The organism is Chitinophaga oryziterrae (genome assembly GCF_009758125.1).
Classification (GTDB): Bacteria; Bacteroidota; Bacteroidia; order Chitinophagales; family Chitinophagaceae; genus Chitinophaga; species Chitinophaga oryziterrae.
In genome coordinates, this window is the sequence record NZ_WRXO01000009.1 from 115,343 (window position 1) to 230,685 (window position 115,343).

At 44.0% G+C, this 115,343-nt stretch carries 96 protein-coding genes (2 of these 96 running past the window's edge); 40 read left to right on the top strand and 56 right to left on the bottom strand.

Features of this window, described 5'->3' with window-relative positions; genetic code table 11:
- The 5 genes in view from thrA to rpe are tightly spaced (at most 46 nt apart) and all read left to right on the top strand, a layout consistent with a single transcriptional unit that may run on beyond the window.
- On the top strand, window positions 1-1,803 hold the 3' portion of the coding sequence (thrA, locus tag GO495_RS24925; protein WP_157302671.1) for a bifunctional aspartate kinase/homoserine dehydrogenase I. It extends 645 nt beyond the left edge of the window; 1,803 of the gene's 2,448 nt are visible here — the last part of the coding sequence; its start codon lies off the left edge, out of view; its stop codon occupies window positions 1,801-1,803.
- A 16-nt stretch (window positions 1,804-1,819) separates the two neighbouring features.
- A complete protein-coding gene (locus GO495_RS24930; RefSeq protein WP_157302672.1) occupies window positions 1,820-2,746 on the top strand; it encodes a homoserine kinase in 927 nt (308 codons plus the stop codon).
- 25 nt (window positions 2,747-2,771) lie between these two features.
- On the top strand, window positions 2,772-4,061 hold the full coding sequence (gene thrC / locus GO495_RS24935; RefSeq protein ID WP_157302673.1) for a threonine synthase: 1,290 nt from the start codon (window positions 2,772-2,774) through the stop codon (window positions 4,059-4,061).
- A gap of 46 nt (window positions 4,062-4,107) precedes the next feature.
- Window positions 4,108-5,121, top strand: a complete 1,014-nt coding sequence (locus GO495_RS24940; RefSeq protein WP_157302674.1) for a tetratricopeptide repeat protein — start codon at window positions 4,108-4,110, stop codon at window positions 5,119-5,121.
- A gap of 1 nt (window position 5,122) precedes the next feature.
- On the top strand, window positions 5,123-5,782 hold the full coding sequence (gene rpe / locus GO495_RS24945) for a ribulose-phosphate 3-epimerase (RefSeq protein ID WP_157302675.1): 660 nt from the start codon (window positions 5,123-5,125) through the stop codon (window positions 5,780-5,782).
- On the opposite strand, the gene GO495_RS24950 is transcribed toward rpe, so the two are convergent.
- Both GO495_RS24950 and GO495_RS24955 read right to left on the bottom strand, forming a co-directional pair.
- On the bottom strand, window positions 5,779-6,177 hold the full coding sequence (locus GO495_RS24950) for a response regulator (RefSeq protein ID WP_157302676.1): 399 nt from the start codon (window positions 6,175-6,177) through the stop codon (window positions 5,779-5,781). The genes rpe and GO495_RS24950 overlap by 4 nt on opposite strands.
- Window positions 6,178-6,185: 8 nt before the next feature.
- Window positions 6,186-8,381: a PAS domain-containing sensor histidine kinase gene (locus tag GO495_RS24955; protein WP_157302677.1), complete on the bottom strand. Its 2,196-nt coding sequence runs from the start codon at window positions 8,379-8,381 to the stop codon at window positions 6,186-6,188.
- 204 nt (window positions 8,382-8,585) lie between these two features.
- On the opposite strand from GO495_RS24955, the gene purE reads away from it, so the two are divergent.
- The 4 genes from purE to GO495_RS24975 all read left to right on the top strand — a co-directional run bounded on the left by purE (window position 8,586) and on the right by GO495_RS24975 (window position 11,515).
- Complete coding sequence (gene purE, locus GO495_RS24960) at window positions 8,586-9,041, top strand: 5-(carboxyamino)imidazole ribonucleotide mutase (protein WP_157302678.1); 456 nt, start codon at window positions 8,586-8,588, stop codon at window positions 9,039-9,041.
- 123 nt (window positions 9,042-9,164) lie between these two features.
- A complete protein-coding gene (locus GO495_RS24965) occupies window positions 9,165-10,133 on the top strand; it encodes a PhoH family protein (protein ID WP_157302679.1) in 969 nt (322 codons plus the stop codon).
- A gap of 195 nt (window positions 10,134-10,328) precedes the next feature.
- Window positions 10,329-10,811, top strand: coding sequence for a DUF4878 domain-containing protein (locus GO495_RS24970; protein WP_157302680.1), 483 nt, complete (start codon window positions 10,329-10,331; stop codon window positions 10,809-10,811).
- A gap of 71 nt (window positions 10,812-10,882) precedes the next feature.
- Window positions 10,883-11,515 (top strand): inorganic diphosphatase, encoded by a 633-nt coding sequence (locus GO495_RS24975; RefSeq protein ID WP_240915324.1) that lies wholly within the window; start codon window positions 10,883-10,885, stop codon window positions 11,513-11,515.
- Between the two features lie 46 nt (window positions 11,516-11,561).
- On the opposite strand, the gene GO495_RS24980 is transcribed toward GO495_RS24975, so the two are convergent.
- The gene (locus tag GO495_RS24980; RefSeq protein WP_157302681.1) at window positions 11,562-12,335 is read right to left on the bottom strand and encodes a C40 family peptidase; all 774 of its coding nucleotides are present in this window, start codon (window positions 12,333-12,335) and stop codon (window positions 11,562-11,564) included.
- A gap of 81 nt (window positions 12,336-12,416) precedes the next feature.
- On the opposite strand from GO495_RS24980, the gene GO495_RS24985 reads away from it, so the two are divergent.
- The 4 genes from GO495_RS24985 (at window position 12,417) to GO495_RS25000 (ending at window position 15,125) form a co-directional block, all read left to right on the top strand.
- On the top strand, window positions 12,417-12,992 hold the full coding sequence (locus GO495_RS24985; protein WP_157302682.1) for a hypothetical protein: 576 nt from the start codon (window positions 12,417-12,419) through the stop codon (window positions 12,990-12,992).
- Window positions 12,982-14,064 (top strand): tetratricopeptide repeat protein, encoded by a 1,083-nt coding sequence (locus tag GO495_RS24990; RefSeq protein WP_157302683.1) that lies wholly within the window; start codon window positions 12,982-12,984, stop codon window positions 14,062-14,064. The genes GO495_RS24985 and GO495_RS24990 overlap by 11 nt, the downstream gene beginning before the upstream one ends.
- A 111-nt stretch (window positions 14,065-14,175) precedes the next feature.
- Entirely contained in the window at window positions 14,176-14,742 is a 567-nt protein-coding gene (locus GO495_RS24995; RefSeq protein WP_338075461.1) for an RNA polymerase sigma factor, read from the top strand.
- Window positions 14,739-15,125 (top strand): zf-HC2 domain-containing protein, encoded by a 387-nt coding sequence (locus GO495_RS25000; protein ID WP_157302684.1) that lies wholly within the window; start codon window positions 14,739-14,741, stop codon window positions 15,123-15,125. Before GO495_RS24995 ends, GO495_RS25000 begins: the two co-directional genes overlap by 4 nt.
- A gap of 53 nt (window positions 15,126-15,178) precedes the next feature.
- Here GO495_RS25000 and GO495_RS25005 read toward each other — a convergent pair whose 3' ends face one another.
- Together GO495_RS25005 and gyrA are read right to left on the bottom strand one after the other, a co-directional pair.
- Window positions 15,179-16,420 carry a tetratricopeptide repeat protein gene (locus GO495_RS25005; RefSeq protein ID WP_157302685.1) on the bottom strand — a complete coding sequence of 414 codons (1,242 nt, stop codon included), beginning with the start codon at window positions 16,418-16,420 and terminating at the stop codon, window positions 15,179-15,181.
- 112 nt (window positions 16,421-16,532) lie between these two features.
- A complete protein-coding gene (gene gyrA / locus GO495_RS25010) occupies window positions 16,533-19,142 on the bottom strand; it encodes a DNA gyrase subunit A (protein ID WP_157302686.1) in 2,610 nt (869 codons plus the stop codon).
- A 389-nt stretch (window positions 19,143-19,531) separates the two neighbouring features.
- Between gyrA and GO495_RS25015 the strand changes: the two genes are divergently transcribed.
- Window positions 19,532-20,857, top strand: a complete 1,326-nt coding sequence (locus GO495_RS25015) for a saccharopine dehydrogenase C-terminal domain-containing protein (RefSeq protein ID WP_157302687.1) — start codon at window positions 19,532-19,534, stop codon at window positions 20,855-20,857.
- Window positions 20,858-20,900: 43 nt separating this feature from the next.
- Here the strand turns inward: GO495_RS25015 and GO495_RS25020 are convergent, their stop codons facing one another.
- Window positions 20,901-21,590, bottom strand: a complete 690-nt coding sequence (locus GO495_RS25020; protein WP_157302688.1) for an SIR2 family NAD-dependent protein deacylase — start codon at window positions 21,588-21,590, stop codon at window positions 20,901-20,903.
- Window positions 21,591-21,671: 81 nt separating this feature from the next.
- Between GO495_RS25020 and GO495_RS25025 the strand changes: the two genes are divergently transcribed.
- A complete protein-coding gene (locus tag GO495_RS25025; RefSeq protein ID WP_240915325.1) occupies window positions 21,672-22,526 on the top strand; it encodes a phosphatase PAP2 family protein in 855 nt (284 codons plus the stop codon).
- 74 nt (window positions 22,527-22,600) lie between these two features.
- Here GO495_RS25025 and GO495_RS25030 read toward each other — a convergent pair whose 3' ends face one another.
- The 5 genes from GO495_RS25030 to pdhA all read right to left on the bottom strand — a co-directional run bounded on the left by GO495_RS25030 (window position 22,601) and on the right by pdhA (window position 26,177).
- Complete coding sequence (locus GO495_RS25030) at window positions 22,601-23,011, bottom strand: EVE domain-containing protein (protein WP_157302689.1); 411 nt, start codon at window positions 23,009-23,011, stop codon at window positions 22,601-22,603.
- Between the two features lie 23 nt (window positions 23,012-23,034).
- A complete protein-coding gene (locus tag GO495_RS25035; RefSeq protein ID WP_157302690.1) occupies window positions 23,035-23,754 on the bottom strand; it encodes a (Fe-S)-binding protein in 720 nt (239 codons plus the stop codon).
- Between the two features lie 63 nt (window positions 23,755-23,817).
- Window positions 23,818-24,309: a 6,7-dimethyl-8-ribityllumazine synthase gene (gene ribH / locus GO495_RS25040; RefSeq protein ID WP_157302691.1), complete on the bottom strand. Its 492-nt coding sequence runs from the start codon at window positions 24,307-24,309 to the stop codon at window positions 23,818-23,820.
- Between the two features lie 23 nt (window positions 24,310-24,332).
- A complete protein-coding gene (locus tag GO495_RS25045) occupies window positions 24,333-25,031 on the bottom strand; it encodes a tetratricopeptide repeat protein (protein WP_157302692.1) in 699 nt (232 codons plus the stop codon).
- 135 nt (window positions 25,032-25,166) lie between these two features.
- Window positions 25,167-26,177, bottom strand: coding sequence for a pyruvate dehydrogenase (acetyl-transferring) E1 component subunit alpha (gene pdhA, locus GO495_RS25050; protein ID WP_338075462.1), 1,011 nt, complete (start codon window positions 26,175-26,177; stop codon window positions 25,167-25,169).
- Window positions 26,178-26,360: 183 nt separating this feature from the next.
- Between pdhA and recF the strand changes: the two genes are divergently transcribed.
- Both recF and GO495_RS25060 read left to right on the top strand, forming a co-directional pair.
- Window positions 26,361-27,443: a DNA replication/repair protein RecF gene (recF, locus tag GO495_RS25055; RefSeq protein ID WP_157302693.1), complete on the top strand. Its 1,083-nt coding sequence runs from the start codon at window positions 26,361-26,363 to the stop codon at window positions 27,441-27,443.
- 24 nt (window positions 27,444-27,467) lie between these two features.
- Window positions 27,468-27,755 (top strand): DciA family protein, encoded by a 288-nt coding sequence (locus GO495_RS25060; protein ID WP_157302694.1) that lies wholly within the window; start codon window positions 27,468-27,470, stop codon window positions 27,753-27,755.
- Window positions 27,756-27,797: 42 nt separating this feature from the next.
- Here GO495_RS25060 and GO495_RS25065 read toward each other — a convergent pair whose 3' ends face one another.
- From GO495_RS25065 to GO495_RS25090, 6 genes are all read right to left on the bottom strand, one after another.
- On the bottom strand, window positions 27,798-28,316 hold the full coding sequence (locus GO495_RS25065) for a DUF4252 domain-containing protein (protein WP_157302695.1): 519 nt from the start codon (window positions 28,314-28,316) through the stop codon (window positions 27,798-27,800).
- Window positions 28,313-28,828 carry a DUF4252 domain-containing protein gene (locus tag GO495_RS25070; RefSeq protein ID WP_157302696.1) on the bottom strand — a complete coding sequence of 172 codons (516 nt, stop codon included), beginning with the start codon at window positions 28,826-28,828 and terminating at the stop codon, window positions 28,313-28,315. Before GO495_RS25070 ends, GO495_RS25065 begins: the two co-directional genes overlap by 4 nt.
- A gap of 38 nt (window positions 28,829-28,866) precedes the next feature.
- Window positions 28,867-29,349, bottom strand: a complete 483-nt coding sequence (locus GO495_RS25075; RefSeq protein WP_157302697.1) for a hypothetical protein — start codon at window positions 29,347-29,349, stop codon at window positions 28,867-28,869.
- On the bottom strand, window positions 29,336-29,854 hold the full coding sequence (locus GO495_RS25080) for an RNA polymerase sigma factor (protein ID WP_157302698.1): 519 nt from the start codon (window positions 29,852-29,854) through the stop codon (window positions 29,336-29,338). Before GO495_RS25080 ends, GO495_RS25075 begins: the two co-directional genes overlap by 14 nt.
- An 84-nt stretch (window positions 29,855-29,938) precedes the next feature.
- Window positions 29,939-30,991 carry an ABC transporter permease gene (locus GO495_RS25085; RefSeq protein WP_157302699.1) on the bottom strand — a complete coding sequence of 351 codons (1,053 nt, stop codon included), beginning with the start codon at window positions 30,989-30,991 and terminating at the stop codon, window positions 29,939-29,941.
- A gap of 3 nt (window positions 30,992-30,994) precedes the next feature.
- Window positions 30,995-32,083 (bottom strand): BT_3928 family protein, encoded by a 1,089-nt coding sequence (locus tag GO495_RS25090; RefSeq protein WP_157302700.1) that lies wholly within the window; start codon window positions 32,081-32,083, stop codon window positions 30,995-30,997.
- 96 nt (window positions 32,084-32,179) lie between these two features.
- Between GO495_RS25090 and folP the strand changes: the two genes are divergently transcribed.
- Both folP and GO495_RS25100 read left to right on the top strand, forming a co-directional pair.
- Window positions 32,180-33,022 carry a dihydropteroate synthase gene (folP, locus tag GO495_RS25095; RefSeq protein WP_157302701.1) on the top strand — a complete coding sequence of 281 codons (843 nt, stop codon included), beginning with the start codon at window positions 32,180-32,182 and terminating at the stop codon, window positions 33,020-33,022.
- Between the two features lie 31 nt (window positions 33,023-33,053).
- On the top strand, window positions 33,054-33,860 hold the full coding sequence (locus GO495_RS25100; RefSeq protein ID WP_157302702.1) for a diadenylate cyclase: 807 nt from the start codon (window positions 33,054-33,056) through the stop codon (window positions 33,858-33,860).
- A 70-nt stretch (window positions 33,861-33,930) separates the two neighbouring features.
- Here the strand turns inward: GO495_RS25100 and GO495_RS25105 are convergent, their stop codons facing one another.
- Complete coding sequence (locus tag GO495_RS25105; protein ID WP_157302703.1) at window positions 33,931-34,815, bottom strand: FKBP-type peptidyl-prolyl cis-trans isomerase; 885 nt, start codon at window positions 34,813-34,815, stop codon at window positions 33,931-33,933.
- A gap of 27 nt (window positions 34,816-34,842) precedes the next feature.
- Window positions 34,843-35,847 (bottom strand): DHH family phosphoesterase, encoded by a 1,005-nt coding sequence (locus GO495_RS25110; protein WP_157302704.1) that lies wholly within the window; start codon window positions 35,845-35,847, stop codon window positions 34,843-34,845.
- A 247-nt stretch (window positions 35,848-36,094) separates the two neighbouring features.
- Between GO495_RS25110 and GO495_RS25115 the strand changes: the two genes are divergently transcribed.
- From GO495_RS25115 to GO495_RS25125, 3 genes are all read left to right on the top strand, one after another.
- Window positions 36,095-36,514 carry a nucleoside-diphosphate kinase gene (locus GO495_RS25115; protein WP_157302705.1) on the top strand — a complete coding sequence of 140 codons (420 nt, stop codon included), beginning with the start codon at window positions 36,095-36,097 and terminating at the stop codon, window positions 36,512-36,514.
- Between the two features lie 74 nt (window positions 36,515-36,588).
- Complete coding sequence (gene xerD, locus GO495_RS25120; RefSeq protein ID WP_157302706.1) at window positions 36,589-37,485, top strand: site-specific tyrosine recombinase XerD; 897 nt, start codon at window positions 36,589-36,591, stop codon at window positions 37,483-37,485.
- A gap of 132 nt (window positions 37,486-37,617) precedes the next feature.
- Complete coding sequence (locus tag GO495_RS25125) at window positions 37,618-38,580, top strand: phosphatidylinositol-specific phospholipase C (RefSeq protein ID WP_157302707.1); 963 nt, start codon at window positions 37,618-37,620, stop codon at window positions 38,578-38,580.
- 122 nt (window positions 38,581-38,702) lie between these two features.
- On the opposite strand, the gene GO495_RS25130 is transcribed toward GO495_RS25125, so the two are convergent.
- Complete coding sequence (locus tag GO495_RS25130) at window positions 38,703-39,575, bottom strand: hypothetical protein (RefSeq protein WP_157302708.1); 873 nt, start codon at window positions 39,573-39,575, stop codon at window positions 38,703-38,705.
- 427 nt (window positions 39,576-40,002) lie between these two features.
- Between GO495_RS25130 and GO495_RS25135 the strand changes: the two genes are divergently transcribed.
- From GO495_RS25135 to GO495_RS25160, 6 genes are all read left to right on the top strand, one after another.
- Window positions 40,003-40,440 carry a hypothetical protein gene (locus GO495_RS25135; RefSeq protein ID WP_157302709.1) on the top strand — a complete coding sequence of 146 codons (438 nt, stop codon included), beginning with the start codon at window positions 40,003-40,005 and terminating at the stop codon, window positions 40,438-40,440.
- 223 nt (window positions 40,441-40,663) lie between these two features.
- Window positions 40,664-41,137: a hypothetical protein gene (locus GO495_RS25140; RefSeq protein ID WP_157302710.1), complete on the top strand. Its 474-nt coding sequence runs from the start codon at window positions 40,664-40,666 to the stop codon at window positions 41,135-41,137.
- Window positions 41,134-41,931 carry a sensor histidine kinase gene (locus tag GO495_RS25145; protein WP_157302711.1) on the top strand — a complete coding sequence of 266 codons (798 nt, stop codon included), beginning with the start codon at window positions 41,134-41,136 and terminating at the stop codon, window positions 41,929-41,931. The genes GO495_RS25140 and GO495_RS25145 overlap by 4 nt, the downstream gene beginning before the upstream one ends.
- Before the next feature lie 87 nt (window positions 41,932-42,018).
- Window positions 42,019-42,678 carry a response regulator transcription factor gene (locus GO495_RS25150; RefSeq protein ID WP_157302712.1) on the top strand — a complete coding sequence of 220 codons (660 nt, stop codon included), beginning with the start codon at window positions 42,019-42,021 and terminating at the stop codon, window positions 42,676-42,678.
- A 31-nt stretch (window positions 42,679-42,709) separates the two neighbouring features.
- Entirely contained in the window at window positions 42,710-43,552 is an 843-nt protein-coding gene (locus GO495_RS25155; RefSeq protein ID WP_157302713.1) for a DUF2911 domain-containing protein, read from the top strand.
- A gap of 465 nt (window positions 43,553-44,017) precedes the next feature.
- On the top strand, window positions 44,018-44,533 hold the full coding sequence (locus GO495_RS25160) for a hypothetical protein (protein ID WP_157302714.1): 516 nt from the start codon (window positions 44,018-44,020) through the stop codon (window positions 44,531-44,533).
- Between the two features lie 161 nt (window positions 44,534-44,694).
- On the opposite strand, the gene GO495_RS25165 is transcribed toward GO495_RS25160, so the two are convergent.
- From GO495_RS25165 to GO495_RS25180, 5 genes are all read right to left on the bottom strand, one after another.
- Window positions 44,695-45,876 carry a hypothetical protein gene (locus GO495_RS25165; protein WP_157302715.1) on the bottom strand — a complete coding sequence of 394 codons (1,182 nt, stop codon included), beginning with the start codon at window positions 45,874-45,876 and terminating at the stop codon, window positions 44,695-44,697.
- Between the two features lie 259 nt (window positions 45,877-46,135).
- The gene (locus GO495_RS25170; RefSeq protein WP_157302716.1) at window positions 46,136-47,827 is read right to left on the bottom strand and encodes a sodium:solute symporter family protein; all 1,692 of its coding nucleotides are present in this window, start codon (window positions 47,825-47,827) and stop codon (window positions 46,136-46,138) included.
- A 148-nt stretch (window positions 47,828-47,975) separates the two neighbouring features.
- The gene (locus tag GO495_RS32000; RefSeq protein ID WP_170302723.1) at window positions 47,976-48,140 is read right to left on the bottom strand and encodes a hypothetical protein; all 165 of its coding nucleotides are present in this window, start codon (window positions 48,138-48,140) and stop codon (window positions 47,976-47,978) included.
- Window positions 48,141-50,609, bottom strand: coding sequence for a PIG-L family deacetylase (locus GO495_RS25175; RefSeq protein ID WP_157302717.1), 2,469 nt, complete (start codon window positions 50,607-50,609; stop codon window positions 48,141-48,143).
- An 80-nt stretch (window positions 50,610-50,689) separates the two neighbouring features.
- A complete protein-coding gene (locus GO495_RS25180) occupies window positions 50,690-51,019 on the bottom strand; it encodes a DMT family protein (protein ID WP_157302718.1) in 330 nt (109 codons plus the stop codon).
- Window positions 51,020-51,654: 635 nt separating this feature from the next.
- Between GO495_RS25180 and GO495_RS25185 the strand changes: the two genes are divergently transcribed.
- From GO495_RS25185 to GO495_RS25195, 3 genes are all read left to right on the top strand, one after another.
- Window positions 51,655-52,194 (top strand): RNA polymerase sigma-70 factor, encoded by a 540-nt coding sequence (locus tag GO495_RS25185; protein WP_157302719.1) that lies wholly within the window; start codon window positions 51,655-51,657, stop codon window positions 52,192-52,194.
- A 66-nt stretch (window positions 52,195-52,260) separates the two neighbouring features.
- A complete protein-coding gene (locus GO495_RS25190; protein ID WP_157302720.1) occupies window positions 52,261-53,235 on the top strand; it encodes a FecR family protein in 975 nt (324 codons plus the stop codon).
- 162 nt (window positions 53,236-53,397) lie between these two features.
- A complete protein-coding gene (locus tag GO495_RS25195) occupies window positions 53,398-56,661 on the top strand; it encodes a SusC/RagA family TonB-linked outer membrane protein (protein WP_157302721.1) in 3,264 nt (1,087 codons plus the stop codon).
- 205 nt (window positions 56,662-56,866) lie between these two features.
- Here GO495_RS25195 and GO495_RS25200 read toward each other — a convergent pair whose 3' ends face one another.
- Window positions 56,867-57,805, bottom strand: coding sequence for an aspartate carbamoyltransferase catalytic subunit (locus GO495_RS25200; RefSeq protein WP_157302722.1), 939 nt, complete (start codon window positions 57,803-57,805; stop codon window positions 56,867-56,869).
- Window positions 57,806-57,860: 55 nt separating this feature from the next.
- Window positions 57,861-58,388 carry a bifunctional pyr operon transcriptional regulator/uracil phosphoribosyltransferase PyrR gene (gene pyrR / locus GO495_RS25205; RefSeq protein ID WP_157302723.1) on the bottom strand — a complete coding sequence of 176 codons (528 nt, stop codon included), beginning with the start codon at window positions 58,386-58,388 and terminating at the stop codon, window positions 57,861-57,863.
- Window positions 58,389-58,502: 114 nt separating this feature from the next.
- On the opposite strand from pyrR, the gene GO495_RS25210 reads away from it, so the two are divergent.
- The gene (locus GO495_RS25210) at window positions 58,503-59,009 is read left to right on the top strand and encodes a peroxiredoxin (RefSeq protein WP_240915326.1); all 507 of its coding nucleotides are present in this window, start codon (window positions 58,503-58,505) and stop codon (window positions 59,007-59,009) included.
- Between the two features lie 83 nt (window positions 59,010-59,092).
- Here the strand turns inward: GO495_RS25210 and pruA are convergent, their stop codons facing one another.
- Window positions 59,093-60,724, bottom strand: a complete 1,632-nt coding sequence (pruA, locus tag GO495_RS25215; protein WP_157302724.1) for an L-glutamate gamma-semialdehyde dehydrogenase — start codon at window positions 60,722-60,724, stop codon at window positions 59,093-59,095.
- 102 nt (window positions 60,725-60,826) lie between these two features.
- Window positions 60,827-61,913 (bottom strand): peptide chain release factor 2 gene (gene prfB, locus GO495_RS25220; protein WP_157302725.1). Its coding sequence is split into 2 segments (ribosomal slippage): window positions 60,827-61,852 and window positions 61,854-61,913, totalling 1,086 coding nucleotides; the frame shifts between segments, so codons are not numbered across the junction.
- An 88-nt stretch (window positions 61,914-62,001) separates the two neighbouring features.
- On the opposite strand from prfB, the gene GO495_RS25225 reads away from it, so the two are divergent.
- Window positions 62,002-62,793 carry a hypothetical protein gene (locus GO495_RS25225; RefSeq protein ID WP_157302726.1) on the top strand — a complete coding sequence of 264 codons (792 nt, stop codon included), beginning with the start codon at window positions 62,002-62,004 and terminating at the stop codon, window positions 62,791-62,793.
- 38 nt (window positions 62,794-62,831) lie between these two features.
- Complete coding sequence (gene pgi / locus GO495_RS25230) at window positions 62,832-64,484, top strand: glucose-6-phosphate isomerase (protein ID WP_157302727.1); 1,653 nt, start codon at window positions 62,832-62,834, stop codon at window positions 64,482-64,484.
- Window positions 64,485-64,560: 76 nt separating this feature from the next.
- On the opposite strand, the gene GO495_RS25235 is transcribed toward pgi, so the two are convergent.
- The 7 genes from GO495_RS25235 to GO495_RS25265 form a co-directional block, all read right to left on the bottom strand.
- The gene (locus tag GO495_RS25235) at window positions 64,561-65,160 is read right to left on the bottom strand and encodes a hypothetical protein (RefSeq protein WP_157302728.1); all 600 of its coding nucleotides are present in this window, start codon (window positions 65,158-65,160) and stop codon (window positions 64,561-64,563) included.
- Window positions 65,161-65,197: 37 nt separating this feature from the next.
- The gene (locus GO495_RS25240) at window positions 65,198-65,797 is read right to left on the bottom strand and encodes a hypothetical protein (RefSeq protein WP_157302729.1); all 600 of its coding nucleotides are present in this window, start codon (window positions 65,795-65,797) and stop codon (window positions 65,198-65,200) included.
- Between the two features lie 107 nt (window positions 65,798-65,904).
- A complete protein-coding gene (locus GO495_RS25245; protein WP_338075463.1) occupies window positions 65,905-66,351 on the bottom strand; it encodes a DUF3276 family protein in 447 nt (148 codons plus the stop codon).
- 158 nt (window positions 66,352-66,509) lie between these two features.
- On the bottom strand, window positions 66,510-68,306 hold the full coding sequence (locus tag GO495_RS25250) for an ABC transporter ATP-binding protein (RefSeq protein WP_157302730.1): 1,797 nt from the start codon (window positions 68,304-68,306) through the stop codon (window positions 66,510-66,512).
- 91 nt (window positions 68,307-68,397) lie between these two features.
- Window positions 68,398-69,327: a phosphoribosylaminoimidazolesuccinocarboxamide synthase gene (locus GO495_RS25255; RefSeq protein WP_157302731.1), complete on the bottom strand. Its 930-nt coding sequence runs from the start codon at window positions 69,325-69,327 to the stop codon at window positions 68,398-68,400.
- Between the two features lie 130 nt (window positions 69,328-69,457).
- Window positions 69,458-70,828, bottom strand: coding sequence for an exonuclease domain-containing protein (locus tag GO495_RS25260; protein ID WP_157302732.1), 1,371 nt, complete (start codon window positions 70,826-70,828; stop codon window positions 69,458-69,460).
- 165 nt (window positions 70,829-70,993) lie between these two features.
- Window positions 70,994-71,569 (bottom strand): DUF4142 domain-containing protein, encoded by a 576-nt coding sequence (locus GO495_RS25265; RefSeq protein WP_157302733.1) that lies wholly within the window; start codon window positions 71,567-71,569, stop codon window positions 70,994-70,996.
- 261 nt (window positions 71,570-71,830) lie between these two features.
- Here GO495_RS25265 and GO495_RS25270 point away from each other — a divergent pair, with 261 nt between their 5' ends.
- The 4 genes from GO495_RS25270 (at window position 71,831) to GO495_RS25285 (ending at window position 74,276) form a co-directional block, all read left to right on the top strand.
- The gene (locus GO495_RS25270) at window positions 71,831-72,403 is read left to right on the top strand and encodes a TetR/AcrR family transcriptional regulator (RefSeq protein WP_157302734.1); all 573 of its coding nucleotides are present in this window, start codon (window positions 71,831-71,833) and stop codon (window positions 72,401-72,403) included.
- A gap of 60 nt (window positions 72,404-72,463) precedes the next feature.
- Window positions 72,464-73,477, top strand: coding sequence for an alkene reductase (locus tag GO495_RS25275; protein WP_157302735.1), 1,014 nt, complete (start codon window positions 72,464-72,466; stop codon window positions 73,475-73,477).
- Between the two features lie 131 nt (window positions 73,478-73,608).
- Window positions 73,609-74,064, top strand: coding sequence for a DoxX family protein (locus GO495_RS25280; protein ID WP_205691325.1), 456 nt, complete (start codon window positions 73,609-73,611; stop codon window positions 74,062-74,064).
- A gap of 59 nt (window positions 74,065-74,123) precedes the next feature.
- On the top strand, window positions 74,124-74,276 hold the full coding sequence (locus GO495_RS25285) for a hypothetical protein (RefSeq protein WP_157302736.1): 153 nt from the start codon (window positions 74,124-74,126) through the stop codon (window positions 74,274-74,276).
- A gap of 79 nt (window positions 74,277-74,355) precedes the next feature.
- Here the strand turns inward: GO495_RS25285 and GO495_RS25290 are convergent, their stop codons facing one another.
- The 8 genes from GO495_RS25290 to GO495_RS25325 all read right to left on the bottom strand — a co-directional run bounded on the left by GO495_RS25290 (window position 74,356) and on the right by GO495_RS25325 (window position 89,377).
- Entirely contained in the window at window positions 74,356-75,879 is a 1,524-nt protein-coding gene (locus GO495_RS25290; RefSeq protein WP_157302737.1) for an alpha/beta hydrolase-fold protein, read from the bottom strand.
- 14 nt (window positions 75,880-75,893) lie between these two features.
- Entirely contained in the window at window positions 75,894-77,288 is a 1,395-nt protein-coding gene (gene uxaC, locus GO495_RS25295) for a glucuronate isomerase (protein WP_157302738.1), read from the bottom strand.
- Between the two features lie 90 nt (window positions 77,289-77,378).
- Window positions 77,379-79,034 (bottom strand): UxaA family hydrolase, encoded by a 1,656-nt coding sequence (locus GO495_RS25300; protein ID WP_157302739.1) that lies wholly within the window; start codon window positions 79,032-79,034, stop codon window positions 77,379-77,381.
- Between the two features lie 48 nt (window positions 79,035-79,082).
- Window positions 79,083-80,534: a tagaturonate reductase gene (locus GO495_RS25305; RefSeq protein WP_157302740.1), complete on the bottom strand. Its 1,452-nt coding sequence runs from the start codon at window positions 80,532-80,534 to the stop codon at window positions 79,083-79,085.
- 54 nt (window positions 80,535-80,588) lie between these two features.
- Window positions 80,589-82,490, bottom strand: a complete 1,902-nt coding sequence (locus tag GO495_RS25310; protein WP_157302741.1) for a glycoside hydrolase family 88 protein — start codon at window positions 82,488-82,490, stop codon at window positions 80,589-80,591.
- 10 nt (window positions 82,491-82,500) lie between these two features.
- Complete coding sequence (locus tag GO495_RS25315; protein WP_157302742.1) at window positions 82,501-84,675, bottom strand: glycosyl hydrolase family 28 protein; 2,175 nt, start codon at window positions 84,673-84,675, stop codon at window positions 82,501-82,503.
- Window positions 84,676-84,788: 113 nt separating this feature from the next.
- Window positions 84,789-86,414 (bottom strand): RagB/SusD family nutrient uptake outer membrane protein, encoded by a 1,626-nt coding sequence (locus GO495_RS25320; protein ID WP_157302743.1) that lies wholly within the window; start codon window positions 86,412-86,414, stop codon window positions 84,789-84,791.
- Window positions 86,415-86,425: 11 nt separating this feature from the next.
- Window positions 86,426-89,377 (bottom strand): SusC/RagA family TonB-linked outer membrane protein, encoded by a 2,952-nt coding sequence (locus GO495_RS25325; RefSeq protein WP_157302744.1) that lies wholly within the window; start codon window positions 89,375-89,377, stop codon window positions 86,426-86,428.
- A gap of 203 nt (window positions 89,378-89,580) precedes the next feature.
- Between GO495_RS25325 and GO495_RS25330 the strand changes: the two genes are divergently transcribed.
- A complete protein-coding gene (locus tag GO495_RS25330) occupies window positions 89,581-90,603 on the top strand; it encodes a hypothetical protein (RefSeq protein ID WP_157302745.1) in 1,023 nt (340 codons plus the stop codon).
- Window positions 90,604-90,657: 54 nt separating this feature from the next.
- Here GO495_RS25330 and GO495_RS25335 read toward each other — a convergent pair whose 3' ends face one another.
- From GO495_RS25335 to GO495_RS25360, 6 genes are all read right to left on the bottom strand, one after another.
- Window positions 90,658-92,262 (bottom strand): glycoside hydrolase family 43 protein, encoded by a 1,605-nt coding sequence (locus GO495_RS25335; RefSeq protein ID WP_157302746.1) that lies wholly within the window; start codon window positions 92,260-92,262, stop codon window positions 90,658-90,660.
- Between the two features lie 106 nt (window positions 92,263-92,368).
- Window positions 92,369-93,052, bottom strand: coding sequence for a hypothetical protein (locus GO495_RS25340; protein WP_157302747.1), 684 nt, complete (start codon window positions 93,050-93,052; stop codon window positions 92,369-92,371).
- Between the two features lie 573 nt (window positions 93,053-93,625).
- A complete protein-coding gene (locus GO495_RS25345; protein WP_157302748.1) occupies window positions 93,626-96,772 on the bottom strand; it encodes an efflux RND transporter permease subunit in 3,147 nt (1,048 codons plus the stop codon).
- Between the two features lie 10 nt (window positions 96,773-96,782).
- Window positions 96,783-97,850 (bottom strand): efflux RND transporter periplasmic adaptor subunit, encoded by a 1,068-nt coding sequence (locus GO495_RS25350; RefSeq protein ID WP_157302749.1) that lies wholly within the window; start codon window positions 97,848-97,850, stop codon window positions 96,783-96,785.
- Window positions 97,851-97,860: 10 nt separating this feature from the next.
- Window positions 97,861-99,231: a TolC family protein gene (locus GO495_RS25355; RefSeq protein ID WP_157302750.1), complete on the bottom strand. Its 1,371-nt coding sequence runs from the start codon at window positions 99,229-99,231 to the stop codon at window positions 97,861-97,863.
- Window positions 99,232-99,346: 115 nt separating this feature from the next.
- Entirely contained in the window at window positions 99,347-99,775 is a 429-nt protein-coding gene (locus GO495_RS25360) for a MarR family winged helix-turn-helix transcriptional regulator (RefSeq protein ID WP_157302751.1), read from the bottom strand.
- A gap of 116 nt (window positions 99,776-99,891) precedes the next feature.
- Here GO495_RS25360 and GO495_RS32470 point away from each other — a divergent pair, with 116 nt between their 5' ends.
- Window positions 99,892-100,026 carry a hypothetical protein gene (locus tag GO495_RS32470; RefSeq protein WP_276611840.1) on the top strand — a complete coding sequence of 45 codons (135 nt, stop codon included), beginning with the start codon at window positions 99,892-99,894 and terminating at the stop codon, window positions 100,024-100,026.
- A gap of 25 nt (window positions 100,027-100,051) precedes the next feature.
- Here GO495_RS32470 and GO495_RS25365 read toward each other — a convergent pair whose 3' ends face one another.
- The 6 genes in view from GO495_RS25365 to GO495_RS25390 are tightly spaced (at most 9 nt apart) and all read right to left on the bottom strand, a layout consistent with a single transcriptional unit that may run on beyond the window.
- Window positions 100,052-100,522, bottom strand: a complete 471-nt coding sequence (locus tag GO495_RS25365) for an SMI1/KNR4 family protein (protein ID WP_157302752.1) — start codon at window positions 100,520-100,522, stop codon at window positions 100,052-100,054.
- A 3-nt stretch (window positions 100,523-100,525) separates the two neighbouring features.
- A complete protein-coding gene (locus tag GO495_RS25370; RefSeq protein WP_157302753.1) occupies window positions 100,526-106,036 on the bottom strand; it encodes a fibronectin type III domain-containing protein in 5,511 nt (1,836 codons plus the stop codon).
- A 2-nt stretch (window positions 106,037-106,038) separates the two neighbouring features.
- Entirely contained in the window at window positions 106,039-107,784 is a 1,746-nt protein-coding gene (locus tag GO495_RS25375; protein ID WP_157302754.1) for a hypothetical protein, read from the bottom strand.
- Between the two features lie 7 nt (window positions 107,785-107,791).
- Window positions 107,792-113,071, bottom strand: coding sequence for a T9SS type A sorting domain-containing protein (locus GO495_RS25380; protein WP_157302755.1), 5,280 nt, complete (start codon window positions 113,069-113,071; stop codon window positions 107,792-107,794).
- 9 nt (window positions 113,072-113,080) lie between these two features.
- Entirely contained in the window at window positions 113,081-115,138 is a 2,058-nt protein-coding gene (locus tag GO495_RS25385) for a fibronectin type III domain-containing protein (protein WP_157302756.1), read from the bottom strand.
- 5 nt (window positions 115,139-115,143) lie between these two features.
- Window positions 115,144-115,343: the end of a hypothetical protein gene (locus GO495_RS25390; RefSeq protein ID WP_157302757.1), read on the bottom strand. Its footprint extends 4,192 nt past the window's final position; only the last 200 of its 4,392 coding nucleotides appear in the window; its start codon lies beyond the right edge, outside the window; its stop codon occupies window positions 115,144-115,146.

Genomic DNA, 115,343 nt, shown 5'->3' on the forward strand with positions numbered 1-115,343 from the left:
GCGCTCAATGCAGAAGTGCTGGATATATGGACAGATGTGAGCGGAATGATGACCGCCGACCCCCGCCTCGTATCACAGGCTATTCCTATCGCACATATCAGCTATGCGGAAGCAATGGAACTCTCCCACTTCGGCGCGAAAGTAATCTACCCGCCTACCATACAACCCGTAATGAATAAACGTATCCCTATCTGGATAAAGAACACCTTTGCCCCGGATGATCATGGTACGCTTATCCATATACCGAATGGTGAGGCCCGCAGCTTCCCCGTAACAGGTATCAGCGGTATACAGAAGATAGCCCTGCTGACCCTCGAAGGTAGTGGCATGGTGGGTATCCCCGGTTTCTCCAAACGCCTGTTCGAGGCTTTGCTGCAGGAACGTGTGAACGTGATCCTTATTACACAGAGTTCTTCCGAACACTCCATCACCGTAGGTATCCATGAAGCTGATATGCTGAAGGCCAAAACTACTGTAGACAGCGAGTTCGCTCAGGAAATACAGGATAAACGTATAGAACCGCTGATAGTTGAGAGAGATATGAGCATCGTAGCGGTCGTAGGTGATAAAATGAAAAATCACCACGGTACCAGCGCTAAACTCTTTGGCGCTTTAGGTAGGAACGGTGTGAATATACGCGCTATCGCACAGGGTTCTACAGAAAAGAACATCTCTGTTGTGATCAATAAAGCAGACGTGAAGAAAGCGCTGAACGTTATACATGAAGCCTTCTTCGAAACACCGCTCAAACAGGTGAACGTATTTATCGTCGGTGCTGGTAACGTAGGTAGCAAACTGCTGGAACAACTGAATCAGCAGCATCATTACCTGATGAATGAACTGGGACTGCACGTGCGTGTGGCAGGTATCACCAACAGTAAAAAGATGGTGTTCGGTCATGAATCTATCAACCTGCCCGAATGGCGCGCCTTACTGGAAAACGGGGAACCGGCCGACTTAAAAATCTTCACTCAGAAAATAAAATCCCTGAACCTGCGCAACAGCGTGTTCATTGATAATACTGCCAGTAAAGAAGTAGCGGCTATCTACGGTGAATTCCTGCAACATGGTATCTCCGTAGTTACCTGCAATAAAATAGCCTGCTCTTCCGACTATGCATACTATAAGAACCTGAAGGAACTGGCGCGTAAATTCAACGCTTCCTTCCTGTTCGAAACCAATGTAGGCGCAGGTTTACCGGTGATCAACACCCTCAATGATTTAATCCGCAGTGGTGATAAAGTCCGCAGCATTGAAGCGGTCCTCAGCGGAAGTCTGAATTTCGTGTTCAACAACTTCGTGAATGGCGCTAACTTCCGCCAGGTAGTAAAAGCAGCCCAGGATGAAGGATACACGGAACCAGATCCACGTATAGACCTCAGCGGGGTGGACGTAATGCGCAAAATACTCATCCTGGCCCGTGAAAGCGGCGCGGTAATGGAGCTGGAGGAAATCACCAACCACTCCTTCCTGCCGGCAGAAGCACTGAACGCTCCTTCCGTTGCTGATTTCTATGAGCAACTGGACGTACATGCGGCTCATTTCCTTAACTTACGCCAGAAGGCCGACAACGAAGGCAAAAAGCTGAAGTTCGTGGCCCGTTATGAAAATGGGAAAGCGGCTGTAGGACTACAGTCTATCGCGCCTGATCACCCTTTCTTTAACCTGGAAGGCAAGGATAATATCGTGCTGTATACCACTAACCGTTATGCGGCCCAGCCCCTGATCGTAAAAGGTGCAGGCGCGGGCGCAGATGTAACAGCTTCCGGTATATTTGCTGATGTGATCAGATCTGCGAGATAATTAAACTAATTACAACATGGATATTAAAGTATTTGCTCCTGCTACCGTTGCCAATGTAGCCTGTGGGTTTGATGTAATAGGACTGGCGATGGACGCTCCCGGCGATGAGATGATCATGCGCCTGAGCTCCACTCCGGGTGTTACCATCACGAAGATACACGGTGCCAGCCTATCCACAGATCCGGCGCAGAACGTTTGCGGTGTGGCAATACAGGCTTTGTTACAAAAGTATGGCCAGCCAGACACAGGCATAGAACTGGAACTCTTCAAGAATATCCCTCCCGGCAGTGGCATCGGCTCCAGTGCCGCCAGCTCTGCGGGTGCTGTGGCAGGCGCCAATTACCTGCTGAACAACCCGTTCACGCCTAAACAACTGGTACGTTTTGCCATGGAAGGCGAACGGCTGGCCAGCGGCGCAGCACATGCGGATAACGTGGCGCCGGCCATTATGGGCGGCTTCACCCTGGTACGCAGTTACAAACCACTTGATATTACAGGTCTGCATACGCCCGCCGATCTCTGGGTGACCGTCATCCATCCGCAGATAGAAGTAAAGACTTCCGATGCCCGTGAGATACTCAAACAAAAAGTACTGATGACAGACGCCATCCGTCAGTGGGGTAACGTAGGTGCATTAGTGGCTGGTCTCTACCAGGAGAATTATGACCTCATCAGCCGTTCCCTGGAAGATGTGATCGTAGAACCGGTACGCGCTATCCTCATACCTGCTTTTTATGAACTGAAAGTAAAATGTAAGGAAGCCGGCGCCCTGGGCGGCGGTATCTCCGGATCAGGCCCTTCTGTATTCATGTTAAGCAAAGGAGAAACAAATGCACGTAATGTGGCAGAGATGATGAATAAGGTGTATGCCCCGCTGGGCGTGGATTATAAGATCCATGTATCTCAGATAAATACCAGGGGATGCAGAATAGATAAAGTGTAGGGATCATAACAAAAGTCTACAAACAATGAAATATTTCAGTTTACAGAATAAACAGCATGTCGTTTCTTTCGAGGATGCAGTAGTACAGGGATTAGCACCGGATAAAGGATTATACTTCCCCGAACAGATCCCTTCATTTGAAAAGGATTTCTTTAACAAGATAGAACAACATGCTGATCTTGATATCGCTTATGCGGCTATCAAACCTTTCGTAGGTGAAGAAATCCCCGAAGAGATCTTACGCAAAATCATTGCAGATACACTCAGCTTTCCTTTCCCCCTGGAAAAGGTAAAAGATAACATCTACGCCCTGGAATTGTTCCATGGCCCTACCCTGGCATTTAAGGATGTAGGCGCCCGCTTCATGGCAGGCTGCCTGGGTTACTTCCGCAGAAATGACAGTCGCCCCGTAACCGTACTGGTTGCCACTTCCGGCGATACCGGCGGAGCCGTGGCACATGGTTTCTACAACGTTCCCGGCGTACGTGTAGTGATCCTCTACCCTTCCGGTAAAGTAAGCACCCTGCAGGAAAAACAGCTCACCACCCTCAATGGTAACATCACCGCCCTGGAAATCCAGGGCACTTTCGATGACTGCCAGCGCATGGTGAAAACCGCTTTCCTGGATGCAGAATTACAGGCACACTGCCTGCTCACCAGCGCCAACTCTATCAATGTGGCCCGCTGGCTGCCGCAGATGTTCTATTACCTGCTGGCGTACAAACAACTGAAATCAGATATAGTATTTTCCGTGCCCAGCGGTAACTTCGGTAATATCTGCGCTGGTATGATGGCTGCTGCCATGGGCCTGCCCGTGCAACATTTTGTGGCCAGTACCAACATCAATGATACAGTGCCCAGGTTTATGCATTCGGGTAAATACGAACCCGGACAGGCAACACCTACCATTTCCAACGCCATGGACGTGGCAGATCCCAGCAACTTTATCAGGATCCTGGAACTGTTTGCCAACAGTCTGCCTGCGTTGCAACAGAAATTAACTTCCTACAGCTTTACAGATAAAGAGACCGTAGCTACCATGGAAGAAGTATGGGAAAAGGAACATTATATGCTGGACCCTCATGGTGCAGTCGGTTACCTTGGCCTCCAAAAATACCTGTCCTATACAAAGAGTGCTGCAGGTGTTTTCCTGGAAACGGCTCACCCTGTAAAGTTTGCAGATACCGCTCCGGCGGCCCTTCAGGAGAAAATAGTTACACCAGAGCGTGTGCAGTCATTATACAGCCTTGATAAGAAAGCAGTATTGTTGCCGAACGACTACAATGCATTAAAAACATGGCTGATGCAGAATTAGTAATTAGCTGCAAGCTATCTTGCAGCTAATTCTTTAATATTGTAGTATGAAATACCTCGCCCTTTTATTGATACCTATCCTTTATTCTTGTCAGTCCAATTCCACAGGACAGCAGGATGCTGATAAGGCAGACGCTGACTCTGCCCTGTATGCACCTATGGTATTACCATTAACAGATTCACTGAGCACGTTCCCAAACGATGCCGATCTTCACTTCCGCAGGGCGTTGCTATTGTTCAATACTGATCCCGCACTGGCACAAAAAGACTTCGAAAAAGCAGCCCGGCTGAAACCACAGGTAACAGACTACTGGGCAGGTGCAGGCGAAGCTGCCATCCTGGTAGAAAAATATCCGCAGGCTGTTGCCTACTTCGAGAAAGCATTGAAAACATCCCCTCATTATCCTTATCTGGAATACAGGCTGGCGACTGCCCTGATAGAAAATAAACAATACAAAAAAGCAGACAGCCTGGCCTCCGTACTCGCCGTCTCTAAAGATACACACGATAAAGCCTATTACCTGAAGGCCCGTATTGCGGAAGAAAGGAAAGATACCGCTCTTGCCATTAAGCACCTCTCCACTGCCATTGATGCTGCCGGTATGCAAAGTGATTATGATGCCGTAATGGAACTGGGCGACCTGCTCCAGGAAAGACATCTTCCGGCTGCCATTCATTATTATGAATTAGCTTCCCGCCTCGATTCTTCCAATGCAGATGCACAATATGCCATCGGTCAGTATTATGAAAAGGATGGTAAATTTGCAGAGGCAATAGCAGCTTATAAAAAAGGGGTTGTGATAGATCCGGATGATGAGGACCTCTACCTGGCCATGGGAAAAATATATTACAGACAGCAACAATGGCCTGCTGCATTCAGTTATTTTAATATGGCGGCCAAAGCATCTCCCGCAGATGCAGAGGCTTATTACTACCGTGCCCGCTGCCACGAAAAACTTGGCCGCAAATTAGCTGCTATTGATGATTACAGTAAAGCGCTCACCTTCCGCAAATCATACCCGGAAGCCAGAGCTGCACTGGACAGTCTTAAAAACAAATAGAATGGAACAAAGAAACACGCTCGTAGCGCCTTCCCTGCTGGCATCTAATTTTCTGGAGCTGGGAAAAGAAGTGGATATGCTGAACCGCAGTGAAGCCGACTGGCTGCATCTGGATGTGATGGACGGCCGTTTTGTGCCCAATATCAGTTATGGTATTCCCGTAATTGCCCAAATAAAAAAAGCAGCAAAAAAGACATGTGACGTACACCTGATGATAGAAGAACCTGAGAAATATGCAGAAGCGTTTAAACAGGCAGGTGCAGATATCTTAACGGTTCATTATGAAGCCTGCGTACACCTGCACCGCAACATACAGCAGATAAAAGGACTGGGCATGAAAGCCGGTGTGGCATTGAACCCACATACCCCCGTACATCTGCTGGAAAATGTGATCAACGACATTGATGTGGTACTGGTGATGAGTGTGAATCCTGGTTTCGGTGGTCAGCATTTTATCCCGCAGACACTGAAAAAACTCAGAGAATTAAGGGAAATGATCAGGGCATCCAATGCATATGCACTGATAGAAGTCGATGGAGGAATAACGCTGGATAATGCGGCGGATATTATTAATGCCGGTGCGAATGTATTGGTGGCGGGTAGTACGGTTTTTTCATCTGCGGACCCTGCTGCTACAATTAAAGCACTCAGAGAAAGTTAACTGTACTGTTGCAGTTTCGTAATAATTTCGTTGGATAAAGGTTTGGTAAGGTATCCTTTTACAAAGGAGAAATTATCTACCTTTTTCCTGTCTTTATCATCAATAGAAGAAGTGAGTACAAAAATTCCGATCTCCTTGGATAGTTGCTCATAAAAGCCCGCATAATCATTCAGGAACTCCCATCCGTCCATCACAGGCATATTAAGGTCCAGCAGGATCAGGTCCGGCAGAAGGGCTGGCTCATCCTGATGCTGTTTCAGATAATCAAGTGTATCCTGGGCATCCGAAAAAGTCTTCACGTTCTCCCCTATACCTTGCCGGCGTATCATGATATTAGCAATTTGCTGATGTATAGGGTCGTCATCTACTATAAAGATCAAATTGAGCAGCTGCATAGAGGGACTTATTCGGATTTAAAGGTAATGATAAATTTGGTTCCCCGGCCAGGAGTACTTTCGGCTCTGATACTCCCTCCCATCGCTTCCACCTGTGTTTTTGTTATAAATAACCCTATTCCCTTCGCATCCTTGTTCTTGTGAAAGGTCTTTCTGAACCCGAAGAGCTTACTGCCAAACCGCTCCATGTCTATACCTAACCCATTATCTTCTGCGGTAAGCACGATACAGCCGCGCTCTTTCCAGCTTCTCAGATGCAGACCCGGTATGCGCTCCAGCGTTCTGTAACGGATCGCGTTAGTGATCAGGTTCTGCAGGATACTGTCCAGGTATACCCGTGGAAACTCCAGCACAGGCGCCTCATCGAAATTGGTGGTTATCTGAATACCACTCACCTCAATATCAACGAGTAATACGTCTTTTACGGATTGCAGTCTTTCTGCAAAATACAACGGTTCCCGTTCCACATCGTCATTTTTCCTGATCTGCACCACATCTACCAGGTCGTTCAGCGTTTCATCAATTTTATGGATCACTTCCTGTAGCATGCCCAGGTATAATTCCTGCTCGCTGGGCTGACTGGTAGCCACATACATCTGCATCAGCGCTTTCAGGTTCGCAATCGGCGCACGCAGATTATGAGAAGTAATATGCGCAAAATCCTCCAGCTGCTGATTCTGGTTCACGAGGTTACGGTTCAGGCGGTTCAGCTGGTTATTCGCTTTGTACAGGTCCTTCTGCATCTTGCGGCTCTCTGTAATATCCCGGATAAACAGGGAAAGAGCGCCATCCTGCATGGGTGTAAGCATGAAATCATACCACTTGTCCATGCGTGAAAAGTAACTGTAAAAAGTCTCTGATACTTCACTTTTCATTGCCTCTGTAAAGCGGATCGCAAAGGGCGTGTTCGCAGAGAATTCCGGCAGCGTAATAAAGAGGTTACTCCCTTGTTTTACATCTATGCCCACCATCTCCATTGCCTTACTGTTCACAAAGGTGATCAGTCCGTTTCTTTCTATGGTGGCATATCCCATATCCACGGCATCAAAGAACAGGTGCAGTTGTTCCGTGTTCCGCTGCAACTGTGTACGGATGCGGCGTTCCCGTTTCTTGTTGGTAATATCACTCACCAGCATTACCACGATCTGTTTTTTATCAACAGCATCCTGTAAAGGAAAAATGGTAATGTCCAGCCATACTTCTTTCTGCTGGTCGGTCCAGGTATCTTCCAGTGAAAAATCTATCTGCTTTTCCAAACGCAGCACCCTGTTTTCTTCCATTACCTGCACAAACAGTTCATCCAGCTGGTACATGGTCGCAAAAGGATCGCTCATGATGTTATAGGCGGTAGCTTCCATGCCTTCCCGGAGGCCCAGGAAGCGGCGTTGTGTCTGATTTACCCGGCGTAAAAAACCGTAGTGATCAAACTGCATATAACCGATGGGCAGGTTCTCCACGATATTATCGAGTAAGCGTTCACTCTTTTCCAGGCTGATGGCTGCCAGTTTCTGTGCGGTGATCTCGTTCAGCATCAGGAAAAGGCCGGTAACGCCGGCGTCCCTGCTTTGAACAGGAAACACGGTAGCCTCGTAATAATAAGGTTGTAAGCGGGTAACGTCGCCTCTTTGATTTTCTTTATATCGCAGCAGGATCTCATTCTTCACAGGCTGACGGGTTTGCAGTGCATCCCGGAACAACTGGCTTAATCCGGCCTGCAGGTAATAAGGATCTTCTACTATATTATAGTCCGGTTCTGTAAACATTGGATGGTCATCTCCCCATATTTCGCGCTGGACCTGGTTGATATCCACATGATAACCATCTGGAGTGAACTGTTGTAATCCGATTGGCAGATTTTCAAATACCTGTTTATCATTCCGCCTGCGGCGGGATGTAATGGAATGGCCTGTTAGTACATATTCGTTCCCAATAGCGCTTAGCTGCCATTCAATCCATTCACCCGTAAGACAATGCATTTCAACACTGGCATGAAGCCCTGATTGCAATTTGTGACAAAGCTCAACCCAATAGATACGGGTCCGTTTACCGATAATCTGATCGTAATGCCCTCCCCCTTTATGCTCATCGTCCAACTGCACCAACCCGGCAGCTCTCTCATTGGCATACAACAGGTTCCCCTGCTGGTCCAGTAACAGTGCCGGTATAAGCGCAGCCAGTGCTTTGCCTATAATGGCCTCATTCATAATTTTCCTAATAACTCTTAAAAATAATCAATATATTATTAAAAATAAGTATTCTATATCTTATTATCCCGTATTTCAGCTATTTATATTGATTTACCACTTAATTTTGCTACTTTTTCAACAATGTGGATTTTCCTTTTTCTGCATGTGTGAAAGGATAAATATCTTTGGGCATAAGGGATAATTAAAACTAAATAAACTGGAATGAAAGTATTAATTCTAATGGGTTCTGAAAGCGACAAAGCGGTAATGCAGGAAGCGCTGAATTATTTACAATATTTTAATATAGAAGGTGAAATGGTGGTAGCGTCTGCCCATCGTAATCCCGACAAAGTAAGAGAACTGTGTATCACTGCACAGGAAAAAGGCTTTGGCGTGGTTATTGCCGCGGCAGGTATGGCGGCCGCCTTACCCGGAGTAGTATCTGCTTATACTTCTTTACCCGTATTGGGCGTTCCTTTGGAAGGTGGCTTACCAGGAGGAATAGATGCTCTTTATTCTATTGTACAGATGCCTGCAGGTTTGCCGGTAGGAACACTCGCAGTTGGTAAAGCCGGCGCAAAAAATGCTGCCGTACTGGCAGCCCGTATCCTTGCACTGGGCAATCCCGCAATTGCTGCAAAAGTGGAGTCCTTTAAGCAGCAGGGCTATAAACTATAAGTACTGTTTGTAGAGAAAAGGCTACAAAACTCAGGTGCTTCCTGATTGTAGAAAAAGCTATAACTTACTCCTTCAGGAAGTACCTTTTGCCTCAACACTCAAACATTTAAATCTATATATCAATTGACAGAATCAATCATCAATTTAGATAGCGTTAATCCCATCGAATTTTTCGGGGTGAATAACGGAAAGTTAGACTTGTTAAAAAAGAAATTCCCTCTGCTGAAAATACTTTCCCGTGGCACACAACTCAAACTGTCAGGCGCACAGGAAGAAGTAAATGTTGCCCAGGAAAAAATCGGTCAGATCATCTCCTACCTCGAACGCAATGGTAACCTCAGCGAAGGTTATTTTGAACAGATTCTGGGAGATGAAGAAAAGGTAGACAACTTCAAAGAGAACAATTCCAACGAAATACTCGTTTTTGGCCCCAACGGACGGAATGTTCGCGCCCGTACAGCTAACCAGAAGAATATGGTGGCGCTCAGCGATAAGAACGATATTGTGTTTGCCATCGGCCCGGCAGGTACAGGTAAGACCTATACCGCTGTGGCATTGGCAGTACGTGCGTTAAAGAACAAGGCCGTACGCAAAATCATTTTGACCCGCCCGGCAGTGGAAGCAGGTGAAAACCTCGGATTCCTGCCAGGAGACCTGAAAGAAAAAATCGATCCTTACCTGCGCCCGTTATACGACGCACTGGACGATATGATACCAGCCGATAAGCTCACCTATTTCATGACTAACAGGGTGATCGAAATCGCACCACTGGCATATATGCGCGGACGTACCCTCGATAATTCCTTTATTATCCTGGACGAAGCGCAGAATGCTACCGACCTGCAGATGAAGATGTTCCTCACACGTATAGGACCATCCGCTAAAGCGATCATCACAGGAGACCTCACACAGGTGGATCTGCCAAGGAATATCAAATCCGGCCTCGTAAAAGCTACCCGCATCCTCAAAAATGTGCATGGTATCGGTTACCTGGAACTGGATGAAGAAGACGTGGTAAGACACCGCCTTGTGAAAGCAATTATAAAGGCATATGATGCAGCAGATGTAGTTAGGGAAAAAGAGGAACGTTAGTACAATTAACACTTCATTAACAGTGTTTGTAGTATGTTCACCCTCTAAACTGTAATGCTAAAGTATTCATAAACCTATACCGGTTTACAGTAAAAAAACAAATTATGGTGTAATCGCAGAGAACTTACAGGTAACTTCCATCAGCTGCTTTTTGTAATTTTCCACTTTCCGCCTATTTTTGTTAATTGTATTATAATGAACAATTGCATGACCAATTATCTGCGCATCCTTAACCTGGCGTTATTATTCGGTACTGTATTGAGTGGTTGCCAAAAACATGCAGCCCCTCAGGAAGTAGCGCTCAATTTTATGCACGCTATACAGGAGTCGAATTTCGACCTTGCCAGGGATTACGCCACAAAGGAATCGCAGCAGGTAATACAGCTCTACTCCTTTTTTGATGCCCGTCGTAACGATTCGGAACGGAATAAGATCAAAAAAGCAGGGATAGAAGTGATAGATACCGAGGAAAATGGCGATAAAGCGACCGTTACCGTGCTGAATTCTTCTTCCAAACAAAAGGAAAGACTACAACTGGTAAAAGAAAACGGACAGTGGAAGATATCTCTGACGTTCGAAAGCATTATTCCAAACTATATGCCGCCGGCAACTCCATTAGATTCATCCGAAAGTATTTTACAGCAGGATTCTTTGGTAATGCCTCAACCAGAAAAATAATATATTTTTGCCGCGCACCAGCTAACGTTATAATTCCACATTACTTAAGGTAAATCAGTTGCCACAGTCAAATGAAAACGACTCTGTGGCAGTCTATTTTGTTGAAAGTAATGCATAACAAGGCCTGGCACCAAAATAATAATAAACAAAACAAACAGAAGATGACGACGAATAATCCCTGGCACAGCGTCAGCCCAGGAAAAGAGGCTCCCAAGGTAGTAAATGCTATTATTGAAATACCAAAAGGTAGCCGTGCCAAATATGAGCTGGACAAAGAAAGTGGTCTGTTGAAACTTGACAGGGTGCTGTACTCATCTGTATACTACCCTGCCAACTACGGTTTTATTCCAAAAACCTACTGTGATGATGATGATCCGCTGGATATCCTCGTACTTTCCCAGGTAGACGTAGTTCCCATGTGTATCATGGATGCGAAAGTGATCGGCGTAATGAGAATGATCGATGGCGGAGAAGCAGATGATAAAATCATCGCTGTTGCTGCCAATGATATGAGTGTAAACCATATCAATGATATCAGCGAATTACCTCCTCACTTCACAGCAGAAATGCGCCACTTCTTTGAAGAATATAAAAGGCTGGAACACAAGAAAGTGGAAGTTGCTGAATTCGAAAACAAAGAAGTTGCTGAAAGGATCGTGCTGGAAAGCATCGATGGATATAATAAGAAGTTCGGAAATAAATAATTAAATAAAAAGGCCGGGGTTGATAGCAATCCCGGCCCTTTTTATGTTAAAAATATCTTTTGATGATCCTTAAATTATGTGTTCTTAACCCCGTATCCACATTAATAATACCCTGATTATCAATAGAGTCAACCCTCACCTTACCGGATGCATGTATGATCTCACGATCGTTTATCAAAATACCTACATGCGTAATACGCCCTTCCGTATTATCAAAAAACGCCAGATCACCTGTATGAACTTCCTGTAAAAAATCGACTGTTTCTCCCTGCGTAGCCTGCTGGTAAGCATCCCGCAAAAGTGCTATTCCCAACGTCTTAAATACCGTTTGCGTAAACCCGGAACAATCAGCCCCAAAGACTGATTTTCCACCCCAGAGATAAGCCGTATTCAGGAAAAGAAATGCCTTGTCCAGCAGATCATTTTCATCCACCTTTTCGCTACTGCCAAGCCTCTTTAGCGTTTCCTCAAATTGTACCGGGATCTTTCCCCACATTGTTACAGGTTCCACCACCTGTTTTACCAGGCAGCCATAAGGTACATGCATTGCCTTCCCGTTCACTTCCACCGTATTGACCCAGCCCGCTGTATAATGCGTATAAGGAGCATGGAATAAATCATCCTCAATGGTTTCCAGATGATTAAAAGTGGCCCACCCCTCATAATTATCGTACTGACATCTTACCTTTACCCAGCCGTCTGTGCCTGTAACAAGGATTTCTACATTTTCTCCCCATAAAACCTGGGAGATCATTTCGCTTCTATGTGCCGGTTCAGCCCGCAAAGGCATCACTGGCACAACAGTAATCGCATATGGCATATTAATTGTCTAAATTAAATCATATATTCAGAGCGAACAATCGAACCTTTTCGATTATTATATGTAAATATAGGTAACACTATGCTTCAGCAGTTAACTAATTTATCGGATAAAGAATTGATTTCCCGGGCACGAAAACTGAAGGATCAGGAAGCCGAAGGGGTACTACTTGAAAGATATAGCCATCTTTTGGTCGCTATCTCAATGCCTCATCTGAATACTGGTCCGGGTACCACGCCCGAAGAAATGTATCCATCCATCCTGCAACGCCTCAGTAATAGCCTGAAAACACAAACAATTCCCAAGGCCAACGAATGGCTGCATTATACCGTTAAGGCACAGAACGATAAAGCAGACAGGAACATTCCCTTCTTTCCGTCAAACGAATCAAGAGATGTACAACAGGTAGAAAATAAAGTGGAAAAAGCCAGTAATAACCTGTTGGAACAACAACAACTGGCTAACCAGATCCAACAGGTATTTAAACAACTGGACACAGAAGAGAGATTTTTTCTGCAGCAGTTCTATATAGAGCAAAAAACATTTGCTGAACTGGCAGCTGCTAAAAAGTATCCTGTTGAAAAAGTAAGGTTGAAACTACGGGAAGCGAAACAGAAAATGGCTTCTTTAATGATGACACAAACAGATGGCAAATAACTCGGTAAACAACGACAAAATATTAAAGGTATTCAGCAACATCCGTTGTCTGAACAGGGATCAGTTGCCCAGATACCTGGATGGCCGTTTGACTGACGTGGAGAAACACCTGGTGGAACAACACCTGGTCGACTGCGATCTGTGTAACGAGGCTTTACATATATTAGAGCAATCACAATACAGAGATAAATACCAGTCTCTTTCCATCAGCATTCAGCAGTATATCCGTAACAGTATCAAACAGGTTTCTCATGTACAAAAAGCGGAACGCTACCAGCGGAAAGAACAAAAAAAGGAAAGCCTGTTGATTTATTTCTGGGTAGTAGCGGCTATTGCCCTGGCTGCCGGTGGTATTTACCTGGTACAGCAGGAAAGCAGGTTCAAAGCACAGGCCCCTAAACCACTTGCCAGTACAGGAGACCTGAAAGCTATTCCCGCTTCCAGCACGCAGTCCATTGCGGCAAAACAGGATACGGTAAAGGTCGTCCCAGTCGTTCCTCCCCCTCCTCCACCGCCTGTTGTGGTGAAAGAGAAAGTAGTAATTCCGGTAGCTAAAAAAGATTCGCTGAAAGTGAAAGATACCCTGAAAGTGAAAACGGCACCTGTTACAAAACCGGTAGTGAAAACAGATACTGCTGTTAAAAAAACGCCCGCAGCTGTTAAACCACCAGAAGATAAAAAGGACGACTCGGATACCAAAAAAACACCTGTACCCAAAGACAATCCTCCTATAAAAAAGGAAGAGCCAAAGACAGTAGCTAAAGATAAAGATGATGATGATAAAAAACCGGTAACCAAAGTGACTGCTCCTGCAGAAACAACCAGCACCGATGAGTTTTTATATAAAGCTGCGATGGTCTATCATCAGCAGGGTGACCTGAACGAGGCTATTTCCCGCTATAAACATCTTGCGGCAAGCAACAGCCGTTACGGCGAATTAGCCCGTTACCAGCTGGCTGTATGCTATCGTAGCAAAGGACAAACAGGCAAGGCACGCCGTATGTTCAAAGAAGTGGTAGATATGAATGGCAGTATGAAAGATAAAGCACAGGCCGCATTAGATAATCTGTAATAAGCCACTTACTTACGTATAAAAGCGAAGGCTCTCCGGTTGGAGAGCCTTCGCTTTTATGGAATTTTACATTTCCTGCATCTATATATTATAAGTTTTTATCTTTATACAGTGAATTATAAAAACAGCCGGGAATTAACAGACGAAGAATTGCTACAGCGGTACAAAGCCGATGAAGACAGCAACTGGATAGGCATCCTGTTCGACAGGTATGCCATACTCCTGTTGGGTCTCTGCATGAAGTACCTGAAAAATGAAGAAGACGCAAGAGATAGTGTACAACAGATCTTTTTAAAAGTACTGGCAGAGATCAATAAACACCAGGTCCAGTTCTTCCGTGCCTGGATCTATATGGTTGCCAAAAACTATTGCCTGATGCAACTCCGCCATAAGCAACAGGTCCGTCAGGAAGAAGTGAATGAAAATCATCTGAACAACCCCGCCATAGCAGACGAGGAGAAGGCAAAATTCATAGAAAAGGATATCTTGCTGGAGAACATGCAACAGGCACTGGAACAATTAAATCCTGATCAGCGTATATGCTTAAAACTGTTCTACCTGCAAAAAGTATCCTACCAGGATATTGCAACACGAACAGGCTATACCCTGTTACAGGTAAAGAGCTACATACAGAATGGGAAGCGGAACCTGAAACAGTTATTGAGTAAACACGGGTGAAGAAATTTATTATGGACAATTTTATGAATGAAGAATATAACGACCTGTTCACCACTACACAATGCCCTTCGCAGCAACAGCTGCTGGACTATGTGCAGGGCCGGCTGACACCGGAACAGCAACATGAGGTGGAAATGCACCTCGCTGATTGTGAATTGTGCAGTGAGGCCGTAGAGGGATTGGCCACCATTAAACAGAAAGAACAGATCCCCGTATGGTTGCAGCAAATGAGAAATCAGATGTTACGCAAACTGCGTTCGCGTAAACGCCGCAAAGACCACGTTGCTTATTATACACAACTGGCCATCATCGTCATTGTGATACTGTTTATTTTGCTCGCAGCCTTCTGGGCCTATCATTTTATCACACACAGATCATTATAATAAAAAAAGGGAACCAGACCGGTTCCCTTTTTTTATATGTGTAATTTATCTTCTTATTTCAGACCTTCCAGCTTCTTCTTAACAGCTTCCACTTTATCAGTCTGGTTTTTGATAGCATAGATTTTCTGCAGTGCATACAAACAGCTCTCGTAAGTTTGTTTGTCGCCTGGTTCCAGAGATGCCACCTTTGCAGTAAAGTTCTCATCCGCTTTCTCAAAGTAAGGAAGTGCAGTATTCATCAGTCCTTCAACTTTTGTCTGCAGATCTTTTGCTTTAGGAGAGTTCTGTAATTTACTGTCCATGTTGTTCAGCTCTTTATTATAACCTACTGCACGGTTGAAGTATAATGCACCTAACTGGAAGTTAGCAGTAGCATCATCACTTTTCAGTTCAATAGCTTTTTTATAAGCGTTTTCTGCTTTGGTCATCAAAGCATCATAGTCAGCTGGTTTAGCAATTGTATCATGAGGATTAGCCAGGTTATCTACACGGATACCATAGTCTAATACTGTCTGGAAATCATTTGGGTTTTCTGCCACTTTCTTTTCCAGCATAGAGATCAACTCAGCAGTTTTACCGGTTTTGGAGTAATAAATCATCTCCATATCGTTAAAACGCTTGTCTTTAGGGAACATCAATTTACCATCTTCGATAGCTTTCAGCCAGTTGGCATTATCACCTTTCTCTTCGTAAGCCTGAGCCAGGATCACAAACAACGCAGGTTCACCTTTAAACTGCAGTTCTGCTGCTTTCTTCAGGTAAGTGATGGCTTCATCTTTCTTACCAGCCTGACTAGCTGCATAACCCGCATAAAAAGTCATGGAAGTATCTGTAGGAATAGAACCACCCAGGTTCCTGCCATTGTAAAACTGTGCAATTGAAAATGCTTCACTGAAGTGAGTGTAAGCTGAATCCCATTTCTGCTCATTCAGATTACCATAACCTGCGTTACCTACGGTAGCATACAGGTTAAACATACGCTGGTTCAGTTCAAGCAGTGCTTCTGGCATTTTAGGACTGATTTCAAGCGCTTTTTTATACGCTTCGAATGCTTCCAGTGCTTCTGCTGAATTTTTATCCTTAGTGGCTAAAGCTTCATACACTTTACCCTTTACATACCAGGTTTTAGCGTCGTTCTTCGTTTTTTCATTTTCGAGTGCGGCCTGGATATCAGCTTTTGCCTTCACCAGATCATTACTCTTCACTGCATCATCTGCACTGCTTACCTTCGCCTTCTGCGCCATCGCTGCTACGCCCAGACCGCAAAAGATAAAAGAAACCAATAGTTTTTTCATGAGCTCAATTTTTTGTTTGCTATACGTTTGATGTTAGATGTTTCCGTGTTTACTACAGATATAATAAATACAATTAACCAGCGGTTAACCATTAGTTGGCACGTATTATTATTTATTCTGCCGGCTCTTCTTCTGTTGCGGTATCATCTTCACCTGCTTCTTCTGTTCCGTCTTCTTCCAGCGCTTCTTCCCCTTCAGCTAAAGGTTCAGCAACTACAATCCCGTCCTCGCCTTCTGCCAATGCAGCTTCCGGTTCCTCCTGTTCGTCAAGACGCGCTACAGCAGCAATTTCATCGCTTTCATCCAGTCTTATTAAACGTACACCCTGTGTAGCCCTTCCCGCTTCACGGATATCTTTTACTGCCATACGGATAGTAATACCGGACTTACAGGTGATCATCAGGTCATCTTTCTCTGTTACGTCCATCACAGCAATCAGATTACCGGTCTTCTCTGTAACATTGATCGTTTTAACCCCCTTACCACCGCGGTTTGTAATCCTATAGTCCTCTATATCAGTACGTTTGCCAAATCCTTTCTCAGACACCACCAGCACGGTTCTTTCGGTGTCTTCCTTATTTACACAAATCATACCAACTACTTCATCCTTATCATTGTCCACCTCGATACCTCTTACACCGATCGCACCACGGCCGGTATCACGAACGGTACTTTCAGGGAAGCGGATCGCACGGCCACTCTTAATAGCCATCATGATCTGACTGTTACCATCTGTCAGTTTAGCTTCCAGTAACTGGTCGCCTTCATTGATAGTGATAGCATTCACACCGTTCTGACGCGGACGGGAGAATTCTTCCAGTAAAGTCTTTTTGATAGTACCATTACTTGTACAAAGGATAATGTAATGGCTGTTGATGAAGTCTTTATCGTTCAGGTCCTTGATATCGATAATTGCCCTGATCTTATCATCAGTAGGCAGGTTGATCAGGTTCTGGATAGCTCTTCCCTTACCACTCTTCTCGCCTTCAGGTATTTCATACACCTTTAACCAGAAACAACGTCCTTTCTCTGTAAAGAACAACATCGTATGGTGAGTAGACGCTACGAACAGATGCTCTATGTAATCCTCATCACGTGTTTTACCTCCTACAGCGCCACGGCCACCACGTTTCTGCTGACGGTAATCATAGGCTGAGGTACGCTTGATATAACCCAGGTGAGAGATGGTAATGACCACGTCTTCTTCTGCGATGATATCTTCCATACGCATTTCACTGGCCAGGTACTGGATCTCGGTTCTGCGTTCATCACCAAAACGTTTCTTCACATCTTCCAGCTCATCGCGGATGATTTTAAAACGCAGTGTCTCGTCGGATAATACATCTTTCAGGTAACCTATCAGCTTCATGATCTCATCATATTCTTCCTTGATCTTATCACGCTCCATACCCGTTAAACGTTGCAGACGCAACTCCAGGATGGCTTTAGACTGGATCTCACTGAGTTCGAACTGTGTCATTAAACCTTCCTTCGCTTCATCCGGTGTACGGGAAGCACGGATCAGTGCAATCACCTGGTCCAGGTGGTCCAGTGCAATCAGGTAACCCTGTAGGATATGCGCCTTTTCTTCTGCCTTACGCAGATCGAAACGCGTTCTGCGGATCACTACTTCATGACGGAACTCAACGAATTCAGATATGAGGTCTTTCAGGTTCAGTACACGCGGACGTCCTTTTACAAGCGCTACGTTATTGATACCATAAGAAGTCTGTAACTCAGAATATTTATATAACTGGTTAATAACTACGTTTGCGATAGCTTCTCTCTTCAGATCAATTACCAGGCGCATCCCTTCACGGTCACTTTCGTCACGTGCTTCTGCAATACCTTCAATGATCTTGTCATCAGCCAGCTGCGCTATTTTCTGATGCAGCACCGCCTTGTTGATCTGATATGGCAACTCATAGATTATCAGTCGCTCACGACCGGCTTTCGTAGTTTCCACATTCACTTTACCACGCACTACTACCCTGCCACGGCCTGTTTCAAAACCTTGTTTTACACCGTCATAACCATATATGATACCACCGGTAGGGAAATCCGGTGCCTTCACATGTTTGATCAGCTCTTCTATAGTGATATCCCTGTTCTCAATGTATGCAATAGCGCCATCTACCACCTCACTGAGGTTGTGAGGCATAATGTTGGTCGCCATACCTACCGCAATACCGGAAGCTCCGTTCACCAAAAGGTTAGGGATCCTCGTAGGTAATACAGTTGGTTCCTGTAAGGTATCGTCAAAGTTCAGTGTAAAGTCTACTGTCTCTTTATCAATATCTTCCAGCATTGCTTCAGCAATACGCTGTAAACGTATCTCTGTATAACGCATCGCAGCCGGTGAGTCACCATCCACAGAACCGAAGTTACCCTGACCGTCAACCAGGATGTAACGCATGGTCCACGGCTGTGCCAGACGCACAATCGTGTCGTAGATAGAGGCATCACCGTGAGGGTGGAACTTACCCATTACCTCACCAACGATACGCGCTGATTTCTTGTATGCCTTATTACTGTTGTTGCCCAACTCACTCATCCCAAACAACACCCGGCGGTGTACAGGCTTCAAACCATCCCGTACATCTGGTAGTGCCCTTCCAACGATTACAGACATTGAGTAGTCTATATAAGCAGTTTTCATCTGCTCTTCAATGTTGATCTGGACGATTCTGCCTTCGTTGTGACTTTCCGTATTTTCTGACATTATAATGTTGGTTTACAATTAATTTTGCTGAAAAAACAAATAAGCGCAAATATACCCATTTCAAGCCGTATTCCGGCCTGATTGACATAAAATGTGAATAAAAAAGGAATTGTCATATAATACAAATACCATATGCAATAGTAACAAAATATGCAGATAGCCGGATTTATCATTAATTTGCACGAACTCCTTTAATAATTACTTTATATCTTAAAAAACAGAAATATTGCGAAAATAAAATATTGGCAAACATTTTGTTTCTAACCCCGTGAGAATCAAAGTGTCGTAGTCAAAAATTGAAATTTCCCTGAAATTTCGAACATTAGTTACATGACCGATGTTAAATCCCTGTTCCGAAACTATACTAAACTAAAGATGAACAAAGTATTATGAAGCATATTCTATTGTTTGGTGCCGGAAAATCGGCCACTTGCCTCATAGATTATCTACTGGTGAATGCTCCCCGGCAGAAATGGCATGTGACTGTTGCGGATCATGATCTGATGCTGATCAAATCTAAAACCGGTAAATCATACTATGTTACACCGGCGGCCATCGATATCAAAGACCAGGCTGCAAGACAAAAACTGGTACAGGAAACAGACCTGGTCATCTCCCTGCTACCCCCTCCTTTGCACATTTTTGTAGCAAAAGACTGTCTGCAATTCGGTAAAAATCTGCTTACCGCTTCCTACATAGATCCGGAAGTCAAAAAGCTGGAAAAAGAAATCGAAAAAGCCGGTCTGCTATTCATGTATGAAATGGGTCTGGACCCCGGAATAGATCACATGAGCGCCATGAAACTCATCCACTCTATCGAAAAGAAAGGCGGACAAATCTCTGCCTTCAGGTCTTATTGCGGCGGATTAATCTCCCCCGAAAGCAATGACAACCCATGGCAATATAAAATATCCTGGAACGCCCGCAACATAGTTACTGCCGGTAGCTCCGGGGCTACCTACCGCGAAAAAGGGAAAGTAAAGGAAATTCCTTACGAACACCTCTTCGACCAGACTAAAACCATTCATATCCCAAGCCTGGGTAAACTCGCTTATTACCCCAACCGGGACTCCCTGGGATATATGAGCGCTTATAAACTGGAAGACATCCCTACGTTTATGCGTGCTACTTTACGCTACCCCGACTTCTGCGAAGGATGGAGTACTTTAGTAAAACTGGGATTAACTGATGATAAGGAAAAAGTACAGACAGATGATCTTACCTACTTTAAGTGGACCACTCAGCATATGAAAGTTGATAAGCAACTGAGTAATGAAGAGAACATTGCTAATCACCTCGGCATCAGCGCTAAATCTAAAATCATCCGCCAGCTGAAATTCCTGGGACTCTTAAATGGAGAAGTCATCAACCTGGGCGAACAAACCAACGCCAGCGTTTTACAGAACATCATTGAATCACGCCTCAGCATGGAACAGACAGATAAAGATATGATCGTGATGATGCATGAAATTGAGTTTGAACGCAGAGGCATGACGACCAAACTGCATAGCTTCATGATCACTCAGGGAGAAGATAATATGCGTACTGCTATGGCCAAAACAGTAGGTTTACCATTAGGGATCATGGCCAAACTGCTGTTACAGGATAAATTCAATTTAACCGGCTTACACATTCCCATCTTACCAGATATCTATAATCCAATCCTGAAAGAACTGGAAGATTATAATATCCGTTTTGAAGAGAGCTTTGAATAAAAGGAATGACCCCAAAGCTCCCTCAAAGGAGCTTTAGGTCATCTTATTTAAATGCCGCCAATGCCTGTCTGAAGTCAATCATACCTTCAGTTGCAGGCTTTTCTATGAGATGCAGGCTTGCACGCGGCGTTACGTCCGGCAGCCTTTTGTCTATCACATATACAGGCACCTTCGAATCCACATAATCCAGCAATCCCGCTGCCGGATACACCACCAGCGAAGTACCGATTACAGCAAAAATATCTGCCGTTGATACCAGTTCGGCCGCATCAATGATCTTGTGTACCGTCTCCCCAAACCATACGATGTCCGGCCTTAACTGCCCGCCATCAACAGCTACATCACCCAATACAATATCACCTTCTATCGGATAACTGCGCGTTTCATTCAGCACACTACGCATCTTCAGGATCTCTCCATGCAGGTGTAATACTTTTTTTGAACCTGCCCTTTCATGCAGATCATCTATATTCTGTGTGATAATCTCTACGTCAAATGTATCCTGCAACTCCGCCAGACCAATATGCGCGGCATTCGGTTTTGCAGCCATCACGTCTTTCCTGCGCAAATTGTAAAAGTCAAGTACCAGCTTGGGGTCTGCCTTCCAGCCATCCGGCGAGGCTACTTTATACACATCATGGCCTTCCCATAATCCATCACTGTCGCGGAATGTTTTTAATCCGCTCTCTGCGCTGATGCCTGCGCCGGTTAACACAACCAACCTTGTTTTCATCTTTTTTGTATTATAATTTATAGGTACAAGATACGTTTTTTAGCTTTTAGCTTAACTTTACACCGATTAAATAACAGCCTCTTGAAGATCATTTATACGCTCGCTGCATTATTGCTGATGCAGTTACGTGTTAGTGCGCAGTCGGATACTACACACCCGCAGTCAGACACTACACGCCTATACGCCGCCGATAGTACACAAAAAAAACTGGCATCAGATTCCGTGATCCTGTACCGGATCAACGGCACTTATCTGCACAGTTTATGGAGCGACCTGAAATATGAAGTATCCCGCCCTGCCCACTGGCATGGTAAAGATTTTACACGACTGGGAATAGTGGTAGGTGGCGCCGGCCTGTTAGCGGCTTCTGATTACAGCATCAAACAGGTTTTTATACATAATTCAGGAAATTTCTGGACCAGCGTCACCAATCAGATAGAACCTTTCGGTAACGCCTATTCGCCATATCTCATAGGTGGCATGTACCTGGCAGGCGTTATTGCGCACGATAGAAAACTGGAAAGCGCTTCGCTGATGACAGCCAAATCAGTACTGATCTCTACCCTGATTTACGTAACAGCTAAATCTGTGATCCGCCGCGGACGACCTACTTACGGCAATGATCCCTTTAGTTTCGATCCTGCTTTTTCAACAAATAAAACACATACGTCCTTCCCTTCCGGACATATGCTCACCGTTACTACAGTGGCGACTTCTCTTGCTGAATTGTATGGAAAGGACCATCCCTGGGTACCATGGGTGGCTTACAGTATAGCTGGTATGACAGGTGTTACCCGTTTATACCAGAACAGGCACTGGAGCAGCGATGTATGGGTAGGTGCTTCACTGGGGTATTTCGTGACTAAAAGCGTATTCCGTCACCACCGCGACCAGGAACATAAGAAGGCGCTGAAAGCAATGGCCGCCGCCATGTAAAAATGTTATTTCAGGTAGCGACTCCGTTTGAATACATAATCTTTGCGCCAGGTGTCATAATATTCAAAACTAACCTATTTCATTCCGCCCATTTCCAGTATCGTCTGATACTCTTCAGGCGTAATAGCGCAAACGGATAAACGTCCCTGACGTATAAGAGAAAGATTCGCCAAACGTTTTTCCGCTTTCATCTGCGCAAGTGTAACAGGCACTTTAAATGGTTTCACCGGCTGAAGGTCTACCACTACCCAGTTAGGATCTGGTGTCGTAGGGTCCTGATAATGTTCCTTCGCTACTTTGGCAATCCCCACTATTTCCATCCCCTCATTACTGTGATAAAACAGTACCTGGTCTCCTTTGGCCATTCCTCTCAGGTTGTTGCGTGCCTGATAATTGCGCACACCATCCCAGAAAGTTTTGCCATCTTTCACAAATTGGTCCCAGGAATATTTAAAAGGTTCTGATTTAACGAGCCAGTAGTTCATTGTCCAGTAATTTTAAAGAGATATTACCAGCCGCTGGCCAGTACATCTGCAATATGCATTGTTTTAATATTCAGATTGTGCTTACGGATGTAACCATCCAGGTGCATCAGACAGGAAAGATCCGTAGAAATGAGATAGTCAGCGCCGCTGGCCACCGCATTATCCACCTTCTGCTCTCCCATACCAATGGAAATGGGTTCATACTTAACGGCAAAAGTACCGCCAAAGCCACAACACACCTCACAATCATTCATCTCCTGTAGTTCCAGCCCTTTCACTTTAGATAACAACTGACGGGGACCTTCCTTGATATTGCATTCACGCAAAGCACCACAGGCATCATGATAAGTAGCTACCCCATTGAGGGAAGCACCGACATCAGATACATGCAACACATCCGTTAAAAACTCTGTGAATTCGTAGAGGTTCTTACGCAGAAGTTTTACCTCGTTATGTACCGCTGAATTGTCGAATAACTTACCATAGTAGTTACGTACAAAACCGGTACAGGACCCACTGGGAGCCACTATATAATCGAACGTATGAAAGTCTTTTACAAACTTTGTAGCCACTGCACGCGACTCGTCCCAATACCCTGCATTAAAAGCGGGTTGTCCGCAACAGGTTTGGTTAGTGTTATAACTAACATTACATCCCAGTTTCTCCAGCACCTTCACCATATTGAAGCCCGTTTCCGGGAACAGCTGATCTACAAAACAAGGAATAAAAAGCTGTACGTTCATTGCGTTAGTCTTTAATTAGATTGCTGCAAGCTCTGCAAGAAGTGTGCTACATTCCGCTGCTGCTTATAATGCACGCAGCATACTAATCATTTTAAGCGCCGTAATTGCGGCTTCTTCCCCCTTGTGACCATGGACCCCACCAATCCTTTCCTCTGCCTGTTGCATATTCTCTACTGTCAGGAGACCAAAGATGGTCGGTACCGGCAATTCTACATTCAGTTGCATAATGCCCTGTGTTACGCCCTGGCATACGTAATCAAAATGCGGAGTATCTCCACGGATCACACATCCGAAAGCAATAATTGCGCCTGGCTGTTTGCCTGTATTCTGTGTTCGTTCCCAATATTGTTTACAGGCAAAAGGTAACTCGAAAGCACCCGGTACCTTTATTTTGGTCACTTTAGATACGTTGTACTGGGCAAGCGACCTTTCACAACCGGCCACCAGCTCATTAATAACAGTATCATTCCATTCGGTATACACTATAACAATACTGGCATCCTCTATATTGAGAATGCCAGTATCGTTCAATAAACTTTGATTATGTATTGACATGATTCAGCTATGATCAATCATCCTTAATTCCTCACTTCTCCCAAACGTGCCAGGTATTTATCCATTTCGCGGCCTTCGTTTGTTTGCGGATACTTAGTGCGGATTTCCTTGTACAGTTCAACAGCATCAGCTGATTTACCTGCTTTCTCCAGCGCCATACCTGCACGGAACAAATATATAGGAGCCGTCAGTTCATTATCACTGTAATGTCCTGCTTTCTTATAATAATCGATACCATCGCTGGTTTTACCCAGTTCCATATAAGCATCGCCTGCTAAACCGTAAGCCATCGCCTGTACGATCTGGTCTCCTCCACTGAAGGAAGTCAGCAGATCTGCTCCTTTCTGGAATTCACCCAGCTTTACATAACAAACACCCGCGTAATATTTAGACAGCTGACCGGTTTTGGTGCTGCTGTATTTATCAAGTACCTGTATAAAACCGTAATTATTTCCGTCACCATTCAGTGCCAGTTTAAAAGAATCCTGTTCGAAATACTGCTGGGCATGGAATACCATGTCCTGTGCTTTTTTCTCATTAGGCGCTTTTATGAACTTGTTGTAGGCAAACGTACCGCCTATTACCACTACGATTACCAGCAGGGCAATATTGATGACGTTTTTGTTCTTGTAATAGAAGTCTTCCGCCTTATGTACAGAATCTTGCAGTTGGAAGTCCTTCGTTACAGGAGCATCAGCGGCTTTATGTGTTGTTTCGGTCATTGTAATTGTGAGCGTTAAATTGTTATTTCTTATTAAGGTACAGGTCCTGGCTTTAGCCGTTACCCGCAAATATAAAAAAGGTTAGCGAATCTTCAGCCGTTCTGAACGGACACGACCGCTAACCTTTAAATATTATTAATCAACAATGAAAGGATAATCCGCCTGGGTATACACATCTTTCAGCAGTTCATCGTCAGAAGGCCAAGGGGACTCTTCCGCGAAATCTACGCAATGATCTACCTGTTGTTTTACCTTTTCATTGATAGCTTCAATTTCCTGTTCTGTCGCCCATTTATTCTTCTGTATCGTCTTCAGTACCTGGTTGATCGGATCTTTTTCCTTGTAATCTTCCACTTCTTCCTTCGTACGGTACTTGGCAGGATCACTCATAGAGTGACCACGGTAACGGTAAGTCTTGATTTCCAGTAAGGTAGGACCTTCGCCTGCTCTCGCACGTTTAACAGCCCTGTCAACACCTTCATGTACCGCTTCAGCGCTCATACCGTCGATTGTATCGCTCGGCATATCGTAAGCGTTACTTAATTTATAGATGTCAAGTACGTTGGAAGTACGTTCTACTGAAGTACCCATCGCGTACATGTTGTTCTCACATATAAATATTACCGGCAGTTTCCACAGCATAGCCATGTTAAATGTCTCATGCAGCATACCCTGACGGGCAGCACCATCGCCGAAGAAGCAAAGCGCCACGTTATCTGTGCCTTTGTACTGCTCAGCAAACGCCAAACCTGCACCGGTACCGATCTGTGCGCCTACAATACCATGACCGCCAAAGAAGTTATGCTCCAGAGAGAAAAAGTGCATACTACCACCCTTACCCTTGGAACATCCCGTAGCTTTACCGTACAGCTCTGCCATACAAGCATCAGGAGACATTCCCTTTGCAATGGCCAGCGCATGATCACGGTAGGCTGTGATGAATTTATCTTCAGGTTTTGTTGCTGTCATTGCCCCCGCTGCTATCGCTTCCTGTCCAATGTACAGGTGGCAAAAACCACGGATCTTCTGCATTCCATACAATTGGCCGGCTTTTTCTTCAAAGCGGCGCAGCAAGAGCATCAATTCATACCAGTATAAATACGTCTCTTTGGTGAATTTCGTCTTTACGTCTGTTTTTGTAGCCACTGTTTCTTAATTTGTCCGCAAATATAACAGGAAAATCCTAAAAACTAAATACTTTGCAACTTTGCAACATTAGCAGACCACTATTATATGTAACAAAAGGCCATCAGAGCCGGCCTTTTCCTATATTATGCCTGTTCGCAATATGCTTATTTTTAATTCATAACTGCTAATCCGTACGATAATTTGCTGTTGCTCAGAAAGATATCACTTGTCCAGTTCAAAAATTACACCGGGGAAACCTTCGGATTCAACAAACGTATCGTAGGCATTACCGGACGCAACGGCTCCGGTAAAACAAACCTGCTCGATGCCATATATTACCTCTGCTTCACCAAAAGCTACTTTACCAGCAGTGAAGCCCAGAACACCCAGTACCTCACCAATGGCTTCCGCCTGGATGGTATCCTGGACAAAGACGACCATGAAAACAGGATCGTATGCACCCTCAAAGACGGTAAAAAGGATATTGCCCTTAATGATGAACACTACGAACGCTTCTCCCAGCATATCGGCAAATTCCCGGCTGTAATGATCGCCCCGGACGATGCCGAGATCATCCTTGGCGGCAGCGAAGAACGCCGCAAATGGCTGGATGCGCTGCTATGCCAGCTCCACCCCGGTTATCTCGAACATTTAATTACCTATCAGAAAATATTACAGCAACGAAACAGTCTGCTCAAAACCATCGCGTCCCAGGGGCATAGTCAGGATGCTCTCCTCGATGTATTTGATGAACAGTTGATCCGGCACGGTACTCCTGTATTCGAATGGCGCCGCTCTTTCCTGCCCGCATTTATTCAACAGGTGCAAAAACTTTACGACTACCTGGCGGGTCATCATGAAGTAGTGAGTATCCAGTATCAGTGTAGCCTGCACGAACAATCTTTTGCGCAACTGTTAAAAGCCAACCGCTATAAAGATCATATGATGCAAAGAACGACCGGCGGTATCCACCGGGATGATCTTTTATTTCTCTTAGATGATCATGCTATGAAGTCAAGCGCGTCGCAGGGACAACGTAAAAGTTTTCTCTTTGCATTGAAACTGGCACAGTATGAAGTGATTAAAGAATATAAAAAGTTCCCACCCTTGCTGTTGCTGGATGATGTATTCGAAAAGCTGGACCAGGACAGGGTTTCAAGGCTCATAAACCTTGTAAGTGGCCCTGTATACGGACAAGTATTCATTACAGATACACATGCGGTAAGATTACTGGATGCTTTTAAAGAAAATCTTGAGAGTTTTCAATTGGTGGAGATGAGGTAGTCAGGGATTCCGTATCTTTACGGCATGCGACACGGAATTACATCAATGGGAGACGCTCTGAAAGAATTCATGGATAAGAGCAGGATGAAACCACGGCTTACGGAAGTAAGAATTCAGGAGAACTGGGAACAAATGATGGGTAAAACTATTTCGCGTTATACAGAAAATATTCAGTTGATAGATGGTAAATTAATGATCACTACCACTGTGGCCCCCCTCAAACAGGAATTAAACTATTCCAAAGATAAAATCATCAAACTGGTGAATGAAATGCTGGGCGAAAGAGTAGTCCGCGAAGTCATTATCCGTTAACGGCAAAAACATTAGCAGCTTTTGCTAATGTTCTCACCTCCTTTAATTCTTTGCTAATTGCCGGACCAGCTGATTGATATCCGATATCTTCAGACTTGTTCGTAAATCCAGGATCACAAAGTCATGTGCATCCTGTACCAGCACTATCAGGTCCCCTACATTATCATCATTCCCCTTGTTCAGTAAATGAACAATACTCCCTTCATGCCTTACTTCTACTAACGGTTCGAATTTATATCTGTCTATCAGCCGTTGTTTCAATCTTTGTATGGAAGCTGTTTCTACAGTAGAATCAGGACCGGTACCGGAGATGGCGTACAATTTCATCCGGTGTACATTGGAAACCAGGTGCTTAAATGGTATCCCGTCTTCTTCCATCAGTTTGGCAGGGATAAACAGGTTGGCAAACTTCATCGTTAAACGTCCCAATCCTATTTTGAATGTCTCTGCATGCTGTCCGCGTTTATGTTCATGATAAAATTGACGCAGACATCTTTTTTGTCCCATTGCCGGACCCGCTGCCAGAAAAAACAGTACTAAAATGATTGAACAGTATCTCATTTCTTTAATTTTTTCAGCTTGTCAAATCCCTGTATATCCATTCCTCCTGCTATTTCACTGATCTCTGCCAGATCGATATCTCCTACCAGGCTCATAGCCATAAATTCTTCCGCACTACCTATCAGCATAATCAACTCCGCAATATTTCCCTTTGCGTTTTCTTTTACCAGGAAACGCAGGTCCTGTTTTCCATCACGTATCGTCATCAGCTCTTCATAATCTTTCGTAAGCAGAGAAGTAGCTTCTTTAAATAAACCGGTACCGTTGGAATTTTCTTTTGCAAGGATCTTCAGTCCCTTGATCTTCTTAATGACTTTCATAAAATTCTGACCGTCCTCACTGTTAATATCCAGCTTTGTAAACATGCTGAACATCTTCGGTGTAACACTGATCAGTGTAAAGGATTGATCGTTTTCATACTTAGAGAAAAAACGATCAATCGTACTCCCCTGCTGGGCAAAGAGCGGCGTACCGGCAATCACCAGTAACAACGCAAGTAACAAGCGTTTCATGTTCTTAGTTTTATTATTAGATTTTAGAATGGCCGTTGTTAATCAGCTTTGATCTTTTCCGTTGCCTCATTGAAATAAGACAACTTCTGCACTTTCGTAGTGCCCTTATTCAGGTTCTTCGCCAGTAGCTGCAATGCTTTCTGCGTCACTGCAAATGCTTTCTGCGGATCATCATAAGTATCCTTCTGTGCCAGCACCATATCCATACGATGCTGCTTCAACTGGAATTGCCTTCCTGCATATCCCAACCCTACCGCTATCAGGAATATAGCCGCATACTTCATCCAGTGGTCCAGCGAACGCATTTTTATGACCGGTGGTAATTCCAGTTCCGGTAAAACCGGCAGCTCCCTGTTTGCTTCTTCTGTGAAATACCGGAACATGGGCTGCGCTTCCAGCAGATCTGCCGGCAGATCGGAATGGTCCACAGCAAAGAAACTGCGTAACAATACCTCATCTTCCAGGGAAGATTCACCCTCCCAGTACCGTTCCAGTAACTCTCTGACCTTATTGTACTCCATACACATGCAGTTTTTGTAATTTTTCACGTACCGCCTTTCTTGCACGGTGCAGGTTCACTTTTACTTCACTCAATTCTATCACCAGGATCTCTGCTATCTCCTGGTAACTGTATCCGTCAATATCACGTAATTGTATAATAGTACGGTATTTTTCCGGTAGCTCCGCAATCGTCGTATGCACACGGTTCATTACGTCCTGACGTTCAGTGGCCATATGAGGACTGGGCTGATGCTCCGCTGCCACTTCTCCTGCCCTGTCCAGGTCCTCCGAACGCCGGTATTTTCTCGACTTCATACGGTCCAGCGACAAATTACGCACAATCCGCATACACCAGGCTTCCATATTCTCCAGTTCCGCCATCCGCTCCTGCTGTTGCCATACTTTCATCATTACATCCTGTGTGATATCATGGGCATCTTCTTCGTTACCCAACAGGTGGTAAGCGAAGCGATAAAGCTTTTGCCTGATGGGTACTACCTGGGAAAGGAACCTTGATAACGACATATTACTTACAGGACATTTATACAGGGAAGACGACCCATTACCTGCTTTGTTACAAAAAAAGGGAAATTTTTTCTGAGAGGATGATCAGAGCCTGATACGCGGATCTACGATCGTATACAACAAATCTGCCAGCAGGTTGATAATCACAAAGATACCCGCCGTAAACAATACAGATCCCATCAGCACGGGGAAGTCAAATTTTTCCAGGGCATCCACCGTCACCTTGCCTATACCCTTCCAGCCAAAAATATATTCTACAAAAAAAGCGCCTGCCAGCAACTCTGCAAACCAGCCTGTAATGGCCGTAATAACAGGGTTCAGGGCATTCCGCAGGGCATGTCTGAATATCACTGCCCCCCGGGGCAGTCCCTTCGCATACGCTGTGCGGATATAATCCTGGTGCAATACGTCCAGCATAGCGCTGCGCGTAAGCTGCACAATAATGGCCAATGGCCTTATACCCAATGTAATAGCAGGTAAAATAAGATTAGAGAGGTTGAGGGTACGACCTGCAAAAGCATCCGTTTCAAACAGGCTGCCGGTCATGTGCAGCCCCGTATAATCACTTAATACAAAGCCAAACAGATAGGCCAGCACAATACCCATAAAAAAAGAAGGGGCAGAAATACCTACCACACTGGCAAAAACAGCGCCTGTATCCATCCAGGTATTTTGCTTCACGGCCGATAATACCCCTAACGCGATACCCGCTACCGTGGCAAACAGCATAGCGGCTATTGCCAGCGCCAGCGTACCGGGAAGCGCTTCTGTCAATATTTCCCACACATCCTTTTTCCCCTGATAGGAACGGCGCAGATAAGGCGTCTTCAGCACTATGATCTTATCCGTCCCCACATGTAACAACGTAAAATAATGCAATGTGCCTTCTGCCTCCTGTTTTGTATGTACACTCACCGGCGAAAGGTCATTCAGGTATAATAAAAACTGTAAGGGAACAGGTTTATCCAGATGCAGCTCCCTGCGTACATTCTCCAGGGAGGTGACGTCGGCCCGTTGTCCCAGTGTTAAACGTGCCGGATCTCCGGGCAATACGTTAAACAGGAAAAACACCAGCATCACCACCCCCAGTAAAACGAGTAACCCATAACTGAGTTTACGCAGCAGGAATCTGAACATATCTTATGGTATATCATTGTAATGCCACTTGCCCTTAATAGTACCTTTCTCCAGTAATATCAGGCAGGGATTGCTTCTTCCGGCCGTTTTGATGGCCGTACCATCCATTTGCACAAAAGGGAACTGTAAGCCATGTTCTTTGGAGAAAGCTGCAATATCTTCCTTGGAAGAGGCAGTCACCCCATATATATAGATCTTTCCTTCTTTAAATTGCTGTTGTAACGCCTGCATCTTCTTGTCCCAGCCTCTGCCCGCTTTATTTACATTCTGCACCAGGAACAGGTACACCGGCTGCGCTTCAGACAATATAGCCTGCGTCTGGTTCACCCCGTCCATATCCGTCAGAATAAAGTCCTTCACAGGTGGTTCTCCACTGCCTTCCTTTATCAGCTTGTCCTTACGGTCTACAAATACCCAGGTACTGTCTGACCATGGATAATTATCCGCGGTAAACTCTTTCTCTTTACCATCTTTCTTGTATATCAGCACTGTTTCAAATACATCCGGAGTAGCGCCCGCTGGCAGTTTCATTTTCTCAGGAATATTATTCCCTACTTTATAACCCAGGCAATCCACAATAGGCAGATGCTCCAGCGTATACCATTGTAATCCCAGGGCACCTGCCAGGGAGGCTATCATCAATGCATTGGAGGATTTATCCCCCCATAACGGCTGTATGCGTTTACGGTAGATGAAAATCACCAGTATCATTACGAACAACGCCACATCTTTCCAGAAGGTTTCTGTTGCGGATAATTTGATACAGTCGCCAAAACAACCACATTCCCGGATCGTTCCGCTGAACAGCGCATAAGCTGTGAGAAAAGTAAATAAACTGATCAGTAATAATAACAATACAGAAAATATCCGCATCCGGTATCCCAGCAGCACGGCTACACCGGCCACTATTTCAAATGTATTCATGGTAACTGAATACACCAGCGAAAAGGGCGACAGAAATGTCAGATGCAACACTTCAAAAAACTCGTCCATTTTGTAACTGAGGCCCAGCGGATCATTCGCCTTTATCAGACCCGAAAATATAAACAATACACCGACGAGAATTCTTAATAGGTTTAGGAGCAATTTCATGGATAACCTTTTTAGCGCATTAATATACTTACCGGTACATCAACACATTATTCTATTTTTGTCTGGCAAAATAATCAATAAAAAGCAAACGGATAAATGGAAAGGAAGAATGGTACGATCAACTGCCGCGGTACAGCACTGGACCTGACAACACCCGTGATTATGGGCATCATCAACATTACAGATGATTCCTTTTATGCCGGCGGCCGCTCTCAACACCTGGACCAGGTGCTGGAAAAGGCTGCGCTACACCTCAGGGAGGGCGCACATATACTGGATATAGGCGCGCAGAGCACCCGCCCGGGTGCAGTGGACGTAGGGGCGCAGGTGGAACTGGAAAGACTCCTCCCCGCTGTAGAAACACTGGTAAAATACTATCCGCAGGTCATCATCTCCATTGATACCTACTACGCTGCCGTAGCAGAACAGACCATAAAAGCAGGCGCTGCCATCATCAACGATATCAGTGCGGGAGATATGGACCCCGGTATGCTGGCTACCGCAGCCAAACTACAGGTGCCTTACATCGCCATGCACATGCAGGGGACTCCGGACAAAATGCAGCAAAACCCTCAGTATACAGAGGTGGTACAGGATGTACTGGATTACTTTATCCATAAAAAAGCACAATGCCTCGCAGCTGGTATTAACGACGTCATCATTGATCCGGGCTTTGGCTTTGGCAAAACCATTGCCCATAATTATGCCCTGCTGAAAAAACTGTCTGTTTTTCATATGCTCGACTGCCCCCTGCTGGTTGGCATCTCCCGCAAATCCATGATTTATAAATTACTGGACAGCACTCCTGTTGATGTGCTCAACGGTACCACAGTGTTAAATACGCTCGCATTACAACAGGGTGCTGCTATACTAAGGGTACACGATGTAAAGGCCGCTGCTGAGGTTATCAGGATAACAGAGTATATGCAAAAGGTTTAGTATTCATTGTAATTAGCTATTTTTACTATCTATGCAGGAATTCTTTCATTTATACGGTTATCGTTTCAATTGGCTCAATACACTGGACCTCACGATCGTTATTATATTGGTGATACAATTGTACCGCCTGTTAAAAGGCAGCCTTGCCTTTAATATTTTCGTTGGGTTACTGATGATATACCTGGTGTACTTCCTCGTAGAGAGGCTGCGTATGCCTATTCTCACCACTATTTTACAGAGTTTCATCAATGTTGGATTAATCGCTATTATCATCATCTTCCAGCCGGAAATACGTAAGTTTCTGCTGGTGCTGGGTAAAAAAGCGCCACTGAGTAAAGACAGTTTTTTCACCAAACTCTTTCTCCCGGATAAATTTAAAAGTTATAAGGAAGAAGAGAATATTATCAACGAGGTAATCACTGCCGTAGGGCGCATGGCAGGCTCCCGCACAGGTGCCTTAATAGTGGTCGCCAATACCTACCGTGTGAAGTTTGATACCGCTTCCAGCATCCTGCTGGATAGTAATATCAATGCAAAACTGCTCGAAAGTATTTTTGCAAAAGCCAGTCCTTTACATGATGGCGCTTTAATCATTGTAGGTAATAAGATACTGGCTGCCAAAGTAATATTACCGGTATCAGAAAATCCAGACCTCCCTCATCGCATAGGATTGCGTCATCGCTCTGCTGTAGGTATTACAGAGCACAGTGATAACATTGCGCTCATTGTATCTGAAGAGAGAGGTACGATTTCATATGCACAGGACGGGAAACTCGTACAGGATATATCACTGGAAGAACTGAAAGTGAAAATGTACGAAGTGTTAGTAGATGGATGATGATCATACATACAAAAAGCCCCCCCGGAATAATTCCAGGGGGGCTTTTTTATAGTTATAAGATGATCTCTTATTTCTTAGCTGCAGGAGGCGCCATGTCAGGTAATGAAGTTGCAGGAGCAACACCACCAGCCTTCACATCAACCAGCTGTACATCAAACACTAATACAGAGTTTGATGGAATTGCCGGAGGACTGCCCTGTAAACCGTAAGCTAAACCGGAAGGAATTAACAGCGTAGCTTTGCTTCCTTTTTTCAGGGAACCGATACCAGCATCCCATCCTTTGATCACGAAACCACGACCGATAGGGAACTTAATAGGTTCCAGTTTCATACCTGGTCTTAATGTAGAATCCAGGCTGGAATCAAATACTTTACCATCCAGTGTTTTACCGGTGTAATGTACGTATACGGTATCACCTGGTTTAGGTAATTCACCGCTACCTTCCTGACTAACAGCAACATATACGCCTTCTGGTGTAGGTGTAGCTTTCAGGCTGTTCTTATCCAGGAATGCTTTGATTTCTTTTTCATCAGCCTCTTTCTGAGATGCAGCAGAGAATTTATTCACTACAGCAAAAGTAACTTTCAGCTTATCGCCTTTTTTACCAAACGGCAGGTGCTGTGGTAAAGAGTCGATAGGAATGAAGAAAGTAGCGCTGTCTCCTTCATGCAGCTGAGCCAGACCTTCCATCAGGTCATACTTTTCTTTTGGCGCTGTAAGGATTACAGGTACGGGTTTACCAACGATCTTACGGGATTCGCCTAACAGGGAATCGTTCAGGCGCTGGCTAACGTTCATCAGGACGGTATCACCCAGCTTTAGCTGCGCACCGCTGCCTGACTTATGAACGATATATTCCACGCCACCAGGAGTTTTTTTCACTCCGGTACCGCAGCTGGCCATAAACAGGCCTAAGGCTGCAACAACTAAAAACTGATTGTTCTTTTTCATTTTACTGTATTAGTAGGATTGTAATGACTATTGTAGTATTTCCTCGTTTTCCTTAATGGCGCTGATAAAACGCTGTACGGTCTTTTCCAGCGAATCGGCACTGTGTCCGCCGGCTGCATGAAAATGGCCGCCGCCATCAAAATACTTACGGGCAAAGGTGTTAACATCTACATCTCCCTTGGAACGGAAAGAAAGCTTCACTTCCTGGTGACGGTCGATGATCAACGCTGCCAGCTTGATACCCTGTATAGATAACAGGTAGTTCACCACTCCCTCTGTGTCTCCGGTTTGCAGGTCAAATCGCTTCAGGTCCGTATACGGAATGGCGATCATCGCAGTATTATACTCATAATACACTTCCATACGGTTCAGCAGGCTATGCCCCAGGAAACGCAGACGGTTCTCCAGGAAATTGTCATAAATAGCCTGATGAATGATCTCATGTTTCAGTCCACGGTCAAACAGATCTGCCACCATACGGTGCACCCTGGCTGAAGTAGAGGCAAAACGGAAAGATCCGGTATCTGTCATGGTACCAGCATAAATACACTGTGCCATCTCCTCATTGATATATTTCTCATCACCCAGCAGATAAATAGTCTCATATACCAGCTGTGCTGTAGAAGCAGCTGTAGTATCACTCACGCCATAATCAAAATCAGGCTGAGGTTCCAGGTGATGGTCTATCAGCACTTTAATGCAGGATAACGCCGCCAGGTATGGTTCCATACTTTTTGTGCGGTACAACGCATTAAAATCAAGGCAAAACAATAATTCAATCCCCTCCAGCGCCTTTAAAGCCTTTTCCTGGGCCGATTCAAAATCCAGTACCTCCTTCGCCCCCGGCATCCATTCCAGGAATTCGGGAAAGTTGGTTGGAGAAATAACAGTTACGTCGTGCCCTTTCTGCTTCAAATAGTGGAACAAGGCCAGCGAAGAACCCATCGCATCCGCATCAGGTTTCTGATGCATAGTAATGACTACTTTTTTAGGGCTTTCCAGCAAAGGCTTGATTTCCTCGATCCTCTTCATGCTTTACCTTTAAGTATGCAGACTGCTGCAATTATTTATATTAGTAATAAAATGTAACTGTTTTTACCGAAAAATGAAGTGCGAAGTTCTCTAATTAGCGCAGAATTTCAAAATTTTTACCTTGGGGATTTGGATAATAACTCTTAATAGTGCTTAATCGGCTCCTTTCCAGGCATTTTTTTTCGTCTCTATACAAATTCTGGTTACATTTGCGGCCAAAATCAGGTAATTAGGAATTCTAAATTATATGGCGACTAACAGAACTTTTACGATGATTAAGCCAGATGCCGTTGAAAATGGGCATATTGGTGGTATTCTGGACAAAATAAACGCAGCGGGCTTCCGTATCGTAGCAATGAAAATGACCAGGCTCTCTACCCAGAAAGCTGGCGAATTTTACGCTGTACACAGCGAAAGACCTTTCTACGGCGAACTGGTTGAATTCATGAGCAGTGGTCACATCGTGGCTGCTATCCTGGAAAAAGCCAATGCTGTGGAAGATTTCCGCAAACTGATCGGCGCTACCAACCCGGCTAATGCTGAAGAAGGTACTATCCGCAAGTTATACGCAGAATCTATCGGCCGTAACGCCGTTCATGGTTCCGATTCTGACGAAAATGCTGAAATTGAAGGCAACTTCTTCTTCTCCGGTCTGGAAAAGTTCTAATTCCAGGTTGAACATTATAAAAAAGAGGGTGTATCACGTCTGATACACCCTCTTTTTAATTTATCTTACCGCTCATGTGGGATATATACGTCAAAGGATTCAAAGCATACCTGCAACTGGAACGCTCGCTTTCCGCCAACTCTATCGAGGCTTACCTGCGGGATGTAGAGAAACTCGCCCAATACCTGCTGTCTGCCGGTCATAAATTACCTCCGGACCAGGTAGACCTCTCCCATCTTCAATCCTTTGTTCAATCCATCGCTACCCTGGGCATGACCGCCACCTCACAGGCCAGGATCATCTCCGGTATCAAAGCCTTCTATAAATACCTGCTGCTGGAAGATATCGTGAAGATAGATCCTACCCAGCTACTGGAAGCGCCTAAAACACGCCGGCAACTGCCCGATGTGCTCACCTTCGATGAAATAGAACGCATCATAGCCAAAGTAAAAGCAGGTACTCCCGAAGGCCAGCGTAACCGCGCTATTCTGGAAACCATGTACAGCTGCGGACTACGCGTAAGCGAAGTCACCGGCCTCAAAATATCACAACTTCATTTTGATCAGGGCTTTATACGCGTAGTGGGCAAAGGGGATAAAGAAAGATTGGTCCCCATCGGCAGGGATGCCATGAAATACATCAATATTTATAAAGAAGAGGTAAGAGTACACGTACCCATTAAAAAAGGACAGGAAGACATTCTTTTCCTCAACCGGCGCGGCAGCGCCCTCACCCGCGTAATGATTTTCCTCGTGATAAAAGACCTTACGGCTGCCGCAGGTATTACCAAACAGGTATCCCCCCATACCTTCCGCCATTCCTTTGCCACACACCTCGTAGAAGGCGGCGCAGACCTGCGCGCCGTACAGGAAATGCTGGGTCATGAAAGCATTACTACCACCGAAATTTATACACACCTCGACAGAGAATTCCTGCGCGACACACTGCAGCAGTTTCACCCCCGTTTCTGACAAATATTACCGTATTGTTAACACTGGTTAAAACCTCCGCAAGCCGTGTCTTTGCTGTGTGAGAAGTTATACCCGTGCCTGTACAGACCCGTAATGCCTTATTCGATACCTAACCTATAAAACACTCACACCATGAGAAACACACGTTTGATGTTTGCCGCAGGCATGCTGCTGGCCGTTTCATTTTCCAGCTGTAAAAAAGAAGATGTAACACCCGACCTGTCCCTGAACAAAGAAGTTGCCGTTGCCCAGGCAACCACAGTTGCTACCAACAACTGGATGACCTCCCTGCCGGATAACAGTAGTCTGGCCGCATTATCTATCCCTGGTACCCACGACAGTGGCGCCCGTTTTGAACCGGTATCCGGTACTGCCAAATGTCAGAACCTGACCATCGCAGAACAACTGGAAGCAGGTATCCGTTTCCTGGATATCCGTTGCCGCCATATTGGCGATGCCTTCGCCATTCATCATGGTTCTATTTACCAGAATCAGAATTTCAATGATGTTATGTTAACCTGTACGGCTTTCCTGAACAACCATCCGGGAGAATGTATTGTAATGTGCGTAAAAGAAGAATACGACGCTACAAACAATACCCGCACTTTTGAGCAGACATTCGACGCTTATGTACAGACTTATTCCAGCTATTGGTCACTGGGTGCAACCATTCCTTCCTTGGGCCAGGTAAGAGGTAAGATCGTATTACTGAGAAGGTTCGGCGCGGCTGCCACTCCTAAAGGGATAGACGCTACCGCATGGGCAGATAATACCACCTTTACCATCAGTAACAGTAATGCCAGTTTAAGAGTGCAGGACCAATACGTAGTACCTGATAATACTGCTAAATGGAACAACATCAGCGCACTGTTAAATGAAGCGAAAACATTGAATCCCGCAGTACTGTATGTGAACTTTACCAGCGGATACAAATCCCTGATTTTTAGTATCCCCAGCATTACTACAGTATCAAACAGCATCAACCCAAGTGTAACTACTTATTTTACAAGTAACACTCACGGCAGGTTTGGTATTATTCCGATGGATTTTGCAGAATCAGCAAGAGCAACGCTGATCTATAACACGAACTTCTAAGAGGAAAAAAAACAGCTACCCGGGAACTGGCTGAATGGGTAGCTGTTTTAGATAAATGGGATTGCAAACAACAGGGGGTCAGACATTGCTTAATTAATATAGGTTAAATGATATTCTGGAAACTAATAACTTACTAACGATGATTTCCTTCCCACAACTGCCCAGCTGCTTAACAAACCCGATACATAACCGGCGGATTTCTTTTCAACAGGCCGTTGTTGCATGTTGATATTGATTACACTGCAGGGAGCAATGGCTTTACGCCCTGGCATCGCTGCCAGCTCTGCTCCTTCTTCCCACAACAACCGGTTGTTCCTGTACACCTTAAAGTATACGTCCGGTGCCGTGCTTTGCCGGTAATCCCTGATCAGCATCAGACGACCTGATGTAAGTTCCCTTCTGCCAAAACGCAGCTGATAACGTCCCTTTTCATCCGTACTGGTGCTGGCCAGTAAACGGTGCCCAATGGCATTGTACACCTCTACCCTTAATTGTGATTGTCCCTCTCTCGGGCTAATCCGCCGGACAGCGCCGGCAATTACCCATGTACCATAACTGGCCCTTATCTGGCTCCAGTTCTCGGCTGGTATTACGTAGGCAAAAGCTGCTACGTATCGCTGCAATGAACGCTTCCAATGCGGCACCAGTGTGCTCAGGTGATAATAACGCTCGGTGCCCTTTCCTGAGACTTGTTGTTCGGGCATCCGGTCGAAACAGAGATCCAATTCTAATGGCTCTGTAAAAAGATGCAATTGTTCCCAGCTTAATGTAAAATTGCCCCTCTCATCCAGCGTAGCCTCGGCAAGCAAACGATCACTTTTAGCGGCTACGTCAGCTGAGGACAGCTGACCGGGTCCATTAAAAATATTTCTTTTGGGGTAACCAGTGGGGTAACTACCATTTGGTAAATAAACACGTAAACGCGCATTTACCAAAGGTTCTATACAATCATCCGAGATCAATGCAGAAATGTTTCCGATTAACAGGTAACACATAGCTTTAAGGTTTTAAAAAGAAGGGTTAGCATTACTTAACCTCTTCTTAGCTGTTCATTTACAGCCGCTTTTCTCTCTGCATAGACTAGTAAAGGATAAGAACAAACATGGGTAGAAAGGCCCACCAAAGATTGCTCGTTGGAAAGAGTCGCGATCTCTAACCGACAATGCAAAGATTGTTCAGAAGCAAAAAAGAAACAAGAGTTAACCTACTGTAAAAAATAAATACGTACTTCTACGCATTTTTATGGGTAAAATACGCAAACAAAACCGGTACAAACGCAAGCTATTTTTATCAAAATATTAATAATCATACACTTAGATCAACTAACCCCTTCCGTATCCCACAAACATGTAATAAAAGCTTTCTCTTTGCGGAGAAAATATTTATGATAATTTTACCGCCTATTAAAAACCACAACAACACATGAGTACAAATTCTAAAACGTTTCCCCCTGATGCAGGGACTTTTATTCCGGAAGAAGATGCACTTAAATTAAGAGAGGAGTATTGTAAACGTGAAAGAGATCATCATCACCATGATGACTTTACCCGTGCCTACTTCTTCGGAAAAGACAAGATTGATGAAGTGCTGAGATACGACAACGGAAAAGACAAAATCGTTGGTATGCGTATCTATTATGGTTATGACATCAACGGAGACGGTATAGATGACAAGAAAATGGTGATCTATCCCGTAAACGAAGCTGGAAAAGATGTGATCATGCATCCCCAGAAACCCCATGCTGCAACCCGTTCCGCAGCAGGTACAGACGGATCAGAAAGCAGCGCTGATAGTGTTGCTGCTACAAGTGGCGGGAAAGCCCTCGATGGAGGCTTACCTTGCCCAACAAATTGCCCGTGAGTTCATTGATTTAAACCCTTTCTAAGTGTACGCATATCTATTGTTATTTTACATCATGGGGGGGATCGAATGCTTGCTTTTGATCCCCTTTCTCATTCATTTTAAGATACTTGATAAGGGGGGCAGGCTAATATTTTATTACCTGTTAAGCAGTATTGTTTTCGCCTTTGGATCTATGATAATAGCTCACATATGGAAGAACAATATGTGGTTTTTTTCAATCATGTATATTATTCAATTTATTATTCTTTCCTTATTCTTTCAATCCACTATTAAAAATGCCTTAGTAAAACGCCTCATTACCTTTATTGTCATTCCTGTATTCGTAGTTTGTGTAGCAGATTTCCTGAAACTGGAAGGAATGTATGCCTATAATTCTTATTTCGCCTCTGCCAGAACATTTATTCTTCTAATTTATGGAGGCTTCTATTTCTTCCAGTTATTAAGAGATGAACAACTGGTACAAAAATCTATTTTCATTAATACTTTACCTAACTTCTGGTACAATTCAGGTCTTTTCATCTATCACTGTGGCTCTATTATGCTTTTCCTCAGTTACAACCTATTACAGCTGGATAAATATGCAACAGACACAAGTACCAAAAATGTAACCCTCACTATTTCATATATTGCAGCCATTATTCAATTGATTCTTATTTATATTGGTCTTGTGAAAGCAAAAAAGATGCGTCAATGAATACTTCTGAAATCATTATAATCGGTACTGCCGTCATGCTTACCCTTGGTATCCTGGTGGTAGTACTGGTTATTTTTCAACAAAAAGAAGTAATCCAGCATAAACTGGTACTCCGCGATAAAGATCTCATCCTGCAACAGGAAAGACTCGTTGCCATCCTGCAGGGCCAGGAACTGGAACGCAAACGTATCGCAGAAGACCTCCACGATGAAGTAGGCGCCCAGTTATCCGTCCTCAAACTCAATCTGAACCAGCTCCAGCCTCTCTTAAAAACAGGCCACAATGAGCAGGAACAACTAAAAGAAACAAAAGACTTTACAGATACCATCATTCAGCAGCTCCGGTTCATCTCACAAAGCCTCCACCCCCAGGCCCTCGAAAACCTGGGACTCTCACAGGCATTGGACTCCTTCTGCAACCTGATGAACAAAAACAAAACCGTACTCGTTGATTATAAGGACGATGGTAACCAGTACCCGGTAGAAAAAGAAAAAGCGCTGAACATCTACCGCATCGTACAGGAACTGATCAACAACATCCTAAAACACGCACAGGCTACCCACGTTCAAATCACCTATAACAGCTCTCCATCCGTTCTGAACATCACTGTAGAAGATAACGGTAACGGACAATTGCTGCAGTCCCTTGACATTTCACGTAAAAAAACAGGTAGCCTGGGATTAAAAAATATTGAAAGCCGTTTGAACATAATCGGTGGCACCATCCGGTACCTGCCGGGATCAACCGGTGGAACGATCGCAGAAATAAGAGTGGAAAATTATCAAACAGCCTAGGTATAACTAAATTATTTTAGCTTTGTCCTGCTAAGTCAGCTAAAAAAGAACTTTTGCAGGGACAAATCAACTAAACAGCCTACTCCTATGGCGAACAACATAAAGGTGGCCATTGCCGATGACCATAAAATATTCCGCAGTGGCGTTATTAACACGCTTACTCCTTATGAAAACATCAGTGTTATTTTTGAAGCGGATGATGGAGTACACCTGTTGCAGTTAATGGAAACGCAACAACCAGACGTGATCCTGATGGATTTGAAAATGCCTAATATGGATGGCATTGAAGCAACTAAGAGAGTACGGGAAAAATATACACACGTTAAAGTAATCGTCCTCACCATGTATGAGGATGACAACTTCATTGTACACCTCATAGAAAACGGTGCAAATGCCTACCTGCTCAAAAATGCAGAACCAGGAGAAATCTATGAGGCTATCTGCACTTCCCACGAGAAAGGCTTCTACTTCAATGAAAATGTAAACCTGGCCTTACTTAAAAAAGTAATGGTCAAGAATAAACAACACTTTAAACCTACCTTTAAAAACGAAATCCAGTTCACCGACAGGGAAATGGAAGTGTTGAAGCTGATCTGTAACGAATGCACCACACAGGAAATTTCTGAGAAAATATTTCTCAGTCCACGTACCGTAGAAGGACTACGTCAGAAATTACTGGAAAAAACAGGCGCCAAAAATATCGTGGGCCTCGTGATATATGCATTCAGGAACGGCTTTATGGAATAATAAAACCTGTAATTAAACCACCAATAATAGCATGAAACCATTATTCAGTTACCTGGCAATTGGATGCACATTACTTTTGTGTTCCCAGCTGTCTTTTGCACAGGGAATAAAAGTCCCTGCTCCAAGTCCCGGCCAGACGATCAAACAGGACTTTGCCCTTTCTTCCGTAGAAGTAAGTTATTCCCGTCCTGCCATTAAAGGCAGAACCATCATGGGCGACCTGGTCCCTTATGATAAAGTATGGCGGACCGGTGCCAACGGCGCTACCACTATCACTTTCGGGGAAGACGTATCTTTCGGCGGTACACCCGTAAAAGCTGGTAAATACGGTCTGCTCAGCATTCCGGGCGCCAGCCAGTGGACCATCATCCTCACCAAAAGTCTGGATGTTACCAACCCTGCTGCCTACAAACCGGAAAATGACGTGGCCCGCGTAAAAGTGGACGCCCAGCAGCTGCCTTTCGCCATAGAAAACTTCATGATCACTTTTGACAACATCATGTCTTCTACCATGCAGATGCATCTGATCTGGGAGAAAACTGCTGTGACCGTGAACATCTCTGCGGACATCGACGGTAAAATCGCTGCTGATATAGATGCTGCAATGAAAGGTGAGAAAAAACCTTACTTCCAGGCTGCCGGTTATTACCTGGAAACTAACCGCGATCTTAAACAGGCGCTTACCTGGATAGATGCGGCCATTAAAGAAAATCCTGCAGCTTTCTACATGTACTATCTGAAAGCAAGGATACAGGCTAAAGCCGGAGATAAAAAAGGCGCTAAAACTACTGCCGAAGCTGGCATAGAACAAGCTAAAGTTGCTAAAAATGATGATTACGTAGCCCTGAACCAAAAGCTCATCGCTACTTTATAAAATAAAATCTTAAGAATAAGATTCTTTGTAAAAGAATCCTATGTTGGGGGCGAGTTCCTAAGGGGGCATAAAGAAGGCACAATGTAAGTTGTGCCTTCTTTATGCCTATACACATCATAATTTTAAGCTAATTAGAATATCTATCATAAATAAAAAAAAACCTTTGTTTAATCTATATGCCAATTTCCTATGCTCGTGAGAGTTAAGCTGTAGCAGATGTGCCCGTGTAGGCGTTGGGTTTGATTTTGCCAATGATACCTACGGAAATCAGCCTCCAGATATTATTAAAGGCGTAAGTTCAAGTGGTCTGCGGTAGCAGAAAATGGATTAAAGGAAGGATTGAATGTATCCAAAACCATCGATGATGGTAACTGGTATATCTCAGGAGGACTTTTTCTTTTTAGTGATTGGCGCCCATGGGAGGTTATGACGCCTGCGCCGAAACAATAATAAAATGTAAGTTGTATGGTATGGATATCAATTGTTAATAAAAGGAGACCTGTATTTTCACAGTCTTTATATTTCTTTTCTTTATTTTTATTATTAGTGGCGTTCGTTTGTAGCTTTTTCACTGATAATAAAATCCTGACTGCTGTATTTCCTATTGGTGGATTTGCACTGGCAATGATAAGTGCCGTTATCTTAAAGACATTTACCTATCAGGGTACCATCACCCTCACAGAAAATGCTTTAATAACAGTGATTGAGAAAGAGACGAAAATATATAATCTAATTGAGATAAATGATTTAAAGCTATATTATTATCAGTTTGAGGGTGACGCAAAAGGTCCCCAGGGGTTTCCTGGTAAGGGTGTAGGTAATTATCTGAGCTTTACGACCGGCACAGAAGAACTATCATTCGAACTGCAATTAAAAAGAGGCTTTATAAATGAATTGAACCGGTTATTTGCAATATGGGAAAGACAGGGAATTACAATTGAGATATCCAAAGCTGGTGATAAAGTAAATAAAGTTTCATAATAATACCCGGTGAAGCTGACAGAAGAGGGCGCGTTTTCAATGTAGAAAGACGCCCTCTTTATTTTCACTTCTCTACCACAAAAGAATTATGTATGATTCGACAGATGCAAGGGTTTAGGTCATCAATGTGACTTACACCCTTGCCTATTATCATCCGATGGTTAGTACTTTGCTTTTAATTGCCTAACTTCTTCCCTCAAAGCATTATTCTCTTTCTTCAATTCTATCAGGTATAAAGTCACTTCTTCCATTTTTTTCAGCAACATACTTTGCATAGCACCCAGATCTACATTTTCATTTTCAATCGTAGCTGCATTCGGAATACCTTGCAGGTGTTTATTTACTGTTACATATTTCTCTACAGATTCAAGAGTTGGCAGGTGATAAGATGAATCAAACACGTAATCCGGCCAATTAACGTAGTTTTTTACTACCACTTTGGTGAATATCCCTGCACCATTTACTGCCAGTTTATAACCATGCGCATCTTTTGTACCGATACCTACATTGCCACTTCCATCTACCCTTACCCGCTCAAGTCCTTGTGTTCCAAGGATAATATTTTCATAGCGATCGTTGGTAGCAGAAGCAGTATACCCTGAGATATCTATAAATGTTTTAGTAGCTGCAGTAGTACCTCCTCCGGCACTAAGCCTTAAAAAGCCATCATCAGCAGTCTGACCTGCACCCGAAAAACCATTAATCTCTCCGGCAATAAATCCTGTTGTAATTGCAGGCCTATCCTGTGTATTTATCAATTTTGAATTCATTGCCACTCCCTGTCCCAGAATGGTTGAACCATTTGTTTGTATAAAAGGTAATTGGTAAGATACATTGTTATCAAAGTCGCACTTTATACCAAAACCATTGCTAACGAAAGTAGTAACAGGAGCACTTGTAGTTGGAACAATAGGGAGTGTTACCAGCGGAGAAGAATTACCAATAAAATCAGCAATTACGCGGTAGTACATACGCCCCCACAGATAAGTTGATTTCACCCATATAGCATTATTACTGATATAAAAGGTAGCTGCGAACGGATTGCCCGACGTATTCCTTACTTCTACACCATCAAACCGTGCACCACTATTTTCGTATTTATCAATTCGTACAGTAAAAGTACCTTGCTGATCAAAATAGTTTGCATCCCCCTGCGCACTTACTTCAATAATAGTTGCATACCTGTCTGTTGCAGCATTTACAGTAGCAATCTTAAAATAATAAAAAGGATAGGGATCGGAGGTTTGATAACCAGGTCCTAAATCGTTCCAGGACTGAGAAAAACTTTTTGCTACAAAACAAAAACACAGAATAATGGTAACTGGGATAAACTTTAAATACATTGTTATCGTTTTTATGGTCTCCAAAATATAAAAATTAACTAAAGAGATTAGCTCTATTCTATCAAATTTAAATTACTTTATAGAGCACAGTCGAAACATTGCAGGGAAGTGGGACTTAACTTAGAATATATTTGGTTGTTCAATTGGTATTAAAAATTTAGGAATGGAAAAAGTAATGAATCCCAATTCAAAATATTTTTTTGAAATAGATCTTTTATAGGAGGTTCTTTTAGAAGAAGTTCCTTTTAGCGATTACGGATCAGGCTACCAGCCGGGTCCGTAACTGTTGTATCACGTAAGCGATCCCCACTACAAGGAAACATCCGATCGCATTCAGCCAAAGGAACGATACGATCTCTGACATATAAATGATGATCACCAGCACTTCCGATACGATCGCTGCCCAGAAAACAGCCCCTCCCCCTATCTTCTTACAGTAAAACGCTACCAGGAAAATTCCCAGTATCACCCCATAAAATAAAGATCCCAGCACATTCACCGCTTCTATCAGACTTCCCAGTCTGCTGGCAAACTGCGCCACCAGGATACAGAAAATCCCCCACCCTATTGTACTCAATCTGGAAATAAACAGGTAATGTTTATCAGACTCCTGCTTACGCACCATTCGCTGGTAAATATCAATCACCGTAGTAGAGGCTAATGAGTTCAGCGCGGCGGCAATACTGCCCCATGCGGCTAAAAAGATAATGGCTATCAGTAAGCCTACCAGGCCCTTTGGCAGATTATTCACCACAAAATGCAGGAAGATATAATTAGTGTCATTGAGATCCGCCGTGGGATCTGCTTTTTTAATCAGCGCGATCGCTTTTCCACGGGTTACCGCAGATAAAGCTTCTGTTTTTTGCAGCGCTGTCTTAGTTTGATTCACCAACGGTTCATCCTTTTCCTTAATAGCGGCTGCCATCTCCTTCACCTGCAGCTGCTTAACCGCTCCCAGTACTTTATACTCCTTCTCCAATACTTTAAAGGCTGCGCCTTCTTCACTTTTATATACTTTCCGTATCTGTGCTTCATTAAAGAAAATAGGCGCCCTGAAATACAGGTAAAATACGAACACCAACGCTCCTATTAATAATATCAGGAACTGCATGGGCACCTTTACCAAACCGTTCATCAGCAGTCCTATCCTGCTTTCAGTAACTGATTTTGCCGTGAGATAACGCCCTACCTGCGACTGGTCCGTTCCAAAGTAAGACAACGCCAGGAAAAATCCTCCTATCAGCCCGCTCCAGATATTGTATTTATCTTTCCAGTCGAACTTCGTCTCTATCACATTCAGCTTATCCATCTTACCGGATACCTGTAAGGCATCATTAAAACCAATGCCGGCTGGCAACAGATGTACCACCATCCATCCTGCCAGGAACATCGCGGCAAAAATGATCGCTATCTGCAGGGTCTGCGTATAACTCACCGCCCTGGTCCCTCCGGAAACAGTGTAGATAATGAGCAATCCTCCCATGATAACATTGGTCGTATAAATATTCCATCCCAGTAAAGAAGATAAAATGATAGAAGGGGCATAAATGCTGATACCTGTTGATAAACCACGCTGCAACAGGAACAACCCTGCCGTAAGGGTACGCGTTTTCAGGTCAAAACGATGCTCCAGGTATTCATACGCCGTATATACTTTCAGTTTATGGAATATAGGCACGAACGTTATACACAACACCACCATTGCCAGTGGCAATCCGAAGTAATATTGGACAAAACGCATCCCATCCGTATAGGCCTGCCCGGGAGCAGACAAAAAGGTAACAGCACTGGCCTGGGTACCAATGATAGATAACAATACAATATACCAGGGCATGGACTGGTTATCCAGGAAAAAACCGGCCATATTCCGTTGGCCACGGCTCTTCCACATCCCGTAAAGAATAATACCGACCAGTGTAACCACCAGCACAATCCAGTCTGCTACGCTCATGAATATACTTTAGTAAATAAATAAAATCCTATAATCAGCAGGACAAGCCATCCCGTGACAAATGCATACCACATCCACCAACGCGGAAATAGTGGCGGTTTATCTTCTTCCATAACCGGAAATTAATTACAGGTATTATACAGTTTGATTATGATCTTTTCTTTAACATATTACCACTTAACAAACCCAGTGCAAGACCGATCAACAGCCCGATATGCACTCTTTTGATCTCAAAGCCGATCACCAGCCCTATCACTATACACATAATGCCTACTATCGTTAGCCTTGGCCTGTTCTCTTCGCTCTTGCCCATCTACTTTTTTGTTGATATCAGGTTCACAAATAACCGGTATGCACCGGGCACACCTGCTGGTAACTCCCGGAAAAAGGCAAGAGAAGTATACACATATCTTCCTTTCCCATAATCAGCTACAATGGTAGAACCATCTAAGCCCTCTTCTCCTTTATCATGGATAGACAGTAATTTTTTATAGGCAGGGTCCGTCGTCTGGGTAAAATAAAGGCCCCTTTCCTGTACCCATCCTTCAAAGTCCTGGGCAGTAATATTGTTGGGATAATGTAGTATCGGATCTTCCGGATGTAACAACGTTACAGCAGCGTTTTCATCTGTTACACGGTCACGGGTAAGTGTAAACGGATAAGGCCCTATATTGGTCATCTGAAGAGGCCCGTTCACGTTATACTGCACCAGCAAAGTACCACCATTCTTCACGTACTCCATCAAATGAGGCTGCCAGTATTTTATACGGGAATTAATATTGTACACACGCACACCTGTAATGATCGCATCATACTGTTGCAGGTTGCCGCTCATAATTTCTTTTTCACCCAGCTCTGTTACTTCATAACCTACCTGCTGCAGGGAAGCGGCTACCATATCACCGGCGCCGGAAATATATCCCAGCTTACGCCCATTGTGTTTCAGGTCTACTGTTACCAGCCTGGCAGCAGCATCCGGGAACAAAGTAATAGTAGGAATATGATCATAACTGATGGTCTTCACACTCTGCGTATAGTCCTGCCCATTACAATGCATCACCACCCTCAATGTATCCGTACGATTGATACCGGCTACCTTTGATGGTTTGATATGGAAGATCACTGAAGACTCATCTCCTTTGGATAAATTAAATGGCAGGGTGGTTTCTGTACTTGTAAAGCCGGCAGGCAGTTGCAGACTCACAGATCCTGCGGTATTCTCACCCATCGCACGCAACTTTACTTCTACCGGTTGTGCAGCCGTTTCCGTAAAAATAAATACACTGTTGAGACCAGCTACTACCGGTGGTGCAATGACCAGCGGTTCATAGAGTTCCCCTTTTACAGGGTCCGTAAATTTATATTGCAGCGGACGGCTCACAGTAAACTCTTCTCCATTAATAGTCAGTTTCATCACCGCTGAAAGCGCCGGTATATTCTCCGGATAACCGGTCAAAGCAGGATCAGTTACGGTATATATCCCGATAGGATGCGGCTTACGCAGCCAGTAAGGCTGTGACTCAGGCGTATTTTCAGGTACCGTTAAAGATTGAGGGATCGTTTTCAGATGGTTAAATTCCAGTTCCGTTCCCAGCGTGGTATCTCTGCCGGCAAAACGGAGTTCCTGTAATTTCACCGGAACATGACTGTTACAGATCAGTTGCACGCTACCCTGTAATGGCTGTCCCGGCACCACCACCTGTGTACTGCTATAGGCTTCCGCCCATATACCTGCACAAGCCAGGACCAGTTGTTCTGTTTCCAGCAATTTCTGCCTGCGCCACATCCCGTCGGGTAATCCCTGTATCGCTTTTCTGATGGCCAGCAAAGCAGGTACAGAGGCCGAAGGGTTATCTATATTATAGGCGGCAGCTGCCTTATCTACCATTTCTCCAATGGCCTTGCCTCCTTCTATACGGCTCCAGGAAGTATTCACTCCATCCAGTAAACTGTACGTAGGTGCTTCTCCTTTAATGGTCAAAAAGAATTCCGTAGCACTACCCCTGGCGGCAGATACGCCAAAACCCTGACTCTTATGCTGGGAACGGCTTTCTGCGGCTATCTCTCCATATCCTTTACCCAACAGGTAATTATAGGCGCCCACATCTATTTTGAACTGGTCGTTACTCGTGGTATTGATATTCCCGAAACTAAAGGTATTCCACAACAGGCGACGGGCCTTCCATACATGATATTGTTTCAGTTGCTCCGGGTAACGGGTAGGATCAGCGGCTGCATCAAAAGCTTCTGCCGCCAGCATGGCTGAAGCGGTATGATGACCATGACCGGCACGACTGTCTGCCGGGAAACGGCATACAATCACATCCGGTTGGAATTTGCGTATCATCCACACCACATCTCCCAGGATCTTTTCTTTATCCCAGATGGTGAACGTTTCAGCAGGGTTCTTTGAAAAACCGAAGTCCAAAGCACGGGTAAAGAACTGCTCTGCCCCGTCAATACGGCGGGCAGATAACAACTCCTGTGTGCGGATCAGCCCCAGCAGCTCTCCCTGTTCGTTTCCAACCAGGTTCTGCCCTCCGTCTCCACGGGTCAGGGAAAGGTAACCGGTACGGTATAATTTTTCTTTCGCCAGGTAGCCAAGCAAACGGGTATTTTCATCATCCGGATGAGCGGCAATATATAATACGCTGCCCAGCGTGTCCAGTTTTTCCAGCCGCAGTTTAATATCTGCAGCATTCATTACCGGAGAAGGCTGTGCCCACACAGCCATTGCTGGCAGTAAAAGAGATATCAGTCCTATATAGATCCTTTTAACCATTGCTATTGATTGTTTAACAGTGGTCAAAAATAGTGATTATATATAGCTGCGAAAGAAATTGTGATAAAAGGATTAGCCCGTCACTTTTTAAACATAAAATAGACGGCTCCCATTATAAAAGCGAAGGATACAAGATAGTTCCAGCGGAATGGTTCTTTCAGATAAAAGATGGCAAAAAGGCTGAATACCGTAAGCGTAACCACTTCCTGGATGGTTTTCAACTGAAAACCGCTGAACCCGGCCTGCTCCCCGAAACGGTTGGCGGGTACCATAAAGCAATATTCAAAAAAAGCAATTCCCCAACTGATAAGGATCACTTTCCACATGGCGACATTCTGATATTTCAGGTGTCCGTACCAGGCAAATGTCATAAAAGTGTTGGAAATAAATAACAGGATAACCGTGCGCATGACTTTCTCTATTCGGCTAAAGTAGAAAAAAAAGTAAACCGGCCCAAAAGAGCCGGCCGATTGTTACAGGTCTCAACTTTCCTATCATGCTTAGGAGTTGTAAGTTTTAAAACGTAGTCTCCTCATTTTCCTCTTTTCTCTTTCTATCAGAAGACTTCCGTCTTTATAAGTTGCTATTGCATAATGATCATAGTATAGGGCTGCCTTCGCAGCGGTAGTGAACGTACCAGTGGCAACAACTGCCGGATAGTACAATCCACTATTGGTTTTTCTGGGTTATAAATAAAGACTGGTTATAAAAGTTCTTTTTTGTCCGGAAATTTTAGCAGGCGCCTGCCAGATACCGGTTTATTCACTGTCTACATATACAATACAACCATCTTTAAGGTTACCATTAGTCGTTTTGAAAAAAAAGTCAGATTTTTTTTAACAAAACCTATAGCATATGCCAAACCCTTACCCCTGGCGGGTTCAGAATAAAAAAAGACAGCAATTTCCCGGTCCCCGGGCTGCTAATCAGTCATTTAGAGAATTAATTGAGAGAATAGACTAATTTTGCTACGTTCTGTTTTTGATAGCCGACTTTAGTCTGTTGCAATTGCAAGTACAAAAAGACCAGAAAAGAAAGTTACAGGATGTTGCCGCTCAACAATACAGATATAGTTACCGGGGTCCGGAACAGGGATAAACATGTGTTCGAAATTATATTCAACCAGTTTTCACCATCCATGTTCAGCATTGCCTTGCGTTATCTGCGCGATCATGACGAAGCGCAGGATATCGTGCAGGACGTGTTCATGAACCTGTGGCGCACAGCCGATAACCTCGACGAACGCGCCCCCATTCAGCATTACCTGGCCAGGGCCACTGTTAATACCTGCCTTAACCGCATAAAAAAAGCCCAGCGCCAGCAACAATACTCCAGGGAACAGCAACTGACCGCCGAACCCACCGTAGAACATTTGTTACTGGAACATAAGGAGTTAGAAGCCCAATACCACTCTATCCTTGAGAAATTGCCTGAACAGTGCCGCCGCGTTTTTGAAATGAGCCGCTTCAAAGGGCTCTCCCCGGCAGAAATTGCCCAGCAACTGAACATTTCCATCAATACTGTATATACTCACCTTACCACCGCGTTGAAAAAAATCCGGTTGGGATTACTGAACCAACAGTGAAACCCTGAATTTTTATTTCAGGAAGACTAATGGTAAGGATATTTTTGATTGTATTAATAATAAGAGATGAAACAGCAGCAACCTGATATCGATGTCGTTATCCGCTACCTGGAAGAACCAGGGCAAGAGGAGCATAAACGTTCACTGGATGAATGGTTACAGCTGGATGCTGCCAATCTGGATATATTCCTGGAAACGAAAGCATTATGGCAGGGAGAAATCCTGCCCGCTCCTTCTTCTTATAATACAGCACAACAATGGCAGGTACTGGACGCTAAACTGACACCTGTAACCAGCACCCCGCTTATTCCGCTACAAACGGAAAAACGCCCGGTAAAACGATACTGGTGGGCAGCCGCAGCAACCATCGCGCTGCTGGCAGGCGCCTTCTCCTTAATGCGTCAGCCGCTTTACATCGCACAACAAACCGCTCAGAATACAGATAGCCTCCTGTTACCCGATGGTACCAAACTCTATCTCAACGCCCACACCAGCGTAAAATACCCCCGCCATTTCAAAGGGAACAGCCGGGAAGTATTTGTACAAAAGGGGGAAGTATTCGTTGACGTAAAACATATGCCGGAGAAACCCTTCTCCGTACATCTTAAAAATGTAGACATCCAGGTACTCGGTACCTCCTTTGACGTGAAACAAACCGCCAAAGGTGTGAACGTATTCGTGCAGAGCGGTAAAGTAAAAGCCATCTATAAGAACTCAAAGAGATCCGTTATACTCACTCCCGGAGAAGAAGCCGAAATGCTCCTGGCCGAAACGACCATCAGCACAAAACATCACCGGAATAATAATCCTATCGCCTGGAAAACCGGGTATCTTACCTTCGACGATGCTCCACTTGCTGAAGTGGCCCACGTACTGGAAGATTATTACAAAGTACATATCGTACTGAAGAATGAAGCCCTGGCAGATAAAAAACTGCTGGCTACCTTCCACAAGGAATCTATTTCCGAGGTGATGGACATCCTGTCCAAAACCCTGCAGGTACATACCGTGCAAAAAGACAGCCTGATAGAAATTTACTAGTCGTCTACAGACATGCAGGATACTCAACAGGCATTCCGTAAGGCGGCTTTTATAAAGCACTGCTACATTTTACTCTTTTGTATATGTATCAGCTGTTCCTATGCCCATGCATCAGCCTTCCAGGACAGTGATACCATAAAGGTGACACTGAAGGTAAATAAGATGAGCCTTAAACAAGTACTCCGCCTGATAGAAAAACAAACCGGCCTCACCTTCGCCATCTCCTCCTCTATCGTTGAAAATACTAAAGACATTTCCATACAGGTGCAACATCAACCCTTAAAAGATGTGCTCCGCCAGATATTTACGCCCGGTCAGTACGCCTGGGAAATCAGGAATAAACAAATTATCATTTACCCTTCTTCCCAGGCTCCACCCCTGCAAGGCATTCCCAACCGCCCTATCAGCACAGAAACTGAAAAATTCTATGTAAGCGGAGTCGTCTCAGATGGAGAAAGGCCACTACCTGGCGTTTCCATCCGGGAAAAGGGCACACATAATGGGGTAAGCACCAGCGAAAACGGCCGGTACAGATTACAGGTCACCAACGGACAGGCAACCCTCTCCCTCTCCCTCATCGGTTACGAAACCCTGGTGGTCCCCTTAAAGGAACGCCATACCGTAGATGCGCTGCTACAGGGAGATACCAAAATATTGAACGACCTCGTGATCATCGGCTATGGCATCCAGAACAAAGCCAATATCACCGGCTCTATTACCAAAGTAGAAGGCCGCCGCCTTAAAAGCAGGCCCGTTACCAACGTCATTGCTGCGTTACAAGGCACGGCTCCGGGATTATTAGTAACAAGGAACAACGGGCAACCAGGCAAAGAAGGATTTAACATCCAGATTCGCGGATTGTCATCTGTTAACAACAGTGACCCACTGGTGCTGGTAGACGGTGCTCCCGGCTCTATTGCTCTCATGAACCCCAACGATATAGAATCCGTTTCCGTATTAAAAGATGCTGCTGCTGCTTCTATCTATGGTCCGCTGGCTGCCAGCGGCGTGGTATTAGTCACCACCAAAAGAGGCAAATCCGGCCCGGTCAGCGTTGAATATAACAGCCTTTTCGGTGTAGAAAAGCCCATCAACCTGCCCGAAAGGATGCACTCCTGGCAGGCGGCCGCGCTGCAAAACGAAGCCCTGCAAAATGCAGGACGCCCTGCGGCATGGACTCCCCTGGAAATGGCCATGATGCAGGACGCCTCCATCAACTTCACGCCCAAAACTGATGGCAGCGGTAACTACAATTATTATGATGATATCAATCCTATAAAAAACGTTACACGTAATAACAGCAATACTTCCACCTATAATATCAGCGCCAGAGGCGGTACCACAGATCACCAGTTCCTATTGTCACTGGGACAGTTTTCCCGCCAGGGCCTGTTTAATATTGGCTCCGACAATACTTCCAGGACTAACCTGCAATTCAATATCAACAACCGCCTGAATGAAGTACTCAGCCTGGAAACCAGCATCCAATACGCCAAAAGCAACACAAAATCACCGGGATGGCGGGTAGACGGGAAAAATGGCATCCTCAATTCCCTCTATCAGCAACCAGGCAATGTACCGGTATATGTGCCGGGTTCCGATCAATACACTGCTGGCTACAACAGCTACGCTTTACTAAAGGATGCGGGTAAACGCGACGAACAAACATCCTTTGCCGATGCAGTATTTACCCTCAAAGCAGAAAACCTGCTAAAAGGACTGACACTCAAAACAGTATACAGTCCACAAGTAAATAACTACTACGATGGCCTTGGTAAAAAGACCATCCGCTTCTATGATAACAGCGGTTTAATTAATAGCGTCAATGACCCGAACTCTTTAAAAAGGGGACGCCTCCTGGAAGTCCAGCATAGCCTGCAACTCTTAGCGGATTACGACCTTCCGGTGGGTAAAAAGACCAGCGTACACATATTAGGTGGTTACGCCTTTGAAAGCCATTACCAGCACCAGAAGATCACCTCCGCTACAAATGTATCTCCCGGTGAACTGGCACAACTTTCTTTCAATGATCCCGAACGATATACCAACTATCACTTTAAAGGTGCGGGTACCCTGTCGTCCCTGTTCACACGTATCAACTATAATTACAACGATCGCTACCTGTTAGAAGCTAACCTGGTGGCCGCTAAACTATTGTTCAACAGTTCCCGTATCCCGGAACTCGACCGGCAGCACCTCTTCCCTTCTTTCTCTGCCGGCTGGCGACTGAATAACGAGAAATGGTTTGCTTCTGCCTTCCCTTTCTTCGACGAATTCAAACTCCGCGCTTCCTGGGGAATGCTGGGCAGCTATAACTGGCGTACCAATCTGAACGACTTTAACTACTACGATCAGCTCTACCATCCTAACGTTTACCCTATCACGTCTTATACCGATTTTGACCGCTATATCCCCGGTAATAATAACTGGGAAACCATCACCACCGCCAATGGCGGACTAGATATGGCTTTCTTCAAAGGCCGCCTGAACATCAACGCGGACTACTTCGTAAAACATAATCCGCGCATGCAGATTGCGACCCAGGAACTAATGACGAACCTCTTAATAACACCTGTATTTTACTCAGCAGTAATGCGCTCATGGGGATGGGAACTCAACCTGGGCTGGCGCGATAACAGAGGCTCTCTCAGCTATTGGGTAAATGCCAACCTCTTCGATGATCAGAATAAAATAGAACGCAGTAATGGCAATCCTCCCTGGCTGCCAGGTAATAACCACGGACTCGACGGACTTCCATACAACTCGATCTTAGGATATAAGAGCGAAGGATATTTTCAGAATAATAATGAGGTGACCAATCACGCTTATCAGGGTATGAACACCGCTGCCGGAGACCTCCGTTATACAGATGTAAACAACGACGGGAACATTAACAGCGGCAATGGTACCAAAACAGATCATGGCGACCTGGTATACCTGGGCAGCTCACAGCCCCGCTACTCTTATGGCTTTGATGCGGGTTTCTCCTGGAAAGGACTGGATTTCTCCGTGTTCTTACAGGGTATAGGTCAGCGCAAAGTACTGGTTCAGGGTAAATACAGCATGCCCTTCGTGCAGGACTGGCAACAGCCCTGGGTGATTCACCAGAACTCCTGGCGTCCGGATAACCCCGACGCTGCTTTCCCTCGCCTGTATGCAGGCTATAACCAGAACCTGGCCTCCTCTTCTTTCTGGGTAATGAATGCTGCTTATATAAGATTGAAAAATCTCCAGCTAGGCTATACCTTCCATTTTGCCGAAAACCGGCCTTTAATCAAGAGTATCCGGATCTACTTCTCCGGACAGGACCTCTGGGAAGTTAACAAGATGAAAATCAAATATTATGATCCCGAGCAGGCTACCAGCAACGGATATCAGTATCCCTTCTTCCGGTCTTTCACGATGGGGGTAAACGCCACTTTCTAGATACCTACCTCTTTCATACCTCCGTCATGTCTCCTTCATGTCTCCGTCATACCTAATGCATGGTTTAAGCATGAACCCCGTATTAACCATGTATAACCATGCATACCCCACCCTTAGATCACCCGTATTAACCGCTCACTTTTCCCACAAAAAGCAAAAGCCCCTTACGGAGCTTCATCTTTATAAAATCTGATAATAATCTGACCTAAACCGCCAGTTCCGGTTTCTTCCCGGCCAGCAGGTACAACACCGCCATACGAATGGCTACCCCATTCTCCACCTGGTTCAGTATAATGGAATGACTGGAATCCGCTGCATCGGAGCTTAACTCCACCCCACGATTAATAGGCCCGGGGTGCATGATCACGATCTCTTTCTTCAGACTATCCAGCAGCGCCTTGTTCACTCCATAAGCCAGGGAGTACTCGCGCAAAGAAGAGAACAGCGGTGTATTCTGCCTTTCCAGCTGAATACGCAGCACATTCGCCACATCACACCATTCCAGCGCTTCCCGGATATTATAGCTCACATTCACGCCCAGTGCTTCCGCCATATGCTTGGGAATCAGTGTAGGAGGCCCTACTACTGTTACTTCTGCGCCCAGTTCCTTCAGGCAGTAGATGTTGGACAGGGCCACCCTGGAATGCATGATATCCCCGCAAATAGCCACTTTCTTACCCGCCACACTGCCCAGCCTTTCCCGGATAGAGAAAGCGTCCAGGAGCGCCTGTGTAGGGTGTTCGTTGATACCGTCGCCGGCATTCACGATGGGAACCTGTATATGTTTGGAGAGAAAATGCGGGGCCCCGCTGGCAGAATGCCGCATCACCACCATATCCACTTTCATGGACAGGATGTTATTCACGGTATCAATCAGCGTTTCGCCCTTGGAAACGGAAGACCCTGATGCGGAAAAGTTCACCACATCAGCACCCAGCCGCTTTTCCGCCAGCTCGAACGAGATGCGGGTACGCGTAGAATTCTCAAAAAATAAATTAACGATCGTTGTATCCCTCAGCGTAGGAACTTTCTTAATTGGTCTTTGTAAAACCCCTTTGAAGGTGTCGGCTGTTTGGAAAATAAGCTCTATATCCTGACGCTTCAGATTGCGGATCCCGAGGAGATGATTTACTGATAATGACATTTAAGATGCAAATATAAATGACCTGATTAGAAAACCCAAAATCAAATTCCAGTGATTATTCTATGATCACTTCGTCTTTACCGTCCCGTTCTTTCCACCGTACCCTAACCTTCTCGGAAATAATGGCATCGATGGTACGGCCGATATAATCTGCCTGTATAGGCAACTGCCGGGTAAAACGACGGTCTATGAGTACCAGTAGTTCCACTGCAGACGGTCTGCCATAGTCCAGCATAGCGTCTAATGCCGAACGGGTAGTACGGCCGGTGTAGAGCACATCATCTATCAGGACCACCTTTTTATTCTCTATGGAAAAATCGATCGCAGTTTCATTGGGCACATGCAATTCTGTGCCTTTATTAAAATCATCCCTGTAAAAAGTAATATCCAGACGGCCATAATTAATATGTACATCAGGTAATAACTTCCGTAAAGTGCGATAGATACGGTCTGCCAGGAAAATCCCCCTGGGCTGTAAGCCGATCAGCACAGTATCTGAGAAGTCCAGGTGATTCTCTATTAACTGGTGACAAAGCCTGTCTACGGTAATCGCTACTTGCGTCCCATTCAGTATGGTCTTCAAAGTTTGCAGTTTTAGGCGTCAAAAATAATGATTAATGACCGGGGATAAAAGTTTATTGCAAACCTAAAATATCATCTCCGGAATCTACGTACATTTAGTAATACATATTTTGATATGAAATACTTAATCATGTTCTCGCTATCCTTCTTATTATTTGCCTGCAAATCAAAGTCCCAGATAAAAGTGGGTGATAAAGTACCGGTTTTCCAGTTAAAAGACCAGGATGGTGTTACTTTCGACCTTGCAACAGTGCTGGGTAAACAGCCTTTAGTGATCTATTTTTATCCAAAGGATGAAACCAGCGTATGTACAAAAGAAGCCTGCTCCTTCCGCGATTCATATGAGAAATTCACTAAATATGGGGCAAAGGTGATAGGAATTAGTTCCGATGGAGTAGCCTCTCATAAAAAGTTTGCTACACATCATAATTTAAACTTCACACTCCTGAGTGATTCCGATGGTAAAGTACGTAAGTTGTTCGGAGTGCCTAAAACCTTTGTAATCCCGGGCAGGGTTACTTATGTGATTGATAAAAACGGTGTGGTAGTGCATGAATTCAACTCACTGAAAGATAGTGAGAAACACGTAACTGAAGCACTGGCTGCTTTAGCAAAAATGTAAATGAACGGTTGCCATAAAAACTAAAGCTCCGTTAGCAAATCCTGTCTAACGGAGCTTTGTTTATTTAACCGGAGTATTAATCACTATGCTTCTTTCAAAAACGGATACCTGTAATCTACTGCAGGTACGAACGTTTCTTTAATCGTTCTTGCGCTCAGCCAGCGGTAAAGGTTCAGCATGGAACCTGCCTTATCATTGGTACCGGAAGCCCTTGCACCACCAAAAGGTTGCTGACCTACAACAGCACCTGTTGGTTTATCATTGATGTAGAAGTTACCCGCACTGTTCACCAGCTTTTTAGTGGCCAGATCAATGGCGTAACGGTCCTGGGAAATAATAGAACCCGTTAATGCATACATAGATGAGCTATCTACCAGCGCCAGTGTTTCTTCAAATTTCTCTGCATCGTATACATAGATACTCAGCACAGGTCCGAAGATCTCTTCACACATGGTTACGTATTTCGGATCGGTCACTTCAATCACGGTAGGCTCAACAAAGTAACCTTCGGATTTATTATAACCACCGCCCGCAATGATCTTCGCAGAAGAAGAAGACTTCGCGTTATCTATATATTTAGCGATCTTATCAAAAGAACGTTCGTCGATCACTGCATTCACGAAGTTGCTGAAATCTTCTACAGTACCCTGTTTCATCGTTTTCAGATCAGCTACTAATTTCGTTTTCACCGCTTCTGCAATATTAGATGGCAGGTACGCACGTGAAGCAGCAGAACATTTCTGTCCCTGGTACTCAAAAGCGCCACGGGCCAGTGCGGTCGCTACCACGTCCACATCCGCAGATTTATGCGCGATCACAAAGTCTTTACCACCGGTTTCACCCACAATACGCGGATATGCTTTGTATTTGCTGATATTGTTACCAATGCTGGCCCACATATGCTGGAATACAGCTGTAGAACCGGTAAAGTGAATGCCTGCAAATTCAGGATGAGAGAAGCAAACATCCCCTAAAACAGGGCCATCCGCATATACCAGGTTGATCACACCGGCTGGTAGCCCTGCTTCTATCAGGATCTGCATGGTTACATTGGCGGCAAACACCTGCGTATCTGCTGGTTTCCACACCACTACATTACCGCACATGGCAGCAGAAGTAGGCAGGTTACCTGCAATAGCCGTAAAGTTGAACGGCGTAACAGCCAGTACGAACCCTTCCAGCGGACGGTATTCCAGGCGGTTATGAATACCCGCGGAACTTACCGGTTGCTGGTTATATATTTCAGAGAGATAATGAACATTAAAGCGGAGAAAATCTATTAACTCGCAGGCGCTGTCAATCTCTGCCTGATAGGCATTCTTGCTCTGTCCCAGCATAGTGGCCGCATTCATGTGATAGCGGTATTTGGTCGCCATCAGTTCTGCTGCACGTAAAAATATGGCGGCACGTTGTTCCCAGGGAGTGTCCGCCCACTGTGAACGGGCAGCCAGGGCGGCGGCGATGGCATCATTCACATGGGTAGCATCACCATAATGGAAATGCCCGAGTTTGTGTTTTATTTCATGTGGCGGACGAAGGTCCTTTGTTTTACCTGTACGCACTTCTTTCCCCCCGATATACATAGGGATATCAGCCTGTTGCGACTTAAAAGCGGCCAGTTGTTTTTTCAACGCGTCCCTTTCGGGAGAACCTGGAGTATAGCTGTAAACCGGCTCATTGGCAGGTGCAGCAAAGTGGAAATAAGCGTTATGCATTCTCAGAAAGATTTTGTTGTTGTATCTTGTTGTAATTAGAATGTGCTGATAATTTGAGCAAGTCAATTCATCAGCACATCCATTAATTGTAAAATTAATACTTTATTCTTCTTTGGCCATCATCAGGTAAGCCTTGATGAAACCACCCAACTCGCCATCCATCACGGGTTGTACGTTACCTACTTCAAAATCTGTACGGTGATCTTTGATCATCTTGTACGGATGGAATACATAGGAACGGATCTGTGATCCCCATTCTATCTTGCGCTTGTTGGCATTCGCGGCATTTTTCAACTCCTCACGCTTGCGGATCTCCTCTTCATACAGACGGGACTTCAGCATGGTGAGCGCCTTTTCGCGGTTCTCTCCCTGCGTACGTGCCTGCTGACATTCTATAATAATGCCGGAAGGGATGTGCTTTAAGCGCACGGCAGTTTCTACCTTGTTTACGTTCTGTCCGCCTTTACCTCCTGAACGGTAGAACTCCCATACCAGGTCGGCAGGGTTCACCGCAACAGTGATGGTATCATCTACCAGCGGATATACAAAGATGGAAGCAAAAGAGGTATGCCTGCGGGCATTAGCGTCAAACGGAGAAATGCGCACCAGCCGGTGAACACCACTCTCAGCTTTCAGCAGGCCATAGGCAAAGCCACCGTCAAATTCCAGGGAAGCCGATTTAATACCGGCGCCATCCCCATATTGTACATCGATCTCGGAGACTTTCCAACCCTGCTTTTCGCCATACATACGGTACATACGCAGCAGCATTTCCGCCCAATCCTGGCTTTCGGTACCACCGGCACCGGAATTGATGGTCAGTACTGCCGGCATCTCGTCTTCCGGCTCATTCAGTGTAGACTTAAACTCAAGTTCGTCCAGCGCATCAACTGCAGCTGCGTAGGCAACCTGTACTTCTTCCTCAGTGGCTTCACCCTCTTTCTGGAAGTCGAGCAACACGCTGCTATCCTCTATGGCAGTTCCTACCTGCTCATAAAGATCTACCCAAAACTTATTTACTTTGATCTCTTTCAGGATAGATGTAGCACGAACATTATCATCCCAGAATCCGGGGGCTAACGTAAGTTGCTTATCATTTTCTATTTTAGCTACGCGGTCAGGGACGTTAAAGAAAACCTCCCAGAACGTGGAGGCGGTCCCTCATAGCTTTTAATTGTTCTGCTGTCATAATGGGCGCGAAGTTACGGAAAAAGGGGAACAATTTTTGCTTGATTCTGACATAAATTCATCCCTGTTAAATTTTAAAGGTACTATCTATGACTGCATCCCATAAGACACCTTATTATAAAAACACTGCAGTTTTTAATACAATAGGGTACATAATGGTGATAGCCGTCAACGCAATGGCAAGCCTCAATATGCTTAACGGGAAAAGTCCTGCCAACATATCAGAGAAATACAGCAACCTGTTCACGCCGGCGGGAATCACCTTTTCCATCTGGGGAATCATCTACCTTTCCCTCTTTGGATTCATCATCTACCAGCTATGGCTGGCCTTCTCCGGCAAACATCAGCCGGAACTGGAAGTGTTCATGGAACGCCTCCGCGCCTGGTGGTTATTTACCTGCCTGGCCAATACCTGCTGGCTCTTTACCTGGCATTATGAACTCCTCCCTTTGTCCATGCTCATCATGATATCATTACTGGTCTCTCTCTTCGCTATCAATATGAACTTTAATATAGCCGTTCAGAAAGTCTCCTGGCCGGAAAGATTATTTATACACATCCCGTTTAGCCTCTACCTGGGATGGATATGCGTGGCGACCGTCGCCAACATCGCTGCCCTCAGCGTGTATTTAGGCGGGACCGGCACAGGCATTACGTGGACTATTTTTCTCATTTTGATATGCACCGTGGCAGTTAGCCTGCTGGTTATCAAGCGGAAAAATATAACAATAGGCATTGTTGCGTTATGGGCTTTCTACGGCATCATCCTAAAGCGGCAGGAAGCCGCAGGCCCTGCTGCCTTCCCCGTCACAATGGCCTGTATTGCAGCAATGGCCGTGATCGTACTGGCTGCACTTATACAATTAATGAAAAAACGATAACGCAATTCCTTATTTTTGGTACAATAAAATTAGCACACATGTTTCCAAAGACGAATCCAACAGCGACAAAAGCCTGGCAGCAGTTGCAGCAGCATGCTGAAAAAATGAAGCAAACACACCTGCGCAACCTGTTTAAAGAAGACGCAGACAGATTTAAAAAATTCACCCTCTCCTTTGAAGATATACTGTTCGATTATTCAAAAAACATCATCACGGAAGAAACCCGAACACAATTACTGGCGCTGGCTAAAGAATGTGGCGTAGAAGATGGTATCAAAGCCATGTTTGGTGCGGAGAAAATTAACATGACAGAAAACCGTGCAGTACTGCATGTGGCCCTCCGCAACTTGTCCGGCAGCCCCATCGTCCTGGACGGTAAAGATGTAATGCCTGACGTATTAGGCGTACTCAATAAAATGGAGAGCTTCTGCAACCGCATTCACAGCGGCGAATGGAAAGGTTACACCGGCAAGCCTATACGTTACATCGTAAACATAGGTATCGGCGGTTCCGACCTCGGCCCCGTAATGGTAACAGAAGCCCTGAAGCCTTACTGGCGCCCCGGCATGCAGCCTTACTTCGTTTCTAACGTAGATGGTACGCATATCGCTGAAACACTGAAAAAAGTAAATCCGGAAGAAACCCTCTTCCTCATCGCTTCCAAAACCTTTACCACCCAGGAAACAATGACCAACGCGCTCACTGCCCGTGCATGGTTCCTGGAACACGCTAAAGACGAGGCGCATGTGGCCAAACACTTTGCAGCCCTTTCTACCAATGAAAAGTCTGTAAAAGAGTTCGGTATAGACCCGGCTAACATGTTCGAATTCTGGGACTGGGTTGGTGGCCGTTATTCCCTATGGTCCGCTATTGGTCTCAGTATTGCCCTCACCACCGGCTTTGAACATTTCAAAGCATTACTGGAAGGAGCTCATGCAGTAGATGAACATTTCCGCACTACTCCACTGGAAAATAATATCCCGGTGATCATGGGGCTTATCGGCCTGTGGTATGGTAACTTCTTTGGTACCGGTACCGAAGCGATCCTGCCTTACGATCAGTACATGCACCGCTTTGCGGCTTATTTCCAGCAGGGTAATATGGAAAGCAACGGTAAATATGTAGATCGTACCGGTAAAGCGGTAACGTATGAAACAGGGCCTGTTGTATGGGGAGAACCCGGTACGAATGGCCAGCACGCTTTTTACCAGCTGATCCACCAGGGGACCCGTATCGTGCCCTGCGACTTTATCGCTCCTGCTATCAGTCACAATCCCATTGGAGATCATCACGTAAAACTGCTGTCTAACTTCTTCGCACAAACGGAAGCGCTCATGAACGGTAAAACGGCCGAAGAGGTACGTGCCGAACTGGAAAAATCCGGCATGAAAGAAGAAGAGATCAAAGCCGTAATGCCTTATAAAGTATTTACCGGCAACCGTCCTACCAACTCATTCCTGGTAAAAGAGATCACTCCCCGCTCACTGGGCTCACTGGTAGCATTATACGAACACAAGATCTTCGTACAGGGTGTTATCTGGAATATCTACAGCTTTGATCAGTGGGGTGTGGAACTGGGTAAACAACTGGCAAATAAGATACTGCCCGAATTAGTAAGTAATGATGCTGTAACCAGCCATGATGCATCCACCAATGGATTGATCAATGCCTGGAAACAGATGAAGAAATAATCTTAACAGATGCATTTAAATAAAGAAAGCTCCCTCCCGGGAGCTTTCTTTATTTAAATGCATCACTTTAAAAAACCTAGAAGTTAAACGCAGTTCCTATACCATACAAATCCAGCTTGTTCTGATTCATTCCGCGGTAATAAGAAAGTTTTATTTCTATATTTTTAGTACGCTTACGACCAACAGCTATACGCATACCCATATTTGCAGCCGGGCCGCGGGAACTACCACCAACAGATTTAATAACTATGGCGTTGTAGAAGACATCATAAGCATAATAATCCCTGGAAGAAACATAATGGAAACCATATCCCGCTCCTATAAATCCGCCTATATGCCCTTTACTCTTCTTCGAAGCTCCTCCTCCAAAGTTAAAATTCAGCATCACAGGAGCATTCACCATAAAACCGGTTGACGTTTGAATTAAATTGCCCGTACTATTATAACCATTCTGCATGTACCCGAGCGTGAGTGGAATGCCTATAGATAAAGAAGTAGCTTCCGTTTCCGCAAAATTGATCCTTGGATTGTAGGTAAAACCAGAACCTATCCCCACATTATCAGGGACCATGTTATCTAAATAAAAGCCGATGCCAGCACCATGCTGAAAGCTTTGAGCAAATGCACTGAGAGATAATACGCATGCTACAGTTAACAGGAATAATTGTTTTTTCATTGATAGTGTAATATAGGTTGTTGATAGATTATCAAACTCAGAGGTTGAATATAGCCCCTATCCCAAACATCTCTAACTGCGTTCTGTTTCTTCCCTTGTAATAGGAGAATCTTAATTCTATATTGTTAAAAGGATCTCCTCCCAGATTAAAACGGAAACCTCCGTTTATAGTCGGTCCAAAAGAACTACCACCAACAGATTTGTCATTACCGTCCTTTGTATAATCTCTGGAAGATACATAATGCCAGGTATACCCCGCTCCTATAAAACCACCGATATTATGCTTGTTGTTTTTAGTAGAACCCGCTCCTACATTAAGGTTCACTACCAAAGGCAGGTTCACTGCAAAGCCCTTGATACTGCCGGAAGTTTCTTCACCGGTAACTTCGTCGTAATACACGGTGCTATTACCATCCCCAACGAACCCTATACTCAGGGGAATACCCAGGGAAGCAGACATCTGTTCCGTTTCACGGAAGTTATATCTGGGGCTATAAGTGATAGCAGAAATAGTAGTGATTTTATCAGGAGTCATGTTATCAAAAAAAACACTGATTCCAATGCCGTGGTGGAAACTCTGGGAGAAGGCATTTACAGATATAATACAGGTTGCTACAAACAGTATTAGTTTTTTCATGAAAGTCGGGAAATATAGGCTGATTGATGATACAAGGTACTGAAAACGTATAAAAAAACCTCCGGAAAAATCCGGAGGTTCTGATATCTTAAATTAAATATTGTCAATTACCATTTGTCAACATCATCGCTATGAGAAGCAACAGATGCTACAGGAGCAGCAGCTTCCACTGCAACTGATACTTCAACTGAAACTGATTCAGTAGAGTTTTCAGCAGCAACTTCACTCACTTCACCATCTTCATCATCGCGTACATAGTCGTGGTTGTAGGCATCAAAATCGAAGTCAGGCATCAACTCAGTCTTCACATAGTTGATAGTTTCTGTTAATGCATTCAGGAATTTGTTGAAGTCCTCTTTGTACAGGAACACTTTGTGTCTGTCATAACCATTATCGTTGAAGCGCTTTTTGCTCTCTGTAATGGTTAAAAAGTAATCATTTCCCCGAGTGGTCTTAACATCAAAGAAGTACGTTCTCCTTTTGCCCGCTTTCAATCGCTTCGAAAAGATACTGTCATTATTTCTTTCCGGCTGATTGGTATTTTCGTACGCCACAGTTGATAGATTTAAGTTGTTAACGAATCAAATCCTTTTCCAATAAGGAACAAATATACTATTGTTTTACAAATATCAAAATAATTTTAAATGATTTTGAAAAATGATGGAAGATGCCTTTAACCGCTGGTTTCCAGGCATATATAAGGGTTTGATTATTATTCTATTATATTTTCCTCCTCACCCGATTGCTGACGGGCGTATAAGTCGGCATAATAACCGTTTAATGACAATAAATCTTCATGGGTACCTGTTTCGACGATCTTCCCGTCATCCAGTACAATGATCTTATCAAAGTCGAAAAGTGCAAAGATCCTATGCGTAATAATAATAGCCGTTTTATCTCTCAGATAAGCATACAGGTTTCCAATGATCTCCTTTTCCGTACGGGCGTCTACGGCCGACAGGCAATCGTCAAATACCAGTAAGTTCGGGTTTTTGATCAGCCCCCTGGCAATGGAAATACGTTGCTTCTGTCCGCCACTCAATGTCACGCCTCTCTCCCCTATCATTGTCTCAAAACCTTCTGAAAAACCTTCAATGTCTCTTTCTATAGATGCCTGTCTGGCTGCCGTTTTCACGGTTTCAATGTTAGCTTCCGGCGTACCAAAACGGATGTTGTTGGTGACCGTATCCGAAAACAAAAATACGTCCTGCGGTACATAACTGATCTGGCTTCTCAGGCTTTCCAGTTTGATATGACGTATATCCGTGTTATCCATCAGCACAGTTCCTTCCTGCGGATCATACATCCTGATCAGCAACTGCGCCAGGGTGGATTTCCCGGAACCGGTACGGCCTATTACAGCTACCTTTTCTCCTGGTTTTACCGTGAGGTTGAAACCCTGAATAGCCTGGATACCTGTATGCGGGTACGTAAATGAAACATTCTTAAAATCAATCTGCCCTTTCAGTGTCACTGCCGTTGCATCGGGGGCATTATGAATATCCGGTTTTATTTGCAGGAACTCATTGATCCTCTGCTGACTGGCAGCGGCACGTTGTATCATAGAGGCTACCATCCCTATGGAAAAGAACGGGAACATCAGCATATTCACATAGATCACAAACTCCGCCAGGTTACCTACGGTAATGTTTCCGTGTATCACCTGTATCCCTCCTATGAAAATAGTCAGCACAACACTTAATCCTATCATCAGCGCCATAGCAGGCTGAAAGAGGGCATCCGTCTTCGCCAGACTTACAGAGCTGTCCTTATAGGATTCACTCTCCTGCTCAAAATGCCGGATACTGGCCTCTTCCTGTACATAAGACTTGATCACCCTGATCCCGGAATAAGACTCCTGCGCGATAGAGGTCAGATTAGACAACTGCGCCTGTATCCTTTCACTCTTCCGGTGAATAATATGGTTTACGTAATAGATGGTCAACGCCAGGAAAGGCAGCGGTGACAATGTATATAAAGTTAAAAGAGGATTTACATCGATCATAAGGTACACTACTATCACCACCATAAAAACAGTACGGGTGGCATACATGATAGCAGGACCAACGTACATGCGTACGCGGGAGACGTCTTCCGTTATCCGGCTCATCAGGTCCCCGGTGCGGTGCATCTTGAAAAAGTTGAGGTCCAGCACCTGGTAATGCTGGTAAATTTCATTCTTGAGGTCGTATTCAATATAACGGCTCATCACAATGAGCGACTGCCTTTGCAGATAGAGGAAAAACCCGCTCAGTAAGGCAAACAACAGGATGGTAACGCCATAAAAGGCCAGTACTTTAGTAAAATCTGATCTGAATACACCCTTGATACCCGTATCACTGATAAGACGATAGTTATCTATATTCTGCGCCAGCAGGTCGAATATCTGGCGCACCATAATAGGCTGGAATACACTGAATATAATGGAGACCGTCGTACAGATCAATCCCAGCAAAAACCTCCATTTATATTTTACAAAGTACTTATTAAGTGCGGCTAGGTGTTTCATATTAAAAAACAAAAGACTCCTGACGGAGTCCGGTTATAAACAAGACACCCCTGACGAAATTTTCGCTCCGTCAGGAGCGTCCCGTTTGTAATTACAACGTGCTTAACGTTTCATTGATCTTCTTCACAGCATCCGCTTCAGATACATCTTCCTTCACAAATTTCTGACCGGTAATATTTTCAAACAGCTCGATATAACGTTCACTTACGCTCCTGATAAATTCATCCGTCATCTCAGGTACTTTCTGTCCATCTTTACCCTGGAAACCATTTTCCATCAGCCACTCTCTGACAAACTCTTTACTCAGCTGTTTCTGTGCTTCTCCGGCTTTCTGTTTTTCTTCATATCCTTCTGCATAGAAGAAACGGGAAGAATCCGGTGTATGGATTTCGTCAATCACAACAATGGTATCACCAGCTTTACCAAATTCATACTTGGTATCAACGAGGATCAAACCACGTTTCTTAGCCATTTCTTTACCACGCTCGAATAATGCCAGGGTGTACTTTTCCAGCTGCTCGTAATCTTCTTTGCTTACAAGGCCCTGCGCAATGATCTCTTCACGGGAAATATCCTCATCATGCCCTTCATGCGCTTTTGTAGTAGGCGTAATGATCGGCGCAGGGAAGAAATCGTTTTCCTTCATTCCTTCCGGCATAGTTACACCACACAATACACGCTGACCGCTTTTGTAAGTTCTCCAGGCATGACCGGTAAGGTTACCACGTACGACCATCTCTACCGGGAAAGTCTCGCATTTCACACCAATAGTTACATTAGGCAATGGTACAGATTTTACCCAGTTAGGTACAATGTCCCTGGTAGCTTCCAGCATAATAGCGGCCACCTGGTTCAATACCTGTCCTTTGTAAGGGATAGGACGGGGTAATACCACATCAAATGCTGAAATACGGTCACTTACTACCATTACCATCAGTCTATCCTCAATAGTGTATACATCCCTTACTTTCCCTTTATAAAATGCTGTTTGCTTGGGAAACTTGAAATTTGGCTCTAACATGAATAATTACCTATTAAAATTTTATTAATAAATCCCTTCATCCACAGGACGTTAACAGTGTTATCAACACCCGGTTATGCATTCAGGTTCGCAAAAATACTTTAGGTTGACTTAATTATTGCAGTTATCTCTAAGAAAATTGAAGAAGCCTGCTGGTATTGCTATCAGCAAATTGATGGATAATATTTAATATGTACTCGTTCTCAGGGTATTGGGTCAACCATTCCTTCACCATATTTCCCTCTGTCACAGCGGTATCGCGGGGAATATAGCCCATCCCGTAAAAGCGGCCTTTCTCCATCATTATACAGCTTTGCTCTTCCGGTTCCCGTCCTTCATCCACAATAAGAAAAGAGGGTTGCTGATGTTGCATATGATTAATGGCGGCCTTCACCCGCAGGTTGTAACTGTCTGCTTTCTCCGTTTTATCACAAGCGCCCCGGCAGGTATGGTCCGGAATAGGGGCACATTTCCCCTCTCCTTTCTGTAAGAAACAAAGCCTGGGGCACAATTCAAACTCCCTGATCAGGCCACGCAGCATCTGATGTCCCTGCACCAATAGCGGAAAAGAATGCAGTGGTGTGGTATACTTGCGCTTCTTTTCTATCACCAGGCGCAAATACCCTTCCTGGTCCTCAAACGCATAAAACCCGAATTTGAACTCTACGTTCTTCTGGGAACGGTTATACACCGGCCACAGACGCTTGATCTCCACACTCTCCAGTATGATGGCCATGAGCTCTGTCCCGGTTACCTCGCAGGTAATACTATGGATATTCCGCAGGAACTCCTGTCGCTGCCTGCTGGGGTTATTACCTGTAAAATGACTGTTCACTCTCTTTTTAATATTCTTCGCCTTACCTACATACACCACTTTACCTTTCTGATCGTGGAAGTAATAGACACCCGGAGATACCGGCAGATTGATCACCTGTTCAGGTGGAAGGTTAGGCGGTAAGAACTGTTCCTTGGAACTGGCATTCAGTGCTGTGGCAATCGCTTTTTTATTATCCTGTTTCAGCAACAATTCAAAAAGGCGCACAGTAGCCGCAGCATCTCCCGCAGCACGATGCCGTTGTTCTACAGGGATTTTAAGTGAACGGCACAGGTTACCTAAACTGTAAGACGGTAAACCGGGAACGATTTTACGTCCCAGTCGTACAGTACACAGCTTTTTAGTGCGTAAGTCGTACCCAGCCTGTAATAAGTGATGTTGTATGAATGAGTAGTCGAAATTAACGTTGTGCGCAACGAAGATCTTATCATGTAGTAAATCATAAACGTCTGGCGCCACCGCTTCAAAAGGTGGAGCAGTCGCCGTCATTTCATCTGTAATACCGGTCAGCGATTGTATATAACGGGGAATAGGCACACCCGGATTTACCAGCGTTTCGTATTGCTGTACAATGGTGTGTCCGTCGTATATAAAAATGGCTATTTCTGTAATACCGTTGGCGCCGGCATGACCACCCGTAGTTTCTATGTCAACAATAGCGTACATAACTCTCTCCTCTGCTAACAAATATAAAGAATCAAAGCCAGAGGAATAAAAAAGAGTCAGGAAGATCTTCCTGACTCAACATTTTAAAAAAGAGTTGCTAGCCAAAAGGAGAGACATTCCCGAACTCAACATTCCAATACTCCCTAAGACTAACAACTACCATCTTTATTTTTTCTTTACGACTTCATATATTGCCTTTGCTGAATCCTGGTGGGCTCTCAGGGTAGGCAATGTATTGGATGCAAATGTTTTCAGCTCAGGATCAGTGAGGTCACTGGCAGCCTTATCAAACATCTTAATATCATCTTTATGATCGCTTACCATCATATCCATATAGTGTTTATCAAAGTCCTTTCCTGATAACTTCTCCATATCCCTGATATGCTCCTGGAAATCATTACCTACACTATCTGGCAGGGTAATATTTTTGTTAGCAGCAATGGCTTTTAATTCATCATCTGCTTTGGAGTGATCACGCACCATCATGGCGCCAAATTCTTTTACCCGTGGATTAACGGCCTTGTCCTGGGCCAGTTTACCTAATCTTACTTCCATCATACCACCATCAGCAGCTTTTACTGCAAAGTCGGATGACTCTTTATCTACAGGAGCCGTTTCCTTGTTTACGGCTTTCGCACTGTCAACAGCATCTTCATGTTTAGCGGTGTTAGTATTACTACCACAGGATTGTAACATCCATGCTGTCATTAAGGCTGTAGCTAAATAAGAAACTCTTTTCATATGTTCTTTTTTTTGTTTAACAATAACAATAGCAGCGCATTGTATATTAACAAGTAGTACTGCTGAATGTTGTATGTTTTGCAAATAAGAGACCAGTAATAAGAAATCCAGGTTCATGGCGACTTTGATGCTTACAGCTCTACAATAATGATTATCAGCACAATGCGGTTCCCGTGGATGCTTTTCCCCAGATCATTCATTACAGAACGTTCATTCTAAAATATATTTGGAACATTCGTTCTGTAATTCTACATTTGCATCATGGCAAGGAACAAAGCATTCGATCCGCAGGAAAAGCTGGAAAAAGCACAGGACCTCTTCTTAGAGAAGGGGTACAGCGCTACCTCCATGCAGGACCTGGTAGATGGGATGCAGCTTAACCGGGCCAGCATATACGATACTTACGGCGACAAACACGCACTCTTTCAGCAATGCCTGAAAAACTACGGGAAAGACAAACTGCTTGATTACAAACAATGCTGTAAAGAGACTTCTCCCCTCGCTGCCGTAGAACATATCATGCGTACTACGCTGGATAAACGTCAGGAAGGTAAAACCTGCCTGATGGTAAAGACCTCTTTCGAACTGGCATCCATGGATGAAGGGATCAGAGAGATGGTACAGCAACAGGCTAAACAAAGCATCGCTGTGCTGCAGGATCTACTGGAAAAAGCAAAAGAACGGAAAGAGATACCGGCAGATAAAGACCCTGCTACCTTAGCCCAGTTCCTTTACGCCAGCTTCAGTTCCCTGTGGATGATGGATGTACTGTTTAATGATAAAAATATGCTGGATAAACTGGTTGATCATATTCTTAACAGCGTCAGGCATTAGCCTTTTTTTTGCTCTATTTCCAGAACGATCGTTCAGGAATCACCCTTAAACACAACCAACATGTATCCAACTTTATTATCATCAGCAACTATAGGCAAATATGCCCTTTCGAATAAGGTAGTTATGTCTCCTACTATCATCAAACGCCGTACTACCAGTGGTATTCCGGACGATGCAATGGTAGAATATTACAGCATGCGTGCAGGCGCCGGACTCATTATCGCAGAAGGCTCCGGACTTTCAGAAAACGGGATGGGCCATGCACACATGCCAGGCATCTACAGCAAAGAACAAATCGCAGGATGGAAACGTGTTACCAGCGCAGTACATGCGAAAGGTGGTAAAATATTCTTACAGATCATGCACACAGGACGTATCTCCCACCCTGCCAACATGCCTGCAAGAACAGAAATACTGGCACCTTCTGCAGTAATGGCAAAAGGTGAAATATGGACAGATTTACACGGATGGCAACCTCACCCAACTCCCAGGGCCATGACTACCAAAGAAGTAGAACAAATGGTGAAGTTGTACGTGAAAGCAGCGACACAAGCAATTGCTGCCGGTTTTGACGGAGTGGAATTACATGCTGCGAACGGATACCTAATGGACCAGTTTTTGCATCCTGAAGTGAATAAACGTACCGATAAATATGGTGGTAGTATTTCCAACAGGGTACGGTTTATTCTGGAAGTAGTAGCGGCGGTAAGTAATAGTATTGGAAGAGATAAAACGGGCATCCGTTTGTCACCTTACAGCCAGATCAATGATCTGAAACATCATGGTGAAATAGATGCTACTTATGAATACTTAGCAGATGCTTTGGATGTGTACTCCCCTTCTTACATTCATCTGGTAGAAGGAGAAACAAACATTCCGGCGATGCTGCTGGCAGGTATCAGATCACGCTTCCGTGGTACCTTAATATTGAATGGGAATTTTGACGCCGTGCAGGCAGAACGTACAGTGCAGAGTGGATTGGCAGATTTAGTGGCTTTCGAAAATCCCTGCGAAACAGCACCTGGTGTACTGACACAGGCGGGGATAAGAAAATATGAAAACTGTTTTAATTAAACGGTAGGCTTTTAAAAAGCCGATCATTATATACAAGGACTCTTAACCGGGTCCAGCTAATTATCCGTAGGCTGCATAAGCCGATCCATCATACAACGGCTCCTGACAGAGCCAGTCTACACTAACGAGGCTTGCCAAAGCCAATCATTATATATAAAAGCAGATGCCTCTCAACAACAGAGGCATCTGCTTTTTTTTTAATAGTATTATTTCAGATCAGTATTCTTCCTGACATAATTAAGATTATTACTACCGGCATTGTTGTGCTACTGATGCTGTTCTCATTTTATAATTACTTCTCTAATCCGGCCCTAAAGGATGCTTACGTGCATGTCGGATTTCCCGATTGGTTCCGTATTGAACTTGGAATTGCCAAACTGCTGGGCGCACTGGCGTTAGCCATCCCGATAATCCCGGCGCGCATTAAAGAGTGGGCGTACGTCGGATTTTTTATTAATTTCTTTTCAGCGTTCCTTTCTCATTATGAGATAGGCGATCCTGCATTTAATCAGATAACCCCGCTCGTCCTTCTCTTGATATTAGTCGTATCATACATCTCTTTCCACAAAGTGATAGTTAAAAAATAGCTACTACTAAACACCGGCATTTACGGTCGGGACTCTTAATATCCTTTAATAAAAATCATATGGGTAAACCAATCATTATCTCCGGAGATGGGGCTGTCCCTGTCATTTCTGTGAGCCCGGTCGTACTGGCAGCACCGGGACGTAGCGAAGATCCCGCCTGGTCTGTAGCCTGTACACGGTTGAATTCACTGGGTAAGATTGAAAGCAAATGAGTATATAAATGGCTGTTTCTAATGTATGAAACAGCCATTATTTATTTACAGGTTTTCTCTGAAGAAGGGAAGCAATTTATCAATTGTGGCTATATTGAAGATTCAAAGGAATCGGAATAGGATTCTTGTTATTCATGATACCTGGCGTAACATAACTTAGCTTCAATTTAAAATCTTCATTTTTATGCAGATACTCTAACCGTAGTGAATAAAATCCCTTTTCCAAGGGTAATATGTATGAATACGTCCTGTTGCTGTAAGAGCCATTCCATCGTATCAGTAACCGGTTATTAAGGTATAGTCTTGAATCTTTATCAGCATCCAGCACAAAAATATAATAACCCTCTTCCTTTGTTTCCAGTAATCCATCAATCACTAAGGCGAAGTTATTTTTCCGTGGAAGTTTATCAACATCAAAATCAGCACCTGTTATTCCCTCTTTCTGCGGTTTCATTCCCTTAAAATTCGTAGAGTCTCCCCATTCTCCCTCATAATAAGCATAATGAAAACCACCTGATTGTACATTCTTTGGTTTTGAAACGGGCTTTAGCGTTTTTTCAGTTGTAAAATCACCGGTTTTAATCTTATCATAACGCGACCGGCTCGTAAACTGCTTCATGGTGATTTTAGCAGCGTCAGCTAAATTAATTTCAGGCTGTATGTTTGCAGACAACATTGTAGGTTCGCTTCCGTCAAGGGTGTAATGAACTTTTGTTGTATCACCAAAGTACCATATTTTAATGGGCTTATCTTTCAGGATCATACCATTCATTGGATGAAATTCAATTGAACCATTATGCCATCCATAGGCAAACTTCAACCCATCGTACATACTTTTTAGCCTTACAGAACTATGCGTTTCATCGGGATATCTCACACTTTTCCAGGCTAATCCTGCGGGAGCCATTTTATTAAGTACACTATCCATTGTTGCTATCTTCATAGATTCATTTCCCTCTCTCCCGCTGATATACAACGTGATATTTAAACCGGCTAATGCAGGCAACTTATCAGACGCGATCTTTTGTATATAACTATCTCCCCACCAGAGACTTGGATCCACAGCAATGTATGATTTAAAAGTCTTTGGCTCATTTAACAGTGCATTGATAACAAACATTCCTCCTAATGAATGCCCCCAAAGCGTATTATCTCCATTAGAGGGGTATTTTTTATTAATATAAGGTATCAACTCATCTTTGATAAAACCGAGAAAATTACCGGCTCCTCCCGAAGTCTTCCAATCAGCTCCATGAGTTGGTGTAAAATCTTTAATACGGTCTATACCTAGTACACTTACAATTATTGTTGGAGGCATATAGCTCTCGCCTTCTACAAAATGCTGCACATTTTTTATCAAGCCTGTATTCCAGTTACCCCCATCAAGCACATACAACACATCGTATTTATCATTACTCCCTGGTTTATAGTCTTGAGGCATGAATACCTGTAAAATCCGCTCTTCTTTTAAAAAGTCTGAATGTAAGGAGTCTAGTATCCCTATGTCGGATATTCTTCTAACGGTGTCTTGTGCCTGGCTCCTATTAGCTATACAGCTAATTATTATTAACAGGATAAAAAAAGAGATGAATTTGTTTTTCATTTAATAAGGGATGATTACCAGTTAAAGTATTGCTTCGCATTATTATAACAGATATCCTGTATCACCTTCCCTACCCATTTAATATCATCGGGTAACTCGCCCTGCTCTATTTCCTGTCCAAACAACTCACATACTATTCTTCTGAAATATTCATGTCTTGGGAAAGAAAGGAAACTTCTTGAATCTGTCAACATCCCTACAAACCTACTCAATAATCCCATATTAGACAAGGCATTCAACTGCTTCACCATCCCGTCTTTCTGATCTAAGAACCACCAGGCAGACCCAAACTGCACCTTCCCTGCTATAGATCCGTCATTGAAATTGCCTATCATCGTTGCCAGTAATTCATTATCACTGGGGTTAAGATTATAGAGGATAGTTTTAGCCAACTTATCCTGACTATCCAATCTATCCAGGAACTTTGCCAAAGCTCTTGCCTGAGAGAAATCCCCGATAGAATCCCAACCGGTATCAGGGCCTAATAAGCGCATCATACGGGAATTGTTATTACGCAAGGCGCCGAGGTGATATTGCTGTACCCAGCCTTTTTCCCAATCCCATTCTGCCAGTTGTAATAACAAAGCAGACTTAAATTGTTTTATTTCTGATAACTGTAATTGATGGCCATTTCTCACTTTAAGGAAGATAGCGGTTATTTCTGCATCTGTAAAATCCTCTGCATAGATCTCTTCTATCCCATGATCCGATACTGTACAACCCATTATTGCAAAGAAACTATGCCTGCTTTTTAAGGCATCCAGTAAATGCTGGTACGTGCTGATAGTCATATCAGCAGTCTCTTCCAGCTTATTTAAATACTGATTATACTTAACAGGATCATCTACATTCATAGACTGGTCCGGACGGAATGCAGGTAGAATAGGTATATCAAAACCTTCTTTGTTTAACTGATAATGGTGTTCCAGTGTATCTGCCGGATCATCTGTCGTACATACGACTGCTACTTTCATTTTCTTTAGTAATGTACGCGTACTGTAAGCAGGTAACTGCTCATTACAGGTATCAAAAATTCTTCTTGCTGATGAAGGGTTGAGAATTTCGTTTACACCAAAATAACGTTGCAATTCCAGATGTGTCCAATGATACAGCGGATTACGCAGGGTATAGGGGACGGTCGCTGCCCATTGTTCAAATTTTTCCCAATCACTTTTATCTCCTGTGCAGTAGCTTTCATGTACACCATTTGTACGCATGGCCCTCCACTTGTAATGATCTCCGTATAACCAGGCCTGTGTAATGTTTTCAAACTTTGTATCGGCTGCTATCTGTGCCGGTGGAAGATGACAATGATAATCTATGATCGGCATTTCCTTCGCGAAATCATGATACAATCTCTGAGCCGTGGCTGTGTTCAGGAGAAAATTTTCATCCAGGAACTTCTTCATTATTGATATTGATTAGCTGTTAGTAGTTTGTTTACAGAGAAGTGTTGTAAGGACACACCTCTCTCTTGATTAGTGGTTACTAATCCGGTTTTACAGAGATACGCCTCTCTTCCAGGGAATAAAATCATCCTGACCGTTAACCACCGATTTGGCAGGAGTAATACCGCTGGCTACCTGTATCACGTAATCGAGTATACGTTCTCCTGCCTGCTGGATAGATTCTTCTCCATCTATGATTGTACCTGTATTGATATCGATGATGTCCGGCATCTTGTTGTACAACTTTGTACTGCTGGAAACTTTCAGCACCGGCGCCACCGGATTGCCTGTTGGTGTACCCAGTCCGGTTGTAAATAACACAATGCTGGCGCCTGCGCCTACTTCCGCTGTTGTAGACTCTACATCATTACCCGGCGTACATAACAGGTTTAAACCTGGTTGTGTTACCTTATTCGGATAATCCAGTACATCGACCACCGGTGATGTACCACCTTTTTTAGCTGCTCCTGCGGATTTGATCGCATCAGTGATCAAACCGTCTTTGATATTACCGGGAGAGGGGTTCATATCAAACCCTGATCCTGCTTCTTCCGCCCTGCGCTGATATGTGCGCATCAGGTCTATAAAACGTAATGCATCCGTATCTTTTACACAGCGATCGCTCATCTCCTGTTCTACACCACATAACTCAGGGAACTCAGAGAGTATCACACTACCGCCTAATGCTACCAGCAGATCAGAAGTATAACCGATAGCCGGATTCGCTGAAATACCCGAGAAACCATCAGATCCACCACATTCCAGTCCTATTACTAACTTACTCAGCGGCGCTGGCTGACGGGTAACTTTGTTCGCTTCCATCAAACCGGTAAAGGTCTGTTTTACAGCAGTAGAGATTAACTCCTGCTCTGTGCCTATCTGCTGCTGGTCCAGTATGAATAAAGGCTTGCTAAAATTGGGAGAGCGTTTCTTTATCTCTTCCTGTAACATTGCCGCCTGTGCATTCTGGCAACCGAGGCTTAACACCGTTGCTCCAGCAACGTTAGCGTGGGTGATATATCCCGCCAGCAGTCCGCATAGCGTTTGCGCATCCTGCCTGATACCACCACATCCACCTTCATGTGTAAGGAATTTAACACCGTCTACATTTTCAAAGAGGCGGGCATTCATCGCACCGTTTTCTTTCTCTGTGTAAACCGTTTCAAGTATACTCCCGGCATCTGCCCCTTTTCTATATTGCTCTGCCAGTTGCCTGGCGAAAGCGGCATATTTTTTAGGACGTCCGTATCCCAGTTCTTCTACCAGTGCTTCTCTCAGTACATCTACATTCCGGTTCTCACAGAACACCAGCGGGATCACCAGCCAGTAATTACCGGTCCCTACACTCCCGTCTGCCCGGTGAAAACCCTGGAAGGTACGTTGTTGCCAGGCGCTTACATCCGGTGTATGCCAGTCTGTTTTCCGTTGCTCCGCCAGTTTGAAATCACTGGCAGCATGCTGCACATTGCCTACGGAGATGCGCATACCAGCGGCCAGCGGTTGTTTTGCACGACCAACCAGTACGCCATACATCCTGATGGCATCACCGGTTTCCAGTGCTGTTTCTGTGAATTTATGTTTGGCGGGTATATCTTCCTGTAATGTATAGATCTGCCCATTCTCTTCCACTGTCTCGTTCTTTTTGAGATCTGTCAGTGCAACGATTACATTGTCCTGCGGGTGGACTTTCAATACCTTTCTTTTCATCCCTTCAATTTTAATATTCAGACCTTTTCTTATTAAATTTTGTTTCGTTTACATCTCAGACAACTCTCCTGAAACACGCTGTAATAAGCCTTTTACACCTTCATTCAACAAAGCGCCCAGCATCACTGTCACCATATGCGCAAAGCCTTTCAACGCAGTGAGATCAGTTCCCCACAGCGACACGTCAGACAGTACATCTTTCACTAATACAGCCGGTTCCAAACGCTGCCATTTCTCTTTTAATACAGCAGCATGATCATCTGTTACCTGTTCACTGTTGCGCATGAATAACAAATAAGTAGCAAAGCCCAGCGCCATCAGTGCAGGCACATCCTGTGAACGCTGGTAATGTTTCTGCAGAATAGGCACTACCCTTGCCTTCATCTTGGAAGTATACTGCATGGTAATACTGATCCAGCGGTGTTCTATATAAGGGTTACGGAAGCGGTCCAGTACACTGCTGGTAAACCGTAGTGCAGCATCCTCCCTGATATAAATGTCCGTAATAGCAGGTACCAGTTCAGAGCGCATCAATGTAGAGATAAACCCTTCCATCGCCGGGTCGCTCATCGCTTCTTTCACGGTATCAAACCCCGCCAGATAAGCCATACCACAGGAGAGTGTATGCGTACCATTCAGTAAGCGCAGTTTCAACTCACGGAATACGTTAATGTCCGGTACGATAACTACACCGTTATCCGTCTTCTCAAAAGAGAGTATTTCTTTCACTTTAGGATCGTCTGCTTCAATGGCCCAGAGCGCATATACTTCAGACATGATCATTAATTCATCTTTATATCCCAGTTCCTTTTCTACTGCTGCATGTGCGGCTGATGGCAAAGCTCCCGGCACAATACGGTCTACCAGTGAATTACAGAAATAATTCGCTTTGCCCAGCCAGTGGATAAAGTCTTTATCTAACTTGTTTCTGGCTGCCAGTTCCAGTACGATATCTTTTAACTTATTCCCGTTATTTACTATCAGTTCCGTAGGAACGATCACCATTCCTTTGCCACCATGTTTATAACGGTGTAATAAGAACGCCAGTAATTTACCCGGGAAACTTTTAGGCGGAGCTGCATGTACATCATCCTCTGACAGAGTAATGCCTACTTCTGTCGTATTGGAAATAATGATTTCCATCTCAGGATTCTCTGCACATTTCAGGATAGTTTCCCATTCTGTTGCAGCAGATAACACCCGGCTGATGGCCGCATTGACAATGTACTCTTTGGTTTTATGGTCCTGCATGCACAGGGTATACAGGTTATCCTGTCTGGCATAAGCATCCGTATCTCCTTTATCAGTCGATTTCACTACTACCACACGGCCATTGAACACCCCTTGTTTGTTGGCTTTATCTATAAAGTAATCTGGTAAACCACGTAGTAATACGCCGGTACCAAATTGTAACACTTTCTCCGGCTGATCTGTCTTAACAGGCAACTGAAGATTTTCCTTTTTATTGATAGATGAAAGCGAGCCCTTATTTAATTGCATATCAGGATTATTATGTCTGGGGACTCCTGACGGAGTCCGATAAAATATTTTTAGTTAATGTTTTGCCTGTTTAATTAACCAGTCGGCCAGATCCGTAGCTGCCTGGTAATTTTCAAATTCCGGCGATAAACGCCGCCCATCCAGGTATTCATTGTAGAACCAGGGATCACCTACCGCAAACACGGTCCCCTTGCCTATTTTCGCAACTGCCATGATCACATCTCCTTTGTTGGAATACACCGCTGTGGCCGGTGATGAGACATTGATAGTAGACAGCTCCTTGATGTAAACTTTCTTTGTATTCGGGAATACCGCATTACCCGCAGGGATATATAACGCTCCCTGCTCAAACTGAGTACCTGTTACGTGGTTTTTGCTATCTTCATTGAAGTGCATCCCAAAACGCTCCGTAAGTGTGTTAAATCGCTTTATTTCGGCATTTCCGGAATCGTTCTGCATAATTACGAGCACGCCGCCTTTTTTCACCCAGTTATAGATCTCTTCCGCATCCTTCGCATTCATGTAATTCGGCTTCGACGTTTCTTTCTCCGTATCCGGGTCTACCATCAGGAAAATGTTTGTATGGGCCAGACTGGCAGCTGTTGGTGCTTCCGATAACATATTCGTACGAACGCCTTTGTTATGGAAAATATGCCCCCACAAAGAATAACCGCCGTTATCCATTTCGCTCCACACGTAATGCCAGGATGATTGCTGTCCGCCGGCATCTTTCCGCCATTCATTATTAAAGTAATTATCAACAGAGATTGTCAGTCCTTTACCGGTTTTAGGGATCGCTGCCATATCCAGCTCATTCGCAGCCATCATATAAGCACCTACCCCTTTAGGATCGTTCTCTACAACCTTTTCACTCAGATAATATTCATAACTGCCATCGCGGTACGGGTCTCCGCCTAATCCGGCTACACTTACGGTGCCTTCCAGGTTTACGCCACCTTCAGTAGCCGGTCTGACAAACTGCTTAGTGATACCTTTAAAGCCTTTCTCTGCCACCGGCAGGTAAGTAGCCGGCAGATATCCCAGACGCACTGCTTTGGCCAGTGTATATACGAACATGCAGGAAGCGGACGCTTCCAGGTAATTACCTTTCCCTTTGGGCTTATCCAGGACCTGGTACCAGCAGCCGGAAGCCGGGTCCTGGTACTTTTGTATAGCAGTAGCAGTACGTTTTAAGATCTGTAATAAGCTATCTCTGCCAGGGTGATTCGCCGGGTAAAACTCCAGCGCATCTGCCAATGCCATACCGTACCATCCCATGGCCCGTCCCCAGAAGTTGGGAGAACGACCGGTAGTTTTATTCGCCCAGCGCTGCTGCCGGGATTCATCCCATCCATGATACAGTAAACCGGTATTGGCATCACGGGCATGCTGTTCCATCAGTACAAACTGGCGGGTGATATCATCAAAGGCTTTGTCTTCATGAAAAAGCGCTGCATATTCTGCATAAAAAGGTTCTCCCATGTACAGGCCATCCAGCCACATCTGGTAAGGGTAACGCTTTTTATGCCAGAAGCCGCCGTCATTGGTACGGGGCTGCTTCCGCAACTGATCCATTAAATGAGCGGCTGCCAGGTGGTACTTCTCATCGTTTGTCACTTTGTATAACAGCAGTAAGGAACGTCCGTTTTTTATATTATCGATGTTAAAATCTTCCTGTTTGTAAGTAGCGATATTCCCCTCTTTATCTACAAAATGGTCCATACCCTTTTGGATATAGCGGAAATACTTTGCATCACCGGTATTCTTCCATAATCCGGCAAAGCCCTCCAGCACTACTCCCTGGTCGTAAGCCCAGTGAGCGGGCCTTCCTGCTACCTGTAGCGAATCTTTCCATAAACGCATCATCGTAACAGCCATTTGCGCGGATTGCGCAAAAACGGAGCCTGTACCAGTCATCAGTAAAAGAAAAAACAGCGCTGTCCTTTTTCTCTGCATATTGATAATTTTATTGTTTTACACCTTTGCTATCCTGCACATTGATCTTCCCGCTATCCGAAGTTATTAATTTCACATGGCTTAAGCTGATATTATTAGCCGCAATCACATCTCCGGCTTTATCCGCCTTTATCACAACCCCTTCCAGATAAATATCGCTGATAGCCATCTCCGGCAATCCTCTGATAAAAATTGCTTTGGCAGCGCCATAACACACCACATTACTGATGTGGAAATCCCGGAACCGCGGCGTTGCTTCCGTTACAGGGAACAATTCCACTTTAGGTGTTTCCCTTTTATCCCCTGCTAATACTACCGGGTCCTTGGCCATATAATACATATCAAATAATATGGCCTCTGCGGGTATATCTTTCATATTGATATTATTCACGTAGATCTTCTCCACAATACCACCTCTTCCTCTTGTAGTCTTAAAACGCAACCCTATATCCGTACCCAGGAAAGAACAATCAGATACATAGATATTACGCGCGCCACCGGACATCTCACTACCTATCACAAACCCGCCATGCGCATGATACACGGTGCAGTTATGCACGATCACGTCTTCTGTAGCTACGCCACGTTTACGCCCTTGTTCATCACGCCCTGATTTAATACAGATCCCATCATCGCCTACATCAAACGTACTTCCTTCAATACGCGCATAACGGCAGGATTCCAGATCCAGTCCGTCTCCGTTCTGTGCATACCAGGGGTTTTTAGCGTATACGTCCCTGATGGTAATATGCTCACATAACAACGGGTGAATACACCAGGCCGGTGAGTTCTGGAAAGTCACCCCTTCCAGCAGTACATTCTTACAGGATACTATGCTGATCATATTGGGACGCAGGAAATCCTTGATATCATTGTAATCCGCTGCCGTTTTACCCGGAGCAATAACACCGGCCAGTTTAGTATTATTTCCTTTGAGAGATTTAGCGGACGGGTACCATGTTTTATGGTCCTCTCCTTCTATCCCCCCGGAAGCGATTAACTTACTCCATTGGGATTCTGTTAACTTATCTTTCTTCACTATTCTCCATGCATCTCCACCGCCGTCTAAAATCCCTTTACCGGTAATCGCAATGTTCTCTGCATTCACCGCAGAAAGCGGGGCCTGACAGCGAAAGGCTTTTAACCCTTCGTAAGTTGTTTCTACCAAAGGGTATTGATCAAAATCTGTGGTGAATTGCAGAATAGCATTAGGGGCCAGATAGAGATTTACATTGCTCTTTAATACAACAGGGCCACTGAGCCAAAGTCCCGGAGGGATCATCACTACTCCTCCTCCTTTGCTGCTGCAGGCATCTATAGCTGCATTGATATTTTTGCTGTTCAGCGTTACACCATCTGCCTTTGCTCCAAAAGCTATTATACTGATAGTATCTTTTTTGAAATGTGGTTCGTAGATCTCTGGCAGATCAAAACGGTATTTCCCTTCGAAGCCCGTTGTTAACAGGTACTTCTCTAAACCAATATGTTTTTCTTTTATTTCGGCGGCTACAAGTCCGGCTACCAGCGTAGCGCCATAAGAAGAGAAATGTGTGTTATCAGTAACCCCATTCGGCACTGCCTTATAATGCCCTGCGGGTGTTGTTTTAAACAATCTCTCAGAGCCCTGCACCCCATGTTTTACAATCAGCGCTTCGCTGCTTTTTTGTAAATCTATCAGGGGGACTTTATATGCTGCGGCTACTTCTCTTACTACTCCGGGGTAATCTCCATGCTGGTCTATAAAAGTGCCTGCGCTATCGAATTTCCGGCGTTCCACAGGGGTGATTAATACCGGCGTAGCGCCTTTTGCACGGGCTTCTTTTACAAAACGTTCCAGGTTGTCTTTATACGCTCCATGAGGTGCGGCATAACGTGTCGCATCTTCCTTCTTGGAATCGTTATGTCCAAACTGGATCATCAGCCAGTCCCCCGGTTTTAATTGTGCCAGTACACTATCCCAGCGGTGTTCATCTATAAAGCTTTTAGTACTGCGCCCGTTTACTGCGTAATTCTTTATCTCCACTCCTTCCTGAAAAAACACAGGGAACAACTGGCCCCAGCCTCTTTCAGGATTATCTTCCAGCGGCTTATTGGCCATAGTGGAATCTCCGATCATAAAGATTCTTGTCTCAGGCTGTATCCAGCTGATCAACGGGAATAATAAAGCGAATAAATAATATTTCATAACGATTGTTAACCTCTCAGGAGACTCCTACGGAGTCTGTGTTTTGTTATTTATTGTATTTGCTACAAATACGGGGCTCCTGCGGAGCCTTATGTTCTGATACAAATATCGTCTTATTGATATCCTATGTTTTGTGTAAACTCTGTCTTATTCGTCACCGCATCTATCTGATCCTGTGGAATGGGCCTCAATACATGATAAGGCTGAAAATTCTTCGCTGCGTCCGGACTCTTCTTAATACGATCTGCCAGTTTCCCGGTGCGTTTCAGATCAAACCAGCGTAGTTGCTCTCCTGCCAGTTCACGCGCTCTTTCATCCAGGATAAGGTCTAAAGAAATATCCGCACCAGTAATTACCATCTCCGCCTCATGACCCGGCACAGCCGCCCGTTTACGGATCACATTAATATAGTCAGCAGCTTTAGAAGAATTACCCAGGTTAAACTGTGCCTCGGCTGCAATGAGATACATCTCAGCCAATCGTATCACAAATGCATCACGTGAACTTTCTTCTTCACCAGTGGCGGCTCTCGTCGGATCATCAAACTTCTGCAAAGAAACATAATGGGTACGATCTTTTCCACCCTCATCTGAATTATAGGTCGTATTACGGTCATACACCCTGTAGTTTTTACCGGTAGCATCCACAATATACTTTGAACAAACGACAGCCGTATCACCTAATTTCATACCCGCCGGAGCCGTCTTTAAATTATTGCACAGCCACACCGACTTAAACGTCGCATTATACCGGCTATCCGCCTGCTCATTAAACAGGTTCAGCAGGAATAGACTTGGCATATACCTGTTAAAAGGACGACCATTTAAAACATCCCGCTGCATCCCCGGTAAATCATCATACTTCATACCAAACATCAAATGACCGTTATTCGCTCCCCTCGGATGACCGCCAGGATACAAAGAAGCATCTACCTTGTCATCAAACACTAAATTCTTCATATAATTAACGGCCCACACCACTTCTTTATTCTGCAGATTATCCATGCGCCATAAATCTGAATATTTAGGCAACAAAGCATAACTATAATTATTGATCACAGAATCCGCCAGTGCTGCTGCACGCACATTCAAGCCCCTTGTCAGACACATACGTGCCAGGAAAGCCTGCGCAGCAGGTTTAGTGGCACGACCATAATCCGTGGTAGTAATCGGTAAATTATTCACCGCTGTTTCAAGATCGCGGAATATCAATGCATAAAAACTATCTACCACTGTACGGTTAGCCGTTGTTTCCACACCACTCGTTTCTGTCACCGTGAAATGTACACCACCCCACATCTCTACAATATGCCAGTAATAAAAGGCACGTAAAAAGTGTAGTTCTGCATTCCGGATGGCTTTTTTATCATCTGCATAGCCAGCTTTATCTATCCTGCCTAAACCGGTATTACAAAGATTGATGGCTGCATATAACTGTTTCCACAAACCGCTCACCACGGTGTTGCTTGCCTGTAAATTATAGTATTGGGTAAGATCAATGTATTTATCCCCGGTGCCACTGGTCCAGAGATCAGTCCCCATTTCAGCCAGGCTATACCCTTCTTCTTTCCCGTACCACCAGCGGTTATACGAATAAGCGGCACTGACTAACGTCTCAAAACCATCAGGTGTACTGAATACCTGGTCCGTAGTTAATCCGGAAGGATTATATTCTTCTAATTGTTTGTTACACGCCGCCAGTAAAGCAAAACTGAGTAACATGATTATAGTGCGTTTCATTTGTTGATTGTTTAAAATTCTACATTCAAACCTGCCACATACATTTTAGTCAGCGGATTGCTCAGATCTCCGCCTCTCTCCGGATCATAGTCTTTCACCTTACTGAAAGTAAACAGGTTCTTACCTGTTACATATACCCGCAGATTACTGATATGACTACGTTTCAATATTCCCGAAGGCAACGAATAACCCAGTGAAATATTTCTGATCTTCACAAATGATCCATCCTTATACCCTAACGTTTTTATAAACGGTGTACCATCTTTAGACACACTGGCATTAGGTCTTGGATAGTCATTGGTCTCCCTCTCCGGTGTCCAGTAATTAAAATTAGCGCTGTTCTCTAATCCCTGCGGATCATACTTCGCTGCATATTCAGAATTGATCCATTGACCGATACGTGCAAATACATACACGTCCAGATCGAAGTTGGCATACTTGAAAGTATTACTGATACCACCACTCCAGGTAGGTACCTGTTTACCCAGTACGATACGGTCAGCCGTATTCAACACACCACTGTTATCAACATCACGTACTTTTATATCGCCTGGTTTATATCCGAATTTAGTAGCCTGGTCAGCTTCTTTAGACTGCCAGATACCTGTTTTCTGGTAATCGTAAAACACTTTTACAGGATAACCAATGAACCAGCCATTCGCCACATCATTGGTATTCGCGTCTGCCAATGCAACAATCTCCTCTTTGTTCTTAGAGAATGTAATGTTGGAAGTCCAGGAGAAACCGTGCGTATTAACATTCATTGTATTGATACCGATCTCTATCCCACGGTTACGTGTTTTACCGATATTCTGCACCACAGTTCCCACACCGGAGGAAGTAGGTAAAGTCCTTTGCAGTAACAGGTCTTTTGTATGCGTATCATAATAATCCGCAGTAAAACCGATCCGCTGATGCAGGATACTAAAATCAAGACCGATATCCGTAGTAGCAGACAATTCCCATTTCAGGTTCTTATTCCCTATCTGGTTACCGATACCATAGGCCAGCGCTGAATTCGTATCATCATAAGAAAAAGGTATTTTACTTAAATAGCTGGCAGTAGAATAAGGAGATACCGCATCATTACCTGCTATACCATAACTGGCACGCAGCTTAAGATCACTGAAGAAATGCTGCTTATGCATGAACGCTTCATCCCCTATCCGCCAGGCTCCTGCCACAGAGGGGAAGAAAGCCCATTTATTCCCAGGCGCCAGTTTGGAAGAACCATCGGAACGACCCGTTAATGATAACAGGTATTTTCCTTTATAGTTATAGTTCAAACGACCTGTAAACGAGATCAGCTTACTGGCGAGATAACTCGTTCTTACAGCAATACCACTTACGTTATTAGCTAACGCATAGTAAAGCTGGGAAGGCAGCAATTGCCCTTCTCCCTGTAAGAAACTGGAATCCCTTTGATCAGATAACAAGCTGGCTACCGCAGTAGCACCAAAAGAATGATCTCTGATCGTTTTCTGGTAAGTCAGCACGTTTTCCCAGCTGATATACCGTTTGCTACCTGTATTATACTGAGATCTCGAAGAAGAAGCCGTAGAACGGCCGATCGTATTTTTGGAAGCATAGATACCGTTCCTGGAATTATCCAGTGTTACACCAAAGTTAGACCGGAAACTTAATCCCTTTAAAGGCGTCAGCTCTATATAAGCATTCAGGAAAGTACGGGTAATATGGAAATTATTCTGATAAGCATTGGGTTGCTCATCCGCCAGTGGATTGATCATAGACCCGTTGTTCGGGAACAGGATCAGTTGTCCTTTTTCATCATAAGGCAGATTCAGCGGTACTATTTTATTCGCCTGGTTCAGCGGATCAGGACGGGTATTCTGGTCATAGTAAGTGATCTGGCTCTGCATCCCTACTTTCAGCACACTATTCACTATCTGGTCTATATTCAGACGGCCGGAATAGCGTTTCAGCCGGTCCAGTTTAAATAATCCTTTTTCATCGAAGTAATCCAGCGACAAATACACTTTTGTCTTCTCCGAACCACCGGAAACACCTACCTGGTAATCCTGTTGCAGGCCGTCGTGTATTAACAGATCCGCGTAGTTGGTCCAGAGGTTATTCTGGATAGCGGCTACTTCAGACGCATTAAAGATCAGAGGATCATCCGCCACGCTGTTCCAGCGGCCGGTAGTATGGTTAGCTTCCCTTTTCAGGGCTACATATTGCGGTCCTGTATCCATGGCAGGGTATCCCGCCACCTTAGACGATCCGACATAGCTGTTTACGCTCACACGGGGCTTACCAGAGACGCCTTTCTTCGTGGTGATGATAATCACCCCATTCGCTCCCCTGGAGCCGTAAATAGCCGTAGAAGAGGCATCTTTCAGTACTTCCATGGACTGGATGTCATTCGGACTGATATCCTGTATATTCTCATACTGTACCCCGTCCACAATGTAAAGAGGGCCATTATCCGCGCGGATAGACCTGTTCCCTCTTACGGTAACATTGATTTTAGCTCCGGCAGCACCACTGCTTTTGGTGATATCCACCCCTGGCAGTTTACCCTGTACGGACTCCATCACATTGGTAGAAGGCACTTTTTTCAGTTCTTCTCCTTTCACGGATACAACAGCGCCGGTGAGGTCCCGTTTCTTCACTTCACCATAGCCTATCACCACTACCTCATCCAGTTGTTTATTATCCTTTTCCATTTTCACATTCATATTATCATTTACCCCTTGTGTAACCGCCTGGTATCCCAGGTAACTAAATACAAGTTCGCCTTTGTCGGAAGGCAGTGTGAGGGAAAAATTACCGGATGCGTCAGTTCGTGTACCTGTGGATGTACCTTTTAACTGCACATTGACCATCACCAGCGGGTCTCCGGTGGATGCATCTGTGACTTTTCCTTTTACTACATGGCTTTGGGCCAATGCCAAACCAGCACTGCCCAGCAACAGCCAGTAAATCATCAGCAGTTTTTTCATAACGTGTGTGTTGTTGTTTTCTCCTTTTTGGGTTAGAGGGTTGTCCTGACGTATATCTGTTCGCGTTATTCCATACAGTATCCCCGAAACAATTCTACAGCTATATTCATTAATTGCGAAAGGATTTGAAGGATTTATTTACGCAAACGTTCCCGGAAATGCAGTCTATTATTTATATATTTGGGACAAAATCTCCTATATTGATGAAAAAGTTCGTATTCCCTTTTATTGTTCTGGCCTTTTTTAAGATCCAGTCAGTAAGTGCCCAGCAAACCCTGTTTCCCAATCCCATCGCAATTGGCCCTGGTGTAACAGCAGTAGATCCTAACATTCCGATGTTGGTAACTGGTATTTCAAGATTTAACGCGATGAGCCAATTCGGAGATGCTCCTGATAACACTTCTTATGGAAAAGGTATACAGATATCACGTGTTGCCAGCCAGCCGGATAATTTATTTCACCTTTCATTTATAAGGTCAGGTTCCTGCGTTGTAGGGATGGGCTACTTGCAGAACAGCAATACATTTGCTCTCCAGAGTACACCCAACAATGCTGGTGCGAATGGCTTTTTCATGTTGCAGAACGGTTTTAACGGTATCAATACCTCTACCCCTTTGCAGGCTTTGGATATTAACGGAAATGCTTCTATAAGGGGTAATTATGTATACCTTAACAGTGGTGCCTCTCTCTTTTCAAATGTTGATAATATAGCTTTGTTTACAGATGGTGGTTATGTATTTGGCAATAAGGACAACTCCAAAACAAGGGCTATTATTACCTCTGCCGGTAGTCTTTTTTTATATAACACTACCGCAAATACAGTTTCAGTAAGAGTGAATTCTGTAGGTGATTCTTATTTCAATGCAGGTAGCGTAGCGATTGGTACTACCACTCCTGGTGAGTACAAACTGGCCGTAAAAGGAACGATTGGTGCGATGAGACTGAAAGTTACCCAAACCTGGGCCGATTTTGTATTTGATTCAGCTTACCAGTTACCTACCCTGGAAGAAGTTGCTTTACATGTAAAAACGTACAAACACCTGCCGGGTATTCCTTCTGAAAAGGAGATTGCAGAAAAAGGACTGGATGTGGGAGAAATGCAGCAGAAACAGATGCAGAAAATAGAGGAGTTAACATTGTACATGATAGAACTTAAAAAGCAACTGGCCATACAGCAGGAACTGATAGCAGAACAACGCAAAGAGCTGGATGCATTAAAAAAATAAACAAAACAAATGCCTTCTATATCCATAGACATATAGAAGGCATTATCGTTTTCTTTATTCTACTCGGAACCAGTCGTAATCAGCAAAACCGGAGTCATTAATTTGTATAGGGCGGGTACAGAAGATGCCTACTTTTGCACCTATCCAGCGTCCTGGCATCGCAATAAAAGGTTCAGAAGCAGGAATGAAGTCAATACCATTGGTGCTATAGCTAAAGTGACAAACTGCCCCTTCTTTTACCTGCACACGGAACCAGCAGGTACTGTTTGTTATAGTGCCCAGGACCTTTTGTACCTCACCGCCACCTTTATCGGCATCTTTACAAACAGCCATCACCAACTGGTCTTTAACAAGTGATATGGAAGCGTAGCTGGTTCCCATAATGATCAACCCCGTACGCTCTCCTTCCAGTTTAGCATTGGGTGTAAAGTTGCATTTTGTGGTAACGGTAAATGTATCCGCAGGAAACTTTTGCAGTAACAGGTTAGGAACATCCCAATAGTTATGGAAAGAATCCGGCAATTGTGCAGAGAATAAACGTAATACGCCTTTATTGGGGAAAGGCATCATCCAGGTTGATCTGGGATTTGCCTGCCATTGCCATTGCAGTCCCAGGGTATTTGTATTGAATTCGTCGGAGGTTGCCGGAGCTGAAATAGTGTTGCCCATCAAAGGCTTCTTATAGGTCAGGACCGGTTCTCCTTTCCCGTCGCCATCTTTATCCTCACCAATTACAGGCCAGTTATTGACCCATTTCATGGGTTGCAAATGGACCACACGACCATAAGCGCCTTTGTCCTGGAAATGCAGGAACCAATGCGCACCAGCCGGTGTTTCCACCCAGGCACCCTGATGCGGACCATTTACGGGGGTCTTCCCCTGATCCATCACTATTTTTTCTTCATAAGGGCCATAGATATTCCTGGAGCGGAGTACTAACTGCCAGCCGGTACTTACACCACCTGCGGGTGCAAAAATGTAATAGTATCCATTTCTTTTATAGAGCTTAGGCCCCTCAAGCGTAGGCTGCGACGGATGCCCGTCAAAGATCAGTACCCCTTCATCAGTTACCTGTGTGCCTGTCGCATTCATACGGTTCAGTGTAAGGATACTCTTAATACCAGCCCGGCTTCCTGCCCATGCATGTACTAAATAGACTTTATCATCATCGTCCCATAAAGGACAGGGATCAATGAGCCCTTTACCGGCTTTCACCATTACCGGATCTGACCAGGGACCTTCCACCTGTTTTGCCTTAATCATATAGATCCCAAAATCAGGATCAGGGTAATAGATGTAAAATTCGTTCTTATGATAACGGATAGATGGCGCCCAACAGCCATTACCATGCTGTGGTTTATCAAAATGTGCTAATGGGAACTGACGTTGAATAGCATGACCAACAATCTGCCAGTTCACCAGATCCCTGGAATGCAGGATAAGCAAGCCGGGAATTGCATTGAAACTGGAAGATACCAGGTAATAATCATTTCCTGCCCTGCAAACGTCAGGGTCTGAATAATCAGCATTGATTACAGGATTTTTATAATATCCGTTTCCAAGGTCAGGGTTCCAGAACTTGCTCTTTTGTTGCGCCTGTTGTTGTAAAGAGATTAACAGCAAAACAGCCAGACAGTAAATAGCTCTACCAGTATACATTATTAGTGGAATTCAGTTTTACAGGTGTAATACTGACACTAATATAGCATAAATAAAATAAGTCCTGCCTTCACCAGGCAGGACTTTAAAGTACAGTATATATTTTTTAATTGATCAATCCCAGGTGAGTCCAGGTGTCTACGGCCGTCCAGAAATCTATACTTCTGTGAGGCGCTTTGTTATGCCACCACAAAATGCTTTCCCCATGCGGTTTCAGTGCATCCAGCGATACATAATCTCCCATACCATTGCCGTATACGGTCAGCATATCGTTCAGGGAAAAATCCAGGTTACCCAGCTCTTCTACTATATTCCACTGATCATCTCCTAAAAAGCTCCAGTTTTCTACCGGGGACAGGCCCATAGATTCGGAGGCAAAGTAAAACCAGCCGTTATGTAATTGTTCGTAAAAAGCGGTGAGTCCTTCGGGAAGGTTATTCCAGTATTTGCGGATGCGGTCGGGAATGTTCTTGGATAAGGGGGTTTTGCCTTCGTAATAGCGGATATGATCTCCGCTTTTTACACCATAAATCAGTGAGTATCCACTAGTATGGTATACCAGATCTATGCTGATCAGGTTTTCTTTGAGGCAAACCAGCACATTCTCCAGTTCGTGATTAAAAGGCTGCCACAGCTCCAGGATCTTAGCAGCTCTTTCGGTTTCGCTGGTAGATAAAACTTCCAGCCAGGAAGCGGGTAATACCGCAGCAGGGTCAGGCAAGTCATTAATAGACAGTATCTGTAAGTCATTTGTGTACTTCTTCAGATAGTCCATTGATCTTTTGTCCATAACAAATAATCACATTAAGATTACAAATATACGTACTATTTAGATACATAATGTAAAATGTATATATAATATCTTCTGCCCAGGTTTGAAAATGCAATTTTTTCATAGTATATAGTTCATTTATTAACAGCAACTATAATAGATACATTATTATAACAAATCATATAATAAGGCAATTCTTCAATCAACCATGCACGTTAGTGCTTTTTAACAATATCCTTCTAAGGCCTTAACAGGTCTGCGATCAGGAGTATAATCCATATATAAGCCATATATAACCCATATATGAAGCATATATAAAGCATACTTCTAGAGATATGCTTTATATATGCCTTATCTATAGTTTTTATGTGCAATTAAATTGTTTCAGAATACTTGTCAGGACCTTAATGATACCTTCCTGGAAAGAGGGATCCATACATGAACAGCTAACAAGAGTACTTTAATCGTCAAAGGCCGGAGCATGATTACTCCGGCCGTTGATTAAAACCTACATTGTCAAACTCTAACGAATGAAACCTATACTTACGAATCGTGAATATTCACTGCTGTCCATGGACAATTTTTACCTCTCTATTGACTGATAGATTGTGTATCTGGCATTGCGTGACTTGCTTTTTCTTTACTGTTCATCCACGTATTTACTTTTACCCGCCAGCCTTCGATGATCATATAAACTGATGGGACTAATATCAGTGTGAAAATCATGGAACTGGTCAGACCTCCAATGATAACCAGGGCCATTGCACTTTTTGTTTCCGAACCGGCTCCGGTTGATAACGCCATAGGTAACATCCCGAATATCATGGCAAGGGTGGTCATTAAGATCGGGCGAAGACGTTCTCTTCCTGCTTCGATCAATGAATCGACTACAGACATCCCTTTTGCTTTTTGCTGATTGGTAAAGTCTACGATCAGAATACCATTTTTAGCGACAAGTCCTAACAATAGAATAATACCCAGCAAAGAGAATACATTGATTGTTTTCATTGTCAGTGCCAGTGCCAGAACAGCACCTATAATTGCTACCGGCATAGAGAATAGCACTACAAAAGGATATACGACACTTTCATACAAGGCCACCATAATGAGGTAGATCAGCAATACCCCTATCCCGATAGCCATGAATAAGCTTTTGAAAGACTCTGCCTGGTTCTTGGTAAAGCCTTCCTCTGATATCTGTACGCCTTGCGGTAGTCCCTTCTGTGCAATTTTTTCTTTGATCTCATCCATGATAGTACCTGACGGACGTCCGACAGCAGCCGCATTTATCTGCATTGAGTTTAAGCGATCGTTCCGTTCCAGCACAGACTGAGTAAGTGTCTCACGGATATCGGCTACTTCTGTTAAAGGGATGATCCCTCCACGGCTGTTATAAATATTCAGGTTCCTCACATTGGAGATATTGTTCCTGTCTGCATCATCAAGTTCCAGGTTAATATTATATTCCTCACCATTATCGCGATACTTGGTATTGTCATTTCCCTTAAAGGCATATTGCACTGCGCTACCAACATCCCCGACACTCACACCAAGTTTCGCCATCTTATCCCTGTTCAGCACAATGGATATCTGTGTTTTCGCTTCCTTGGTACTGTATTGCACGTAATCTGCTCCCGGAGTAGAAGCTACAATCTGTTTGATAATAGCCGCTGCCTTTACTATGGAATCCATATCAGTGCCCTTGACAGCAATCTGAATATCATAAGAAGCACTCCCGGTGATACCGGTTAGCTTGATCGTTGGCTTTAATCCTGGTATTGCAGATAGTTCTTCACGCAATTGTTTGCCCATATCAGTAGTAGATATTTTCCTGTCTTTTCTGTCTACCAGTGTGACCGTTAACTCTGCCAGGTTGCTGTTGCTGGAACCGTTCGTTCCCGCGCTGGCCCCTTGCTGTGTACCAACATTTGAGAAAACGTCCTTTACTTCCGGATGTTTCAGGATAATCTTTTCTGCTTGTGAAACAGTGTAATTTGTTTGTTTTAAAGATGTTTGAGAGGCAAGATCTATCTGGATATTCAACTCCCCTCTGTCAGACTGGCCAATAAATTCAGCTCCGACGAATCCTGCAGGGATCAATGCCATGGACCCTATGATAAGGACTGCAACCAGCAGGATCACATATCTTTTATGCCTGAGTGCCCATTTAAGGATATTGGTATAGAAATCCCGGAATTGATCAATAAGGGATTCAAACCATAAATTGATACGCCCCCATAAAGTGCTCTTATTAAGATGCGGGAGTTTGCCCCATCGCGAAGCAAGTAATGGCGTCAGCGTAAAGGCAACAAACAGGCTCATCAATGTGGAGAAAACCACTACAAGTGAATACTCTCTTACAATATTACCAATGATCCCCCCGGTAAGCGCAAGGGGAAGAAATATCACTACATCCACAAGCGTAATGGCCATCGCCGTAAAACCGATTTCGTTTCGTCCGTCCAATGCTGCCGTTCGCTTATCTTTCCCCATTTCAAGGTGACGGAAAATGTTTTCCAGTACTACTATACTATCATCTACCAGGATACCTACAACAAGAGAAAGACTCATCAGCGTCATCAGGTTGAGGGAGAAATTAAAGGCCCACATTAGTATGAATGTCGGGATCATAGCTGATGGCAACGCCACCAGTACAAATGAAGAGCTGCGCGCGCTATGCAGAAAGAACAGCATCACCGCCGCAACTATCAGGATAGCCATAAATATATCTTCAATCACAGCATTGGCAGATTCCAACGTATATACGGACTGGTCTGCGGCAATATGATAGTTAAATCCGTAAGAAGCATAAGTCGTTTTCAGCTCTTCGAGTTTTTGTGCTGCAAGCTGGCATACTTTTACGGTATTGGCATCAGTCTGTTTTTTAATTTCAATACCGATGGCCGGTTGCCCATTCAGTCTGTTTAATGTAGTATTTTCTTCCTGCCCGTCTGTCACAGACGCAACGTCCTTTAGTTGTATCCGGCTGCCATCACTATTTTGTTTGATAATGACATTCCTGAGATCTTCAACGTTCTTTATCTTGGCATTTAAATCGATGGAATAACGCGTGTTTGAACTCTTCAGGGAGCCGGCAGGATAAGAAGCACCACTAAAAACCACCGCCTGGTTTACATCTGTAATAGAGATGTTATAGGCCTTCAGCTTATCATTATCCAGCGCAACATTGATCTGACGTTCAGTACCTCCTGTGATATCAATCTGAGCAACACCGGGTATGTTTGTCAGTAGTGGTTTTACCTGCTGATCTATAAAATCATATAGTTTGGTATCGGCAAGTGTGGAGGTCACACTTACTTTCATGATGGCCTGGTCGTCCGAACTAAACCTGGTAACAATGGGGTCGTCTGCATCCGCTGGTAAAGCAGATTTTATCTGGTTTATCTTTCTCTCGGCATCAAGTTGCGCCTGCTTCACATTTGCATCATTGTTCAACTCAATGCTAACGCTGGACATACCTTCCTGTGAAGAAGAGCTGATCTTATCCACTCCTTCAATAGCAGCCACAGCATCCTCAATGGGCTTTGTTACACTGGTTTTTACTTCATCAGGTGAAGCACCCGTATATGTGGTGCTAACCGTAAGCATGTTTGTTTCGAACTTTGGAAGCAGATTATAGTTCAATGTTCTATAACTGATATATCCAAATAACAACAGTGTTACAAAAATAACCGTGATGAACAAGGGACGCTTTATAGCTAATTCGGTAATACTCATAATGGTTATTTTATTTTTGATCAATTGATTGAACAAAACTGCCTGGCAATATATTGATCAACCCACTGGTAATGACATGTTCTCCATTGCTCAGGCCACTCAGGACTTCGATGTATTCTCCATTTTCTCTTCCGGCAATGATTTTCCTTTCTACCGCTTTGCCATTTTGGACCACATAGACATATGGATTTTTAGTCCCTTCCACCAGTGCGATCTTTGGAATCTGCAAAGCTTCACTTTGTTGTTTTCCAGCAAAAGACACCTGTACATATAAACCGGCTTTCAACCTGTTACCGTCTTTGTTTTCAATGAGTAACTCTGCGAGGTAATTATGGTTATCATCACCTTTCGGGCTAACAAAAATGACCTTTCCGGTAAACGTTTCACCTGGGAAAGATTCGGTGGTAACAAAAGCATTTTGTCCTGGTTTAATAGACATCACCTGGTTTTCCGGAACATAGACCTTCGCCTTCAGATTATATACATCCACCACTGTCCCAATAACTCCCCCGGCATTTACATATTCACCGCTTACCATCTTTTTATCGGTAACAACACCGCTTACAGGCGATACGATATTTGATTTGGCAATCTGGCTGCGCAGTTGGGCTGCTTCCAGTTTTTTACTATCAAGATCATATCTGGCATCGGTTACCGCATTGGCATTAGTAGCATTACCTGCCACCAGTATTTTATTGCGTTCATAGTCGCGGTTCAGCTTTTCAATTGAAAGCTCCGCAGCATCGAGTTTCAGCTGGGTTTCTTTTATATCGATATGGCCTACGACCTGACCTTTTCCTACTACTGTACCCAATTCAATATTCAACCTTTCGATACGTCCCGATATCTCCGCAGAGATGTTGCCTTCTTCTTTTGCAGCAAGTGTTGCAGGCAGGGAAATCTCCCCCTGAATGGCCATTACCCTGGCCGTATCCAGCGATACGGAAACAGGGACATGGGAACGGTCCACCGGTTTTTTATTTTCCTCTAATGTCCTTTTATTTCGAAAAAGGAGAAAGGCAATGACACCAATTATCGCAATTACAATCAAAATGGTAAATATTCTTTTGCTTCTCATTTCTTATTGATTATTTAAGATTTGTTACATAAGAGGTTAAAGTACCTTTGGCTTTTTCCAATGCTATTTGTGCGGTCAGAAAATCCAGAAGGGAAGTGATATAATTAGTCTGGGCTTCTTTAAAGGAGGAATCCGCATCCAGATAAGAAGATAAAGTAGAGGTCCCTTCCCTGTATTCAACAGCAGTGGCATCCATTACTTCCCTGGCAAGGTCAAGATTCTCCTTATTTTTTTTCAGACTGGTATAAGAACTAAAAAGATTGTTGCCTGCATTTTCGAAATCGAGTTTATAATTCTGAACGTTCAGCTTTAGCGTAAGGTTTTGCGTTTGAAGGTTAAGCTGGCTTTGTTTCAACTGACTGCTTTTTTTAAACCCGCTAAAGATGGGAATACTCAGTTTTACCCCGATTGCGGAATAGTCAAACCAATTGGAGAAAGCATTGGAAAATTCTGAACCATAAGCATTCACTCCATATTTAGCATATATTGAAAAGGTTGGGAGAAAGGCTGCTTTTTTCTTTTTAACATCTAATTCTTTCGATGAAAGATTCTGTTGGTCTATCTTAAAATCCGTAAGCCTTGAAGTGTCCAGTTCGTTTATTAATTGAAGGTCTACATGTGCTGAATAGTCAACATGCTGATCAATGGCAAGGGGCGACTTCAGATCCAGTCCCATTGCATTTTTCAGTTTATTTAAAGCGAGTTTCAGATAATTGTCGTTCAGCGCAAGTTCGGACTGTACATTGTTCAGGTTAACGCGGGAACGGTCATATTCACTCTTTTTTACAACGCCTTGCTCATAGCGTAGTTTAAGTATATCGAGTAGTTGCTTGTATTGGTTCTCGTTATCTCTCAGCAGCGTTCCTTTTTCCCCATAAGTAAGCACTTCATAGTAGGCAGATGCCGTATTATAGATGAGTGTCTCATTCTCTTTCAATACGTTCAGATCTGCAATTTCTTTATCAACCCTGGACGATTTGACAGATAATGCGGATGACTTATCAAAAATTGTCTGGTCTGCCTGCAGATATCCGCCGGTACTGAATTTATTCCCCATTTGAAGTTTGGTTTCAGTAGGAGAAAATGTTCCGGCCGGGATGATAGATGTTTGTAGCTTGATGTTATAATCCAGGCTGGTATTAGCTGATACTGAGGGAAGAAAGGCAGCCTTGCTTTCCCTGATCTTTTCCCTGGTTACCTGTGCATTATTGGCATAAATACTACTGTTAGGATGATTCCTAAGCGTAAACTGAATGCAGTCTTTTAAGGTAAAGGAATCCTTTGCCTGCCCTGAAGCCTTATTAAAGGATAGAGATGCCGTAACCAGTAATAAAAAGAGTAATTGCCTGTAAAAAAAACATTGCTTTAGTTTATGTGACATAGCGTTTTATTGTGTTACTATTTATTTGATCGACCAATGCCTTTATTATATAGTTGATATGGCATATTATCTCTTTGTGAGAAAATTGATATTATCAACTATTAGGGTAAAAAAATTACTTTTGCGCGTTGGATTTAATGATTGAAAGTGCTTTTGATAAAGCAATTAAATCATTTTCAGACATACCTTCCAGAAAGCGCTCAGCCGCTTTTGCCTCAAGTTCCAGCGCTTTTTGAATTGTTTCAGCCCCTTTTTTGGTCAATACGAGATTTTTCTTACGACGATCTACTGTATCGGCGACCCTTACGATCATTTTTTTCTTTTGCAGGCTATCTATGATCCTTAAAACACCAGATTTATCTTTGTGAAGTATATGTGCAATATCCTGCTGAATAATATCCTCATTGGAATTCAGAATGCTAAGCAGTACGAACTGTTCCATTGCCAAATCAAGACCACTGTCCTTAATGGCAGTAGCTATTTGCTTACCCATTATTTTAAAGGTTTCTCCAATTTGTAAACTCAGTGTCGTTTTATTTATCAAGACTAAAAGTTTTATTCTGAAGCAAAGATAGATATTTGATTGATATTAACAACCAATTTGGGAGAAATTTAACTTTTGGCCAGGTCTGGTGCTTTATCTCTGAAAGAGGAATATCCATGCGAAGATATACAGATGAGGAAGATCAGACACTGATATTATCAGTCGGGATTGAAGTGGGGCAGCCTATTACCAATGGACTGATTCTTATTGTTAAAAATACAGGTGGTGCTAAAATAGTGATGGTGAGTTAGCCCACCATCACTATTTTACAAAAATTTATTTTGAAGCTTCAATTACAGGATTCAATCCATCTTCTTTTATGAATGAAGAAAAAGAAGGTTTGTACAATATAATTTCTCCACTATCTCTTAGTATGTACACCGGAGGATCTTCATGTTTCTCTGTACAATCAAAAAAGTAGAACACATAACCCTGCCACTGTCCAAATAAAAAATAGTTTTCATTGATGTCTGCTTTGGGCCCTGGCTTTTCATCATCAAAATTTAAAGCCGCAATTGCTTCTGATCTTGTTTCGGGCAAATATTTAATTTCAGTATAATAAGCAGTAAGTAACTGGCCACTTTCCTTACCAAAGAAAAGCAGGTACTCTTTATATGCATCTGGAAGAGTAACATTAAATGCTCTTTCCAGGTCTTCAATTTCCTCTTCAGATATCCCCTCTAATTTTTCATATTTCCCCAAAACGTCCATGTAAGGTTCCAGGAATAATAAATATTTCAATCTCATTGATTAATAATTTATTCTCGGATTCGTTCTTATTTTTATAAGCACATTAGGATACATTTCTGAGAACTGCTGCATAACAGATGAACAAGATCCACACGGAATTAAATCAGTTTCGACGACAATTTCACCTGTAACATTTTTATACACTTTGCCTGCCTCTGCATTATTCTTACGTGCGAAATATTCAAATCCGATTACTTCAGTATCTAAATCCCTTACAGCATCCGCTTTAAATACTCTTTTTCCACTCTGAAGATCCGTAATGAATGATTCAGGTACGAATTTTCCGCTCTGCCTCATCTGACCGTTATATCCTGAACTACTTGCAAGATAAAGAACTTCCTCATCATTAACTTTCATTGTAGCAAAGTTTCTTTTACCTCCAATGCCGAAGTCCTTTCTCACTTTAGCTACAAAATCCGGCCATTCTTTACCTAATAGTTCGACTGAAACTCTCTTATTATTCTTATATAAGTTTTTGAATCCTGAAAAGCCGTCATCTGAACTTATACCAGGGAACAGATCATCCACTAAACTGCCTTCACTCTCCAGCTTAACCGATACTTTCCCACTAGTACTCTTACCACTTCCAATTGTAGCGCCATAGACTTCAGCCTCACCATTCGGTGTTAACCTCATTAAGCTATTCTCTGTTTCTATTGCTCCATTTTCATATACTCTTACCCATCCGTTATTGGCTATTACCGGACGATTTAATTTATTACATAAATTCTGTGCTGATTTTAAATCGCCGCATGAAAGCAATACAATCTCTTTATCTGCAAGAGCAGCTGTATTACCTTCTATCCATCTTGCCACAGACCTATGATCAATACGTGCCTCTGCTCCATTATGCATAAGACTGAATCCCTTACTATCTCCATGTACAACTACATACATGTTTTTATCAAACACATTAGCGAATGCACCCTCTACCATTTTCACATCTCCCTCACCTAATGACATTACAGCACGCGTCTCTACTTCGAGCGCATCGTCTGTATAACGTGCAGCCATCATCTCAGCGGGGGCTTTTGCCATTGCTGCAGATGCTACCGAATGCCCCAGTCTTCCCACGGTATAAGCAATCGCCAGGTAATTCGTGTACTTAACGAAATCCGGATGGTCCTGCGCCATTTCAGGAGCAGAGTTCGCATAGGTTACAAAAGTAGAGAGTCCGATGTCTACTGTCTCCAGCGCTATAGTAAGGCTGCTGGCAGTGCTAAGTCCGCCGATCCCCACTGCACACAAGGCTGTATTAACCGCGATCTCAGTAGAAGTCCCAATAGCCTTCTTTGTGTCCTCTTTAAAAAGCTGGTACACAGAAACCGCCGGTAACACATATGGCATCCCCTTCTCCAGTGTTGTACCAAATGCCGTTACATCTCTTACTGGTATCACTACCAGGTTATCCAACGGATTATACGACTTGCTAAAAGGAGTAGCTTTACCAAAATCATTAAACAGCCATTGTGCTCCGGGAGCAACCGCTCCCAGCATATCCACCATATACTTCCCGGCACCATCAGAAATCTGGAAAGAGATCTTCCTGCTGGCATCCTTAAACTCTTCTTTATTTCTCGCAGTTAAATAACCATTATCATAGACTAACCAGTCCTTTGATAGTATCAGCTTCGCTATCGCCTCCTTATTCTGCGCTGGCTTCTCCAGATTGATAAACGCACTGGTAATGGAATTCGTTAACTGTGTGAAACTACCCTCAGAGACATATAAGTAATCATATGTCTTAGACAATACGTCGTATAACTTACCGTCTGTATCAAGCTGCTTGATTACCTTATAAAATTCTTCCTGATTTTTACAATTTCTTAATATCTCTAATGTAATATTCTGCCCACCGAAATTACTACTACTGATCGTCCAGCGTTGTTCAAAATCACCTTCCACCAATTTTTCTATCAGACATACTCTCTTTTCCGGTGCGATATCTTTGAACTGAGCATTTGTCAGGTAGGACATTTTAGTTCCGGAGATAACAAAGTGGTCATTCACGAATTCCACTATTTCATCCGCAGTTGCAAAGTTGCACTCCTTCAGCTTCTTTATATTAGCATCCAGATCTATCAACTGCTGATGCATCACCTTCAGCTTTTCCAATGAAATAACAGCCGATGGCGTATTCCAATCGTACCAGTATAAATCGAGGTTATTATAGTATAAGTTGAAAAGTTCGTTGTTTGTTTTCAGCACTTCATCAGGTAAAGTGGCGATTAATTTACAAACCGATTCTATCTCAGCTTTTACTTCAGGTTTATCTGAATCTATTACCTGATGCACTAATTTCTTATAGTTAAGACTATAGTTATCATTCTGGCATAAACAGTTATAGTTGACATAACTTGTACCATCAATCTTTATCTCACAGGCATTCAGCTCAGTACTGATCACAATATTTGCAATTACGTCACTTGTTCTCTTCGTTCTGGAAACAACAAATGCCTCTTTCTGATCTTTATCATAGCCATATCCTACAAACTTACCAGTACCTGAATTATAGAAAGCAACATACTCTTTCCCGTTATACATGTAGGAAGACAAAGAGCCGGTTTTGGCTGGATTAGCGCTAAGATCTTTATAGAAGATAGAAACAGGTACCGCGCCATCCGGTAATTCAACAATATTACCATCAGGGGAATAGTATATTTTCTTACCCTTCAATGCAGTCTGCACTTCCTTATCCAGACATTTATACAATGATAACCCTTTGGTTAGCTGGCTCTCTGCATCACTTTCAAAAATACCCCATACATGCCCCGGATCATGCACCACATCCCACTGGTATTTCAGCAACGCATAACCATTGTTATAGTCCATCAGATTATCCGTAGTGCCCTGCGTTAAACCAATGCCATTGCTGAACGTATGTTCCAGTGTAAACTGTCCATGCCCTGTCTCATGTGCTACCGTAAGTGCAACATCTGCATCAGACTTACCTTTCTCAAAGATGAACCCGAACTGGCTTTGCCTTGGCATCTTACCTAACAGATCGCCATTAGCAAGCGTCGCCTCATTGACGATGAACAGATACACTGCATCGTCAATGAGCGTATGCGTTTTTGCATATGCCTTCTTCATCGCCTTCTCTTCACCGGTAAAACCATTACTCAGGAAAGCCGACTTCGTATCCTGTAAGAATCCATCTCCATCAATATCCCAGTCTTTATTCTCACGGAAGCCATCGTCTTTTACGATCGTGTAAGTAACACCAATGTTAGCATACGCTTTCTCCATGCTGCTTTGAATAGCGGTCACGGGCACTGCGGTTTCTTTGCCTATTGGTATCAGCACAAGCGTTTTCTGCTTAGGCGCATAACTGGCTATCAGTAATTTACCCATACTGATATATCCGCCACCTGCTTTAGGATACAGTGCATACATCTCCTGTGCATCACTGGCAGGGCCACCTGTTATCGTAACAGTGAAGTTGTTACCATCATTCTTAGACGGGTAAACAATTCCCTTACCACTTGCAAATTTGACCTTCGTTACATCTATGTCTTTCCCATTCTGCAAAGTAGCAGTTACTATATCCTGTACCCCCGGCAGAATTGCCTTCGCACTTACCCTGTACTGTCCGTTGGCCAGTAATTCATAGCTGCTGTCCAGCACAGATTTACCAGCATAAGCATCTTTCCATGCATCAAAGGCATATTTACCAGCCGCAGCAAATATTACTTTACCATTATCCAGTTGCAGGTTATTCAATGACGCCAGTGTTGCAGCATCCAATGTTTTATCCCGTGTGCCCGCTGCTGTTACTGTGCCATTTTTATCAACATTATACAAATTACCATCTGCATCTTCTAATACCAGTGGCAGGGTTTTACCCGCTTTAGCATAGTCTATGACTTCTGTACCACCGCCCTGTGGAGCCGTGATAGTAATAGTATGAGAAGTAGTATCAACCGCGATATTATCCTTACTGAATATATGCAGCTTTGTAGTGATATCAGGTACGATATCCCCTGTCTTCACCTGCCCCACATCATTTCCTCCGCGCTGGCTCTTCACTGCATCACTTACGAATTTATCGATGCCGCTGGTAACAGCCTGCATCTCCCCTTTTATCACTACCAGGTCCGTATTGATAGTAATGTTAGAGAATGTCATCAGCAATCCTATCCCAAAACCCGGAGTGATCACACGGCCTTTACCGGTGAATACACCGTTACTCCCGCTCACTTCTGTTAACAATACATCAAAATGCCCTATACGCACAATGAAGCCGGGAACTGCCAGCAAAAGCGGTTTCGTGTTCTCAGGTGCTTTTAACAGGTCTCCATCTCCACAGACAAAGGTGCGCAGGGAATCCGTTGTTACTTTCACCACTTCGCTGTACGGGCCATATACCCCTGCTATCCGCCATTGCAAACGTGATTCATAGGTACGGTCCGGCTCCAGGCTATTAAGCGTAAAAGCGCTGTCTGATAACTCTTCAGATGACCAGTCGAATTCTGTCCCGTCTTTCGCCGCCGCACGGTATTGTAAGCGGTACGTTTCTACTGTATAGGAACTGTTTTTATCCGCCAGCGGCCAATGGAGCTTAATACTTCTCTCTCCATTAGACGCACCATATAACAATGGCTTCGCAATATTATTTACGGCAAAAGGATTCGTGCCTAAATAAGTAAATGTACACGTCTGACTAAGTCCCTGGTTACTGAACAGATCACGACCGCTCTTATCTCTGGCCCGCACATTCCATGCATACTGCATGCTGTCTGTCAACTGCGGTTCGCCGGGGCCATAGATAATGGTATTGCTTTCTGTTGTGATCGTATAAACAGGCGTACTACTGCGAACAATATAATCAGCATTACTATTCTTAGGTTTTATTTCATACAGGGAAAAAACATATTCTGTTCCACTTCCCGGTAGAGGATTAGGGGTATTCCGGCTGCTCCAGTTGAAAGAAAGGAATTGAGGATCGCGCTTCTCAACACGACTCCCACAAATAGGCAAATTCAGTAATGGGGGATCACTTTTCTGGAAGAAGAATATATTAGCACCTATGTTACTCACCTGTACCTGCTGACGACGATAGTCGTACGCCGTAAAGGAAATCCGGTACGCCCCTTCCGGTAAGGATTTAGTACGATCGTAGGTTTCACGGCTAAATCCACCACTAAAATCTATATTATTTGTACTGAGATAATCTGAGAGATCAGCTCCGCTGATAATAGTAGGAACACCAGGCATCAGCGTCAGCGGCTTCGGATGAAAAGCCCCGGAAGTACGCATGATCAGTGTTCCGTTCTGTTCTACCGTCATCTGCAGGATCACATCATAGCTGGGCTGCGTGAGATCGTTCTGTACCAGTATCACCCGCAGCTTGTCGCTGCCCGGCACGGCATAATCCGGCAGGTAGACACTGTAGGGGGGAATGACCTGCGTACTGGCAGTAACGGGGTATTGCTGCCCACGGGCAACAGCTGTTACAAACAGTAACAGGCAAAACAGGTAACGGGATATCTGAAACATACGTGATCTCATGGTCAAAACGAATAGGTGTAATTGATAGTACTGGTTAACTCGTTATATCCGGGTTGGGCTGCCGCAGCGCCTCTTAACATCCACATTACAGATGCCCCGAAATTATGCGTTGTTTTATGGGTAGCTCCTTCGGCTTGTTTTCCTTTGGGAGAATAATTCAGATTCAGCCCGCTGTTGAACAGCGTACTTTTGGTAGTAGTACTCAGCCCGGCCACATCGCTGGTAGCATTGGTAATATTGTAAGTAGCGGTTACACCGGTACGGAATGTCTTATCAAAAAACTGTTTGTTCACATTCACACTGGGTCCCATAAAAGTGGTGTTCAAACCGGAAGCAGTATTCTTATAATAGTTCACTGATCCTGTCATGGATATCGCCTTCGGTACCAGGTTATAACTATAGCTTAAATTGGAAGTAAAAAACTTACTGAGGTTTTCTGTCGCGTCTACAGCACTGCTTCTGTCACTGGCATACTGGTAAGAAGAATTAAGGGTGATAGCATGCTGGACTTCCCTGTTACCCGTACGATACATCAGCATCCCATTATAGCTGTTATTCACCTGGTAGAAATCCAGGGTATCCTGGGGGTTATTAAAGTAAGGATCTACCAGTGGACGTACGCGGGTGTAATTACTGAAATTGGAATATCCGGCATTGATGACCCAGTGTTCATTCGGCGTAATACCAGTGTTAATATTGGCCACTATTCGTTTCGCGTCACTGGTCTTGCTCTTATCCAGGTTGTTCACCTGCACGCCTGCGTTAGCGGATAAGTTCACTTTCCCGCCAAATAACTGGAAAGTAGGCGCTACTGTAATGTTTCGCATATCGTTCACTACGTTATAGGCGCCTAGCGTTACATAGTCCGGAGCAACTCGTTCGTAACGCAGCTGAATGGTGTAGAAGTTACCGGTATATCCCAATCCCGCCTGTATCGCATCAAAGTAACGCGTCGTATTGGTTGGCGTTAATAAATGGCCTAAGAAGTTAGATGTTCCCCTGCTGCTGTCAAATGCATTTTTTTCTGAACGTACGTCCCTGTTCAATGCAGAAACCGAATACTCTGCATCTACAAACACACGCTGGGAAATATGCTGACGCAGATTCAGGGCAACAGCAATATTTTCTTTGGGAGAGATCGTTGCGTCCGCTGGTATATAAGGCAGTGAAGACACATTATCCTTTGCATGGAATAAAGAAACGCCATAGGCATTACCATCATTCTCATATCCTGCTTTTATCCCCTCCCCTTTACGTTCAAAAGCAGCCCTGTTATAACTATCAGGCACCAGTACGTCAAAAGGCACCGCCTTCAGCAAAGTACCATACATGGCGCTTACTCTCCATTTACCAGGTGTTAATTCCACGCCTACCCCATTGAACATATGTCCTGCCAGTGTATAGTTGCTGAAGGTCATGCTGGTACTACCCAGGTAGGCCCTTGCCCATTTGTAGGAAGGCGCAAAGCGGAACTGGTTAAACGGCTGTGAATAGTTTTTCCCCTGGTTACTGTAACTGAATGAAAAAGGCATGGAATATCCAAACAGGTTAATGTTGATATTCCCATTCAGGTACCAGGCCAGCGGGTCTCTCCTGTTATCAATACCATTGGCCTTATAAAGCGTAGTACTGGCATTCACAGATCCGCTCATCGTCACGCCTTTCTTTACGCCCAGCTGGTCCAGCGCCTGCGAAGAAGCCGGCAAAGAAGCGGTGAGCAATAAAAGAGAAAATATATAACGGTTCATTTTCATGCTACTTGCTAATAATAAAACGTACATCCTTACTATCATTCTCTGCTATCACCCTCAACAGGTAAGTACCACTGACAGTATTACTGAGTGCGAATTTGTCATCAATCTGCAATGCAGGGGAATATTGTTTACTGTCCACCAGGCGGCCGTTCATATCATAGACAGATACCACCACCTGTTGTTTCTTCACCATCTTCACCTCAAAGCTGAAATACCCGTTATTAGGGTTCGGTGATAATAACACCGTATCGATCACATGCACAGGTAATGTGTATACAGGTCCCGCCAGCGGATCATAGGTATTAATCACGATATCTTTTTTCAGGGAATAAGTGCAGCTGCCGAAAGTAGCGGTCATCTCTATCCAGTAATTCCCTTCTTTGTTAAACTTAATCAGCGGAGCGATACCGTCATATCCCATGAAGACAGCTTCCGGAGAGTATGTCCAGCTGATATTATCCGGTGCGGGTAAACTGATGTCTTTAATCACCAGTGTATCCAGTGCATTTTCCCTGGATGCTACCAGGAAGTTTACATCCGGTTTTACATTCAGTTTATCTATCAGTACATCTTTACTCACATTACAACCATTCACATCCTGTACGCTGATAGTATAATTACCTGCTACCAGGGTTTCGAATACCGGTGTTATACCCCATGTACCTTTATCAATAGCATATTGATAAGGAGAAATCCCCCCTTGTGCATTTGCGGTAATACGCCCATCACTTAAACCATCACATACAGCAGGCGCTATAGTGGCAAGGGTAAGTAAATCGGGCTGTGTTACTTCATAGTTAAAAGATTGTGTACACCCTTTACCATCTGTTACTTTCAGGGTATAATTGCCGGCAGGCACATGCAGCGGGTCCGCAACATTCCATTGATTATTGTAATTGCCATCCCCTCCGCTTACAATTACTTTCACCGCTCCGCTATTCTCACCATAACAATTCACAGGAGTGATACTGGCCGTAGCTGTGATAGCAGGATTTAATGCCTTCACAAGGACGTTCTTAGCCGCCATACAGCCGTTCTTATCCTTCACCTGCATCGTATAGCTTCCTGAAGTCAAAGACGGGAAAACAGGCATTTCCTGCCATTGTTCCGTATTCAGTTCATATTGATAAGGAGTAATACCCCCGGCTGCCTGTAAGGTGATCTTACCGGTAGGATCGGCGCCGCAGGATAAATCCTGTATCCCTGCTACCGTCAGCGATACAGCAGCCGCCTGTTGCAGTGCGACGCTTTTTGTAATGACACAACCACGGGTATCCTGGATTTTCACAGGATAAGTACCCGCCGCTAAATGATCGTATTTATTGATCGATGTATAGGGGCCGTTATTAAATGAATACTGATAAACGCCACTTCCTCCTGTTGCAGTGATATCGAATGTGCCATCGGACAGGCCATAACAGGAAATCTGCGCACCGTTGAAATCGGAAGTCGTAATACCGGCAGTCAGTGCAGACACCGGGGCCGTTATACTACCGGCATCTGCTACCGCAGAATAACAACCCGGCACATCTTTTACTCTTACAGTGTAAGTGCCGGCACCCAATGCGGTGGTATTGGTAAATGCAGTATAATCAACTCCGTTCAGGGAATATTCATTGGTTAATGTACCAGCTCCCCCATGTACCTGTATGTTGATAGTACCTGTGGAACCATAACATACAATATCATTCAACGTGATTTTATCAATGGTGATAGCAGGGTCCTGTGAATTGATTTGTACAGATAACTGCTGCCCACAGCTATTGGCATCCTTGACATAGATGTTATAATCACCGGCGATCAGATTATAGAAGGACGTAGCCGTTTGCCATTTAACATTATCCATACTATATTCCAGACTACCGGTACCACCACTTCCCTTCACGGTAATATTACCTGCAGGTGTAGCCGCACAAATCACATCCTGTTTACTTACCAGTGCAAGGTCCAGTGCCAGGGAAGATTGTGTAAATGTATAACTGGCAGAAGAGATACAGCCCCTTGCATCCTTTACTTTCAGTAAATGACTACCTGCATTGATATGCTCAATCAGTGCCGCATCTTCAAAAGTGCCATTATCAAGCGCATATTTATATCCGCTGTAAGTACTGCCATTTCCTCCGGTAGCGGTGATAATCGCAAAACCATTATCTCCGCCGGAACAGGAAATATTATAGCCATTATAATCCGATAATACAGCTGTATAAGAAAGCGCTGATGCCGGTGCAGTAACAAATAACTGATCTGGATAAGCATCTGTACAACCCTGACCATCTGTCACCAATGCATGATAATCCCCGGCAGTTAATGCAGCCCCACTGGTATATACTGCGCCATCAAGCGTATAATTATACACACCATCACCACCGGTTGTTGCCAGCGTAATACGACCTGTTGTACCATAGCAACTGATATCAGTTACGACAGCACTCTGCACCTTCAATGCAGGATACAGGTTAACAATATTTATCAGGCTATCTTTACTACAACCATTGGCATCGGTAATACTTAAAGTATAATTCCCGGCTACCAGATCCGTAACACTGTCTTTAAAAGAAACGCCATTTACCTTGCACACATAAGGTGCTGCACCTCCGGATATATTTGTAACGATTTTACCGGTAGCTGCACCATAACATTTAATATCTGTCTTCACTCCCCTGATGACAATAACAGGCTGTATCAATGCTACAGTAGTTGATTTTTCACAACCCCTGCTATCTTTTACACTGATCGTATAACTGCCTGCTGCCAGGTTATTAAATACAGGGCTATCCTGGTAGCTGTTATTATCTAATTTATATTGATATACTGTACTTCCCCCGGTGGCCGTAACCGTGATATTACCATCCCCGTTCCCTGTACAGGAAACATTAAATCCATGATAATCTGACAACTGCGTACTGAAACTTAATTCAGCAGCAGGTAATGTGACAGGATAAGTATCCGTCTCTATTTTACAGCCTTTGCCATCACTTACACGGAAAGTATAAGTACCGGCAGTATGTAATACATTCCCTGCAGTAAAATTTGTAAATGCAGCACCTGTAGACCAGCTATAGGTATAATTACCATCTCCGCCGGAAGCTGTTAAATTCACAGATGCACCTTCTGTCAGACATACCGCCTCATTTACCGTAACATTTGTAAACGCTACTGGTAGTGGATCATTCAGTGTAATGGTAGAAGATGTAACTGTACAACCGGTAGATTTATTATCACTGATGATTACACGATAAGTACCAGGTTCGAGTCCTTCTATCTGTGTATCCGTATTAAACCAGAAACTATTACCCACCCAGGACCCCGCTTTGTATTGCTGCCAGGTATAATTATAAGAGCCCGAACCTCCTGTCACCACCGCTTTCAGTATACCGTTAGCTGCACTGCTACAGGTGATATCTGTTTTTTGCAGCGATACCTGTAAAGCGGCTCTCTGGTAAACAGTGATTAATCTGGTAGCTACATCATTACAAGTAGTGGCCTGGTTTTTTAATGTAACTGTATAATCCCCTGCTGATAAACCTGAAAATATACCCGTGGTATTCGTTACAGCTCCCAACGTATACTTGTAAGCTCCTGATCCACCGCTGGCTGAAACCTTTAACGCACCGTCACTGCCTCCGTTACAACTCACGGAATCAGCAGATACGGGTTGTAAAGAAAGGGCCGTGATGGTATTCAATGTTACCGCGCTGCCCCAACCCGGACAACTACTATAATCTGCATTAATCACTTCAGCAGTATAAGCGCCACCTCCTAAACCATTGAATGAATAACTTGTTGCAGTGGTGGTAGCAGATTGTGCGAACAGTACATTATTCTTATACAGGTTATATTTATAATTCGTTCCACCACTGGCGGCAATGCCTATACTACCATCACCCGGATTGATACAGAGCGGCTGCGAAACAGTAACTGAGCCAGTGATCTGCGGCGGCCCACTAACTGTTATGGTCACTTGTCTTGTGATACCTGTACAGGTATTATCTCTTACAATTGCTATATACTGACCAACAGGCAGGTTCTGCCATAATACGGTCCCGTTTGCAGAAAGCTGTTCTGCTGATACGACCGTACCCGTAGATGTAGTTAATTTGAAATAATAACCGGAAGAAGCGTCGCCACCGGCTGCACTTACACCTATAACGCCATCTGTTGCGCCATAACAACTGACATCTTTTGTCTGCGCTGTATTATTAGCAATGGACAAATCTGCTAATTCACCTACAGAAACAGGTATAGACGTAAAACAGTTACCGCTGCCCGAACCGGGGTTTATCAACCATAAAGCATAATCACCCTTAGGCACTCCTGTTGCATGCACACCTGATGAAACCGGTTCAGCCCCATTACTCTCATCCACAAAATCCCCGCAATTAGAGGCACTGTTACCCAGATCAGGATTACAGGGAACGCTTGTACTGGCAGGCCGGAGAATCCAGCGCATAGTAGAATAACCTGCAACAATATTAGAAGGATCTATATCGATCTTCCCATTATTCTGACCAAAACAGGAAGGCGTTTTTACAATTTTACTCTCATCTGTTACAGTCGGAGGTGGTGGAGAAATCGCTAATGGATTAGTAGCCGCGCTATAAGGAGAATAATAAGTAGCGTCACTATATTTTGCCTTTATTCTGCATCTGAACTTTACATTCTGGGTAGCTGATTTAAGCTCAGGTATATAACTGGCAGGTGTAAAATAAAAGAAAAAATTGTTTTGTGATGAATCCATCCCCTTCCATGTGGCACTACCATTCAGGTTATATTCCCATACCAATGAAGTAGTAACATAACTGTCGGAAAATAAAAGCCAGTTTAGAGGAGAAGTCAGTCCCATTCTTTCATTCCCGCAAATCTGGGTAGCAGAAGATGCATTAATGGTAAGTGCATTCGGCGCTATCATTTCATATGTCCATCTTGCCGTAAAACCACTATAACTCTTGTAAGGACCGTAAAAAGGGACATCTCTCTCAACTGTCCTTCCGGCAATCGGATAAATTTCATATGCGAAAAGATAGCTAAAACTAGAACCATTACGATACATATTAAACGCAGGCCCATAAGTTGTACCAGTCCCTATTACAATACCCACACCATCTGCAGACCCAAATGGAGCAGAACTAAAGGTATTATTCTGGTATAGCTCTAATGAACCCAGGCCGGAAGGATTCTGTACATTTCCATACACAAACGTACTGCTCCACAAGGGAGTCGTTTGCCCTAACACACCATTTACGAATAATACAAAACTTACAAAAAGTAAAAATTTCTTCATCCGGTTGATTTAATATTTCACTTCAATTACCTTACTCATCTCCGTCTTCATATCCCCCTTCAACACTGCGATAATTTTATATTTATATACATTTCCCAAAAAGACATCATTATCTGCCCATTGCCTGTTAACACCATCCAGCGTTGAAAACAAAAGGAAGGGGCTATCATTTTTAGCCCTGAATATGCGGAACTGTTTTACTTCCGGCTGGTTATACAACCAGTTCAGCACAATCTGTTTTTTGTCCTGATCAGGTACAGCATTGATGTTCTTAACAGCAGGACGTTTAGCGGCTTCAAACCAGATATCCCCACTCAGTTCCTTTGCCTTATTCCCGGAATCATCCGCTACTTCCAGTTCGTAGTAATAGGTATTACCCGTCTGTAAAGCAGTATCTGTGTATTTCTCCCGTTTATTAAGTGTATCCCAGGCAGCCACTGTTTTGCGGCTGCTATCTTTCGCATTGATACTGTATAATGTATACTTCACCACATCTTCACTGCTGCTGTTATGCCATTCCAGTACAATAGCATGCAGGCTGTCAGAACGGTACGCCCTTGTTATCACCGGAGAGGAAGGAGCAATAGTATCCGGACGTTTTAATGCCAGGTAAGGCGTATAACCGGAAGTGTTATAATTCTTATCCACTGCTATTATTTCGTAATATACTTTAGATGTTAAAGTGTGCAGTGTTACCGTATCTGTAAATACCGGGGCCGTAAGGATCACTCTTGTCACTTCTACAAACTCTTCTTTCGGACCATTGGCACGGAATACACGATATCCCTGCAAATCCTTTTCCTTATTAACATCCCATTGCAGGGAAACAATGCCGGTAGAATCTACCTTCCCTATTAGCCCTGTTGGAATTACAGGCGGAATAGTATCTATTACCTGCGCGAAATAAGGGAAGGAATAAATGGTCTTCCCGCTTTTTGTAATCCCTTTAATTCTATAATAATTTGATCCCAGTGGTTTATCATCTGTAAAAGTATAGACAGGTGATTTCAGGGTAGCTAAAGGCTCAAAAGGCCCTTTCCCGTTAGCACTGCGGGTGATGATAATTTTAGATAATTGTTTGGATAACTCACCCGGTAAGAACCAGCGTAACTGGATCTTTTTATTATCAATCACGATAATCGTATCCATCACCGGTCTGTCTGATACAGACGCTACACCCGATCCTTCCACTGTTTTTGAATAAGGCCCGTAATCAGCAAATGGCGTGATGCCACGTACCCGGTAAATGTATTTGTTTTCATTATCAGGCAATGAATCCTGATAATAAGAGAACCCTGCTTTATCCGGCCCTGTAGGCATCACCGGCAAATCTGTCACCGGTTTGAAATTCTTACCGTCAGTCGATCTTTCTACCTGGTAAGCTGTATACATATTCTTATTGAAAGCTGTGAGCCAGCCCAATGTAACAGTACTGTCCGCACCTACTATCGCCAGCTCCTGCGGCGGAGATAATAAAGTGGGTTCATCCAGAGAAGCCACTACAATGGCTGTATCTATAGTCAGGTTTACCGGTTGTTTCGCCAATGAAATACGATAGGCATAACGTTCACCTTTTTTTACATTATTATCTTCCAGGAAAAGTCCGGCGCTTTTAGCTGCGTTTATAGACAAATCACAGGAGAGTAAGGCCATGGCCATACGCCAGTCGTTCTGGTTCTGGTTCTCAAAATAAGCCCCAATACCAGCTTCCGGCTTTAGTTTTTCGGCCTTTTCACCATAGATCAGTTCTGCAATAATGCCGATACGTTCATCTTTATCAGCAGCCGCTTTCATCTGTTCCAGCGTATAAGGTTTCAGCGGTTGTGGTGTCAATAATACCGGCTGTGGTTTAGTGACCAGTTGTCCGTTGATGGCAACCGTGAACCTTTCTACCGTATACCCGTATTTGTTACCCATCTCCCAGGAGATATAACTGGCAGGCGACCAGCGCAGTCTGATCTTATCTTTTCCCGCATCAGCCAGACCGGCGATACGATGTTCTTTTTGCTGGGCGTATACTGCACAGGAACTACTCAGCAACAGAAAGAATAATATAAAACGATACATGGTCATCAGAGTTTATAATAAATGCTACGCGTAACAGATGATGTAATATTGTTAGAACCAGGTAATCTGTATTTCAGTTCTACCGGGTAATAAATGTTCCCCTGTAAATCAGGATAAGTAGATGTCAGTAATTTACTGATAGCCGGGGTAGCGGTTACTCCGTTAATGTACAAACGGTTTGCTTTATTCAGCAGTTCGTGATAAT

What these genes read in the sequence shown, in the direction of transcription:
- GO495_RS25300 (WP_157302739.1), bottom strand. Translation starts at nt 79,034, where the DNA reads ATGAAAAGAAAGGTATTGAAAGTCCACCCGCAGGACAATGTAATCGTT.
- GO495_RS25260 (WP_157302732.1), bottom strand. Translation starts at nt 70,828, where the DNA reads ATGTACGCTATTGTTGACATAGAAACTACGGGTGGTCATGCCGGCGCC.
- GO495_RS25020 (WP_157302688.1), bottom strand. Translation starts at nt 21,590, where the DNA reads ATGAAAACAAGGTTGGTTGTGTTAACCGGCGCAGGCATCAGCGCAGAG.
- GO495_RS25370 (WP_157302753.1), bottom strand. Translation starts at nt 106,036, where the DNA reads ATGAGATCACGTATGTTTCAGATATCCCGTTACCTGTTTTGCCTGTTA.
- GO495_RS25150 (WP_157302712.1), top strand. Translation starts at nt 42,019, where the DNA reads ATGGCGAACAACATAAAGGTGGCCATTGCCGATGACCATAAAATATTC.
- rpe (WP_157302675.1), top strand. Translation starts at nt 5,123, where the DNA reads ATGGAACAAAGAAACACGCTCGTAGCGCCTTCCCTGCTGGCATCTAAT.
- GO495_RS25375 (WP_157302754.1), bottom strand. Translation starts at nt 107,784, where the DNA reads ATGAACCGTTATATATTTTCTCTTTTATTGCTCACCGCTTCTTTGCCG.
- GO495_RS25070 (WP_157302696.1), bottom strand. Translation starts at nt 28,828, where the DNA reads ATGAAACGCTTGTTACTTGCGTTGTTACTGGTGATTGCCGGTACGCCG.
- gyrA (WP_157302686.1), bottom strand. Translation starts at nt 19,142, where the DNA reads ATGTCAGAAAATACGGAAAGTCACAACGAAGGCAGAATCGTCCAGATC.
- GO495_RS25110 (WP_157302704.1), bottom strand. Translation starts at nt 35,847, where the DNA reads ATGAAGAGGATCGAGGAAATCAAGCCTTTGCTGGAAAGCCCTAAAAAA.
- GO495_RS25265 (WP_157302733.1), bottom strand. Translation starts at nt 71,569, where the DNA reads ATGAAAAGAGTTTCTTATTTAGCTACAGCCTTAATGACAGCATGGATG.
- GO495_RS25115 (WP_157302705.1), top strand. Translation starts at nt 36,095, where the DNA reads ATGGCGACTAACAGAACTTTTACGATGATTAAGCCAGATGCCGTTGAA.
- purE (WP_157302678.1), top strand. Translation starts at nt 8,586, where the DNA reads ATGAAAGTATTAATTCTAATGGGTTCTGAAAGCGACAAAGCGGTAATG.
- GO495_RS25135 (WP_157302709.1), top strand. Translation starts at nt 40,003, where the DNA reads ATGAGTACAAATTCTAAAACGTTTCCCCCTGATGCAGGGACTTTTATT.
- GO495_RS25270 (WP_157302734.1), top strand. Translation starts at nt 71,831, where the DNA reads ATGGCAAGGAACAAAGCATTCGATCCGCAGGAAAAGCTGGAAAAAGCA.
- GO495_RS24955 (WP_157302677.1), bottom strand. Translation starts at nt 8,381, where the DNA reads ATGAATGAGGCCATTATAGGCAAAGCACTGGCTGCGCTTATACCGGCA.
- GO495_RS25305 (WP_157302740.1), bottom strand. Translation starts at nt 80,534, where the DNA reads ATGCAATTAAATAAGGGCTCGCTTTCATCTATCAATAAAAAGGAAAAT.
- GO495_RS24985 (WP_157302682.1), top strand. Translation starts at nt 12,417, where the DNA reads ATGCTTCAGCAGTTAACTAATTTATCGGATAAAGAATTGATTTCCCGG.
- GO495_RS25030 (WP_157302689.1), bottom strand. Translation starts at nt 23,011, where the DNA reads ATGAACTACTGGCTCGTTAAATCAGAACCTTTTAAATATTCCTGGGAC.
- GO495_RS25015 (WP_157302687.1), top strand. Translation starts at nt 19,532, where the DNA reads ATGAAGCATATTCTATTGTTTGGTGCCGGAAAATCGGCCACTTGCCTC.
- GO495_RS25170 (WP_157302716.1), bottom strand. Translation starts at nt 47,827, where the DNA reads ATGAGCGTAGCAGACTGGATTGTGCTGGTGGTTACACTGGTCGGTATT.
- pruA (WP_157302724.1), bottom strand. Translation starts at nt 60,724, where the DNA reads ATGCATAACGCTTATTTCCACTTTGCTGCACCTGCCAATGAGCCGGTT.
- GO495_RS25130 (WP_157302708.1), bottom strand. Translation starts at nt 39,575, where the DNA reads ATGTGTTACCTGTTAATCGGAAACATTTCTGCATTGATCTCGGATGAT.
- ribH (WP_157302691.1), bottom strand. Translation starts at nt 24,309, where the DNA reads ATGTCAATACATAATCAAAGTTTATTGAACGATACTGGCATTCTCAAT.
- GO495_RS25340 (WP_157302747.1), bottom strand. Translation starts at nt 93,052, where the DNA reads ATGGACAAAAGATCAATGGACTATCTGAAGAAGTACACAAATGACTTA.
- GO495_RS25350 (WP_157302749.1), bottom strand. Translation starts at nt 97,850, where the DNA reads ATGAGAAGCAAAAGAATATTTACCATTTTGATTGTAATTGCGATAATT.
- thrC (WP_157302673.1), top strand. Translation starts at nt 2,772, where the DNA reads ATGAAATATTTCAGTTTACAGAATAAACAGCATGTCGTTTCTTTCGAG.
- GO495_RS25275 (WP_157302735.1), top strand. Translation starts at nt 72,464, where the DNA reads ATGTATCCAACTTTATTATCATCAGCAACTATAGGCAAATATGCCCTT.
- GO495_RS25155 (WP_157302713.1), top strand. Translation starts at nt 42,710, where the DNA reads ATGAAACCATTATTCAGTTACCTGGCAATTGGATGCACATTACTTTTG.
- folP (WP_157302701.1), top strand. Translation starts at nt 32,180, where the DNA reads ATGGAAAGGAAGAATGGTACGATCAACTGCCGCGGTACAGCACTGGAC.
- GO495_RS25315 (WP_157302742.1), bottom strand. Translation starts at nt 84,675, where the DNA reads ATGAAATATTATTTATTCGCTTTATTATTCCCGTTGATCAGCTGGATA.
- GO495_RS25105 (WP_157302703.1), bottom strand. Translation starts at nt 34,815, where the DNA reads ATGAAAAAGAACAATCAGTTTTTAGTTGTTGCAGCCTTAGGCCTGTTT.
- GO495_RS25235 (WP_157302728.1), bottom strand. Translation starts at nt 65,160, where the DNA reads ATGAAAAAACAATTATTCCTGTTAACTGTAGCATGCGTATTATCTCTC.
- GO495_RS25125 (WP_157302707.1), top strand. Translation starts at nt 37,618, where the DNA reads ATGAGAAACACACGTTTGATGTTTGCCGCAGGCATGCTGCTGGCCGTT.
- uxaC (WP_157302738.1), bottom strand. Translation starts at nt 77,288, where the DNA reads ATGAAGAAGTTCCTGGATGAAAATTTTCTCCTGAACACAGCCACGGCT.
- GO495_RS25240 (WP_157302729.1), bottom strand. Translation starts at nt 65,797, where the DNA reads ATGAAAAAACTAATACTGTTTGTAGCAACCTGTATTATATCTGTAAAT.
- GO495_RS25090 (WP_157302700.1), bottom strand. Translation starts at nt 32,083, where the DNA reads ATGAAATTGCTCCTAAACCTATTAAGAATTCTCGTCGGTGTATTGTTT.
- GO495_RS32000 (WP_170302723.1), bottom strand. Translation starts at nt 48,140, where the DNA reads ATGGGCAAGAGCGAAGAGAACAGGCCAAGGCTAACGATAGTAGGCATT.
- GO495_RS25195 (WP_157302721.1), top strand. Translation starts at nt 53,398, where the DNA reads ATGAGCCTTAAACAAGTACTCCGCCTGATAGAAAAACAAACCGGCCTC.
- GO495_RS25140 (WP_157302710.1), top strand. Translation starts at nt 40,664, where the DNA reads ATGTATATTATTCAATTTATTATTCTTTCCTTATTCTTTCAATCCACT.
- GO495_RS25180 (WP_157302718.1), bottom strand. Translation starts at nt 51,019, where the DNA reads ATGCGCACGGTTATCCTGTTATTTATTTCCAACACTTTTATGACATTT.
- GO495_RS25255 (WP_157302731.1), bottom strand. Translation starts at nt 69,327, where the DNA reads ATGTTAGAGCCAAATTTCAAGTTTCCCAAGCAAACAGCATTTTATAAA.
- GO495_RS25365 (WP_157302752.1), bottom strand. Translation starts at nt 100,522, where the DNA reads ATGAGATTGAAATATTTATTATTCCTGGAACCTTACATGGACGTTTTG.
- GO495_RS25250 (WP_157302730.1), bottom strand. Translation starts at nt 68,306, where the DNA reads ATGAAACACCTAGCCGCACTTAATAAGTACTTTGTAAAATATAAATGG.
- GO495_RS24970 (WP_157302680.1), top strand. Translation starts at nt 10,329, where the DNA reads ATGAACAATTGCATGACCAATTATCTGCGCATCCTTAACCTGGCGTTA.
- GO495_RS25185 (WP_157302719.1), top strand. Translation starts at nt 51,655, where the DNA reads ATGTTGCCGCTCAACAATACAGATATAGTTACCGGGGTCCGGAACAGG.
- xerD (WP_157302706.1), top strand. Translation starts at nt 36,589, where the DNA reads ATGTGGGATATATACGTCAAAGGATTCAAAGCATACCTGCAACTGGAA.
- GO495_RS24980 (WP_157302681.1), bottom strand. Translation starts at nt 12,335, where the DNA reads ATGCCATATGCGATTACTGTTGTGCCAGTGATGCCTTTGCGGGCTGAA.
- GO495_RS25060 (WP_157302694.1), top strand. Translation starts at nt 27,468, where the DNA reads ATGCGACACGGAATTACATCAATGGGAGACGCTCTGAAAGAATTCATG.
- GO495_RS25080 (WP_157302698.1), bottom strand. Translation starts at nt 29,854, where the DNA reads ATGTCGTTATCAAGGTTCCTTTCCCAGGTAGTACCCATCAGGCAAAAG.
- GO495_RS24950 (WP_157302676.1), bottom strand. Translation starts at nt 6,177, where the DNA reads ATGCAGCTGCTCAATTTGATCTTTATAGTAGATGACGACCCTATACAT.
- GO495_RS25005 (WP_157302685.1), bottom strand. Translation starts at nt 16,420, where the DNA reads ATGAAAAAACTATTGGTTTCTTTTATCTTTTGCGGTCTGGGCGTAGCA.
- GO495_RS25285 (WP_157302736.1), top strand. Translation starts at nt 74,124, where the DNA reads ATGGGTAAACCAATCATTATCTCCGGAGATGGGGCTGTCCCTGTCATT.
- GO495_RS24975 (WP_240915324.1), top strand. Translation starts at nt 10,883, where the DNA reads ATGAAAACGACTCTGTGGCAGTCTATTTTGTTGAAAGTAATGCATAAC.
- GO495_RS25065 (WP_157302695.1), bottom strand. Translation starts at nt 28,316, where the DNA reads ATGAGATACTGTTCAATCATTTTAGTACTGTTTTTTCTGGCAGCGGGT.
- GO495_RS25100 (WP_157302702.1), top strand. Translation starts at nt 33,054, where the DNA reads ATGCAGGAATTCTTTCATTTATACGGTTATCGTTTCAATTGGCTCAAT.
- GO495_RS25320 (WP_157302743.1), bottom strand. Translation starts at nt 86,414, where the DNA reads ATGAAACGCACTATAATCATGTTACTCAGTTTTGCTTTACTGGCGGCG.
- pgi (WP_157302727.1), top strand. Translation starts at nt 62,832, where the DNA reads ATGTTTCCAAAGACGAATCCAACAGCGACAAAAGCCTGGCAGCAGTTG.
- GO495_RS25200 (WP_157302722.1), bottom strand. Translation starts at nt 57,805, where the DNA reads ATGTCATTATCAGTAAATCATCTCCTCGGGATCCGCAATCTGAAGCGT.
- GO495_RS25225 (WP_157302726.1), top strand. Translation starts at nt 62,002, where the DNA reads ATGACTGCATCCCATAAGACACCTTATTATAAAAACACTGCAGTTTTT.
- GO495_RS24930 (WP_157302672.1), top strand. Translation starts at nt 1,820, where the DNA reads ATGGATATTAAAGTATTTGCTCCTGCTACCGTTGCCAATGTAGCCTGT.
- GO495_RS25210 (WP_240915326.1), top strand. Translation starts at nt 58,503, where the DNA reads ATGAAATACTTAATCATGTTCTCGCTATCCTTCTTATTATTTGCCTGC.
- GO495_RS32470 (WP_276611840.1), top strand. Translation starts at nt 99,892, where the DNA reads ATGCGAAGATATACAGATGAGGAAGATCAGACACTGATATTATCAGTC.
- GO495_RS24990 (WP_157302683.1), top strand. Translation starts at nt 12,982, where the DNA reads ATGGCAAATAACTCGGTAAACAACGACAAAATATTAAAGGTATTCAGC.
- GO495_RS25355 (WP_157302750.1), bottom strand. Translation starts at nt 99,231, where the DNA reads ATGTCACATAAACTAAAGCAATGTTTTTTTTACAGGCAATTACTCTTT.
- GO495_RS25330 (WP_157302745.1), top strand. Translation starts at nt 89,581, where the DNA reads ATGAAAAAGTTCGTATTCCCTTTTATTGTTCTGGCCTTTTTTAAGATC.
- GO495_RS25075 (WP_157302697.1), bottom strand. Translation starts at nt 29,349, where the DNA reads ATGGAGTACAATAAGGTCAGAGAGTTACTGGAACGGTACTGGGAGGGT.
- GO495_RS25035 (WP_157302690.1), bottom strand. Translation starts at nt 23,754, where the DNA reads ATGAACGTACAGCTTTTTATTCCTTGTTTTGTAGATCAGCTGTTCCCG.
- GO495_RS25085 (WP_157302699.1), bottom strand. Translation starts at nt 30,991, where the DNA reads ATGTTCAGATTCCTGCTGCGTAAACTCAGTTATGGGTTACTCGTTTTA.
- GO495_RS25325 (WP_157302744.1), bottom strand. Translation starts at nt 89,377, where the DNA reads ATGAAAAAACTGCTGATGATTTACTGGCTGTTGCTGGGCAGTGCTGGT.
- GO495_RS25045 (WP_157302692.1), bottom strand. Translation starts at nt 25,031, where the DNA reads ATGACCGAAACAACACATAAAGCCGCTGATGCTCCTGTAACGAAGGAC.
- GO495_RS25165 (WP_157302715.1), bottom strand. Translation starts at nt 45,876, where the DNA reads ATGTATTTAAAGTTTATCCCAGTTACCATTATTCTGTGTTTTTGTTTT.
- GO495_RS25310 (WP_157302741.1), bottom strand. Translation starts at nt 82,490, where the DNA reads ATGCAGAGAAAAAGGACAGCGCTGTTTTTTCTTTTACTGATGACTGGT.
- GO495_RS25380 (WP_157302755.1), bottom strand. Translation starts at nt 113,071, where the DNA reads ATGAAGAAATTTTTACTTTTTGTAAGTTTTGTATTATTCGTAAATGGT.
- GO495_RS25190 (WP_157302720.1), top strand. Translation starts at nt 52,261, where the DNA reads ATGAAACAGCAGCAACCTGATATCGATGTCGTTATCCGCTACCTGGAA.
- GO495_RS25145 (WP_157302711.1), top strand. Translation starts at nt 41,134, where the DNA reads ATGAATACTTCTGAAATCATTATAATCGGTACTGCCGTCATGCTTACC.
- GO495_RS25345 (WP_157302748.1), bottom strand. Translation starts at nt 96,772, where the DNA reads ATGAGTATTACCGAATTAGCTATAAAGCGTCCCTTGTTCATCACGGTT.
- GO495_RS25175 (WP_157302717.1), bottom strand. Translation starts at nt 50,609, where the DNA reads ATGGTTAAAAGGATCTATATAGGACTGATATCTCTTTTACTGCCAGCA.
- GO495_RS25290 (WP_157302737.1), bottom strand. Translation starts at nt 75,879, where the DNA reads ATGAAAAACAAATTCATCTCTTTTTTTATCCTGTTAATAATAATTAGC.
- GO495_RS25160 (WP_157302714.1), top strand. Translation starts at nt 44,018, where the DNA reads ATGGTATGGATATCAATTGTTAATAAAAGGAGACCTGTATTTTCACAG.
- GO495_RS25335 (WP_157302746.1), bottom strand. Translation starts at nt 92,262, where the DNA reads ATGTATACTGGTAGAGCTATTTACTGTCTGGCTGTTTTGCTGTTAATC.
- GO495_RS25385 (WP_157302756.1), bottom strand. Translation starts at nt 115,138, where the DNA reads ATGTATCGTTTTATATTATTCTTTCTGTTGCTGAGTAGTTCCTGTGCA.
- GO495_RS24940 (WP_157302674.1), top strand. Translation starts at nt 4,108, where the DNA reads ATGAAATACCTCGCCCTTTTATTGATACCTATCCTTTATTCTTGTCAG.